At 58.8% G+C, this 115343-nt stretch carries 105 protein-coding genes, 5 tRNA genes, 1 other RNA gene and 1 riboswitch (1 of these 112 running past the window's edge); of the genes, 67 read left to right on the forward strand and 44 right to left on the reverse strand.

Going from position 1 to position 115343, the window contains the following annotated elements; all coding sequences use genetic code 11:
• Positions 1 to 22 precede the first annotated feature (22 nt).
• The 3 genes from D1159_RS01185 to D1159_RS01195 all read right to left on the reverse strand — a co-directional run bounded on the left by D1159_RS01185 (position 23) and on the right by D1159_RS01195 (position 3557).
• Entirely contained in the window at positions 23 to 274 is a 252-nt protein-coding gene (locus D1159_RS01185) for a carbon storage regulator (protein WP_161843877.1), read from the reverse strand.
• A 427-nt stretch (positions 275 to 701) separates the two neighbouring features.
• Positions 702 to 2057 carry an MATE family efflux transporter gene (locus D1159_RS01190; RefSeq protein WP_161843878.1) on the reverse strand — a complete coding sequence of 452 codons (1356 nt, stop codon included), beginning with the start codon at positions 2055 to 2057 and terminating at the stop codon, positions 702 to 704.
• Between the two features lie 147 nt (positions 2058 to 2204).
• Positions 2205 to 3557, reverse strand: coding sequence for an 8-oxoguanine deaminase (locus D1159_RS01195; RefSeq protein ID WP_161843879.1), 1353 nt, complete (start codon positions 3555 to 3557; stop codon positions 2205 to 2207).
• A gap of 325 nt (positions 3558 to 3882) precedes the next feature.
• On the opposite strand from D1159_RS01195, the gene D1159_RS01200 reads away from it, so the two are divergent.
• The 3 genes from D1159_RS01200 to D1159_RS01210 are packed head-to-tail and all read left to right on the forward strand — an operon-like array spanning position 3883 to position 7528.
• Complete coding sequence (locus D1159_RS01200) at positions 3883 to 5415, forward strand: ABC transporter ATP-binding protein (RefSeq protein ID WP_161843880.1); 1533 nt, start codon at positions 3883 to 3885, stop codon at positions 5413 to 5415.
• Positions 5412 to 6611 (forward strand): ABC transporter permease, encoded by a 1200-nt coding sequence (locus D1159_RS01205; protein ID WP_347563615.1) that lies wholly within the window; start codon positions 5412 to 5414, stop codon positions 6609 to 6611. The genes D1159_RS01200 and D1159_RS01205 overlap by 4 nt, the downstream gene beginning before the upstream one ends.
• Positions 6611 to 7528 carry an ABC transporter permease gene (locus tag D1159_RS01210; protein ID WP_161843881.1) on the forward strand — a complete coding sequence of 306 codons (918 nt, stop codon included), beginning with the start codon at positions 6611 to 6613 and terminating at the stop codon, positions 7526 to 7528. Before D1159_RS01205 ends, D1159_RS01210 begins: the two co-directional genes overlap by 1 nt.
• A 634-nt stretch (positions 7529 to 8162) precedes the next feature.
• Here the strand turns inward: D1159_RS01210 and typA are convergent.
• Positions 8163 to 9986 (reverse strand): translational GTPase TypA, encoded by a 1824-nt coding sequence (gene typA, locus D1159_RS01215; RefSeq protein WP_161843882.1) that lies wholly within the window; start codon positions 9984 to 9986, stop codon positions 8163 to 8165.
• 98 nt (positions 9987 to 10084) lie between these two features.
• Positions 10085 to 11338, reverse strand: coding sequence for a DNA polymerase IV (gene dinB / locus D1159_RS01220; protein ID WP_161843883.1), 1254 nt, complete (start codon positions 11336 to 11338; stop codon positions 10085 to 10087).
• Between the two features lie 367 nt (positions 11339 to 11705).
• Here dinB and cbiD point away from each other — a divergent pair, with 367 nt between their 5' ends.
• The 8 genes from cbiD to hemL all read left to right on the forward strand — a co-directional run bounded on the left by cbiD (position 11706) and on the right by hemL (position 20906).
• Positions 11706 to 12875 (forward strand): cobalt-precorrin-5B (C(1))-methyltransferase CbiD, encoded by a 1170-nt coding sequence (cbiD, locus tag D1159_RS01225; RefSeq protein ID WP_161843884.1) that lies wholly within the window; start codon positions 11706 to 11708, stop codon positions 12873 to 12875.
• The gene (gene cbiB, locus D1159_RS01230; protein ID WP_161843885.1) at positions 12875 to 13861 is read left to right on the forward strand and encodes an adenosylcobinamide-phosphate synthase CbiB; all 987 of its coding nucleotides are present in this window, start codon (positions 12875 to 12877) and stop codon (positions 13859 to 13861) included. Before cbiD ends, cbiB begins: the two co-directional genes overlap by 1 nt.
• Before the next feature lie 19 nt (positions 13862 to 13880).
• Entirely contained in the window at positions 13881 to 14567 is a 687-nt protein-coding gene (gene cobI / locus D1159_RS01235) for a precorrin-2 C(20)-methyltransferase (RefSeq protein WP_161843886.1), read from the forward strand.
• Entirely contained in the window at positions 14564 to 16207 is a 1644-nt protein-coding gene (locus D1159_RS19950) for an NAD(P)-dependent oxidoreductase (RefSeq protein ID WP_347563616.1), read from the forward strand. Before cobI ends, D1159_RS19950 begins: the two co-directional genes overlap by 4 nt.
• Positions 16204 to 17064, forward strand: coding sequence for a hydroxymethylbilane synthase (hemC, locus tag D1159_RS01245; RefSeq protein WP_161843887.1), 861 nt, complete (start codon positions 16204 to 16206; stop codon positions 17062 to 17064). The genes D1159_RS19950 and hemC overlap by 4 nt, the downstream gene beginning before the upstream one ends.
• Position 17065: 1 nt before the next feature.
• Complete coding sequence (cobA, locus tag D1159_RS01250) at positions 17066 to 18556, forward strand: uroporphyrinogen-III C-methyltransferase (protein ID WP_161843888.1); 1491 nt, start codon at positions 17066 to 17068, stop codon at positions 18554 to 18556.
• Positions 18557 to 18642: 86 nt separating this feature from the next.
• A complete protein-coding gene (gene hemB / locus D1159_RS01255) occupies positions 18643 to 19626 on the forward strand; it encodes a porphobilinogen synthase (protein WP_161843889.1) in 984 nt (327 codons plus the stop codon).
• Positions 19623 to 20906 carry a glutamate-1-semialdehyde 2,1-aminomutase gene (gene hemL, locus D1159_RS01260; RefSeq protein WP_161844082.1) on the forward strand — a complete coding sequence of 428 codons (1284 nt, stop codon included), beginning with the start codon at positions 19623 to 19625 and terminating at the stop codon, positions 20904 to 20906. Before hemB ends, hemL begins: the two co-directional genes overlap by 4 nt.
• 3 nt (positions 20907 to 20909) lie before the next feature.
• Here the strand turns inward: hemL and ypeB are convergent, their stop codons facing one another.
• Positions 20910 to 22277, reverse strand: a complete 1368-nt coding sequence (ypeB, locus tag D1159_RS01265; RefSeq protein ID WP_161843890.1) for a germination protein YpeB — start codon at positions 22275 to 22277, stop codon at positions 20910 to 20912.
• Positions 22278 to 22605: 328 nt separating this feature from the next.
• Between ypeB and D1159_RS01270 the strand changes: the two genes are divergently transcribed.
• Positions 22606 to 23244 (forward strand): flavodoxin family protein, encoded by a 639-nt coding sequence (locus D1159_RS01270; RefSeq protein WP_161843891.1) that lies wholly within the window; start codon positions 22606 to 22608, stop codon positions 23242 to 23244.
• A gap of 156 nt (positions 23245 to 23400) precedes the next feature.
• Here D1159_RS01270 and D1159_RS01275 read toward each other — a convergent pair whose 3' ends face one another.
• The 4 genes from D1159_RS01275 to D1159_RS01290 form a co-directional block, all read right to left on the reverse strand.
• Complete coding sequence (locus tag D1159_RS01275) at positions 23401 to 24054, reverse strand: HAD family hydrolase (protein ID WP_161843892.1); 654 nt, start codon at positions 24052 to 24054, stop codon at positions 23401 to 23403.
• 95 nt (positions 24055 to 24149) lie between these two features.
• On the reverse strand, positions 24150 to 25175 hold the full coding sequence (locus D1159_RS01280; protein ID WP_161843893.1) for an inorganic phosphate transporter: 1026 nt from the start codon (positions 25173 to 25175) through the stop codon (positions 24150 to 24152).
• 91 nt (positions 25176 to 25266) lie between these two features.
• Positions 25267 to 25833 carry a phosphatase PAP2 family protein gene (locus D1159_RS01285; RefSeq protein WP_161843894.1) on the reverse strand — a complete coding sequence of 189 codons (567 nt, stop codon included), beginning with the start codon at positions 25831 to 25833 and terminating at the stop codon, positions 25267 to 25269.
• Between the two features lie 154 nt (positions 25834 to 25987).
• Positions 25988 to 26509 carry a DUF4330 domain-containing protein gene (locus D1159_RS01290; RefSeq protein WP_161843895.1) on the reverse strand — a complete coding sequence of 174 codons (522 nt, stop codon included), beginning with the start codon at positions 26507 to 26509 and terminating at the stop codon, positions 25988 to 25990.
• Between the two features lie 153 nt (positions 26510 to 26662).
• Between D1159_RS01290 and csaB the strand changes: the two genes are divergently transcribed.
• Both csaB and D1159_RS01300 read left to right on the forward strand, forming a co-directional pair.
• Positions 26663 to 28888: a polysaccharide pyruvyl transferase CsaB gene (gene csaB, locus D1159_RS01295; protein WP_161843896.1), complete on the forward strand. Its 2226-nt coding sequence runs from the start codon at positions 26663 to 26665 to the stop codon at positions 28886 to 28888.
• Between the two features lie 45 nt (positions 28889 to 28933).
• Entirely contained in the window at positions 28934 to 30013 is a 1080-nt protein-coding gene (locus tag D1159_RS01300; protein WP_243152044.1) for a hypothetical protein, read from the forward strand.
• Between the two features lie 849 nt (positions 30014 to 30862).
• Here the strand turns inward: D1159_RS01300 and ssrS are convergent.
• Positions 30863 to 31063: non-coding RNA, 6S RNA (ssrS, locus tag D1159_RS01310), on the reverse strand.
• A 39-nt stretch (positions 31064 to 31102) separates the two neighbouring features.
• Positions 31103 to 31411: a DUF1292 domain-containing protein gene (locus D1159_RS01315; RefSeq protein WP_161843898.1), complete on the reverse strand. Its 309-nt coding sequence runs from the start codon at positions 31409 to 31411 to the stop codon at positions 31103 to 31105.
• Between the two features lie 378 nt (positions 31412 to 31789).
• Between D1159_RS01315 and D1159_RS01320 the strand changes: the two genes are divergently transcribed.
• The 5 genes from D1159_RS01320 to D1159_RS01340 all read left to right on the forward strand — a co-directional run bounded on the left by D1159_RS01320 (position 31790) and on the right by D1159_RS01340 (position 38916).
• Positions 31790 to 34510 carry a transglycosylase domain-containing protein gene (locus tag D1159_RS01320; protein WP_161843899.1) on the forward strand — a complete coding sequence of 907 codons (2721 nt, stop codon included), beginning with the start codon at positions 31790 to 31792 and terminating at the stop codon, positions 34508 to 34510.
• A gap of 332 nt (positions 34511 to 34842) precedes the next feature.
• Positions 34843 to 35976 (forward strand): ABC transporter ATP-binding protein, encoded by a 1134-nt coding sequence (locus D1159_RS01325; protein ID WP_161843900.1) that lies wholly within the window; start codon positions 34843 to 34845, stop codon positions 35974 to 35976.
• The gene (locus D1159_RS01330; RefSeq protein WP_161843901.1) at positions 35966 to 36814 is read left to right on the forward strand and encodes an ABC transporter permease; all 849 of its coding nucleotides are present in this window, start codon (positions 35966 to 35968) and stop codon (positions 36812 to 36814) included. Before D1159_RS01325 ends, D1159_RS01330 begins: the two co-directional genes overlap by 11 nt.
• Positions 36811 to 37668 carry an ABC transporter permease gene (locus tag D1159_RS01335; protein WP_161843902.1) on the forward strand — a complete coding sequence of 286 codons (858 nt, stop codon included), beginning with the start codon at positions 36811 to 36813 and terminating at the stop codon, positions 37666 to 37668. The genes D1159_RS01330 and D1159_RS01335 overlap by 4 nt, the downstream gene beginning before the upstream one ends.
• A gap of 174 nt (positions 37669 to 37842) precedes the next feature.
• Complete coding sequence (locus D1159_RS01340; RefSeq protein WP_161843903.1) at positions 37843 to 38916, forward strand: spermidine/putrescine ABC transporter substrate-binding protein; 1074 nt, start codon at positions 37843 to 37845, stop codon at positions 38914 to 38916.
• Positions 38917 to 39128: 212 nt separating this feature from the next.
• On the opposite strand, the gene D1159_RS01345 is transcribed toward D1159_RS01340, so the two are convergent.
• Positions 39129 to 39338 (reverse strand): hypothetical protein, encoded by a 210-nt coding sequence (locus tag D1159_RS01345; protein WP_161843904.1) that lies wholly within the window; start codon positions 39336 to 39338, stop codon positions 39129 to 39131.
• Positions 39339 to 39708: 370 nt separating this feature from the next.
• On the reverse strand, positions 39709 to 39867 hold the full coding sequence (locus tag D1159_RS19955; protein WP_279279985.1) for a phage major tail tube protein: 159 nt from the start codon (positions 39865 to 39867) through the stop codon (positions 39709 to 39711).
• Positions 39868 to 40362: 495 nt separating this feature from the next.
• On the opposite strand from D1159_RS19955, the gene D1159_RS01360 reads away from it, so the two are divergent.
• The 12 genes from D1159_RS01360 to D1159_RS01415 all read left to right on the forward strand — a co-directional run bounded on the left by D1159_RS01360 (position 40363) and on the right by D1159_RS01415 (position 53770).
• Positions 40363 to 42015, forward strand: coding sequence for a methyl-accepting chemotaxis protein (locus D1159_RS01360; RefSeq protein ID WP_161843907.1), 1653 nt, complete (start codon positions 40363 to 40365; stop codon positions 42013 to 42015).
• A gap of 223 nt (positions 42016 to 42238) precedes the next feature.
• Positions 42239 to 43402, forward strand: coding sequence for a MalY/PatB family protein (locus D1159_RS01365; protein ID WP_161843908.1), 1164 nt, complete (start codon positions 42239 to 42241; stop codon positions 43400 to 43402).
• 243 nt (positions 43403 to 43645) lie between these two features.
• Positions 43646 to 45283, forward strand: coding sequence for an ABC transporter substrate-binding protein (locus D1159_RS01370; protein ID WP_161843909.1), 1638 nt, complete (start codon positions 43646 to 43648; stop codon positions 45281 to 45283).
• An 88-nt stretch (positions 45284 to 45371) separates the two neighbouring features.
• Positions 45372 to 46319 carry an ABC transporter permease gene (locus D1159_RS01375; protein ID WP_161843910.1) on the forward strand — a complete coding sequence of 316 codons (948 nt, stop codon included), beginning with the start codon at positions 45372 to 45374 and terminating at the stop codon, positions 46317 to 46319.
• A 16-nt stretch (positions 46320 to 46335) separates the two neighbouring features.
• Positions 46336 to 47271 carry an ABC transporter permease gene (locus D1159_RS01380; protein WP_161843911.1) on the forward strand — a complete coding sequence of 312 codons (936 nt, stop codon included), beginning with the start codon at positions 46336 to 46338 and terminating at the stop codon, positions 47269 to 47271.
• A 9-nt stretch (positions 47272 to 47280) separates the two neighbouring features.
• The gene (locus tag D1159_RS01385; protein ID WP_161843912.1) at positions 47281 to 48414 is read left to right on the forward strand and encodes a M20 family metallopeptidase; all 1134 of its coding nucleotides are present in this window, start codon (positions 47281 to 47283) and stop codon (positions 48412 to 48414) included.
• Positions 48411 to 49442 (forward strand): ABC transporter ATP-binding protein, encoded by a 1032-nt coding sequence (locus D1159_RS01390; protein WP_161843913.1) that lies wholly within the window; start codon positions 48411 to 48413, stop codon positions 49440 to 49442. The genes D1159_RS01385 and D1159_RS01390 overlap by 4 nt, the downstream gene beginning before the upstream one ends.
• Positions 49436 to 50398 carry an oligopeptide/dipeptide ABC transporter ATP-binding protein gene (locus D1159_RS01395; protein ID WP_161843914.1) on the forward strand — a complete coding sequence of 321 codons (963 nt, stop codon included), beginning with the start codon at positions 49436 to 49438 and terminating at the stop codon, positions 50396 to 50398. The genes D1159_RS01390 and D1159_RS01395 overlap by 7 nt, the downstream gene beginning before the upstream one ends.
• Positions 50399 to 50434: 36 nt before the next feature.
• Entirely contained in the window at positions 50435 to 51604 is a 1170-nt protein-coding gene (locus D1159_RS01400) for a double-cubane-cluster-containing anaerobic reductase (RefSeq protein ID WP_279279982.1), read from the forward strand.
• Entirely contained in the window at positions 51601 to 52380 is a 780-nt protein-coding gene (locus D1159_RS01405) for an acyl-CoA dehydratase activase (RefSeq protein ID WP_161843915.1), read from the forward strand. Before D1159_RS01400 ends, D1159_RS01405 begins: the two co-directional genes overlap by 4 nt.
• Complete coding sequence (locus D1159_RS01410) at positions 52377 to 52634, forward strand: DUF3343 domain-containing protein (protein ID WP_161843916.1); 258 nt, start codon at positions 52377 to 52379, stop codon at positions 52632 to 52634. Before D1159_RS01405 ends, D1159_RS01410 begins: the two co-directional genes overlap by 4 nt.
• A complete protein-coding gene (locus D1159_RS01415) occupies positions 52631 to 53770 on the forward strand; it encodes an aminotransferase class V-fold PLP-dependent enzyme (protein ID WP_161843917.1) in 1140 nt (379 codons plus the stop codon). The genes D1159_RS01410 and D1159_RS01415 overlap by 4 nt, the downstream gene beginning before the upstream one ends.
• Before the next feature lie 114 nt (positions 53771 to 53884).
• On the opposite strand, the gene D1159_RS01420 is transcribed toward D1159_RS01415, so the two are convergent.
• The 5 genes from D1159_RS01420 to D1159_RS01440 all read right to left on the reverse strand — a co-directional run bounded on the left by D1159_RS01420 (position 53885) and on the right by D1159_RS01440 (position 54375).
• Positions 53885 to 53959 (reverse strand) — tRNA-Cys (locus D1159_RS01420).
• 36 nt (positions 53960 to 53995) lie between these two features.
• Positions 53996 to 54071, reverse strand: a tRNA-Gly gene (locus D1159_RS01425).
• 53 nt (positions 54072 to 54124) lie between these two features.
• Positions 54125 to 54200, reverse strand: a tRNA-Phe gene (locus D1159_RS01430).
• A gap of 3 nt (positions 54201 to 54203) precedes the next feature.
• Positions 54204 to 54280, reverse strand: a tRNA-Asp gene (locus D1159_RS01435).
• A 19-nt stretch (positions 54281 to 54299) separates the two neighbouring features.
• Positions 54300 to 54375, reverse strand: a tRNA-Val gene (locus D1159_RS01440).
• Between the two features lie 477 nt (positions 54376 to 54852).
• On the opposite strand from D1159_RS01440, the gene D1159_RS19090 reads away from it, so the two are divergent.
• Entirely contained in the window at positions 54853 to 55053 is a 201-nt protein-coding gene (locus tag D1159_RS19090) for a hypothetical protein (protein ID WP_202620886.1), read from the forward strand.
• Between the two features lie 10 nt (positions 55054 to 55063).
• Here D1159_RS19090 and cysS read toward each other — a convergent pair whose 3' ends face one another.
• The 3 genes from cysS to D1159_RS01455 form a co-directional block, all read right to left on the reverse strand.
• Complete coding sequence (cysS, locus tag D1159_RS01445; protein WP_161843918.1) at positions 55064 to 56473, reverse strand: cysteine--tRNA ligase; 1410 nt, start codon at positions 56471 to 56473, stop codon at positions 55064 to 55066.
• Positions 56474 to 56550: 77 nt separating this feature from the next.
• Entirely contained in the window at positions 56551 to 57210 is a 660-nt protein-coding gene (gene epsC, locus D1159_RS01450) for a serine O-acetyltransferase EpsC (protein ID WP_161843919.1), read from the reverse strand.
• A 494-nt stretch (positions 57211 to 57704) separates the two neighbouring features.
• Positions 57705 to 59405, reverse strand: coding sequence for an N-acetylmuramoyl-L-alanine amidase family protein (locus D1159_RS01455; RefSeq protein ID WP_161843920.1), 1701 nt, complete (start codon positions 59403 to 59405; stop codon positions 57705 to 57707).
• Positions 59406 to 59705: 300 nt separating this feature from the next.
• On the opposite strand from D1159_RS01455, the gene D1159_RS01460 reads away from it, so the two are divergent.
• The 7 genes from D1159_RS01460 to D1159_RS01490 all read left to right on the forward strand — a co-directional run bounded on the left by D1159_RS01460 (position 59706) and on the right by D1159_RS01490 (position 67553).
• On the forward strand, positions 59706 to 61949 hold the full coding sequence (locus D1159_RS01460) for a hydratase (RefSeq protein WP_161843921.1): 2244 nt from the start codon (positions 59706 to 59708) through the stop codon (positions 61947 to 61949).
• A 90-nt stretch (positions 61950 to 62039) separates the two neighbouring features.
• Complete coding sequence (locus D1159_RS01465) at positions 62040 to 62894, forward strand: hypothetical protein (protein ID WP_161843922.1); 855 nt, start codon at positions 62040 to 62042, stop codon at positions 62892 to 62894.
• Positions 62895 to 62934: 40 nt separating this feature from the next.
• Complete coding sequence (locus D1159_RS01470; RefSeq protein ID WP_161843923.1) at positions 62935 to 64110, forward strand: alanyl-tRNA editing protein; 1176 nt, start codon at positions 62935 to 62937, stop codon at positions 64108 to 64110.
• A 127-nt stretch (positions 64111 to 64237) separates the two neighbouring features.
• Positions 64238 to 65803: a peptidylprolyl isomerase gene (locus tag D1159_RS19095; protein WP_202620887.1), complete on the forward strand. Its 1566-nt coding sequence runs from the start codon at positions 64238 to 64240 to the stop codon at positions 65801 to 65803.
• A 103-nt stretch (positions 65804 to 65906) separates the two neighbouring features.
• Positions 65907 to 66620 carry a tRNA threonylcarbamoyladenosine dehydratase gene (locus tag D1159_RS01480; protein WP_161843924.1) on the forward strand — a complete coding sequence of 238 codons (714 nt, stop codon included), beginning with the start codon at positions 65907 to 65909 and terminating at the stop codon, positions 66618 to 66620.
• Positions 66621 to 66786: 166 nt separating this feature from the next.
• Positions 66787 to 67152, forward strand: coding sequence for a TSUP family transporter (locus D1159_RS01485; RefSeq protein WP_347563617.1), 366 nt, complete (start codon positions 66787 to 66789; stop codon positions 67150 to 67152).
• The gene (locus D1159_RS01490; RefSeq protein WP_243152046.1) at positions 67149 to 67553 is read left to right on the forward strand and encodes a sulfite exporter TauE/SafE family protein; all 405 of its coding nucleotides are present in this window, start codon (positions 67149 to 67151) and stop codon (positions 67551 to 67553) included. Before D1159_RS01485 ends, D1159_RS01490 begins: the two co-directional genes overlap by 4 nt.
• Here D1159_RS01490 and D1159_RS01495 read toward each other — a convergent pair.
• Both D1159_RS01495 and ruvX read right to left on the reverse strand, forming a co-directional pair.
• Positions 67550 to 67855 (reverse strand): antibiotic biosynthesis monooxygenase family protein, encoded by a 306-nt coding sequence (locus D1159_RS01495; protein WP_161843926.1) that lies wholly within the window; start codon positions 67853 to 67855, stop codon positions 67550 to 67552. The two genes, D1159_RS01490 and D1159_RS01495, sit on opposite strands and share 4 nt — an antisense overlap.
• A gap of 29 nt (positions 67856 to 67884) precedes the next feature.
• On the reverse strand, positions 67885 to 68310 hold the full coding sequence (ruvX, locus tag D1159_RS01500) for a Holliday junction resolvase RuvX (protein WP_161843927.1): 426 nt from the start codon (positions 68308 to 68310) through the stop codon (positions 67885 to 67887).
• Positions 68311 to 68652: 342 nt separating this feature from the next.
• Between ruvX and rpmG the strand changes: the two genes are divergently transcribed.
• The 9 genes from rpmG to D1159_RS01545 all read left to right on the forward strand — a co-directional run bounded on the left by rpmG (position 68653) and on the right by D1159_RS01545 (position 75031).
• Positions 68653 to 68817, forward strand: a complete 165-nt coding sequence (gene rpmG / locus D1159_RS01505; RefSeq protein ID WP_087262704.1) for a 50S ribosomal protein L33 — start codon at positions 68653 to 68655, stop codon at positions 68815 to 68817.
• 38 nt (positions 68818 to 68855) lie between these two features.
• Entirely contained in the window at positions 68856 to 69131 is a 276-nt protein-coding gene (secE, locus tag D1159_RS01510) for a preprotein translocase subunit SecE (protein WP_161843928.1), read from the forward strand.
• A gap of 11 nt (positions 69132 to 69142) precedes the next feature.
• The gene (gene nusG, locus D1159_RS01515; protein WP_161843929.1) at positions 69143 to 69664 is read left to right on the forward strand and encodes a transcription termination/antitermination protein NusG; all 522 of its coding nucleotides are present in this window, start codon (positions 69143 to 69145) and stop codon (positions 69662 to 69664) included.
• 83 nt (positions 69665 to 69747) lie between these two features.
• Complete coding sequence (rplK, locus tag D1159_RS01520) at positions 69748 to 70173, forward strand: 50S ribosomal protein L11 (protein ID WP_161843930.1); 426 nt, start codon at positions 69748 to 69750, stop codon at positions 70171 to 70173.
• 20 nt (positions 70174 to 70193) lie between these two features.
• Positions 70194 to 70886, forward strand: coding sequence for a 50S ribosomal protein L1 (gene rplA, locus D1159_RS01525; RefSeq protein WP_161843931.1), 693 nt, complete (start codon positions 70194 to 70196; stop codon positions 70884 to 70886).
• A 215-nt stretch (positions 70887 to 71101) separates the two neighbouring features.
• Positions 71102 to 71650, forward strand: a complete 549-nt coding sequence (rplJ, locus tag D1159_RS01530; protein ID WP_161843932.1) for a 50S ribosomal protein L10 — start codon at positions 71102 to 71104, stop codon at positions 71648 to 71650.
• A 78-nt stretch (positions 71651 to 71728) separates the two neighbouring features.
• On the forward strand, positions 71729 to 72106 hold the full coding sequence (rplL, locus tag D1159_RS01535; protein WP_161843933.1) for a 50S ribosomal protein L7/L12: 378 nt from the start codon (positions 71729 to 71731) through the stop codon (positions 72104 to 72106).
• 158 nt (positions 72107 to 72264) lie between these two features.
• Entirely contained in the window at positions 72265 to 72978 is a 714-nt protein-coding gene (locus tag D1159_RS01540) for a response regulator transcription factor (RefSeq protein WP_161843934.1), read from the forward strand.
• Positions 72941 to 75031 (forward strand): HAMP domain-containing sensor histidine kinase, encoded by a 2091-nt coding sequence (locus D1159_RS01545; protein ID WP_161843935.1) that lies wholly within the window; start codon positions 72941 to 72943, stop codon positions 75029 to 75031. Before D1159_RS01540 ends, D1159_RS01545 begins: the two co-directional genes overlap by 38 nt.
• A 95-nt stretch (positions 75032 to 75126) precedes the next feature.
• On the opposite strand, the gene D1159_RS01550 is transcribed toward D1159_RS01545, so the two are convergent.
• The 3 genes from D1159_RS01550 to D1159_RS20155 form a co-directional block, all read right to left on the reverse strand.
• Positions 75127 to 75609, reverse strand: coding sequence for a hypothetical protein (locus tag D1159_RS01550; RefSeq protein ID WP_161843936.1), 483 nt, complete (start codon positions 75607 to 75609; stop codon positions 75127 to 75129).
• A gap of 199 nt (positions 75610 to 75808) precedes the next feature.
• Complete coding sequence (locus D1159_RS01555) at positions 75809 to 76429, reverse strand: NUDIX hydrolase (RefSeq protein WP_161843937.1); 621 nt, start codon at positions 76427 to 76429, stop codon at positions 75809 to 75811.
• 45 nt (positions 76430 to 76474) lie between these two features.
• Complete coding sequence (locus D1159_RS20155) at positions 76475 to 77047, reverse strand: VanZ family protein (RefSeq protein ID WP_161843938.1); 573 nt, start codon at positions 77045 to 77047, stop codon at positions 76475 to 76477.
• 253 nt (positions 77048 to 77300) lie between these two features.
• On the opposite strand from D1159_RS20155, the gene D1159_RS01565 reads away from it, so the two are divergent.
• The 4 genes from D1159_RS01565 to D1159_RS01580 all read left to right on the forward strand — a co-directional run bounded on the left by D1159_RS01565 (position 77301) and on the right by D1159_RS01580 (position 81063).
• Positions 77301 to 77978 (forward strand): histidine phosphatase family protein, encoded by a 678-nt coding sequence (locus tag D1159_RS01565; protein WP_161843939.1) that lies wholly within the window; start codon positions 77301 to 77303, stop codon positions 77976 to 77978.
• A 241-nt stretch (positions 77979 to 78219) separates the two neighbouring features.
• Positions 78220 to 79065, forward strand: a complete 846-nt coding sequence (locus D1159_RS01570) for a transketolase (protein WP_161843940.1) — start codon at positions 78220 to 78222, stop codon at positions 79063 to 79065.
• Between the two features lies 1 nt (position 79066).
• Positions 79067 to 80020, forward strand: a complete 954-nt coding sequence (locus D1159_RS01575) for a transketolase family protein (protein WP_161843941.1) — start codon at positions 79067 to 79069, stop codon at positions 80018 to 80020.
• A gap of 380 nt (positions 80021 to 80400) precedes the next feature.
• Positions 80401 to 81063, forward strand: coding sequence for a CatB-related O-acetyltransferase (locus D1159_RS01580; RefSeq protein WP_161843942.1), 663 nt, complete (start codon positions 80401 to 80403; stop codon positions 81061 to 81063).
• A gap of 74 nt (positions 81064 to 81137) precedes the next feature.
• Here the strand turns inward: D1159_RS01580 and D1159_RS01585 are convergent, their stop codons facing one another.
• A complete protein-coding gene (locus D1159_RS01585; RefSeq protein ID WP_347563618.1) occupies positions 81138 to 82922 on the reverse strand; it encodes a Na/Pi cotransporter family protein in 1785 nt (594 codons plus the stop codon).
• A gap of 256 nt (positions 82923 to 83178) precedes the next feature.
• On the opposite strand from D1159_RS01585, the gene D1159_RS01590 reads away from it, so the two are divergent.
• Positions 83179 to 83610: a sigma-70 family RNA polymerase sigma factor gene (locus D1159_RS01590; protein ID WP_279279983.1), complete on the forward strand. Its 432-nt coding sequence runs from the start codon at positions 83179 to 83181 to the stop codon at positions 83608 to 83610.
• Positions 83607 to 84116 carry a helix-turn-helix transcriptional regulator gene (locus D1159_RS01595; protein ID WP_161843943.1) on the forward strand — a complete coding sequence of 170 codons (510 nt, stop codon included), beginning with the start codon at positions 83607 to 83609 and terminating at the stop codon, positions 84114 to 84116. Before D1159_RS01590 ends, D1159_RS01595 begins: the two co-directional genes overlap by 4 nt.
• Positions 84117 to 84156: 40 nt before the next feature.
• Here D1159_RS01595 and D1159_RS01600 read toward each other — a convergent pair whose 3' ends face one another.
• The 6 genes from D1159_RS01600 to D1159_RS01625 form a co-directional block, all read right to left on the reverse strand.
• Entirely contained in the window at positions 84157 to 84375 is a 219-nt protein-coding gene (locus tag D1159_RS01600; protein WP_161843944.1) for a hypothetical protein, read from the reverse strand.
• Between the two features lie 242 nt (positions 84376 to 84617).
• Positions 84618 to 84770 carry a hypothetical protein gene (locus D1159_RS01605; RefSeq protein ID WP_161843945.1) on the reverse strand — a complete coding sequence of 51 codons (153 nt, stop codon included), beginning with the start codon at positions 84768 to 84770 and terminating at the stop codon, positions 84618 to 84620.
• A 29-nt stretch (positions 84771 to 84799) separates the two neighbouring features.
• Positions 84800 to 85093 carry a hypothetical protein gene (locus D1159_RS01610; protein WP_161843946.1) on the reverse strand — a complete coding sequence of 98 codons (294 nt, stop codon included), beginning with the start codon at positions 85091 to 85093 and terminating at the stop codon, positions 84800 to 84802.
• A 22-nt stretch (positions 85094 to 85115) separates the two neighbouring features.
• The gene (locus D1159_RS01615) at positions 85116 to 85730 is read right to left on the reverse strand and encodes a recombinase family protein (protein ID WP_161843947.1); all 615 of its coding nucleotides are present in this window, start codon (positions 85728 to 85730) and stop codon (positions 85116 to 85118) included.
• Between the two features lie 393 nt (positions 85731 to 86123).
• The gene (locus D1159_RS01620; protein ID WP_161843948.1) at positions 86124 to 86831 is read right to left on the reverse strand and encodes a hypothetical protein; all 708 of its coding nucleotides are present in this window, start codon (positions 86829 to 86831) and stop codon (positions 86124 to 86126) included.
• A gap of 762 nt (positions 86832 to 87593) precedes the next feature.
• Positions 87594 to 88895 carry an S-layer homology domain-containing protein gene (locus tag D1159_RS01625; protein WP_161843949.1) on the reverse strand — a complete coding sequence of 434 codons (1302 nt, stop codon included), beginning with the start codon at positions 88893 to 88895 and terminating at the stop codon, positions 87594 to 87596.
• A 226-nt stretch (positions 88896 to 89121) separates the two neighbouring features.
• Between D1159_RS01625 and D1159_RS01630 the strand changes: the two genes are divergently transcribed.
• Positions 89122 to 89457 (forward strand): helix-turn-helix transcriptional regulator, encoded by a 336-nt coding sequence (locus tag D1159_RS01630; protein ID WP_161843950.1) that lies wholly within the window; start codon positions 89122 to 89124, stop codon positions 89455 to 89457.
• Positions 89458 to 89739: 282 nt separating this feature from the next.
• Here D1159_RS01630 and D1159_RS01635 read toward each other — a convergent pair whose 3' ends face one another.
• The 6 genes from D1159_RS01635 to D1159_RS01660 form a co-directional block, all read right to left on the reverse strand.
• A complete protein-coding gene (locus D1159_RS01635; protein WP_161843951.1) occupies positions 89740 to 90444 on the reverse strand; it encodes a hypothetical protein in 705 nt (234 codons plus the stop codon).
• Between the two features lie 23 nt (positions 90445 to 90467).
• Positions 90468 to 90923: a DUF3846 domain-containing protein gene (locus D1159_RS01640; RefSeq protein ID WP_161843952.1), complete on the reverse strand. Its 456-nt coding sequence runs from the start codon at positions 90921 to 90923 to the stop codon at positions 90468 to 90470.
• Positions 90907 to 92211 carry a DUF262 domain-containing protein gene (locus tag D1159_RS01645; RefSeq protein ID WP_161843953.1) on the reverse strand — a complete coding sequence of 435 codons (1305 nt, stop codon included), beginning with the start codon at positions 92209 to 92211 and terminating at the stop codon, positions 90907 to 90909. The genes D1159_RS01640 and D1159_RS01645 overlap by 17 nt, the downstream gene beginning before the upstream one ends.
• Positions 92204 to 92680, reverse strand: coding sequence for a hypothetical protein (locus D1159_RS01650; protein ID WP_161843954.1), 477 nt, complete (start codon positions 92678 to 92680; stop codon positions 92204 to 92206). Before D1159_RS01650 ends, D1159_RS01645 begins: the two co-directional genes overlap by 8 nt.
• A gap of 95 nt (positions 92681 to 92775) precedes the next feature.
• Entirely contained in the window at positions 92776 to 93165 is a 390-nt protein-coding gene (locus tag D1159_RS01655; RefSeq protein WP_161843955.1) for a hypothetical protein, read from the reverse strand.
• A 1964-nt stretch (positions 93166 to 95129) separates the two neighbouring features.
• A complete protein-coding gene (locus D1159_RS01660) occupies positions 95130 to 96989 on the reverse strand; it encodes a DUF927 domain-containing protein (RefSeq protein WP_161843956.1) in 1860 nt (619 codons plus the stop codon).
• A 735-nt stretch (positions 96990 to 97724) separates the two neighbouring features.
• Here D1159_RS01660 and D1159_RS01665 point away from each other — a divergent pair.
• From D1159_RS01665 to D1159_RS19440, 5 genes are all read left to right on the forward strand, one after another.
• Positions 97725 to 98771, forward strand: coding sequence for a Fic family protein (locus D1159_RS01665; protein WP_161843957.1), 1047 nt, complete (start codon positions 97725 to 97727; stop codon positions 98769 to 98771).
• An 83-nt stretch (positions 98772 to 98854) separates the two neighbouring features.
• Complete coding sequence (locus D1159_RS01670; RefSeq protein WP_161843958.1) at positions 98855 to 99313, forward strand: DUF4869 domain-containing protein; 459 nt, start codon at positions 98855 to 98857, stop codon at positions 99311 to 99313.
• Between the two features lie 12 nt (positions 99314 to 99325).
• Positions 99326 to 100294, forward strand: coding sequence for a translation initiation factor 2 (locus D1159_RS01675; protein WP_161843959.1), 969 nt, complete (start codon positions 99326 to 99328; stop codon positions 100292 to 100294).
• A gap of 24 nt (positions 100295 to 100318) precedes the next feature.
• Positions 100319 to 102058, forward strand: a complete 1740-nt coding sequence (locus D1159_RS01680; RefSeq protein WP_161843960.1) for a recombinase family protein — start codon at positions 100319 to 100321, stop codon at positions 102056 to 102058.
• A 124-nt stretch (positions 102059 to 102182) separates the two neighbouring features.
• A complete protein-coding gene (locus D1159_RS19440) occupies positions 102183 to 102470 on the forward strand; it encodes a sigma factor-like helix-turn-helix DNA-binding protein (protein ID WP_279279987.1) in 288 nt (95 codons plus the stop codon).
• A gap of 218 nt (positions 102471 to 102688) precedes the next feature.
• Here the strand turns inward: D1159_RS19440 and D1159_RS01690 are convergent, their stop codons facing one another.
• The 3 genes from D1159_RS01690 to D1159_RS01700 are packed head-to-tail and all read right to left on the reverse strand — an operon-like array spanning position 102689 to position 104837.
• Positions 102689 to 103573 (reverse strand): radical SAM protein, encoded by an 885-nt coding sequence (locus D1159_RS01690; RefSeq protein WP_161843961.1) that lies wholly within the window; start codon positions 103571 to 103573, stop codon positions 102689 to 102691.
• 8 nt (positions 103574 to 103581) lie between these two features.
• Positions 103582 to 104646, reverse strand: a complete 1065-nt coding sequence (gene hisC / locus D1159_RS01695) for a histidinol-phosphate transaminase (protein WP_161843962.1) — start codon at positions 104644 to 104646, stop codon at positions 103582 to 103584.
• Positions 104643 to 104837: a DUF951 domain-containing protein gene (locus tag D1159_RS01700; protein WP_161843963.1), complete on the reverse strand. Its 195-nt coding sequence runs from the start codon at positions 104835 to 104837 to the stop codon at positions 104643 to 104645. The genes hisC and D1159_RS01700 overlap by 4 nt, the downstream gene beginning before the upstream one ends.
• 187 nt (positions 104838 to 105024) lie before the next feature.
• Between D1159_RS01700 and D1159_RS01705 the strand changes: the two genes are divergently transcribed.
• Together D1159_RS01705 and D1159_RS01710 are read left to right on the forward strand one after the other, a co-directional pair.
• Positions 105025 to 105963: a S1 RNA-binding domain-containing protein gene (locus tag D1159_RS01705; protein WP_161843964.1), complete on the forward strand. Its 939-nt coding sequence runs from the start codon at positions 105025 to 105027 to the stop codon at positions 105961 to 105963.
• Positions 105964 to 106084: 121 nt separating this feature from the next.
• A riboswitch (FMN riboswitch) is annotated at positions 106085 to 106227 on the forward strand.
• 106 nt (positions 106228 to 106333) lie between these two features.
• Positions 106334 to 107023: an ECF transporter S component gene (locus D1159_RS01710; RefSeq protein WP_243152047.1), complete on the forward strand. Its 690-nt coding sequence runs from the start codon at positions 106334 to 106336 to the stop codon at positions 107021 to 107023.
• 79 nt (positions 107024 to 107102) lie between these two features.
• On the opposite strand, the gene D1159_RS01715 is transcribed toward D1159_RS01710, so the two are convergent.
• A complete protein-coding gene (locus tag D1159_RS01715) occupies positions 107103 to 107657 on the reverse strand; it encodes a nitroreductase family protein (RefSeq protein ID WP_161843965.1) in 555 nt (184 codons plus the stop codon).
• Between the two features lie 349 nt (positions 107658 to 108006).
• On the opposite strand from D1159_RS01715, the gene D1159_RS01720 reads away from it, so the two are divergent.
• The 5 genes from D1159_RS01720 to D1159_RS01740 form a co-directional block, all read left to right on the forward strand.
• A complete protein-coding gene (locus D1159_RS01720; protein WP_161843966.1) occupies positions 108007 to 111159 on the forward strand; it encodes a response regulator in 3153 nt (1050 codons plus the stop codon).
• 330 nt (positions 111160 to 111489) lie between these two features.
• Positions 111490 to 112581, forward strand: coding sequence for a helix-turn-helix domain-containing protein (locus tag D1159_RS01725; RefSeq protein WP_161843967.1), 1092 nt, complete (start codon positions 111490 to 111492; stop codon positions 112579 to 112581).
• Between the two features lie 115 nt (positions 112582 to 112696).
• Positions 112697 to 113386: a cell division ATP-binding protein FtsE gene (gene ftsE / locus D1159_RS01730; protein ID WP_161843968.1), complete on the forward strand. Its 690-nt coding sequence runs from the start codon at positions 112697 to 112699 to the stop codon at positions 113384 to 113386.
• Positions 113373 to 114260, forward strand: coding sequence for a permease-like cell division protein FtsX (ftsX, locus tag D1159_RS01735; protein WP_161843969.1), 888 nt, complete (start codon positions 113373 to 113375; stop codon positions 114258 to 114260). Before ftsE ends, ftsX begins: the two co-directional genes overlap by 14 nt.
• 17 nt (positions 114261 to 114277) lie before the next feature.
• Positions 114278 to 115343, forward strand: partial view of a M23 family metallopeptidase gene (locus D1159_RS01740; RefSeq protein WP_161843970.1) — the 5' portion only. Its footprint extends 197 nt past the window's final position; 1066 of the gene's 1263 nt are visible here — the first part of the coding sequence; the start codon lies at positions 114278 to 114280; the stop codon falls past the right edge of the window.

The raw sequence follows: 115343 nt of genomic DNA on the forward strand, positions 1-115343 counted from the left end.
TCAGCCGTTTGAAACCAAAGTTCTATCTTTTGCTGGCCCTACCAGCCCGTTGGGGCGGCGGCATCCATTGCGTTCCCGCACCTCCGCCCCGGAGAATTGTAATCTCTTTTGGGGCCTTGATTCCCAGCCGGGCCGTGGTGCTGGAATCCGGGAACACCTGAATGACGATATCCTCGCCGATGGTCAGGTACTCCCCCTCTTTCATCTGTAAAAACAGCATGGCAAACTCCTTTCGCCCGCGGCACTCCTGCACCCGCTGATTTTTCATGGTCATAATATTTTGGATACCCTTATGGGCTTCAGATGTGCGCACACATCCTCTCGTTTCCCACTGCTCGGCTTGGAAAACGCTGATTGAAACGGAATTGATTCAGTTACGCTCTGGGCCGTTGTGGGATAGCGCCGGGCTTTGATGGTGGTGAACTGGACTGTCTTTCCCGCCGCCATACCGCTCCCCCCTTTGAGACTTTGCAAAATCGTAACCTTTACAAACTCAAAATTGCCCCGCAAAAAATTTCTCAGGACCACTTAATTTACCGAATCGTGGGCCGATTATATGGATGTAGGCAAGAAAAAAAGCCGGTTTATAAAGGTATACCTTTACAAACCGGCTTCTTCTTTATATTGCTCCCCCTATGTTTGACGGTGTGTTATCACTGCCTCTCACAGGGGGAGCATATGTTGTTTTGGCGTTATTCCGTTCAGATGAGGCGGATCTGTTTCCAGCGGCCCCGGGCGAAGCGGACGGTGAAGACGATGGCCCGGACAAACCAGTCCAGGAACATGGCGAACCAGACGGCCAGCAGGCCGATGTCCCAAAAGCGGGCCATCAGGTAGGCGGAGCCGATGCGGAAGACCCACATGGAGCACATGGACACCACCATGGTGAACTTGGCGTCCCCCGCGGCCCGCAGGGCGTTTGGGAGGGAGAAGGACAGGGGCCAGAGGGTGAGCTGAAACAGGGCGGTGAAGCGCAGGATCCGGGCGGCCAGCAGGGCGGCCTGGTGGGTGAGATTGAAGAAGCCCACCATAAACCCGGCGCCGCCCAGCAGGGCGAGGCTGAGGGTACCCATAGCCAGATAGGTGGCTGTCATAAGCCGTTTCGTGTAGGAGACTGCCTGATCCGGGTCCCTGGCCCCCATACACTGGCCGACCACGGTGATCAGGGCCAGGCCCATGGAGGTGCCGGGGACGTTGACAATGCTGGCCACGCTGTTGGAGATGGCGTCCGCTGCCATAACTGAGGTGCCGAAGCTGGAGATCAGCCGCTGGAGGGTAAGCTTACCCACCTGGAACATACCATTTTCCAGGCCGGCGGGGATCCCTACCTGGAGAATACGCCGGACCAGTCCTCCCTGCCGCTCGGGGCGGAAGAGCTGTTGGATATGAACCGGGTGGCGCTTTTGACAGATGAGGGCCAGCATTACCAGCGCCCCCAGCCCCCGGGAGAACAAAGTGGAGGCCCCCACCCCCTTGGCGCCCCAGCCGCAGATGTAGACCAGATAGAAATTGCCGCCGATGTTGGCTATGTTCATCACCAGGGAGGTGAACATGGAGACCTTGCTGTTGCCCATGGAGCGGAACAGGGCCGCACCGGTGTTGTACATGGCCAGAAAGGGGAAGGAGCAGGCGGTAAGCAAAAAGTAGACAAGGGCGCTGTCCATTACATCGGCGTCCACATGGCCGAAGATCAGGGTCAGGATCTGGGGCCGGAAGGCCAGGGCCAGGAGGGTGAGCAGCAGGGCGATGCCGGTGGACAGATACAGGAGCTGCTTGGCGGCCTTGCAGGCGGTGTCGTTGTCCCGGCGGCCCAGATACTGGGAGGCGATCACCGCACCCCCGGTGGCCAGGGCGGACAGAACCTGGATGAGCAGCAGGTTGATAGAGTCCACCAGGGCCACGCCGGAGACAGCGGCCTCCCCGGCCCGGGTGACCATCATGGTGTCCGCCATGCCGATGGTCATGGCCAGAAGCTGTTCAATGACCAGGGGGATAATGAGTTGGATCAGCGCGCGGCGGGGGAAAAGGGGGGTAGGCTGAGCAGCACAGTCCTCCATAGGGGAAATCACGCCCTCTCTGGGAAAGAATCAAGAGACATTGTACCACGGAGCGGGCCTTTGACAAGGTTCAAAATAGACAAAAAAGGACGGTTGAGGGCAGAAAAATTCAGGGAAGCGGCGCGGAACGGTTTGCAAATGGGAAACCTACCGGCCCAGATAGCGGCGGACCACAGCGTTTGCCTGGCGGACCGCGTCCTCCTCGCACAGAGCGGTGAGACGCCCCTTCTCCACCACGGGGACGCCGTTGACAATGGTATAGTCCACATCCCCCTTCAGCCCCACGGTGGACAGCATGGACTTTGGGTCGAACTGGGCGCCCACCAGGGGGAGACGGTCCAGATCCACCAGGAAGAGATCGGCGGCCATGCCGGGGGCCAGGCAGCCGATATCGGACCGGCCCAGCACCTTGGCGGAGCCCCGGGTGGCCATCTTGAGCAGGTCATAGCCGGTGGGGGCCCGGTGGCTGGCGTGGAGCCGATGGAGGAGATAGGCCACCCGCAGCTCCTCCAGCATGTCGCAGCCGTCGTTGGAGGCGGAGCCGTCCAGGGCCAGCCCCACGGGGACGCCCTTTTCCAGCATCTCCGGCACCCGGCACACCCCGGAGGACAGCTTCATGTTGGAGGCAGGGCAGTGGGCCACGCCGGTGCCGGTCTGGGCCAGGAGGTCCAGCTCGCTGTCGTCAAAGTGGATGCCGTGGGCGTACCAGACGTCGGGGCCGATCCAGCCCAGGCTCTCCATGTAGGCCACAGGGCGCAGTCCGAATTTTTCCAGGGTATAGCGCTCCTCATCCTTGGTCTCGGCCAGGTGGGTGTGCAGGCGCACCCCCAACGAGCGGGCCAGCTTGGCGCTCTCCCGCATAAGATCGCCGGTGACGGAGAAGGGGGAGCAGGGGGCCAGAGCCACCTGGTGCATGGAGAAGGGACTGCTGTCGTGCCAGGTGCTGACCAGCCGCTCAGAGTCCGCCATGATGGCGTCAATGCTCTGCACCACGCTGTCCGGGGGCAGGCCGCCGTCCTTCTTGCTCCGGTCCATGGAGCCCCGGGAGGCGTGGAAGCGCATCCCAAGCTGGTCCGCCGCCCGGAACTGGGCGGCAATCAGGTCCCCCGCCCGCTCGGGGAAGACGTAGTGGTGGTCAAAGCAGGTGGTGCAGCCGGTCTTCAGCAGCTCCGCCATACCCATGAGGGAGGAGTGATAGACCACCTCCTCGTCCAGCCCCTTCCACACCTCGTAAAGGGCGGTGAGCCAGGGAAAAAGCTCCATGCGCTGTACCTCCGGCAGGTTGCGGGAAAAGAGCTGATAAAGGTGGTGGTGCGTGTTCACCAGGCCGGGATAGACCGCCATACGGCTGGCGTCGATGGTGCGCTCAGCCTCCTGGGCGTCCGGGCCGATGTAGGCGATGGTATTGTCCTGAAGAAGGAGATTAGCCTGCTCCCAGAGGGTGTCGCTGCCGTCGCAGGAGACAATATACCGGGCGTTTTGAATGAGAAGGGTGGACATAACGGACGCTCCTTTTCAAAATATTTTTTTGACAAAAAACAAAATTATAATACACCGCGCCAGGCAAAAGGTCAACGCAAAGATTGTGCCCGCCGGGAAATTGTGCAGGCCGCCCCCGCCGCTCAAAAGGGGAAACTGTAAAAAAGGATGACTGCATTACTTTTTTTTAGGCAATATTTGCGCCGTTGTGACGCAGAAAAGTAGAAGTTAGCAAAAATGAAAAAAATGATTCCCAAATGACAGGAGTTCGTGTATAATATACACAGTATTCCCCAGACCGGGACAGACGGCCCTGTCCCGCGATTAAAGCAGAGGAAGTGATCCCTTGGAAGAGTATGTCATTGAAATGCTGCACATCACGAAGGAATTCCCCGGCATCAAGGCAAACGATGATGTGACGCTTCAGCTCAAGAAGGGCGAGATACACGCCCTTCTCGGCGAGAACGGAGCGGGGAAATCCACGCTGATGAGCGTTCTGTTCGGGCTGTACCAGCCAGAGCAGGGGACCATTAAAAAGAACGGACAGGTTGTGGAAATCCGCAACCCCAACGACGCCAACGACCTGCACATCGGCATGGTTCACCAGCACTTCAAGCTGGTGGAGGTCTTTTCCGTGCTGGACAATATCATCCTGGGGGTGGAGCCCTGCAAGGGCGGACTGCTCCAGAAAGCGGAGGCCCGGAAAAAAGTGGTGGAGCTGTCTGAACGGTACGGCTTGAAGGTGGATCCGGACGCCAAGATTGAGGACATCTCTGTGGGAATGCAGCAGCGGGTGGAGATTTTGAAAATGCTCTACCGGGAAAACGAAATTCTTATTTTTGACGAACCCACTGCCGTACTCACCCCCCAGGAGATTGACGAGCTGATGGAGATTATGCGCGGCTTCGCCAAGGAGGGCAAGAGCATTCTGTTCATTACCCATAAGCTCAATGAGATCATGGCGGTGGCAGACCGGTGTACCATTCTGCGCAAGGGCAAGTATATGGGCACGGTGGACATCAAAAACTCCTCTAAAGAGGAGCTGTCCCGGCGGATGGTGGGCAGAGACGTGGAATTCGCCGTGCAGAAGGAGGAGTCCAAGCCCGGGGACGTGATTTTGGAGGTAAAGAACGTCACTGTGCCCTCTAAGCTCCACAAAAACAACGCGGTGAAAAACGTGTCCTTCCAGGTGCGGGCGGGGGAGATCGTCTGCCTGGCCGGCATTGAGGGCAATGGACAGACCGAGATGATCTACGCCCTCACCGGCTTGACCAAGCAGAGCGAGGGGTCCTTTCACCTGTGCGGCCAGGATATCAGCCATACCTCTATCCGAAATCGCTCCAAAAGCGGCATGAGCCACATCCCCGAGGACCGGCACAAGCACGGTCTGGTGCTGGACTATACGCTGGAGCAGAACATGGTGCTCCAGCGCTATTGGGAGCCGGAGTTCCAGCAGGGAGGCTTTATCAAGTTCGGCGCCGTGCGGCAGTATGCCCAGCGGCTGATCGACCAGTACGACGTGCGCTCCGGCCAGGGGCCGATTACCGCCGCGCGGTCCATGTCCGGCGGCAACCAGCAAAAGGCCATCATCGCCCGGGAGATCGACAAGGATCCCAAGCTGCTGGTGGCGGTGCAGCCCACCCGCGGGCTGGATGTGGGCGCCATTGAGTATATCCATCGTCAGATTGTGGCGGAACGGGACGCAGGCAAGGCAGTGCTCCTGGTTTCCCTGGAGCTGGACGAGGTCATGAACCTGTCCGACCGCATTCTGGTCATGTACGAGGGAGAGATCGTGGGCGAGTTTGACCCGAAGAAGACCAACGTGCAGGAGCTGGGTCTGTACATGGCCGGCGCCCGGAAGGAGGGAGCAGAGCAGTGAAAAAGAGAAATTCCCTTGCCTCCGGCAGTGTAAGCGCCCTGTTGGCCTCGCTGCTTTGTATTTTAATTGGCCTTGTCATCGGATTTATCTGTCTGGTGGCCCTGAGCTGGGCCAACGCGGCCAAGACAGGCGGGGATCTGAGCAATGTGCTGGCCAACGCATGGAAGTCGGGCTTCAAGCCCATTCTGATGGGTGGCTTTTTTATGAAGCCCATCGGCATCGGCCGTGAGATCGCCTCCGCAGCCCCCCTGATTATGACCGGCCTGTCCGTGGGCTTTGCCTTTAAAACCGGCCTGTTCAACATCGGCGCCGCCGGCCAGTATACCTTGGGCGCCTTTGGCGCACTGTTCTGCGCCATTGTGCTGAAAATGCCCTGGTGGGCCTGCCTCATCGGCGCCACTCTGTTCGGCGCTGTCTGGGGCGCCATCCCCGGCCTGTTCAAGGCGTATCTGAATATCAACGAGGTTATCACCGCCATTATGTTCAACTGGATCGGCCTGTACGCGGTGAATACCATCATGTATGGCGGCGGCACCGGCGTGATGTACGACGCCAAGGCCACCAAGACCTGGGCCCTGCGCACTTCCTACCCAGACGCGGTGATCCCCGATCTGGGGCTGAGCAAGTACTTTATGAACCGCTCTACCACCATCGCCATCTTTTTGGCCGTTGCGGTGGCGGTGCTGATCTATGTAGTCATCCAGAAGACCACCTTCGGCTACGAGCTGAAGGCCTGCGGCAACAACAAGGAGGCCGCCCGGTACGCCGGCATCAACGAGAAGCGGAACATTGTCCTTTCCATGGTCATCGCCGGGGCGCTGGCGGGCTTCGGCGCCGGGCTGTACTACCTGTCCGGCGTGGCGGAGTGGTCCCCCATGAACTCCACCGCGCTGCCGGGCATCGGCTTTGACGGCATCTCGGTGGCCCTGCTGGCCTCCTCCAACCCCATCGGCATTATCTTCTCCGCGCTGTTTATCTCCCACATCAGCACCGGCGGCGGCTTTATGAACGCCAGCGTCTTCCCGCCTGAGATTGCGGATGTGATCTCCGGCATTATTATCTACCTGTGCGCCTTTGCCCTGCTGTTCCGCGTCGCTCTGGGCCGTCTGTCCGGCAAGCGGGAGAAGGAAAAGGTCAATGTAAACGCGGAGCCTGCCCCAACGGCGGAGGAGAATGGAAAGGAGGGTGACGCATAATGCTGTTGCTGATCAAATACACCCTGCTGTACACCATGGTTCTGATGCTGGTGGCGCTGGGCGGCATGTTTTCGGAGCACTCCGGCATCATCAACATCGCCCTGGAGGGCATTATGGTCATCGGCGGCCTGATGGGCCTGATTGCGGTGAAAATCGCGGCGGCCTCCTTCCCGCCTGTGATGGTGGTGGTGATCTCTGTCCTGGCGGCGGCCGCGGCCGGCATGGCCTACGCCTGCCTGCTGGCCTTTGCGTCGGTCAATCTGAAGGCGGATCAGACCATCGGCGGCACCGCCCTCAACGTGCTGGCCACCGCTGTGGCCATGGTCATTGCCAAGCAGGTCAACGGCAGCCAGTCCGCCAAGCTGGACTACTCCAACGGCCCCTTCCTGTTCAAGATTGGAAAGCTGGATGTGAGCGTCTTCCTCATTGTGGGCCTGGCTGCGCTGGTGGTGTCCTATGTGGTGCTCTACAAGACCCGCTTCGGCCTGCGGCTGTGTGCCTGCGGCGAGCATCCCCAGGCGGCGGACTCTGTGGGCATCAACGTATACAAGATGCGCTGGGCCGGCGTGATGATCTCCGGAATCCTGGGCGGCATCGGCGGCTTTGCCTACATTGTGCCTTCCGTGCAAAGCTGGAACTTTGAGGTGGGCGTGGCCGGCATGGGCTTCCTGGCCCTGGCGGTGATGATCTTCGGCCAGTGGAAGCCCCACCGGATCTTCCTGGCGGCCATCTTCTTCGCGGTGTTCAAGTCCCTGGCGAACATCGCCGACTCTACCTTCCTGGCCGCACTGCACTGGCCCAAGGAGATCTACAACATGATGCCCTTTATCGCCTCTATGGTGATCCTGGCCTTCACGTCCAAAAGCTCCCGGGCGCCGAAGGCGGAGGGAATTCCCTACGATAAGGGCCAGCGGTAAAACAGTTTTAGAGGAGAAAAAGAGCGGCGCCGTGCAGACGGCGCCGCTCTTGCGTTTTATGTGGGAGTACCTCCCAGGGGCTTGCCCTGCGCGGGCGGCGTCCGGGGCCCTTTCGGGAAAGGGCCCCGGAACCCCGAAGGGCCAGAGGGGGAAAAATCCCCCCTCTGGACGCCCCCAAGACCACGGACGGGCGGTCTCTGAATTCATCAGACATGAAACAAAGCAGTTGCACCCGCCCGAAAAAAACCAGTGGACAATATTTTTTGCCCGCGTCGTATACAACGCAAAACTTGCCAGCCGCAGCAATTCAAGTACGCTGTCCGACGGACGCCTTTCTGGGTGCAGCGCACCAAGCATCGTGGCGGCCGTCAGATCCAGTTCTTGAATCGTTGCGGCTGGCAAGTTTTGCAGTGTATTCGGCGCGGGCTTTGCTTTCACGACTGACATAATAAAGGCATCGGGCGCGGGCGCAACGACTTTGCGCCTGCCTCTCGCCTAAACATTGAGGCCGCCAGCCCGGGGGATTCTCAAGGGGGAATTCCCCCTTGAGCCCTTTGGGTCCAGGGGCCTTTCGGGAAAGGCCCCTGGCGCGGCCCGCGCAGGGCCGTCCCCGCAGGGGTTCCCTGCTTTCGGGTTACTTCCCGCCCTTCAAAGCCTTCATCCGATCCGCGTGATTCAAAATGCGCTTGCGCAGGCGCAGGCTCTCCGGTGTAACCTCCAGCAACTCGTCGTCGGCCAGAAATTCCAAACACTGCTCCAGGCTCATCTGACGGGGCGGCACCAGACGCAGGGCCTCGTCAGAGCCGGAGGCCCGGGTGTTGGTGAGCTGCTTCTTTTTGCAGACGTTGACGGCCATATCCTCCCCCTTGGGAGAAAAGCCAATCACCATGCCGCCATAGACCGGCACGCCGGCGCCGATAAAGAGGGTGCCCCGCTCCTGGGCATTGAAGAGACCGTAGGTGATGGACTCGCCGGTTTCAAAGGAGATCAGGCTGCCGGTGGAGCGGCGGGCGATGTCGCCCCTGTAGGGAGCATAGGAGTCAAAGACGGAGGCCATGATGCCCTCCCCCTTGGTGTCGGTCAAAAATTCGTTGCGGTAGCCGAACAGGCCCCGGGCGGGGACCAGAAATTCCAGCTTCATCCGATCCCCCACCGGGTTCATCTCCAACAGGTCGCCCTTGCGGGATCCGATCTTCTCAATTACCGCGCCCACGCAGTCAGAGGGCACGTCCACCACCAGGCACTCAATGGGTTCGCACTTTTTGCCGTCGATCTCCTGGTAGAGCACCCGGGGGGGGGAGACCTGGAACTCATAACCCTCCCGGCGCATGGTCTCAATGAGGATGGACAGGCTCATCTCGCCCCGGCCGGCCACGCTGAAGGAGTCGGTGGAATCGGTGTCGCTGACCCGGAGAGACACGTCCCGCAGGGTCTCCTTCATCAGCCGCTCCCGAATCTGGCGGGAGGTGACGAATTTGCCCTCCCGCCCGGCGAAGGGGGAGTCGTTGACGGAGAAGGTCATCTCAATGGTGGGGGCGGAGATCTTGACGAACTCAATGGGTTCCACCGCGCCGGGGGCGCAGATGGTGTCGCCGATGGTCACGTCGCCAATGCCGCTCATGGCGATGATATTGCCGGCGGAAGCCTCCATCACCGGGGTGCGGCCCAACCCGTCGAACTGGTAGAGGGAGACCGCCTTGGCCTTCTTGGGAACGGCGTCGGGGGTATGGTAGTTGCACACAGCGATCTCCTGGTTCTGCTTGATCACCCCCCGCTCAATACGGCCCACGGCGATGCGGCCTACAAAGTCGTTGTAGTCAATGGAGGAGACCAGCATCTGGAAGGGAGCGCTGTCGTCGGCCTCCGGGGCGGGGATGTAGTCCAAAATGGTCTCAAAGAGGGGGGCCAGGTCGGTACCGGCCGCGTCGGGGGAGTAGGAGGCGGTGCCCTGCCGGCCGGAGCAGAACAGGGTGGGGGACTCAAACTGCTCATCCGTGGCGTTCAGGTCCAGCAGCAGCTCCAGCACCTCATCCATCACCGCGTGGATGCGCTGGTCCGGGCGGTCAATCTTGTTCACCACCACGATGACCTTGTGGCCCAGCTCCAGGGCTTTGGACAGGACAAAGCGGGTCTGGGGCATGGGGCCCTCTGCAGCGTCCACCAGCAGAATGACGCCGTTGACCATCTTCAAAATACGCTCCACCTCGCCGCCGAAGTCGGCGTGGCCCGGGGTGTCCACAATATTAATCTTCACGTCCTTATAATAGACGGCGGTGTTTTTGGCCAGAATGGTGATGCCGCGCTCCCGCTCCAGATCGCCGGAGTCCATAACGCGGTCCACCGTGGCCTGATGTTCCCGGTAAATGCCGCCCTGTTTGAGCATCTCATCCACCAGCGTGGTCTTGCCATGGTCAACATGGGCGATAATGGCGACGTTTCTCAGCTTGGTATTCTGCACGGTAAGCACCTCTTATTTATCATTAAAGATAGATTTTTCTGACCCCATATTATAACCTGTCACATGTGGAAACGCAACTTAATTTCCTGAAAAATACCCTATTTCGGCTTTTTCCCCAATGGGGCGCTGGATGGCAAGGATTCTTTTGGCGATGGGGCGGGGGAGGCCCCTGCGGAGGCAATGGAAAGGGCGGAGCGCCCGTATTTATCCCGCAGCCGGTCCACGGTTTTTTCCAGCCGCTCCAGCCGGTCCCGCTGGGAGACATCGCCGGCAGAGAAGAGATCGAGCTGCTCCGCGGCCTGCTGTTCCGGGAGCAAATTTTGGGCGGTGACGGTGAGGGCGCGGAGGGGGGCGTTTTCCTGCCAAGCCGACTGGACCAGCTGAAAGGCGGCGCGGAGGATCTCGCGGGAGACAAAGGTGGGAGCGGCGAGGCGGGTCTGCCGGCAAATATCCCGGAAAGCGGGGTCGCGTATGGTCACTTGGACGGTGGTACACTTCATTCCCGCCCGGCGCAGGCCGGCGGCCACGCCGTCGGACAGCAGAGCCAGGCCGGAGTGAAGCTCCTCCCACCCCACCAGATTATGGGGAAAGGTGATGCCGTTGCCTACGGATTTGGGGGGCGGCATGTCCCGCAGGGGGATCACGGGACTGCGGTCCTCACCGGCGGCGTAGTCGTGGAGAAGCGCCCCCTGGCGGCCCAACAGGCGGACCAGGGCCTCTTTGTCAAAGCGGGCCAGATCCCCAATGGTGCGTACACCGCAGCGGGCCAGTGTCTGGGCGGCCGCCCGGCCCACAAAAATCAGATTTCCCACCGGCAGGGGCCAGAGCAGGCGGGCGAAATTTTCCCGGGAAATCACCGTGGTGGCGTCCGGCTTTTTGTAGTCGCTGCCCATTTTGGCAAAGACCTTGTTGAAGGATACCCCGGCGGAGAGGGTAAGGCCGGTCTCTCGGCGGACCACGGCCCGGATCTCATCCGCCACTCTCTTGGCGTCGCCGCCGAAGAGATGGAGGGAACCCGTCATGTCCAGCCAGCTCTCGTCGATGCTGAAGGGCTCCACCAGATCGGTATACCGCTCGTAAATGGCGTTGACGGCCTGGGACCAGTGCGGATACTTCTCACGGTGGGCGGGCAGAAGGATCAGGTCGGGGCATTTTTTCCGGGCCTGCCAGATGGTCTCGGCGGTTTTGACCTGAAAGGTCTTGGCGGCCTCATTTTTGGCAAGAATAATGCCGTGGCGGCGCTCCGGATCGCCGCATACAGCTACAGGCCGCTGCCGCAGCTCAGGGTAGTCCAGCAGCTCCACAGAGGCATAAAAGCTATTCAGATCACAGTGCAGAATAACGCGGTCCATAAAGGGCACCTCCCCAGGTCTGGGTTGTGTTTCTATTATAGAGTTTAGCGGGAAAGAAGTCAAACATACGTTCCCAACCGGACGAAAAAGCGCCTGCACTTTTTCATTATGTTTATTCACCACGCTAACGATCCTGTATTTCCTGTTGGGGATACAGGATCTGAATTGAGCAGGCTACAGATCCCATAGACAGCGCGGCCGCTGGGCACGCTGCTTTCCGCTGTTTCAATACCGCTGCCCTGGCGGAAAAAGGGGGAATTCTTTACTTTCAAAAAAAAGGTTGCTATAATAGAACCCAATCCTGTATCCGCCGGGAGCCCTTGTCTGAGGGGGCCGGCCGGATGAGTTCAGACAGCGGAGGGCGCTTATGGTCAGGCTGGAGCACTATATCCCGGTAGGCCGGGCGCGGCTGCGGTGCGGCTATACCACCGGAACCTGCGCGGCTGCGGCGGCCCGGGCTGCGGCGGAGGCGCTGCTCACCGGCCTGCGGCCGGCCTGCGTACAGGTGAACACGCCTGAAGGCATTGCGGTGCAGACCCAGCCGGTGGAGTGGTCCGCGGGGCCGGGCTGGGTCCGGTGCGCGGTGGAGAAGGACGGGGGAGACGACCCGGATGTCACCAGCGGAATCAAGATCTTCGCCCAAGTCTCCCGCCGTCCGGGGGAGCGCTGCGCGGTAGACGGCGGCGAGGGGGTGGGCCGGGTGACGCTGCCCGGCCTGGACCAGCCCGTGGGGGCCGCGGCCATCAATTCTGTCCCCCGCCGGATGATTCTCCAACAACTGGAGCAGGCCCGCCAGGCGGCGGGAGAGACTGACGGCCTGCGGGCGGTGATCTCCGTCCCCAGCGGGGAGGCGCTGGCCCAAAAGACCTTTAATCCCCGGCTGGGCATTGAAGGGGGAATCTCCATTCTGGGCACCAGCGGCATTGTCCGGCCTATGAGCGAGGCGGCGTTGGTAGACTCCATCCGGCTGGAGCTGGACCTGCTCCGCGCCCAGGGTGTGCGGCGCCTGCTGGCGGTGCCGGGGAACTATGGGGCGGACTACGCAAAAGACCATCTGGGCCTGAGAAGCCGCCCCGCCGTCTGGGGCAACTATCTGGGGGAGAGCATTGACTACGCTGCGGGGCTGGGGTTTGAGAGTGTTCTGCTGGTGGGACACCTGGGCAAACTGGTGAAGACAGCGGCGGGGATTTTTAACACCCATTCCGCCGTGGCAGACGGCCGGCGGGAGGTGTTGGCCGCCCACACCGCCCTGGCGGGGGGGGATCGGGCCCTGGTAAACGGGGTGTATGCCGCCGCCACGACCGATGGGGCCCTGGCTGTGCTGGAATCGGCGGGTTTGCTCAAGCCGGTGATGGCCTCAATCACCCGGGCTGTGGAGGAGGCGCTGTCCCGCCGGGCGGGGGCAGGGATGGAGATACAGGTGGTGATTTTCTCCCACCGCTTCGGACTGCTGGGCAGGACCTCCGGAGCGGATGACCTGCTCAAGCGCCACCAGAGGGACAAAAATGAAGCAACAGGGGGTTCCGGAGGCCTGTGATGATACGAACCTTTTATACGCAAAATCTGTTGGCGCTGCTGGCGGGCTTCTGTCTGGACCTGCTGCTGGGGGACCCCCACTGGGCGCCCCACCCGGTCCGGGCTATGGGCGGCCTCATCGCCCTGCTGGAGCCCGCCCTGCGCCGTCTCTTCCCCAAAACGCCGGGCGGGGCGCGCATGGCGGGCAGGGCACTGGTATTGCTGGTGCTCGGCCTGTCCGTGGGGACGGCGGCGCTGATTCTGTATCTGTGCGCCCTGCTCCACTGCCGGCTGGCCTTTGGGGCCAGGGTGCTGCTGTGCTATCAGCTGCTGGCGGTGAAATCCCTCCGGGCGGAGAGCATGGCGGTGTACTGGGCGCTGGCCCGGGGGGATCTGGACGCCGCCCGGAAGGCGGTATCTATGATTGTGGGCCGGGATACCGATGGGCTGGACCAGGCCGGGGTGGCCAAAGCGGCGGTGGAGACCGTGGCGGAAAACACCGCTGACGGAGTAGTGGCGCCGCTGCTGGCGCTGGCTCTGGCGGGGCCCCTGGGGGGCGTAGCTTACAAGGCCGTGAATACAATGGACTCTATGGTGGGGTACCGGAACGAGAGGTACTTAGAGTTCGGCCGGTGCGCCGCCCGGCTGGACGATGTGTGTAATTTCATTCCCGCCCGGCTGGCGGGAGGGCTGTTCTGCCTGTCCGCCGTGCTGACGGGTTTTAATGGGAAGAATGCCCTGCGCATCTTCTGCCGGGACCGGAAAAAGCACCCGTCTCCCAATTCCGCCCATACGGAAGCGGCCTGTGCCGGGGCGCTTGGCGTTCAGCTGGCCGGGCCAAGCCGTTACGGCGGACGGTGGGTGAATAAACCCGCGCTGGGGGACCCGATCCACCTGGTGGAGCCGGCGGACATTGTGCGGGCCAACCGGCTGATGTACGGCACGGCCTTTTTATCGCTGGCGCTCTTTTGCGGTGCGCCGCTGCTGGCGCTGCTGTGGCCGGCGTGATTTTTGGGAGGAAGCGAATATGGGACAGGGAATACTGTATGGCGTGGGCGTGGGGCCGGGCGATCCGGAACTGTTGACGCTGAAAGCGGCCCGGATTCTGCGGGAGGCGGATGTGGTGGCGGTGCCGGACAAGGGGAGCGGGAAGAAGACCGCCCTTGAAATTGTCGCGGCCCATGTGGAGGGAAAGCAGCTGGTGTACTGCGATACTCCCATGACCCGGGATGCCGCCCGGCTGGAGGACAGCTACCGCCGGGGGGCGGACCGGCTGTGCGCACTGCTGGACAAGGGAAAAACCGTGGCGTTTATCACCTTGGGGGATCCGGCAATCTACTCAACCTATATCTATCTTCATCGAAAGGTAACGCAGCGGGGATACCGGGCGGAGCTGGTGCCTGGGGTGCCCTCCTTCTGCGCGGCGGCGGCCCGGCTGGGGGTGAGCCTGTGCCAAGGGGATGAGCGGCTGCTGATTGTGCCGGCCAGCCATTGCGTGGAGGACTGTCTGGACTTCCCCGCCAATCAGGTCTACATGAAGGCGGGGCGGAATGTGGGCGCGCTTCGGGATGCCCTGGCCGCGCGCGGCCGGCTGGAGAAGGCGGCAGCGGTGTGCAACTGCGGCATGGAGGGGGAGAAGATCTGTCCCGCCCTGGCGGATATGAGAGAGGAGGACTATTTCTCCGTGGTGCTGGTAAGGGGGAGACAGCAGTGAATCTGGCGATGTCCAGCCTGGACTACAGCACGGCCCCTGTGGAACTGCGCCAAGGCCTGTCCTTTTCCGGCGGAGCGGCCCGGGAGGCGATGGGGGAGATCCGCCGGAGGTATCCCGATGTGAGAGAGTGCGTTCTCTTGTCCACCTGCAACCGGACGGAGCTGTATCTGTCGCTGGCGGAGGGGAGCGATCTGGATCCGAGGGCGGTTTTATGCGGCTTGGGCGGTCCGGCGGGAGAGCGCCTGGCGCGCCTGACAACGGCTGCGCGGGATCTGGCGGCGGCCCGGCACTTGGCAGAGGTGGCGGCGGGTTTGCACTCCCAGATCTTTGGGGAGGACCAGATTATCGCCCAGGTAAAGGCGGCCTTATCAGCAGCCCGGGAGGCGGGCTGCGCCGGAGCGGTGCTGGAGAAGCTGTTCTCCACCGGAATCGCGGCGGGGAAGGCTCTGCGGACCCGGGTGCGGATGACCGGGGTGCCCCGCTCTTCGGCGGAGCAGGCGGTGGCCCGTCTGACCCAGGCAATGGGTCCCCTGGCAGGGAAAAAGGTCCTGGTCATTGGAAATGGGGAAATGGGCCGGCTGTCCGCCCGGCTGCTGCGGCAGGCGGGGTGCGCCGTGACGGTCACGCTGCGGACCTATCGCCATGGGGAGACCCTGGTGCCTGCCGGGTGCGGGGTGGTCCCCTACGAGGGGCGCTATGGGGCCATGGAGGGGACGGACATTCTGGTCTCCGCCACGGCCAGCCCCCACTGCACCGTCCGGCGGCGGGAATTTGAGGCGTTGACCCATCCCCCCCGCTGGCTGGTGGATTTGGCGGTGCCCAGAGATATCGACGGCAGCCTGGGAAAAATGCCTGGGATGACCCTGTGGGACATTGACGCCCTGGGAACCGGGGCGCGCCCCGCCCTGCCGGAGGAGGGGGAGGCCATTTTGGACCGGGCGGTGGAGGAGCTGCGGCAGTGGGCCAGCTGCCGGGAGGGCCTGTCCGCCGCGGCGGAGCTGAAGCGGGCGGTGGCCGAGCGGGTGCGGGCCCGCGGGCCGCTGTCCCCGGAGGAGAGCGCCGGGCTGGCGGTGGACCTGCTCACCCGCAATCTGAAAGGACATTTCTCTGCGGAAGATTTGGAGGAATGCGCGGAGAAAATACGGGCCCGTACCCGCTGCCGGGCTGTCAAGGCGGCGCAGACGGGGCCCAACGGATTCTATTTCCCCCTCTTTGTCAATCTGCGGGGGGCCAGGGCGGTTATTGTGGGCGGAGGGCCGGTTGCGGCCCGCCGCGCTGCCGTTCTGGCCCGGTTCGGCGCCCAGGTAACGGTGGTTGCCCCCTGCCTGACGGGGGAATTTGGTGAAATCAACCACATTCCCCGGCCCTACCGGCCCGGCGACCTGGCGGGCGCGGCGGTAGTGGTGGCCGCCACCGGGGACCGGCAGGTAAACCGCCAAGTGGGGGAGGAGGCCCGGCGGGCGCGTCTCCCCGTCAGCGTGGCGGACCGGCGGGAGGAGTGTACGTTTTATTTTCCCGCGATCTGTGAGGGAAACCAGGTGGTGGCAGGGGTGGTCTCCCGGGGAGACAGCCATAAGGACGCCGCTCGGGCGGCGGCGGCCATCCGCCAGGCGCTTGAGACATGGGAGGGATTGGAGTGAAGCTGCGCGTCGGAAGCCGGGAGAGCAGGCTGGCGGTGGTCCAGACCGAGCTGGTCATGGCGGCCATCCGGGCCGCCGCCCCGGATATCGAACTGGAGCTGGTGACCATGAAGACCACTGGCGACCGGATTTTGGACCGCACCTTGGATCAGATAGGGGGGAAGGGGCTCTTTGTCAGGGAGCTGGACGCCGCCCTGCTGGAGGGGCGGGTGGATCTGACGGTGCACAGCCTGAAGGACCTGCCGGCGGAGCCGCACCCGGATCTGCCCATTGGGGCTTTTTTGCCCCGGGGGGATCCTAGGGACGCCCTGGTGCTGCCCCGGGGGGCGGAGGAGCCGGACTTCACCCGGCCCATCGGCTGCGCCAGCCGCCGCCGGAGGCTCCAGCTGGAGCGGCGCTTCCACGGTGTAACGGTGGAGCCGGTGCGGGGGAACGTGCTCACCCGGCTGGAGAAGCTGGACCGGGGGGAATTCGGCGCTTTGGTGCTGGCCGCCGCCGGGCTGGAGCGGCTGGGCCTGTCGGGACGAATCTACCGGTATTTTTCTCCGGAGGAAATGCTCCCCGCCGCCGGACAGGGAATTTTGGCGGTGCAGACCCGGACTGGGGCGGACTGGCCCTGGCTGGCGGAGATAAACGACAAAGAGACCGCCGCCTGCGCCCAGGGAGAGCGGGCCTTCACCCGGGCTCTGGGCGGGGGCTGCTCCTCCCCCGTGGCGGCGTTTGGAGTCATTGAGGACGGCCTGCTCTCCCTCACCGGCATGGACGAGAACGGCGTGCGGGAGACCCTCCGCGGCCCGGCAGAGGAGGCGGAGGCGCTGGGGCTGGCTCTGGCGCGCAGACGGAAGGAGGCGCGGTGATATGGCGGGAGGCGTCATTCTGGTGGGCGCGGGGCCGGGGGACCCGGGGCTTTTCACCGTACGGGGCCGGGAGGTGCTGACCCAGGCGGAGGTGGTGGTCTACGACCGGCTGGTGGATCCCCAGATACTGGCCCTGATCCCCCAAAACGCCATTAAAATTGACGCAGGCAAGGAGGCGGGCCGCCACCCCGTCCCCCAGAGCGAGATCAATCGGATGTTAGTTCAGTATGGAGGGATGGGAAAGCGGGTGGTCCGCCTCAAGGGAGGCGACCCCTTCCTGTTCGGCCGGGGCGGAGAGGAGCTGGAGGCGCTGGCGGAAGCGGGAATCCCCTTTGAGGTGGTCCCCGGGGTGACCTCCGCCCTGGCGGCGCCGGCCTATGGAGGCATTCCAGTGACCCACCGGACCTTTGGCTCATCCCTGCATATTATTACGGGCCACCGGCGGAGGGGAGAGCCGTTAGAGATCGACTTTGAGGCGCTGGTCCGGGCCGGCGGGACGCTGGTGTTCTTGATGGGAGTGGCCAGTCTGCCGGAGATCTGCGCCGGCCTGCTGGCGGCGGGGCTGGATCCCAATACCCCGGCGGCGGTGATCGAGGGGGGGACCACGCCTCGCCAGCGGCGGATCAGCGCCGCTGCGGGGAATCTGGCGGAGCGGGCGGCGGAATGCCGTGTGGCCAGTCCGGCAGTCAGCGTCTTCGGTCCGGTGTGCGCCCTGGCAGACCAGCTGGACTGGTTTGACGCCCTGCCCCTGAAGGGAAAGCGAATTGTGGTGACGCGGTCGGAAAACCGGGCGGGGACGCTGTCCCAACGGCTGCGGCTGCTGGGGGCGGATGTGTGGGAGTGCCCCTGCATCCGGACGGCGCCCATTGCGCCCTGCCCACGGCTGACGGAGGCGGTGGAAGCGCTGGAGCGCTATGAGTGGGTGGTCTTTACCAGCCCCGCCGGGGTGGAGGTCTTCTGGGATCACCTGCACCGGCGGGGGAAGGACGCCCGGGCTCTGGGCGGGCGCTGTCTGGGGGCCATTGGCCCAGGCACCGCCGAAGCCCTGAAAAAGCACGGCCTGCTGGCGGATCTGACGCCGGAGATCTACGACGGCGCCCACCTGGGCGCGGCTTTGGCGGAGCGGGCCGGGGGGCGGGTGCTGCTGCCCCGGGCGGCGGAGGGGGGCGCGGCCCTGACCCAGGCGCTGGAAAGAGCAGGCATTCCCTATGACGATATTCCCATCTACCGCACGGTATACGAAACGGCGGAGGTGGCGGCTTTGCAGGCGGCGGTGGCGGCGGGGACAGTGGACGCCGTAACCTTCACCTCGGCCTCCACGGTGCGGGGATTTCTGGCCGCGGTAGGGGAAGAAGCGGACTGCTCCAAGGTGCTGGGCGTCTGCATCGGGGAACAAACTGCCGCCCAGGCCAGACAGGCGGGGATCCCGGTGATAATTGCGGAGGAGGCCACCATAGACGCGCTGATTCAGGCGGCGGAGAAAGCCCTGTGAACCCAGCTTCGCGAAAAAAGATCCGCCGGTTGGGCATCTTGCCATGTTTCAAACACGGCCTAAATTGCAATAAGGAGGAATCAGTTATGGATTTGACCATCCGCCCCCGCCGGCTGCGGGGGAATGAGCGGATTCGCCGGCTGTGCCGGGAAACCCGCATGTCTCCGGACAGCCTGATTTACCCCATTTTTGTGGACGAGGGCTTGATAGGCGCCCGGCCCATTGACTCTTTGCCGGGGCAGTGCCACTATGGGCTGGACTGCGTGGGACAGGCGGTGGAGGAGTGTCTGGCCCACGGGGTGAAGCAGTGCATTCTCTTCGGCCTGCCGGGGAAGAAGGACGCCCACGGCTCGCCGGCCTGGGACAAAAAGGGGGTCATCCAGCGGGCCGTCAGGGCCATCAAGGCCCAGTATCCCGATTTTTACGTGATCACCGATGTGTGCCTGTGCGAATATACGGACCACGGCCACTGCGGTATCCTGTGCGGGGAGACGGTGGACAACGACAAGACCCTGGAAGTGTTGGCCAAGACAGCGCTCTCCCACGCCCAGGCCGGGGCGGATATGGTGGCCCCCTCAGACATGATGGATGGGCGGATCGCTGCCATTCGGGGGACGCTGGACAAGCACGGCTTTGAGAACACTCCCATCTTATCCTATGCAGCCAAGTATGCCTCCGCCTTTTACGGTCCCTTCCGGGCGGCGGCGGGGTCTGCCCCCGCCTTCGGGGACCGGCGGGGGTATCAGATGGACCCCCACAACGGGAGAGAGGCGCTGAAGGAGTGCGCGCTGGACGCGGCGGAGGGGGCGGATATTTTAATGGTAAAGCCCGCCCTGGCCTATCTGGATGTGATCCGGGCCTGCGCGGAGCGGTTTGACTTGCCTGTGTGCGCCTACTCCGTGTCGGGGGAGTACGCCATGGTAAAGGCCGCCGCCGCCGCCGGACTGATTGACGAGTACCGGGTGATGTGCGAGAGCGCGGTGTCGGTCTTCCGGGCAGGGGCCAATCAGCTTATTACCTACTATGCCAAAGAGCTGGCTCAGGCCATAAAGAAGGGGGATATCGGCTGATGACCTCACAGCAGCTGTTTGATCAGGCCGTGCAGGTATTGCCTGGGGGAGTGAACTCCCCGGTGCGGGCCTTCCGGGCGGTAAACCTGGTCCCCCAGTTCATCCAGCGGGCGCAGGGCGCCCGCGTCTGCGACGTGGAGGGCCGGGAATACCTGGACTATGTATGTTCCTGGGGCCCCATGATTCTGGGGCACAACCACCCGGCTATCCGGGAGGCGGTGGAGCAGGCGGTAAAAGACGGCCTCTCCTTCGGCGCGCCCACGCAGCGGGAGGTGGAGATGGCCCAGCTCATGGTGGAGCTGGTGCCCCACATCGAGATGGTGCGGATGGTCAACTCGGGGACCGAGGCGGTGATGTCTGCCGTCCGGCTGGCCCGGGGAGCCACCGGGCGGGATAAGATCCTCAAGTTCGAGGGATGCTACCACGGACACAGCGACTGCCTGCTGGTAAACGCCGGATCCTCCGCGCTTGCGGGGGGATATCCAAGCTCGGCGGGGGTGCCGGCAGACGTGGCAAGGCATACCCTGACGGCCCAGTTCAACGACCTGGCCGGTGTGGAGGCGCTGTTGGAGGCCTATCCCGGACAGGTGGCCTGCGTCCTTGTGGAGCCGGTGGCGGCCAACATGGGGGTAATCCCGCCTGCGCCGGACTTTCTGCCTGGCCTGCGCCGGCTGTGCGACAGGCATGGGGCGCTGCTGATCTTTGACGAGGTGATCACCGGCTTCCGGCTGGGCCTGGGGGGCGCCCAGGACTATTTCGGCGTTCGGGCGGATATTGTCACCTTCGGCAAGATCATCGGCGGGGGAATGCCGGTGGGGGCCTACTGCGCCAGCCGGGCGCTGATGGAACAGGTGGCCCCCTGCGGAGCGGTGTATCAGGCGGGGACCCTGTCGGGAAACCCGGTGGCCATGGCCGCCGGGCTGGCCCAGCTGCGGTGGCTGCGGGATCACCCGGAGGTGTATTCCCACATCGACCGTCTGGCAGCCCTTCTGGCGGAGGGCCTGGAGGGCGCGGCGGAGCGCGCCGGCGCCGCCGTGTCCGTCAACCGGATCGGCAGTCTGCTGGCGCCCTTCTTTACCCCCAGCCCGGTGAGCGCCTTTGTGGACGCCAAGGGCAGCGACGTAGGGAAATACGCCCAATACTTTGCCAACATGCTGGACCGGGACATCTACCTGGCCCCGGCCCAGTTTGAAGCCATGTTTTTGTCCGCCGCCCACAGCGAGGAGGACGTGGCCCGGACGATCTCCGCAGCGGAAGAATCCCTGGCAGGGCTTTCGTAGGGATTAAAGCACCAGCGTGCCGCTGCTGTCCTCCAAAAGGAGCAAAATGCGTTCCTGCTGTCCGGTCTGAGCGTCGACGTAGATGAGGCAGTGCCGGCCTTCCCCGTCCTGACACTTGAACTCATGACAGAAGACCTCGTTTTCCCCGCTGGTGGGGATGACGGCCAGGCGGCGGCTGAGCACCTCCAAGCAGTCGGGCACCCGGGCGGCGGCCTCCGCCTGAGAGACCGCCGGGGCGGGGAGGGTGCGCTGCTGGTGGTTCATCAGGTAGTTCCGGGCGTCGAAGCCCACTACGTCCCCGTTGTCCAGAGAGATGGAGACCTTGATCAAGTCGGGATAGCAGAGCACATCCCCCTGAAGGGCGGCGAAATTGACGGTGAGCACATGGCCCTGGTCGATGAAATAGGTTTCAGTCAGGTCGGGATAGCCCCGCTGCCGCAAAAAGGCTTTGGCCTTGTCCGCGGCCTGTTCCTGGGAGAGGGAAGCCTCCCCGGCCGGCCGGGAGGTGAGAACGCAGAGAACCCGTCCCCCCTGCTGGGTGACCTCCACATAGACCTCTCCGCCGTTGACCTGGGCGGAAAAGCCGTAGGCGGGCATCTGCTCCCCGCCCTGGGATACCAGGGTGAACACGGTAGGGGGAAGGTCCAGAAAAGAGGCCGCAATATCCCGGGCCTGGTCCTGGCTGACCACTTCGCACTCCTGAAGCATCCGGGGGGCGCGGTTTGCGATATGGTCGGAGAAGGGACCGTCGTAGATAAGGGCGGGGAGCTCCGGAAACTCACTTTCCACCGTCTGGAAGGAGGAGCCGGCGGGGGTGGTCCCACCGTCCTCCGCCGCCTGGGAGAGCCGGGTTTCCGCCTGAGAGAGGTTTTCGAGGGTAACGGTACCGGCGTACAGATCGGCCTGCAGGGCCTGGAGGGTCTGGCACAGGTGGTCCGTCCGGTGGGAGAGGTCCTCCAGGGCGTCCCACTGCGCCTGGGTGAGCAGCTCCGGCCCCACCCGGGAGAGGGCCATCATATAGTCCCCCGTCTTGGCCAGAAAGGCGGCGGTCTGCTCCAGCTCCACGTTGCCGTAGGGCAGGGCGCCCAGGGCGGTCTGGGCGGCCTGGGATTTATGGAAGGCCTCCGCGCATAGAGAGGAAAACAGGCTGCCGGAGGTGGCGTAGCGCCCCTTTTGCAGGGCGGTGTTCAATCCGGAGACTGATGCGGTGAGCTCCGCGAAAGCGTGCTCGTAGGTTTTGTTCAGCAGGTAGCGGTACTGCGCGGCCTGGGTCTGGCTGTACACCGCCAGACCGGCCAAAGCCAGCACCCCAGCCAGAGAAAAGCTGATGACTCGAACCCGAAACCGGGTGGATTTGGAATGACGCTCCATGTCCTTCGCTCCTTGTCAATCAATGCCATAGCCGCCGTGGCTGAACAGAGGCAAAGGCTTCTTTTCAACGTTTCAGGCGCTTTGGCGATATTATCAAACGATTGGAGCCGCGTCCTGCGGATGGCCGGTAGGGGCGGCTCCCAGCCCCGCCGCCCTACGGTCTTGCAGTGTCAGGGGATTGGCAGATCACAGAGGCGGCTGGAATGTTTGGCGGCGATACAGCTAGTGTGGCACGAAACGGGGCAAACTTGCGCCGCCGGGGAGAAAAAATACCGGATATACCGGAAAATTATGGTGCGGCGGCGCCGTAGGAAAGGAAGAAAATGGTATGATTCACATTGTAGGGCTGTGCGCCAGTCCCCGGCGGGACGGGGCGACGGAATATGTTTTGAGAGAGGCGCTCAAGGCGGCGGAGGCGGTGAGCGGCGAGGTGACCACTCAGCTGGCGGTCATGGCGGGGAAGAAGATCGCCCCCTGCGTGGATTGCCGGGCGTGCATCAAAAATCACAGCTGGTGCGTGATTCCTGACGATATGAGAGAACTGATTGAGCTGTTTGTCAAGGCGGACGGCATCCTGGTGGCCTCCCCGGTGTACTGTATGGGCCCCGCGCCCCAGCTGTCCGCCTTCTGCTCTCGTCTGCGGGCCATCCGGGACTGCTTCCCTGACCTGCTGAAGGGGAAATTTCTGGGGGCCATCGCCGTGGGCGGCACCCGCAATGGGGGACAGGAGACCGTCGTTGCAGGGATCCACAACCTGTTCGGCATCCGGGGGATGAATATCGTCACCAACGAGGCCAGGGAGTACATGGGGGGCCGGGTGTGGTCCGACGACCGGGGGGCCGAGGGGGCGGCGGGGGACGCGGTCGGCATGGCCGGAGCCCTTTCTCTGGGCCGCCGTCTGGCGGAGACCACGCTGATCTATTCCTACGGCAGGCAGGTGTGGCTGGAAAAGCAGGGGCGCATGTAAGAACCTGTTTTCATAACCGTTGGACACCGTGGGGTCTTTTGCCGCCCCGGGACGGGAAAAAACCCCACGGCAATCCAGCGGCCTCCCGGTTGTGAATACAGGGTCTAAGTAAAAACCCGCAGGACGGCGATTTTTGCCGTCCTGCGGGTTTTGATATTATACAAGTCCTAAGGCCTGGACAAGCTGGTCCGGGGCGGCGGCGATGTGGGAAGCGCCGTGCCGGGCGAGGAAGGGGGCGTCCCGAAAGCCCCAGGAGACTGAAATGCAGTCCATGCCTGCGCTGCGGGCGGTGTCAATGTCCACGTCAGAGTCCCCCACGTAGACCGCCCGGGCGGCGGGGACGCGCAGCTGCTCCAAAGCGGCGAAGACGGTGTCGGGGGCGGGCTTTTTCCGCACAGCGGGGGACTCGCCGATGGCCACGGGGACCCGGGGGCCGAAGTAGTGCCGGCACAGCTCCTTCACCGCCCCGTCAAATTTATTGGAGACCACCGCCACCCCGACCCCGGCGGCGGACAGGCGGTCCAGGAGGGGCAGAACGCCGGGGTAGGGGGCGGTTTTATGGCGCATGTTGGTGAGGTAGTGGGCGCGGAATAGGGCGAGACAGCGCTGCGTCTCCTCCTCCGGCGTGCCCGCCGGAACGGCCCGGTGGATGAGATTGGCCACGCCGTTGCCCACAAACTGCCGTACCTCCTCCCGGGTGCGGGTGGGAAAAGCGCAGGCGGTCAGGGCGTGGTTGGTGCTGCCGGCCAGATCGTCCAAGGTGTTGAGCAGAGTACCGTCCAAATCGAAAATAACAGCGTCATAGCGCATAAGCTCACTCGCTTTTGATTTTATTTAGGGCCTCCGCGCCTTGGAAAGAGGCGATCTGGAAGCAGTCCAGAAAGCATTATAGCACGGCGGTCCGGTCAGCGCAAGAGCAGGCGCGCCAGCAAAAAGCCCAGGGCAGCGCAGCCGGGGAAGGTAAAGAGCCAGGTGAGCAGGATGGATCCAACGGCGGTGCGGTTGGGCTGCCGGCCCAGAGCGGTCCCCGCCCCCAGAATGGCGGAGGTTTTGGCGTGGGTGGTGCTCACCGGCAGGCCCAGCAGAGTACACAGCAGCAGGATCCCGCCCCCCGCCAGATCCGCAGACAGACCGGCGGCGGGGGAGAGGGGGACCAGTCCGCTGCCCACTTTTTCCACAATGCGCCGTCCCCCCACCAGCGTGCCGAAGGCCATGGTGAGGGCGCACAGGAGAATAAGCCACAGGGGGATGACAAAGAGCTCCGGATCCCACCTGCCCTGGGCCAGAGCGGCGCCCAGGAGGAAGACCCCCAAAAATTTCTGTCCGTCCTGTGCCCCGTGGAGAAAGGCCATGGCGGCGGCGCCGGTGATCTGTCCCGCCCGGCAAAGGGCGGGGGAGAGGGGAGCGCGGGCCAGGGGACGGGCGAGGACTCGGCCCAGCCGCCAGCCCAGCCAGACCGAGAGGGCGAGGCCCAGCGCCACCCGCCCCCAGGGCTGGGGCCGGAGATTGGACCATCCCCCCGGCAGGGCCAGCGCCGCCCCGGCCAGCCCGGCCAGCAGGGCATGGCTCTCACTGGTGGGGATGCCGAAATACCAGGCGAACACGGCCCACAGCACCACGGCAGTGAGGGCGGCGCACAGGGCGGCGCAGGCGGTGGCGGCGTCGCCCCCAAAGTCGGCGGCGGCGTTCACCGTCTGGGCCACGGCGGGGAAGAAGAGCGCGGCGGTGAGCACCCCGGCCAGATTACAGCCTGCGGCCAGAGCCGCCGCCCGCCGGAAAGAGAGCGCCCCAGCGGCCACGGCGGTGGCAATGGCATTGGGGGCGTCGGTCCAGCCGTTGACCAATAATACAGCCAGCAGCAGCCCGCTGACAAGGGCCAAAGCGGGGGTGCGCAGGGCGCAGGACAAGAACGCAAACGCAGACAAAGGCAAAAAGACCACCTCCACCGTAACTATACGGCGCAGGTGGTCCAAATAGTAGGGGCGTCCAGTATTCCGCCAAGTCAGAAATTTGTACAGGGGTTCAAGCAGACGCCTGGGCGTTGCCTGGGGGCGTGTCTGCCCCCAGGTTCCAAAGGGCCAAAGCGGCCAGGGCAGCCAAAGTGCCAATGAGGGCGCCGGCAAGGACGTCGCTGGGGTAGTGAACCCCAACGTAAAGCCGGGACAGCCCCATGACAACGGCGGCCCCCAGAGCAGTGGCTCTCCCCCAGGCCCAGGGGAGGGTTTTCAGCCAGACCACGCCGGCGGCGAAAGCGGCGGTGGTGTGCCCGGAGGGAAAAGAGTTGGGGTCACGTTCCGCCACCAGAGGGAGCAGTCCCTCCACCATGAGCCAGGGCCGGGGCCGGGCGATGAGGTGCTTGAGGGCTGCGTTAGTAGCCAGCATCCCCAGCAGCAGGGCCAGCAGAGCGCAGGCGCCAGACCGGCGGGTGGGTCTGAAGATCAGCAGGGCCGCCGAGAGGGTGAGCCACAGCAGGCCGGCGTCGCCCAGCCGGGTGAACCAGGTAAAAAAGGCGGTGAGGGCCGGAGTGCGCAGGAACTCCTGCACCCAGAGGAGAATCGTTCCCTCCGGCCGCAGCAGCAGGTCAAACATAGGCAAGCTCCTTTGCGGGTGAAGTTTTGGCGCGTCCGTTTCGGCCGCTCAGAAGAGGGCGAAAGGCGCGTTGGAAATTTGCGGCGCAAGCGTATAAAACAGCGGGACGGCAATCCTCCGCCCCGCTGTGAAATGATTGTGAATACTACGGTGCTCAGGCCACGTCTTCCCAGACGCAGTCGGTAATAAGACCGCCTGGGAACTCAAAGTGGACGGTCTTCAAGTTGTGGCCCTTGCCGATGCGGACTTCCTGGGTGCCCACCTCATTGAGGGCCCGGTTAGGCACGACGGCCTCCACCGTAAAGGTGAGATCCAGCAGATTGTCGGCCAGGGGCAGGGTGAGGGCGCCGCTGCTGGAGCTGATGGTCACCGTGTTCTGATGGGGGGCGGAGACCACCGAAACTACATGGGCATTGAGCAGAGCGCCGGAGGCCATAAGCTGGTCGCCGCCCTCCTGCTCCACGTACTGCCGCAGGGATTCGTAGACCTGGGGGTATACGTTGTTGACCTGCACGGTATAGGTAATCTTGGCCTGGCTGGCGGTGGCGCCGGGAAGCACACCGTTTTTGCCCAGCAGCTTCAGTCCCACCATAATGGCCGCCAGGGCCAGAAGGATCAGGACCAGCAGGTCTACAATATTGATTTTTCCAAACAGTCTGCCTTTCTCGTCTAACATCTTTTGCAGCCTCCGAGGTTGTAAATTTACCGTTACATGGTGTACAATAAAGATGCGCGTGTCCGCTGGACAAACTCTGCGCAATGAGCGGTTATGTTGTATTGTATCATACTTCCAGCAATGGAACAAGTCTTTTTTCACAGGGGAGGTCCCATGAAAGTTATTCATCTTATCAGCGGCGGCGACAGCGGCGGCGCCAAAACCCACGTCCACAGCCTGCTCCACAGTCTGAGCCGGGTTGCGGAAGTGACTATGGTCTGCTTTATGGACGGTCCCTTTGCCCAGGAGGCCCGGGCACTGGGCATCCGGACCGAGATCTTTCCCGGGCACAATCTGGCGGCGACTTACTATAAGCTCAAGCGGTTTATCCGGGAGGGCGGGTACCAGATCATCCACTGCCATGGCGCCCGGGGCAACATGATGGGGGCGCTGCTGCGCCGGTCCACCGGCCTGCCGGTGGTGACCACCGTCCACTCCGACTACCGGCTGGACTACCTGGGACGTCCTCTGGCCCGGCTGTTTTACGGCACCACCAATACCCTGGCTCTGCGGCTCATCGACTACCGCATCGGCGTGTCCGACGCCATGACGGATCTGCTCATCTCCCGGGGGTTTGCCCCGGACAAGCTCTTTACCATTTACAACGGCATCGACTTCACTCCCCGCACTGCGGCCCGAGGCCGGGCGGAGTACCTGGCGGACATGGGCCTGGAAGCTGGGGAGGACAGCGTTGTGGTGGGCATCACCGCCCGGCTCAATCCGGTGAAGGACGTGGCCACGCTGATCCGGGGGTTCGCAAAAGCCTATCAGAGCGCGCCCCAGCTGCGGCTGCTCATCGCGGGGGACGGAGAGGAACGCGCCCGGCTGGAGGAGTTGGTGCGGGAGCTTGGGGTGGAGGGCCAGACGGCCTTCACCGGCTGGATCAACGACACCGACAGTTTTTATCACGCCATTGACATCAACAGCCTCACTTCCCTGTCGGAGACCTTCCCCTACTCCCTCACCGAGGGGGCCCGGGCGGGCCTGCCCACGGTGGCCAGCCGGGTGGGCGGGGTGCCCTATCTCATTGAGGACGGGGTCACCGGCCTGCTCTTCGAGGCCAGGGACGCCGACGGCCTGGCCAGGCAGCTGGTCACCCTGGCCAGGGATGCCGGCCTGCGCCGCCACCTGGGCCAGCGGCTGGAACAGAAGGCCAGAGAGGAGTTCTCCCTGGAGTCCACCCTGCGGCGGCAGATGGCCATTTATGAGACCATTCTCCGCCGCCGGGCCCGCAGCGCGGGCCGGCGGGACGGGGTGCTGGTATGCGGGGCCTACGGCCGGGGAAATGCCGGGGATGACGCCATTCTGGAGGCCATTGTGACAGAGCTGAGGGGACTTGACCCGGATCTGCCCCTGTGGGTGCTCTCCCGCAGTCCCAAGAGCACCCGCCTCACCTACCGGGTGAACGCCCTCTACACCTTCAACGTCCCCCGCTTTTTATGGCGGATGAGAAGGATCCGGCTGTACATCAACGGAGGCGGATCCCTCATGCAGGACGTGACCAGCCACCGGTCCCTGTGGTTCTATCTGTTCACTATCTCAGCGGCTAAGATCCTTGGGAACAAGGTGCTGATGTACGGCTGCGGCATCGGCCCCATCCACTCCCCGCGCAACCGCCGCCGTGCGGCCAAGGTGCTTCAGAAGCGGGTGGATATCATCACCCTGCGGGACACCCACTCCAGCCAGGAGCTGAAGGGGATGGGGGTGGACCGGCCGGAGCTGGTGCTGTCGGCGGACCCCACGGTGATTCTGCCTGCCGCGCCGGATCCGGTGACAGACGGCATTTTGGAGCGGGAGGGGCTGGACCCACACGGCCGCTATATCGGCTTCACCCTCCGGCCCTGGCCGGGCTTTTCAGAGTGTGCGGCCATATTTGCCGCCTGCGCGGACTACGCCCGGGAGCGCCACGGCCTGGTCCCCGTCTTCCTGCCCATCGAGCGGCGGCTGGATCTGGGGGCGATCCGCCAGGTGACGGAGCAGATGAGGGGGGAGTACCACGTCATCGAGCAGACCGGCAGCTCCGCCCGCACCATTGGCCTGTTTGCCAGGATGCAGGCGGTGGTGTCCATGCGGCTGCACGCGCTGGTCTTCGCTGCCAGCCAGGGCGTGCCCCTGGTGGGAGTGGTGTACGACCAGAAGATCAGCTCCTTCCTGTCCTACATCGGCCAGGATCTCTATCTTGCGCTGGAGGAGCTGACGGAGGAGAAGCTGAAAGGGCAGATCGACCTGGCCTGCCGGCGCATCGGCGACGAGATCTTCCTCACCCAGGGGGTGGACCGGCTGCGCCAGGTGGAGGGCCGCAACGCCGCCGCCGCCGCCCGGCTGCTGGGGCTGGATTGATGGTTCTGTCCCGGGAAGACCGGGTTTTATATGGAGGTTACTTGTTTGAAACAGCTCCTTTGCCTGTCCGACGCGCCGTGGACCGCTGTGCCCAACCGGACCCAGCAGCTGATGGCGCGTCTTCGAAGTGCGCAGATTCTCTTTTTCGGTCCGCCGGCCCGGCGGGGAGATAACAGCTTCCGCCAGCCCGGCCGCCGGGTGCGGCCCAATATTATTGCGTATACCCTGCCCCATATTTTGGGGGCGGAAGAGCGGCACACTTTGCTTTTTCAGCGGGACCAGAAGAGACTGGGCCGTTTTATTGAGCGGGCAATGAGCCGCCACCGCTTTCGGGAGCCGCTGCTGTGGTGTACCACGCCAAGCTATGTCCACCTGTTGGATCTCATTCCCCACCGGGGGCTGGTGTACGACTGCGCCCGGGACTGGTCCTGCCTGCCTATCCGCTGGGAGAGTGAGCTGACCCTGGAGGCGGACGTGGCCTTTGCCGCCTCCCCGGAGCTGGCGGACCACCTGTCCCCCTGTAATGAGAATGTGGCCATTCTGCCCAACGGGGTGAACTATTCCATGTTCTGCCAGCAGAGCCTGCCGTCCAACGAAATCCAGAGCCTGCGCCGGGGCAGGCCCATCCTCGGCTATGCCGGGCCCCTGTGGCGGGATCTGGATCTGCGTCCTCTGATTGCAGCGGCGCAGGCCATGCCGGAGGCCGGCTTTGTGCTGGCAGGCGCCAGGGAGGACTGCCCCCTGGACCGGCTGCCCCCCAACGTGTACTGTCTGGAGCCGGGTGCGGCGGCGGATCTGCCCCAGTCCCTGTCTTATTTTGACGTGTGCCTGAGCTTTCTGCGCCGGCGCCACAGCAACGACATTATCCCCGGCCATATCTATGAGTACCTGTCTGCCGGAAAGCCCATTGTGTGTATGTACGAGCGGGATCAGGTGGAGTGCTTTCCCGACGTGATCTACGGGGCGTACTCCACAAAAGAGTTTGCCCAGCTGTGCCGGCGGGCGCTGGCAGAGACCGGAGATTGGGCCCGCAAGCGCCGTCAGGCCTATGGCGAGGCGGCCTCATGGCCCAGGCGGGCCCAGGAGGTGGAGCGGATTCTGGAGGGCATCGGGCTGTATGACTGACAAAGGGGGGCGGAAGAAATGGACAGCCGGGCGGCGCTGCTGTCAGCGGTGAGCGAAACGATCCGGCGGGAGGCGGAGAGCGGCCCGCCGCGGGGATATAATATTTTCCGTGTTCTGGAGGCTTCGGCCAAGGAGGTGGTGATGTGCCGCTTCCTGGCGGATCTGCTGAATCCGGAGGGGGCCCACGGGTGCGGCATTCTCTTTTTGAAATCCTTCTTTCAGCAGGTGCTGAAGCGGGACGGGGGGAGCGACACCCTGCTGGCCCATACGGATGTGGCCACGGAATTTGTCACCGGGGCCGGCCGGCGGATTGACCTGGTGATTCAAAACGCCCGGTGCGTGCTTCCGATTGAGGTGAAGCTATACGCCGGGGAGCAGGAGGGGCAGTGCTATGACTACTATGAATGGGCGAAACAGTTTGACCCGGAGACTCAGATTATCTACCTGACCCGGTTTGGCGCCCCGCCCACCAGATATAGCCGGCAGGAGAAAGGCGGCGTCCGTGTGCTGCCGGCGGAGAAGATTCTGTGCGTCTTCTGGGAGCGGGAGATCTGCGGATGGCTGACGGCGCTGCTGGATCAGCTGAGCCAGCCGGTGCGGTGTCTGGTGGCTGACCTGGTGCTACCCAGACGGAAGGCGGCAGCTGGGGGATGGCCAGGATATACCGGATTTCAAGGAGATGAATCCCTGCGCCGCCGGCCTTGTGGAGGAGTGCAGGCGCAAAGCGTATGTCAAAAGAGTGGCGGCGGTGTTCAAACGGCATATTTTAAGCCGCCTGTTGTCCCATTGAGACAGGCGGCAGGAGAGCCGTTCTGGGGTAAAAGAAAACCCCACGGATTTTCATCCGTGGGGGACCCCGCTCTGGCCGTGCGGACCCATTTAAAACCTGCACGTAATGGCAGGGTGGGTTGTCTCCACGCCGCTTCCTCGCTTCCAACTTCCAACTTCCCCGAAGGGGGCCGGGAGGCCTGCGATCCACGGCGTGAGGGCGACATCCCGTTTAAGAGATGTGGGTTTAAATAAAGCCCGTCACGCACCGAGCAGGAAACTTTTTCACGTTAACTTTGACAGGATCCGGCGCTGCCGGGGCTAATCGCCGTCCTCATCCTCCAGGAGCTCTTGCAGAAACAGCTCATAGACTGCGTCCAGCTCCTCCTGGCTGTCCAGAGTGGAGAGAAGCTCCTCCCCGTCCTCTCCCTGGATTACCTTCAGGATGACCAGACCGTCATCCTCACCCTCCGCCTCGTCCTCTTGGGTGTCCTCATCGCTTTCGATTACAGTCAGGAAGGACATATAGACGGTCCCCTGGTATTCCAGGGTGGAGCAGTACTCCAGCTCAAACTCGTTGCCGTCCTCATCGGTGAGAGTAATAAACTCACCGCCAAATTCGCCGCTCATCGCTTCACCGCTTTCCGTTGGTCTGTACATCCGTAAAGGACCGGCCAAACCGCCGGGGCGATTTGCTGCCGTCTTTATTGTAACCCGAAGGGACCAAAAAAGCAATAAGAAAGCGTGGCAAATTTTTTTAAACTGGGGGAGGGAAAGCAAAAAGTCTGGCGGGCCAGGGGGAGAAATATGGCCTGCGCAGGGAGAATTTTTCTTAAATAAGGAAATTTAGGAATAATATAGGGTGGACAACTGCCGGACCTATGCTATAATAAGGATACCATCGGTTGACTTTTGGAAATTGATGGTATCGTGACAGCGACGTGAAGCATTGACTGGCAGGGCTGCTTTTACAGCGGGCCATGCAAAAGATACGCCGGAGGTGTCATTTTGGGGACAACAACGAATTCAAATGAGAAGAAACGAAAAAAGAAAGGGGGCATTGGCCGGGTCATCGCCGGTTTTTTCAAGATACTGGGCACCCTGATTTTAATTGGCATTGTGACCTGTGCCTTTCTGGCCTGCTTTGCGGTGGACTATATCAAAGAGGTCATTCTGCCTGATGCCCATGTGGAGGCGCAGTCCTATTCCACTGCCTTGGCAAGCACGATTTACTATATCGACAAAAATACCGGGCAGGAGGTGGAGTATCAATCCCTCTACGGGACAGAGAACCGGGTGTGGATCAAATACGACGAGATTCCGGAGGATCTGATCAACGCCACCATCGCCATTGAGGACAAGCGGTTTGAAGAGCACAGCGGCGTGGACTGGCTGCGCACCGGCCGCGCCGTTCTGAGTATGCTGGAGGGGCGCAATATCCAGGGCGGCTCCACCCTAACCCAGCAGCTGCTCAAGAATATGACCCAGTACAAGGACGTGACGGTGAAGCGGAAGATTCTGGAGATCTTCCGCGCCCTGGATTTTGAGAAGAACCACACCAAAAAGGAAATTCTGGAGCTCTATCTCAACTATATCTTTCTGGGCCAGAAGTGCTACGGCGTGGCCACCGCGGCGGAGTACTACTTCGGCAAGGACGTGCGCAATCTGAGTTTGGCAGAGTGCGCCAGCCTGATCAGCATTACCAATAACCCGTCCATCTATAACCCCTATATCATGAAGGCGGACAACCCTACCTGGGGCCGGGACAACAACGCCGAGCGGGCGCTGAATGTGCTGAGTCAGATGCTTGAACAGGGGAAGATCACCCAGTCGGAGCACGACCGGGCGGCGGCGGAGATCAGGGCCGGCCTCAACTTCACCCAGGGAGAGGGCGATGAAGAGAACACCACTGTGCTCAGCTGGTATTCCGAGCAGGTAGTGCAGGACGTAATGCGGGATCTCCAGGAGAAGTTCCAGTGCTCCAGCGAGGTGGCCAGCAACATGGTGTACAGCGGCGGCCTGAAGATCTACGCCTGCATTGACCCGGAGGTTCAGGCTGTGGTGGACCAGGTCTATCTGAATCGGGAGAACCTGCCCCAGGTCTCCTCCAAAGGGGAGCAGCTGGAGTCCGCCGCCGTGGTGATCGACAATGAGGGCAACGTGGTGGCTATCGCGGGCGCCATGGGGGAAAAGCAGGCAAATAAGGTGTGGAACTACGCCACAAGGGCCTCCCGGCAGCCGGGCTCCTCCATTAAGCCGCTGTCCGCCTATGCCCCTGGCATTGACCTAGGGATCATCACGCCCCACTCGGTCTTTGACGACACGCCGGTGAGTGTGGTGGGCGGCCGGGCCTGGCCCTCCAACTCCTACGCCTACTACTGGGGCCGGGAGCTGGTGAGCAAGGCGGTGGAGCAGTCCTCCAATGCTGTGGCAGTGCGGGTGGTACAGGCCATCGGCGTGGAGCAGTCCTTTGACTATATGGAAAACCGCTTCCACATCGACCTGGTGGATTCGGAGGTCATCCGGGGCAAGGAGGCCACGGACAAGGACTACAGCCCCCTGGCCCTGGGGGGCGTGACCAAGGGCATCAGCGTGCTGGACATGGCCACGGCCTACTCGGTCTTCCCCCGCAGCGGCATCTATCTGGCGCCCAGAACCTACTCAAAGGTGACGGATTCTGACGGAAAAGTGATTCTGGACAACACGTCAGAGCCAGAGCAGGCGGTAAAGGCCACAACGGCCTGGTATGTCAACGACATGCTCAAGGACGTCATCCGCAATCCCAGCGGGGTGGCCACCGGTACGGAGGCCTACTTCCCCGACATGACCATCGCCGGAAAGACCGGCTCCACCAACGACTACCGGGACCGGTGGTTTGTGGGCTACTCGCCCTACTACACCACTGCGGTGTGGACGGGCTATGCCGACTACCCGGAGCGCATCGGGCCCGGCTCCAAGAATCCGGCGGCCCAGATGTGGCGCAGGATTATGGAACCCATCCATCAGGACCTGGAGAACAAGGATTTCCCCGACCCGGGCGGCCGGGAGACCGTGAACATCTGTCTGGACAGCGGAATGCGGGCGGGCCCCAGCTGCGCCCAGGATCCCAGAGGGAACCGGGTGATTGCCGCCCAGTTCTTCCCAGGCACCCAGCCCAGCGGACACTGCGAGGTTCATACTGCCATTGAGGTGTGCGCGGCGCCTGTGACCAAGGAAGACGGGAGCACCGGGGTGCGCTACTACCAGGCCACGGAGTTCTGTCCCAGAGAGGGCAACGTGGCGGAGATCGAGCCTACAGTGCGCACCATCGCGCTGCTGGCGGTGGATCGGGAGTATGTCAACGGCGCAAAGGTGGCCCGGGACGAGGAGTATCTGCTGAGCAATGTCGAGCATATGGGCCCCTGCCCCGTCCACACCGAGCCGCTGAAGCCGCCGGTGACGGAGTACGACCCGTCCATCTTTAACCCGGAGGATCCCGCCACCTACCCGCCGGAGGGCGCGGAGGGATATGAAAACTTTGACCCCAGCGACCCCGCCACCTGGCCTATTACGGTGCCGCCGGTGTATGTGTCGCCCAGTCCCACGCCCTCTGTGGAACCGCCGCCGCCGGCTGTGACGACGATACCGCCGGAGGCGTCCCCCACGCCGGAACCTACACCTACACCCACACCGCTGCCCACCGAGGAGCCCGTGCCGGAGCCCCCGCCGGAGGCGGAGCCGGAGCTCTGATCCGGTTCCCTTTTGTGTGATTCTTTCCTTTGAAGCGTTCCGGCAGCCGGCGCTGTGATGGTGTGTTCCCCAGACATACACGCTGCCGGGGAACACAAACTGAATTTTGCCCGCGCCTGCGGGCGCGGAGGCTGCGAGGCATTTCAACACGTCCAGGCCCGCCCGGTGCTTCCGGGCGGGCCTGGACAGATTTTTAGCCCAGAGCGAAAAAATTACAAATCTTATTGACATTTTGGACAGAAAACGATATAGTGATGTCGAAGAGAGGGCGTACCCAACCGCCAGGAGTGGGTGCGCCTTTTGTCTACCTTTCATGAAATGGGGGAGGATACATGGCAAAGGAGCTGATCCGCCTGTCAGACTGCGTTATGAAGTTTGACGACGACATCATCTTAGATCACATCAATCTTTACATCAATAACAAGGAATTTTTAACTCTGTTGGGTCCAAGCGGCTGTGGAAAGACGACAACCCTGCGCATCATCGGCGGGTTCCAGACACCCACCTCCGGCGATGTTTTCTTCGATGGCAAGCGTATCAACGACGTGCCGCCCCACAAGCGGAAAATCAACACGGTGTTCCAGAAGTACGCCCTGTTTACCCATATGAATATTTTTGAGAACGTGGCCTTCGGCCTGCGCATCGCCAAGGTGCCGTGGGATGAGCTGAAGCAGCGGGTGGAGGAGGCCTTGGCTCTGGTGAACCTGGCCGGCTACGGAAAGCGCTCGGTGGACTCCCTGTCCGGCGGGCAGCAGCAGCGCGTGGCCATCGCCCGGGCCATCGTCAACCGGCCTCAGGTCCTGCTGCTGGACGAGCCCTTGGGCGCGCTGGATCTGAAGCTGCGCAAGGATATGCAGGTGGAGCTTAAACGCATTCAGCAGCAGGTAGGCATCACGTTTATCTATGTCACCCACGACCAGGAGGAGGCGCTCACCATGAGCGACACCATCGTGGTTATGAACCAGGGACGCATTCAGCAGATTGGTACCCCCACAGATATCTATAATGAGCCGAAAAACGCTTTTGTGGCGGATTTTATCGGCGAGTCCAATATCATCGACGGCGTCATGCTGTCCGACGGCGTAGTGCGGATGTACGGAAAGAAGTTCCAGTGTCTGGACAGCGGCTTTTCTCCTAACGAGCCGGTGGACGTGGTCATCCGGCCGGAAGATATCGACATTGTGTCCCCGGATCAGGGGCAGATCCACGGGGTAGTCACAGAGGTTACCTTTAAGGGGGTCCACTATGATATTATTGTGGACTTCAAGGGCTTCAAATGGCTGATCCAGACCAGCGACTACTCCCCGGTGGGGGCCTATATCGGGGTGAAAATCGATCCGGACGGCTTCCACATTATGAAAAAATCCCAGTACTCCGGACAGTTCGGCGACTACAGCTCCTACAGCGCCGAGTATGACGAGCTCAACGAGGAGCCCGGTGAACAGGAGGCGGGAGATGAAGAATAGGCGCAACCGGATTCTGGCGGCGCCCTATGTGGGCTGGATGGCAGTTTTTGTGGTGATCCCCCTGTTTCTGGTGGTGCTGTACGCCTTCGGCTTTGACAGCAAAGAGGGATTCACCCTGGGCAATTTCACCCAGATCCACCAGTATGCGGGGATTTTTGCCAACTCCTTTGTCCTGGCTTTGTTCGCCACCGCCATCTGCCTGCTGCTGGGCTACCCTGCGGCCTATTTTCTGGCCCGGGAGGTCCCAGCGGTGCGCAGGCTGGCCACCATTATCATCATGCTGCCCATGTGGATGAATTTCCTGCTGCGCACCTATTCCTGGATGTCCTTGCTGGAGAATACGGGACTCATCAACCGCTTTCTTAGGGCCATTCACTTTTTTGACCTGTTTGGCCCGGAAAAGGGTTATTTTACAATGATTAACACCCCCGGCGCTGTGGTGCTGGGCATGGTGTACAACTTCCTGCCCTTTATGATCCTCCCCATCTTCTCAGTCATCGACAAGATCGACAACCGGGTGATAGAGGCCGCCCAGGATCTGGGGGCGGACAGCGTTACTGTTTTCAGCCGGATTATCTTCCCTCTCAGCCTGCCGGGGGTGCTGTCCGGGATTACCATGGTGTTCATCCCGTCGGTGTCCACCTTCGTCATCTCCAAGCTGCTGGGGGGCGGCAAGACTATCCTGCTGGGGGATCTGATTGATATGCAGTTCTACGGCTCCACCTATAACCCCCACCTGGGGTCGGCCATCTCTCTGGTGATGATGGTGCTGGTGATGGCGGCTATGGCGCTGATGAACCGCTTTGGCGCGGGAGAAGAGGAGGCGATGCTGTTTTGAAGCAGAGACGGATTGGCAGCCGCGTTTTTAACCTTCTCATTCTGCTCTTCTTATATGCGCCGATTTTCGTGCTCATCGCTTTCTCCTTCAACGCCACCAAGAGCCGGTCGGTGTGGGCGGGCTTCTCCCTGCAGTGGTACGAGAAGCTCTTCTCCGACTCCCGGATTCTGGACGCCCTGTGGACCACCCTGCTGGTGTCGGTGCTGGCGGCGGCGCTGGCCACAGTGCTGGGCACCATGGCGGCCATCGGGTTTTACAGTATGCGCCGGCGGATGCGGGGGGTGTGCATGACCATCAACAACATCCCCATGACAAATGCGGATATTATCACCGGGGTCTCTTTGATGCTGCTGTTCTCCTTCGCCATTGTCAGCTTTAACGCCACCCTGGGGCAGCTGCTGGGGATTACCTTTCGCATGGGCTTTGCCACACTGCTGCTGGCCCACATTACCTTCAACGTCCCCTACGTGATTCTCTCGGTGATGCCCAAGCTGCGCCAGCTGGACCCCAATGTCTATGAGGCGGCCCAGGACCTGGGCGCCACCGGCTGGCAGGCATTCTGGAAGGTCATCCTTCCGGAGATTATGCCGGGGGTGGTCAACGGCGCCCTGATTGCCTTTACCATGTCCATTGACGATTTCGTAATCAGCTACTTCACAGCGGGATCGCGGGTGAGCACACTGTCCATGGAGATCTATTCCATGGCCCGCAAGCGTATCAGCCCGGAGATCAACGCCCTGTCCACGCTGCTCTTTGTGTCCGTCCTGCTGCTGCTGGTAATCATCAACATCCGCCAGTTCCGGCAGGAGAAGGCGAAAGCCAGGAAAGATGCGGTGCTGCGGAGCAATCCGTAAGCGCCTGTTCCACATCTCAAGGCGCGCCGGAAGATACAAAGCAGGCGCGAAGGGCGAGCCGGCAGCGGCCTGTGTTCCGGCTGGGGATCCAATAGCTGGCAGTTGGGGAATGCCTGGTGTATTTTCCCGCTGCTGACTATATATTACCATTCCGAAAGGGGATAAAGAAAGAAATTGAAACAGTTTCTCGCACTGACATTGACCGCCGTCACGCTGGGGGGCCTCTTCACGGGCTGCTCTGGTACCGCATCCAGACCCGGGGGAGAGCCCGGAGGGAAGGGTGAGGTCAATGTGTTCAACTGGGGAGAGTACATTGACGAGTCCCTGCTTGAAACCTTCGAGGAACAGACGGGAATCAAGGTCAACTACAAGACCTTCCCCGACAACGAGACCCTATATTCCACCCTTCAGAGCAGCATGGGGGAATATGATGTAATCATTCCCTCGGACTATATGATCGCCCGCATGATTGACGAGGAAATGCTGGAGAGGATCGACCTCAATAACATTCCAAACTATGAGAAGATTAGCGACAGCTATAAGCATCTGGACTACGACCCCGGCAACGAGTACTCCGTGCCCTACACCTGGGGAACCGTGGGCCTGATCTACAATACCACCATGGTCAGCGAGGCCCCCACCAGCTGGAAGGCCCTGTGGGACGAGCAGTACAAGGGGCAGATCCTGATGTTTGACAACTCCCGGGACTGTATCGGCATTGCCCTGAAAGTGCTGGGGTACTCCTTTAATACCACAGATGAGGCCCAGATCAAAGAGGCAGTGGATCTGCTGATTGAACAGGCTCCCTTGGTGCAAGCCTACGTGATGGACCAGATCTTTGACAAGCTGGAGGTGGGGGAGGCCGCCATGGGCCCCTACTACGCTGGCGATGCCATTACCATGATGGAGAGCAACCCGGACCTGGCCTTTGTTCTGCCGGAGGAGGGGGCAAACCTGTTTGTGGACGCCATGTGCATCCCCAAGGGCGCCCCGAATAAGGAGAACGCGGAGGCCTTTATCAACTTCATGTGCTCGGACGAGGCCGCTGTGGCCAACTGCGAGTACATCGGCTACTCCACCCCCTCCGACTCCGCCCGGGAGAAGCTGGAACCGGAGCTGGCCCAGAACCCCATCGCCTATCCGGATGAGGAGACCCTGAGCCGGTGTGAAACCTTCATCAACCTGCCGGAGGAGATTCTGAAGCTGTATGACTCCGAGTGGCTCCGCCTCAAGGGCGCGGGAGGTTAATTCTGCGCCTGCATAGAAGCGGCCCCAGACTGCCGGCAGAACCGGCAGTCTGGGGCTGTCTGCGAATCGTTTTAACCGTGGGATAACCGGGGAGGATATGCTGCCGGAGCTTGCGCAGGGGCCTGGAGTCTGTTTGAAACCTGGCAATATGCCAGGCGGCGAGGAATTTTTTCGTCTGGCAAGTGGTTTTGACGCAGGAATCCTGACGGATTTCAAGAAAAAACCGTGCCGCTCAGGCGGAAAAAGGCCCGTACTTTGGGCGTGTTGACGGTTTTCAAACAGACTCTAGAATTTTTCTGCATTGAACCCTTGATATTTTCGATTTCTTCCATGAGCCAGTCCGCCGTCACCCCCAGCACCGATCCCAGCGCTCGCCTCCTATCCGCATCACCTCCCTTCTCAGGGAAGTGGCCAACCGCCATTATGCAACAGCGCCCTGCCACCTTTCATCGAATTTTGCTGCCCCTTTGGGGGGCGGCTTTTCTTATGCCTTCGGGGCCTTCAGCGCCGCCAGGCCGCTTCTTCCTGGCTGCATTACGGAGGGAAAGGATCTGGCCAATGCCATTTTCATGGCGGGGGACGCGGTTTCTATGTGGTTGTGGTATGCGGAAGAGCAGCGAAAAGATATCCCCGCCCCCGCACAGCCCCCTGCGGTAACAGCCCCAGAGTTTGCCAACTATGTGTATGCGGATACAGAGGAATACCGCAGAAAGAACAGCAGCCGCGCTGAAAGAACGCCTGGGCGTTCAGTAATGGCAGGCGCCTCCCCTTTTCAGGGACGGCGCCTGTGCGCTATTTCCCCAGCGCTTTCCTGACCTCCGCCATGTAGTCCACGCCCGGGATCACGTACTTCATCTTGCGCTTGTCCATCTCCCACAGCTGCTCGCCGTTGCGGTAGGCGGCAAAGTAGTACACTACCGCTTGTAGATGGACACCCGGATCTTGTCCCAGGTCTTATTTCTCGCCGTCAGCTCCCTTCAATTCGTTTGCGTTGCAGCCGTCCTAAAGGGAGCTCCAGCATGGGCGGCCATCTGGTAGGCTGCGATACGGTTGTCATAGAGGTCCCAGAGCATACACGGCTACACATTCTCCGGCAGCCATGAAAATCTCGGCATCTTTTTGTCAGTATATGAAAACGCCTGGAACCGCACAGTACCAGGTATTTTTGGGTGCTGAGAAACATATTTTTGTTTATCGTGCTTCCGCCGTATCCCCTCTTTGAATTTTCGCCTGTGAAGCTGCCGGACGGCATCATTTTGTTTCCCAGCCAATCATATTCCTTTGTCTGCAAAATAAACTCTCATTTTACTCTTGTCAATTATGTGGGAAGGGAGTATAATTGATTATCAAGCGGGTGCTTTTAGCCTCTGATTGCCGCGTGTGACGCCGGTTTGACGCCCGCGCTTTTCTCGTCCGGCAATCAATATTGGAAAAGGATGTGCGTTTATGCGTAAGAGCATCAAAAAAATGGTTATGATCCGGGTGGTTGCCGCATTTATCTCCATGCTTCTGTTCAGCTTTGTGACTACTTACAACATCTTCCACATTGAAGGCATCCAGGCCGACAACACCCAGGTCAACACCCTGCTGGATCGGGCCCAGACCGCTGTAGCCGCCCACTACCGCTGGGTCTCCGGCCTGAGCAACGCTCTGTACGCAGGCGCGGAATTTACCGGCAGCATCGATCCCACCACCTGTGTGCTGGGTCAGTGGCTCTACGGCGACCCAGGCACTACAGACAGCACCATTCTCTCTCTTTCCAAGCAGCTGGAACCCCTGCACAAAGAACTCCATGAGTCCGCCTCTTACGTTCTGGACCTGCTGAATACCGATCCTGACCAGGCCCACGCCTACTATCAGAATACCATTCAGTCCAACCTGTCCACGCTGGTGGGACTGCTAGATCAGGTTGTGGAGCGGGGCAGTACCCTCAATGAGGCCAGCAACGCCCAGATGGAGCGTACGATCACCTTTATGCACCTCACCTGCGGCATCTGCCTAGTGATCAACCTTGGCTGTCTGGTCAGCTTGGTGCAGTATGTGCTTCGCCGGATTGTCAAGCCCATTATCCAGATTGACCAGTGCAGCCGGCCCCTTCAGGAGGGTCAGCTGGATCTCCGCTTCCCCCCCGCCGGCAACGACGAGCTGGGCGACCTGTGCAACACCCTGAAGAACTCCATGGCGCTGATAAATACTTACGTGACCGATATCACCCACATTACGGACCAGCTGGCCCACGGCAATTTCGATGTTCACACCTCCGCTTCCTATATCGGCGTGTTCCGCTCCATTGAAGAGGCCATCGACAACCTCACCTCCAACCTGTCCACCGCCTTGGGCGAGATTGGTCAGGTGGAGCGCCGGATCTCCAGCGACGCCGAGCAGCTGTCCAACAGCTCCCAGGCCCTGGCCCAAGGCGCCACGGAGCAGGCCAGCGCCATTGAGGAGATGTACGCCATGCTGGACGACCTCTCCAAGGGCACAGAGCAGAATGTAAAGACCGCCCACAACGTCCAGGAGAACGCCCGCCTCACCGGCGAGCGGGTTACGCTCAGCAGCGATCAAATGAAACAGATGGTCGCCGCCATGTCTGACATCACCAATGCCTCTCAGGAGATTGGCCGTATTATCGCTACCATTGAGAACATCGCTTTCCAGACCAATATTCTGGCCCTGAATGCCGCGGTAGAGGCCGCCCGGGCCGGCAGCGCCGGCAAGGGCTTCGCCGTGGTGGCGGACGAGGTGCGCAGCTTGGCCTCCCAGTCTGATCAGGCGGCCAAGGCAACCAAAGAGCTTATCGAGAACTCCGTCTCCGCCACCCAGCGGGGCAACGACATTGTGGGCGAGGTGTCCCTCACCCTGGAGAAGACGCTGGAGCTGGTCATGCGCTCCAACAGCGACATCCAGGTCATTGCCGAGGTGGTCCAGAAGGAGGCCAGCTCCATCTCCCAGGTCACCGAGGGCATCGGCCAGATCTCCTCTGTGGTCCAGACCAACTCCGCCAGCAGCGAGGAGGCTGCCGCCGTCAGCACTGAGCTCTTTGACCAGGTCCGCATGCTCCAGGAGCAGACCCGTAAATTCCACCTCAAGCATAACTAACGGTTGTTTTTGTCTAAAAAGGGCCCGTCGGGAACAAAAAAGTTTCCGGCGGGCCCTTTTTGTGTCTTTTGTCAAAATATAGAGAAACGCCTCATCTACTTCATTAAATATTTTAAATAAAAATAATAGACTCGATTCATTGACTTTATAAATCCTCACACTCTATAATAGACTGGAAAGACCGCTTTCGCTTTTTTATCCAGATTTGAGAGGGGTATCGACTGTGGAGTATGGGTTTGACAAGAGCATCGACCGCCGGGGGAGCTGTAGCGTAAAATGGGACGCGGCCGACCGGGCCTTTCAGGGCCAGGATCTGCTGCCCATGTGGATTGCGGATATGGACTTCCCCGCGGCGCCCGGCATTCTCAAGGCGCTGCACCAGCGAGTGGACCAGGGGGTCTTCGGCTACGGAACCCTGTCCCAGGCATACTACGAGGCGGTCATCCGCTGGATGGCCCGCCGCCACCACACCACTGTGGAACGGGACTGGATTGTCTTCACTCCCGGGGTGGTCACAGCGCTGAATTTCGCCGTTCAGGCTGTCACTCAGCCTGGGGATGAGGTGCTGGTCCCCTGCCCGGTCTACGGTCCCTTTTACCACGCGGTGGAGGACTGGGACCGCCGGATGGTCCCCTGCCCCCTGAAGGAAGAGGACCTCTACTATACCTTTGATTTTGACGCCATGGAGCAGCGGATTACTCCCGCCACCCGCGCCCTGCTCCTCTGCTCCCCCCACAACCCGGTGGGCCGGGTGTGGAGCCGGGCGGAGCTGGAGCAGCTGGCGGCCTTCTGCCTGGAGCATAATCTGACGGTAATCGCCGACGAGATCCACAGCGATCTGGTCTTCCGCACCCATACCAACTTTTTGACGGTCTCCCCGGAGATGGCAAAGAAAACTATCCTGTGTACCGCCCCCAGCAAGACCTTCAATCTGGCCGGCCTCCAGTGCTCCAACATCATCATCCCCAACGAGGAGTTGCGGGGCCGCTACCGTGCCCTTGTGGCCAAGCACCACGCCTTTTCCTCCAATTCCTTTGCCCAGGCCGCTTTGCTGGGGGCCTACAATGACTCGGAGGACTGGCTGGACGCCCTCATTTCCTATCTGGAGGGCAATATGGATCGGTTCTGCTCCACAATCGCCGCACAGTTCCCCAAGCTGAAGGTGCGCAAGCCGGAGGGAACCTATCTGGCTTGGGTGGACTGCTCCGGTCTAGGCCTTGCGCCGGAGGAGCGCAAACGCTTTTTTGTGGAGCAGTGCCGGCTGGCTCTCAATGACGGCGCCGCTTTTGGCGCCGGAGGCGAACACTTTGTTCGGATCAACCTGGCCTGTCCCAGGTCTACCGTAGAGGAGTGTCTCCGCAGACTCAAAGCAGGCTGCGGTTCTTAGGGCCTAGATTCACAACCGGGGGCGCTGGATTGCCGTGGGATTTTGCTGTCCCGCAAGGCAAAAAAGTGCAGGAATGCTTTGTACATTTCAAAATTTTCTGCCGCCGCGGGGCGGCAAAGGACCCGGCCAGACGGTGTCCAACGGTTATAAATCCAGGTTCTTAGAACCTGTTCAACATCTCCCTGTATACCCTGAGAGATGCAACAGGCTCTTACAACAGACACAAAGATATGGAGGTATAGAATGAAAAAGATCACATCCATGGCCTTGGCGCTGCTGACTGCCGGCGCCCTTCTGTCCGGGTGCGGCACGCCGGCCAGCAACACCCCGCCCGCCGACACCACTTCCCCCGCGCCCAGCAGCACCCCTGCACCCAGCACCGCCCCCGAGGCCAGTACCCCTCCCACCGGAGGCGAGCGCGTTGACGGCGGTACGCTGATCATGTGCGAACCCTCTGATATCTCCAGCCTCAACATTATCTATGAAACCGGCGACGAGGGCATGACCATGCTCAAGCCCGTCTATGATCCCCTGTACATCGTGGCTAAGGACGAGGTGCGCTACTATCTGGCGGAGAGCCGCACCGTCAGCGACGACGGCCTCGCCATTACTGTCAAGCTCCGGGAGAACCTGAAGTGGCACGACGGCGAACCCATCACCACTGACGATATCCTGTGGAACTTTGAGATGCGCATGAACCCGGACAACAAGTCCTCCGGCGGTACCAAAGTCAATGGCGAGCCGGTGACTGTCACCGCCCAGGACGACTATACCTTTACCGTCCAGCTCCCCTCTGTCTCCGCCGCCTATGACGCCACCCTGGGCGGGCTGAAGTTCCTTCCCAAGCACGTCTATGAGAGCACCCCCGTCCTGTCCGGCGCGGATATCAACTCCACCAGCGGCGTAGGATCCGGGCCCTTCAAGGTCAAGCAGTGGAACAAGGGCGAGAGCTTGGTGCTGGAGCGCTTTGATGACTACTATCGTGGACCTGCCAGCCTGGAGAGCGTGGTCTTTAAGATCATCCCCAACGCCAGCGCGGAGGAGATCGCCTTCCAGAACGGCGAGCTGTCCGTTATGCGCCTGACTACCCAGGACAAGCTGGAGAAATACTCCAATGACCCCAACTATCAGGTCTACACCCTCACCGAAGGCCGCATTAACTACATGGGCTTCAACTCCAACAGCCCCCTGACCAGCGATCCCAAGGTGCGCCAGGCCATCTGCCTCGCCCTGAATGTGGACGAGATCATCGCCGGCGCCTATGGCTCCAGCGATCTCGCCCCCGCCGCCAAGACCGTGTTCTGCCCATCTAACTTCTACTACACCGACGTGCCTGGCTACAGCCAGGATCTGGAACAGGCCAAGCAGCTCATCGCCGAGGCCGGCGTGGAGGGGGAGACCTTCCGCCTGGTCTACAACTCCAGCCGTGAGAATATGGAGAACTGCGCCCTGATGATTCAGCAGCAGCTCAAGGCCGTAGGCCTGAATGTGGAGATCCAGGGCTATGAGACCCAGGGCTTCTTTGAGGTCTTCTTCTATACCGACGCCGGCGACTGGGAGCTGGGCCTCAACGGCTACTCCACCAACGGAGACAACCAGGGCGACGAGTATATGTTCAGCTCTGAGGGCTTCCTGTCCAAGAACATCTGCACCACCGACGAGATCGCCCAGCTTTGGAACCAGGGCGACGCCACCAACGACCCCGCCCAGCGCACGGAAATCTACAAGCAGATCCAGGAGCAGATCCGGGACGTGTACACCATGTTCCCCCTCACCTCCCCCAACTTTGTCATCGCGGTGGACAAGCGCCTCCAGGGCGTGGATGCCATCGACATGGTGCCCATCTTTGAGGACTACCTTAACCTCTATATGACCAACTGATTCCAATCACTGCAAATCTCCGATGATCCTTCAGCGGGGGGCGGGCCAGCCCGCCCCCCTTTGTTTTTGATTGCGAGGGTTCGTTCCTATGGGAAAATATATCTTAAAGCGCCTGCTCATTCTCATCCCGGTGCTGCTGCTGGTATCTGTGTTCTCCTTTCTCATTGTCCATTTTGCCCCCGGCGACCCCCTCAATATGTACATGCGCCCCGACATGACCCAGGAGGAGCTGGACACCCTCCGCGTCAGCCTGGGGCTGGACGGCACCATTGTGGACCAGTATATCGGCTGGCTGGGCAACGTCCTCCACGGCAACCTGGGCAACTCTGTCATCACCAGCCAGAGCGTGTCCGGCCGGATGATGGAGGTGCTGCCCAACACCGTTCTGCTTATGGGCACCTCCATGCTGCTGTCCTTTCTGGTGGCCATCCCCCTGGGGCTGGCGGCGGGTCTGAACAAAAACCGCCTGCCGGACCAGATTATCAGCTTTTTCTCCTACATCGGCATCTCTATCCCTTCCTTCTGGTTTGGGCTGCTGCTCATCATCCTGTTCTCCCTGATCCTCAAGCTGCTGCCCAGCAGCGGCATCCACTCCATCGGGGAGACCGGGCTTGTGGATCTGATCCGCCATCTGATTATGCCCAGTATTGTGTTAAGCGTGGGTAATGTGGCCGTCTTCACCCGGTATATCCGCTCCAACACCATCTCTCAGCTGGAGGAGGAGTACGTCCTCACCGCAAAGGCCAAGGGCGTGGGAAAGCGCGGCATCCTCTACGGCCATGTGCTGAAAAACTGCCTGCTGCCGATCATCACCCTGGCCGGGATGCGCTTTGCCAGCCTAGTCACAGGCTCCTTTATTGTGGAGTCAGTCTTCGGATGGCCCGGAATGGGGATGTTAGGCATGAGTGCCATCAACAACCGGGACTACCCCATGATCATGGGCTTTACCATGCTGTCCTGCCTGCTGCTGATCATCGGCAATCTGCTGGCGGACCTGCTCTACTGCGTCTGTGACCCCCGCATTAAGGCACAATGAAAGGAGGCAGGCCATAATGCAGTCCCAAAACGCCGCGAAATCCTATACTCCCATCGACCCCGCCCGGTTCCGCCGGGTGGAACAGCAGCCTATCCCCGCAGGAGTCTCTTATGAGCGGGGGGCCTTCTATCACATTCTGGCTAGTTTGAGACAAAATAAACTGGCTGTTATCTGCCTTGTCTTGCTGGCGATCATTACGATTGCCTCTCTGCTGGCCCCTCTGTCCCCCTATGACCCGGATACCTACGATCTGATGAACAAGCTGGCTCCCCCCTCCCCGCAGCATCTCTTCGGCACTGACGAGCTGGGCCGGGACTACTTCACCCGGGCCCTGTACGGCGGCCGGGTGTCTCTGGCGGTGGGCTTTTTCTCCATGCTGGTCTCCGTCACCTTGGGCACCATCATCGGCACGGTGAGCGGCTATCTGGGCGGCGTGGTGGACATGGTGCTGATGCGCATTCTGGATATTGTCATGTCCGTGCCCACCTTTTTGCTCATTATCATTATCAACGCCTACCTGAAGCCTGGCCTGTCCACCATGATCTTTATCATCGCCATCTTTGCCTGGATGAGCGTGGCCCGGGTGGTCCGGGCGGAGACCATGAGCCTGAAGGAGCGGGACTTTGTCCTGGCCGCAAAAAATCTGGGCACCAGCCATCTGGTCATCCTCTTCCGCCACATCATCCCCAATATGAGCTCCTCCATTATCGTTGCGGCCAGCCTGTCCATCGCCTCCGCCATTTTGACCGAGTCCTCTCTGAGCTTTCTGGGCTTTGGTGTGCGCCTGCCCACCTCCTCCTGGGGCTCCATGCTGCAAAGCGCCCAGGGGCAGATTCTCTATAATCCCCTGCTGGCGGTCTTCCCCGGCCTGCTGATTCTCATCACCGTGCTCAGCTTCAACGTTTTGGGGGATATCCTCCGCAATGCCCTGGAACCCAAACTGGTCAAGTGAGGTGTCATAATGAACGATGAAACCCTGCAAGCCTACGTAACCGAGCTCCGCCGGGCCTTTCACCGCCGGCCGGAGCTGGGACTAAAGGAATTTGAAACCAGCCGCCGGGTGAAAGAGGAGCTGTCCGCCCGTTCCATCCCCTTCCGCGCCGTGGGCGAGACCGGCGTGGTGGCGGAGCTGGCCGGAAACCGGCCCGGCCCTACCGTGGTCCTCCGGGCGGACATGGACGCCCTGCCCATTCAGGAGGAAACCGGCCTGCCCTACGCCTCTCAGTGCCCCGGCGTGATGCACGCCTGCGGACACGACGCTCATACCGCCATGCTCCTGGGCGCCGCAGCCCTGCTGGCGGAGGAGGGCGGGAATTTTCCCGGCGCCGTCCGGCTGGTTTTTGAGCCGGCGGAGGAGTTCGCCGGAGCGGGGCGGGCCCTGCTGGACGCCGGGGTGCTGGAGGGGACGGACACCGTCTTCGCCCTCCACGTGGCCCCCAACCTGCCTAAAGGCAGCGTGAACATCCAGCCCGGGGTGCGTATGTGCGGCTGCGGCTTCTTCTCCGCCGCGGTACACGGCGCCGGAGGACACGGCTCCGCGCCCCACACTGGAGTGGACGTGATTCCCGCCGCTGCCGCCATGGTGTCCGCCCTTCAGACGGTTATCAGCCGGGAGGTCCCCCCCGGTGAGCACGCCGTTATCTCTGTGGGCACCTTCCACGCCGGCACCGCCGCCAACATTATCGCTGACGAGGCCAAGCTCACCGGCACCATCCGCTACCACAACCCAGAGTTAAAGGACATGCTCCCCCAGGCGGTAGAGCGGATCCTCCGGGGGACGGCGGCGGCTTTCCGAGTGGAGCTGGAGCTGCGCTGCGGCATGGGCCTGCCTCCGGTGGTCAACGACTCCCGCTGCTGCGCCGTGGCCCAGCGGGCCGCCCAGGGCCTGCTTACCTGTCAGACCCTCCCTATCGGTACCGGATCGGATGATTTCGCTTTTTATACCCAACAGCTCCCCGGCGTCTATGCCTTTCTGGGTACTGGCGGGGATCGGCCCATCCATCACCCTGGTTTTACCATTGATGAAGCCGCCCTGGCCTCCGGCGCCAGACTCTATGCCAAATACGCCCTGGAATACACAGGAGGGTACCAATGAGTGACCAGCCGCTGTTAGAAGTCAAAGATTTAAAGGTCTCCTTTCATACCTACGCCGGGCAGGTGCAGGCGGTGCGGGGGCTCTCCTTCTCCCTCAGCGCGGGGGAGACCCTGGCCGTGGTGGGGGAGTCCGGCTGCGGAAAGTCCGTCAGCGCCAAGGCACTGATGGGCCTGCTCTCCTGCCCCCCCTGCGAGATCAAGCCCGCCAGCCAGATTCTCTACCAGGGGAAAAACGTGCTCCAGTTTCAGGAGGCGGAGTGGTCCGCTTTCCGGGGCAAGGAGTGCTCCATGATCTTTCAGGACGCCCTGGCCGCCCTCAACCCCACCCTCGCCGTAGGGCGGCAGATTGAGGAAAACCTCATCGTCCACCATCTGGCCAGCCGCTCCGCCGCCCGGAAAAAGGCGGTGGAGATGCTGGCCCTGGTGGGCATCCCCCAGCCGGAGCGCCGGGCCAGACAGTACCCGCATCAGTTCTCCGGCGGAATGCGCCAGCGGGTGATGATCGCCATCGCTCTGGCCTGCGATCCCAAAATTCTCATTGCTGACGAGCCCACCACCGCCCTGGATGTGACCATCCAGGCCCAGATCATCGATCTCATCAAGGCACTTCAGGGCAAGCTGAACACCGCGGTGCTCCTGATCACCCACGATCTGGGGGTGGTGGCCGACATTGCCCACCGCATTCTGGTGGTATACGCCGGGCGCATTGTAGAGCAGGGCAGCCGGGACGAGATCTTTTACAGCCACCGGCACCCCTACACCTGGTCCCTGCTGCGCTCCGTCCCCCGGCTGGACCTGACTCAGAAGGAGGAGCTGGTGTCCATTGAGGGCACGCCCCCCGACCTCATCGACCCGCCCGCCGGCTGTCCCTTTGCCGGGCGCTGCCGGTGGTGCATGGAGATCTGCCGGGAAGAGGAGCCGCCGGAGGTCCAGTTCTCCCCCGGCCATAGCTGCCGCTGCTGGCTCCACCACCCGGACGCCCCAGACTGGCAGACGCCTTTTCAGAGAGGGGATGGTGTGCTGTGTTAGAACCAAAAGAGCTGTCTTTGGAAGTCACTGAGCTAAAAAAATATTTCCGGGTGGGGGGCGGTACCCTCAAGGCGGTGGACGGGGTCTCCTTCTCCATCGCCCGGGGGGAGACCCTGGGCCTGGTGGGGGAGTCCGGCTGCGGCAAGACCACCTGCGGCCGCACCTGCGTGGGCCTGTACCCCAAGACCGCCGGACAGGTGCGCTACCGGGGGCAGGATGTCCACAGGCTGCGGGGGAGCGCCCGCAAGGCCTTCACCAAGCAGGTGCAGACCATCTTTCAGGACCCCTACGCCTCTTTGGATCCCCGCCTTACCGTCACTGACATCATCGCGGAGGGAATCAAGAACCACAATCTCTGTCCCGGCGCCAAGGAACGGCGGGAGCGGGTCTTTGACCTGCTGGAGCAGGTGGGCCTCAACCGGGAACACGCCAGCCGCTACATCCACGAGTTCTCCGGCGGACAGCGCCAGCGCATCGGCATCGCCAGGGCTCTGGCGGTGGATCCGGAATTCATCATGTGCGACGAGCCCATCTCCGCCCTGGATGTGTCTATCCAGGCCCAGATTGTCAACCTGCTCATCCGCCTCCAGCGGGAGCGGGACCTGACCTACCTGTTCATCGCCCACGACCTGTCCATGGTCAAGCACATCTCCGACCGGATCGCCGTCATGTACTTAGGCGTTATGGTGGAGCTCACCTCTTCGGAGGAGCTCTACACCCACCCGGCCCATCCCTACACCAAAGCCCTCCTCTCCGCCATCCCCATCCCCGACCCCAAGGTGGAGGAGCGCCGGGTGCGCACCGTGCTGGAGGGAGATGTGCCCAGCCCCATCAATCCCCCCCAGGGCTGCCGCTTCTGCGGCCGCTGCGCCATGGCCACGGACCGCTGCGCCCAGGAGCGCCCCCAGCTGCGGGAGATCTCCCCCGGCCATCTCGCCGCCTGTCACCTCATATAATGGTTCATGGAAACAATGTTGAAAAAGGAGACGATTATGATGGAAAACACCAACATCAAGCTGCCTGACAATTTCGAAACTTACAATGAGGCCCGTCAGGCCGGATTCCTGCGGATGAAGCAGCTCAAGGAGAAGGGAGCCAAGGTAGTGGGCATGTTCTGCTCCTTTGTACCCATGGAGCTGGTCTATGCCGCCGGCGCCCTGCCGGTGGGCCTGTGCGCCTTCACGGAGGAGCCCATCCCCGCCGCCGAGGCCAACCTGCCCCGCAACCTGTGCCCCCTGATTAAGGCCAGCTACGGCTTCGCCCTTACCGATACCTGCCCCTACTTCTATTTCTCCGACCTTGTCGTGGGCGAAACCACCTGCGACGGCAAGAAGAAAATGTTCGAGCTGCTCGACGAGATCAAGGAGACCTATGTGATGCAGCTCCCCCACAGCCGGGATGACGCCGCCCTGGCGTTCTGGAAGGACCAGATCGTCCGCTTTAAAGAGAAGCTGGAGGATATTTTCCAGGTCACCATTACGGAAGACGACATCCGGGACGCCATCCGCCGCAAAAACCGGGAGCGCCGGGTGATGCTCAAATACCTGGAGCTGGGCAAGCTGGACCCCGCCCCCATGAGCGGCTACGAGATGGGCACTCGGGTGGACGCCGGCAGCTTCTCCTTCGACCTGGATCAGCGCTGCGATATCATTGAGAAGCGCACCGCCGAGGTCATCGCCGAGTGGGAAGCCAACTGCAAGGGCAAGCCCAGCACCCGGCCCCGCCTGCTGGTCACCGGCTGCCCTAACGCCGGCGTGCGGGAGAAGATCATCCGCGCCGTGGAGGAGCTGGGCGCCGACGTGGTGGCCTTTGACACCTGCAACGGCAACCGGGAAAAGGTGGAGCTGGTAGACGAGAGCAATCCCGACGTCTACGACGCTCTGGCCCGCAAGTACCTCAACATCAACTGCTCTGTCATGAGCCCCAACGACAGCCGCCGGGCCTACATCGGCGAGCTCATCGACGGCTATTCCATTGACGGCGTGGTGGAGATCATCCTCCAGTCCTGCCACACCTACGACGTGGAGGCCCACTTCATCAAGCGCTTTGTTACCCAGGAGAAGGGCCTGCCCTATCTGAACATTGAGACCGACTACTCCCAGTCTGACAAGGGACAGATCAACACCCGCCTGGCCGCCTTCCTGGAGACGATTGACAAATGAGATACTTTACCGGCATTGACATCGGCTCCACCGCCTCCAAGGTAGTGGTTCTGGACGAGGCCTCTCTTGTGGACCGCTTCGTCCTTCCCACCGGCTGGAGTAGCAAGGAGACCGCCGCCGCCGTGGCCCAGCGCCTGGCAGAGAGCGGCCGCCCGGTGGACGGGGAGATGAAGGTGGTGGCCACCGGCTACGGCCGGGTGGCGGTGGACTACGCCGCCAAGACCGTTACCGAGATCACCTGCCATGGCCGGGGAGGATACGCCCTGTTGGGGGAGGACTGCACCATTGTGGATATCGGCGGCCAGGACACCAAGGTTATCACAGTAGAAAACGGTCTTCCCACCAGCTTTTTGATGAATGATAAGTGCTCCGCCGGCACGGGAAAGTTTCTGGAGATCATGGCCAACCGCCTGGGGGTGGATCTTCAGACGCTCTTCGACCTGGCGGCCAAGGGCAGCCCCCTGGCCATCAGCTCCATGTGTACCGTCTTCGCCGAGAGCGAGGTCATCAGCCACATCGGCGCCGGAGAGCCCCGGGAGGACATCGCCGCCGGGGTGGTGGACTCGGTTATCTCCAAGGTGGCGGGCCTGTGCGCCCGGCACACGCTGAAGGGGGCGGTCTTTCTCACCGGCGGCCTGTGCGACAGCGCCTATTTGGTGGATCGCCTGGGGGCGAAGCTGGGCGCCTCCGTCCGCTCCCACCCCATGGGGCGGTACGCCGGCGCACTGGGAGCCGCCCTCATCGCCCGGGGCGCAAAGGGAGGAAACCGGATATGATCTTCCTCTCCTTCTACACCACCACCCACAGCATGAAGGGCGAGGCGGAGGCCAGACGGCAGGGGCTGGACGCCCAGCTTATCCCCACTCCCCGGGGGGTAGCCGGGAGTTGCTCTCTCTCCCTGCGCTTTGACGGCGGGGATCCGGAGGGCGCCGGCCGGGCTTTCTTCGCCGCCATGTCCGTCCCCTGCACCCTTTTCCGCCTGGAAGAGGACGCCCTGGAGCAGCTGGACACCAAAGGAGCCCAGCCATGATCTATCTGGACGCCGCCGCTACCAGCTTTCAAAAGCCGGAGTGTGTCTACCAGCAGGTACAGGAAACCATGTACGCCTGCGCCAACCCGGGCCGCTCCGGCCACACTCCGGCCCTTCAGGCCGGCCGCATGGTCTACGCTGTGCGGGAAAAAGTCTCCCGCTTTTTCCATGTGGGAGACCCGGATCGGGTGATCTTCACATCCAACGCCACCGACAGCCTCAACCTGGCCATTTACGGAATGGTTAAACCAGGAGGGCACATCGTCACCACCTCCATGGAGCATAACTCTGTCCTCCGCCCCCTCCACGCTCTGGAGGCCCGGGGGGTGTCCCATACCGTCGTCTGGGGGGACCCCTCCTCCGGCGCGGTCACGGCGGAGCAGATCGACGCCGCGCTCCGTCCGGAGACCTCTTTGGTGGTGTGTACCCACGCCTCCAATGTCACCGGCACCCGGATGCCCATCGGGGAGATTGGGGCTGTTTGCCGGTCAAAAGGCATCCCCTTTCTGGTGGACGCCTCTCAGTCCGCCGGCGCTTACGCTTTGGACATGGAGGCTATGCACATCGACCTGCTGGCCTGTCCCGGCCACAAGGGGCTGCTGGCCCTCCCAGGGACTGGCCTGCTCTGTCTGGGCCCAGGGATTGTCCCCGAGCCTCTGAAGCAGGGGGGCACAGGCAGCTTTTCCGAACTGCCTGCCCAGCCCAATCTCCTCCCCGACCGCTATGAGAGCGGCACCCTGAACACTCTGGGCATCGCCTCTCTGGGGGCGGGCCTGGACTATTTAAACCAGCGAGGTCTGGACGCCGTCCGTCAGCATGAGGAGCAGCTGTGCGCCCAGCTGCTGGACGGCCTGTCCGCCCTCCCCGGCGTCACTATCTACGGCCCCAAAGACCCCGCAAAGCAGGCCGCGGTCCTCTCCTTCCAGCTGGCCGGCTTGGACTGCTCTGAGACCGCCCTGCGTCTGGACCGGGAATACGGCGTGTGCGTCCGCTCCGGCCTCCACTGCGCCCCCCTGGCCCATAAGACCATGGGGTCCTTTCCCGCCGGCTCCGTGCGCATCAGCGCCGGTCCCTTCAATGCCCCGGATGAGATCGCCGCCGCCTTGGACGCCGTCCGCGCCTTGGCGAAGGGCTGACAGGAAAAAAGCAGGAGTGCCGCAGGCTGTTTGCTCTGCGGCACTCCTCGTTCATTTTGACAAAACACCGGGACACAAAAAAGCGCCGGAGCAAAGCGAACTTTGCTCCGGCGATGGAGGCGCCACCCAGAATCGAACTGGGGAATAAAGCTTTTGCAGAGCTCTGCCTTACCGCTTGGCTATGGCGCCGTATAGAGAACCGGCATAACCGGTTCCCGTTTGTATTGGAGCAGGTGACGAGGCTCGAACTCGCTACCTCCACCTTGGCAAGGTGGCGCTCTACCAGATGAGCTACACCTGCGGATGCCCCCGCAAAGGGCCCCTCTGAACACCTGGACGGCGTTCAGAGGGATTTGGTGCCTCCGGCCGGAATCGAACCAGCGACACGGGGATTTTCAGTCCCCTGCTCTACCAACTGAGCTACAGAGGCAAGTGGCGACGCGGAAGGGACTTGAACCCTCGACCTCCGGCGTGACAGGCCGGCGTTCTAACCAACTGAACTACCACGCCACATGGCAAAAGAAAAATGTGGTGGGAACAACAGGGCTCGAACCTGTGACATCATGCTTGTAAGGCATGCGCTCTACCAGCTGAGCTATGCTCCCATTTCTCGCTGTGAGGTACCGGCGTTTCCCGTCCGGTGTCTCACACGGCGAATATTATTATAGCAAGTGCAGAGGGGAAAGTCAATACTTTTTTTCATTTTTGCTTCTATTCATACCCACCATAATTACTTACATTATTTTTGTGCATTTGACTTTGACATTTCCATTGTGAAATCAACTATTGAGCGCCACGGCTGGAGCATATCTGTATCCAGTGAAGTTGAGAGAGGAATACTTTTCACAATAAGTCAATTCCAATAAAATTCTTCATATCATGTCATGCGCCCGCACAGTACAACGCTGTGCGGGCGCGTCGTGCTGGAGGTGTCTGACAGGATCGCCGTAACCCGCTCTATTGGCGGCCGCCTGTGTGACAGATGCAGGCGCCGTAAGCGGGGAACATGACGAGTGTTCCCTGGACAGAACCCCCGGCTCTGAGGCGGACGTGACCTTTCCCCACTGACCCCGAAGCAGGTGATGGAACGCACAGAAGACTGGGCCGCGCTCTATGCGGCCATCGGCCAGCTCCCGCCCGTCCGGGCCCGGCGCGTCTGCGCTTATTCCATACCCGGCATCAGCCGGATCAGCGGTCCGGGGATTGCTTTGCCGTTTAGAACCATGGCGTCCTCCTTGCGGGACAACAAAATCCCCCGGCAATCCAGCGCCCCCCGGTTGTGAATACAGGTTCTTAGACCCGTCTCCAGGTGGTTCCCTCCTTGGTGTCGGTAAGTTCAATGCCCCTGGCTTTCAGTTCATCCCGAATGCGGTCGGCTTCCGCCCAGTTTTTGGCCTGTTTGGCGGCGGTGCGGGCGGCCACCAGGGCATCGATCTCCGGGTCGGCCCCGGCGGACTGGGGAGCGGCCTGTCTGGCCGCGGCGGCCTTTTCCAGCAGGTCCAGAGAGAGGACGGCATCAAACTCCGCCAGCAGGGCCAGCTTGGTCCTGCCGTTGGTGTCCGCTTTGAGTACGTCGTAGAGGGCGGTGACTCCCATAGAAGTGTTCAGGTCGTTGTCCATGGCCTCCCGGAAGCGGGCCCGCAGGGCTCCGGCGGCGGTGCTGTCCAGCTCCCCCTCGTCCTGGAGGGCGGCGACCCGGGCGATGAGCTTTTGATAGGCGGCGGCGGCGTTGTCCAGGTTTTCCCAGGAAAACACCAGGCCCTTCCGGTAGTGGGACTGGAGGCAGAAGAGCCGGTAGGCCAGAGGGTCGTAGCCCTTCTCCTCCAGCAGGGAGACGGTTAAAAACTCCCCCTTGGACTTGGACATCTTGCCGGAGTTGGTGTTGAGGTGGTGGACGTGGAACCAGTGGGGGCACCAGGGGTGGCCCAGATAGCTCTCCGACTGGGCAATCTCGTTGGTATGGTGGGGGAAGGCGTTGTCAATGCCCCCGCAGTGGAGGTCCAGGTACTCGCCATTATATTTGAGGGAGATGGCGGAGCACTCAATGTGCCAGCCGGGGTAGCCCACCCCCCAGGGGGAGTCCCACTTCAGGGCCTGGTCCTCAAACTTGCTCTTGGTGAACCAGAGGACGAAGTCCGCCTTATTGCGCTTGTTCTCATCCAACTCCACGCTGTCCCGGACGCCCACGGCCAGATCCTCCTCGTCGTGGTCGTGGAAGACGTAGTACTGCTTGAGCTTGGAGGTGTCAAAGTAGATATTGCCCCCGGCGGGATAGGCAAAGCCCTTGTCCAGCAGGCCCTGGATGATGCGGATATAGTCGCTGATGCGGTTGGTGGCGGGCTCCACCACGTCGGGGCGCTTGATGCGCAGCTTTTCGCAGTCGGAGAAGAAGGCGTCGGTATAGAACCGGGCGATGTCCATCACGGTCTTGTTCTCCCGCTTGGCGCCTTTGAGCATTTTGTCCTCGCCGGTATCCGCGTCGGAGGCCAGGTGGCCCACGTCAGTGATGTTCATCACCCGGTTTACGTCGTAGCCGGCGTAGCGCAGGTACTTCTCCAGCACGTCCTCCATGATGTAGGAGCGCAGGTTGCCGATGTGGGCGAAGTGGTACACGGTGGGACCGCAGGTGTACATCTCCACCCGGCCGGGGGTGTGGGTGGCAAAGGGGTTCTTGGAGCGGGTGAGTGAGTTGTAGAGCAGCATGGCGGAATTCCTCCTGATTTCGATGGTAGATGGGAGATAATTTTGGAACAGGCGGTTTGACATGGTTCAGACAAGTCCTAGACAGGATGCTGTGAGGAGGGTTGGGAGTGATCCTCCAGCAGGCGCTCCAGAAGCTCCAGACGGGAAGAGAGGGACTGGAGCTCCTTCTGCACCGGGTCGGTGATGTGGATCTGGTCGATGCTGGAGGTATAGTCCACCTTTTCCCCGGCGATGCGCACCACCCGGGCGGGGACGCCCACCGCGGTGGCGTTGGGGGGAATTTCAGTGAGGACCACGGCGTTGGAGGCGATACGGGAATTATCCCCCACTTTGAAGGGCCCCAGTACCTTGGCCCCGCTGGACACCATCACGTTATTGCCGATGGTGGGATGGCGCTTGCCCTGGTCCTTGCCGGTGCCGCCCAAGGTGACGCCGTGGTAGAGGAGCACGTCGTCCCCAACCTCGGCGGTCTCGCCGATGACGATGCCCATGCCGTGGTCGATGACGAAGCGCCGGCCGATTTTTGCGCCGGGGTGAATCTCAATGCCGGTCCAGAACCGGCTCCACTGGGAGATGAGCCGGGCCAGAAATTTGAGACGGCGGCAGTATAAAAAGTGGGCCAGCCGGTGGTAGAGAATGGCGTGTACCCCGGGGTAGAGCAAGAAGATCTCCAGCTTGCTCCGGGCCGCCGGATCCCGGGCCTGATAGGCCGCCAAGGTTTCGCCTAAACGCGTCATAAAGCACCTCCATAACCCCTGACAGGGAAAGAAAAACGCCCCCCATGCCCAACGGGCACAAGAGGCGGCCTTTCGGTCGCGGTTCCACTCCTGCATTTCCTCACGGCCGGTCCAGTAACCGGCCAGACCGGTAACGGCGGTCTTCCGGGGGCCATTACGCCCCGCGCTCCCAGGCGCACTTCACATCGGCCTGCGCAGGCCCGCTTTCAGCGGATGACGGGCCCTCTCTGTCCGGCTGGCTGAGATGCTACTTTTCCTGTTCCTTGCGCTTACGGTTCATTATATTACCATGACAGAATAGAGGTGTCAAGTTTTTGCTGGGGGGGACCGGCGCGGCCGTCTTATAAAATTCAGCGGGGCAAGGGCCTTTCAGGCTGCCGGAAAAAGCGTCTCCTTTTCCGGCAGCGGGACGGCCGCCCGCGCCTGCGGGGGTGGACGCTTCGAGGCTTTTCCACAGGCTTGCGGGGGATAAAAATTCCGATGCCTAAAGGGCCTCAAGGCTGCGCGTCAAAATTATGGGTGTTGTTGAGATAACGGGTGACGCCGTCGGCAATGCCTTGGGCAATGCGGAGCTGGTAGTCCGGGTCGCTCAGGCGCATGAGCTCCTCATGGTTGGTCATAAAGCCGGTCTCCACCAGGACGGCGGCCATGTTGGTCTCCCGCAGAACTACGTAATCATTGCTGAGCAGGCCCCGGTTGACCGCGCCGGAGAACCGGGCGGCGGAGTCCTGGACGTACCGGGCGAAGGAGCGGCTGCGGCCGCTGCTGGGGTGGTAGTAGGTGAGAAGCCCCTCGACGGTGGGGTTGGAGGGGAAGGCGTTGCAGTGAACGCTGACAAACACGTCGGCGCCGGCCAGATTGGCGATGTCGCACCGGTCGTAGAGGTCCATGTACTGGTCGTCGTCCCGGGTCATGATGACGTGGTAGCCCCGCTGGACGAGCAGGTCCCGGAGCATCAGGCTCATGGGAAGGGTGAGCTCTTTCTCCATAATTTCCTCATAGTAGGCGCCGGAGGCGGTGCCGCCGTGGCCCGGGTCGATAACAATGGTGATATCGTCCGGCTGAATGGGGGCGACGGGGGCGAAGGCCGCGGGATTCCCGTTGGTGTCCTGAAAGGCGGTGATAAGAATGCCGCCGGCCTGGCGGTCAACCCGGATGTTTTCTCCATAGGAGCAGGGGGGATTCAGATCCAGCACCACCCGGGTGGTGTGGAGGTAGTTGTAGTCCAGAGTATTGCCGTGCTGGGCGCAGCGTACCGCGGTGATAACCTGTCCGTCCGCCTGGAGGACGCCTGGGTCCTGGGGAAGCGTGACCCCCAAGAGATCGATGGCCAGCCGGTCACCCAGATCCACGATCTCAAATTTGGGCAGGTGATCCGTGGCGATAAAGACGGTCTGTGAGCTGGGGTCGGCGGAGACGGAGACCACCTGGCCCCGGTCCTGGGCGGGAGGCAGGGTGGGTGTGGGCGCAGGCGTAGGGGAGGGTTCCGGCACGTGGGTGACCGTGGGTGTGGGCGCGGGAGTGACGGTTGGCGAGGGCGCCGGAGTGGCCGAGGGTGTGGGTTCCGGTGTCGGGGCGGGGGGCACGACAGGAATGGGCTCCGGTGTTGGCGTGGGTGTAGGCTCCGGTGTTGACGTGGGCGTAGGCTCTGGAGCAGGCGCGGGCTCCGGCGCGCTGGTGCGGATGGCGGCGGTATAGGTATCGTTGTCCCAGTCCACCTGGGCGCCCAAGGTCTCGGAGACAAAGCGGAGCGGGACCATGGTGCTCTCGGCGCCATTGCACTTGACGCCGCCGGCGGGAACGCCGTCGGGGAGGGGCAGGATCTGGCCGTTTACGGCGGCGTGGTCAGAGCCGGCGGTGAGGACAATGGTGTCCGCCCCCTTCTGAATCAGGACCTGCCGGGTCTCGGCAACCCAGAGGACCTGGGCGTCCAGGGCTTCCGCCACCAGACGCACCGGCACCAGGGTGCGGCCGCTGCCGTCTTCTACGTACTGGATGAGGGCGGGGACAGCGGTGGGGACCAAAGCCTCCCCGTTGAGTGTGAGGTTGATTTGAAGGCTGTGGGTCAGCTCAGAGTAGCGCCCCTCCGCCTCGCTGTAAAAGCGCACGGAGAGGGCGGCGCCGGCGGCCTGGGCGGCGGGGAGAGAGAGGGTGAGAAAGAACAAAAGCAGGCAGAGGGAGGCGAATTTTTTCATGGGCGGGCTCCTTTTTATGGTGGGGGAAAAATAGGGCGAACGACATAATTCTACCGGACTCCTCCTTGTTCGTCAACCATAATCCGGGAAAATAGTTGACATAAATTTTGGCAATGCCGTCTCCGGCAAGGCGGAGAAATTTCCATCTGCCTGCGGAAAGAGAAGTTGTGAAGGCTTCGGCAGGGAGGAGGACTTGCACTTGAACGCAGATCTTGATAAAATACCTGTAACGTGATGATTCGTCTGTGGTTTGTGGTTCAGGAAGAAGCCCGCGGATCAGTCTCAAGGAGGTATTCCAACATGATTACAATCCAGCGTTCTGGCGCCTATTACAAGGACGGCGCGTTTCTCGCCCAGGGGGAGGGGGCCGCAGCCTGTCTGCCTGCCCCGGAGCAGGCCAGACAGGGTACCATGGCGTACCGCATCCTGGCGGCCCACAACACCCTGGAAACCATGGACCGGCTGGCCATCCGCTTTGACGCCATGGCCTCCCACGACATTACCTATGTGGGTATCATCCAGACCGCCCGGGCCTCCGGCCTGACAGAGTTCCCCCTGCCCTATGTGCTCACCAACTGCCACAACTCCCTGTGCGCCGTGGGAGGCACCATCAACGAGGACGACCACGTCTTCGGCCTGTCCGCGGCGAAAAAGTACGGCGGCGAGTTCGTCCCTGCCCACCAGGCGGTGATCCACTCCTATATGCGGGAGCGGTACGCCGCCCCCGGCCGGATGATTTTGGGCTCCGACTCCCATACCCGGTACGGCGCCTACGGCACCATGGCCATTGGCGAGGGCGGCCCTGAGCTGGCCCGCCAGCTGCTGCGCAAGACCTATGACATCGCCTACCCTAAGGTGATTGCCGTCTATCTCACCAACGCCCCCCGCCCTGGTGTGGGTCCCCAGGACGTGGCCCTGGCCCTCATCGGCGCCACATTTAAAGAGGGCGTGGTGAAAAACGCGGTGATGGAGTTCTTTGGCCCCGGCGTTGCCAGCCTGTCCATGGACTACCGCTCCGGCATCGACGTGATGACCACCGAGACCGCCTGTCTGTCTTCGGTGTGGACCACGGACAAGCAGACCAAGGCCCACCTGACGGCCCTGGGCCGGGGGGAGATGTTCCAGGAGCAGGCCCCCGCCGACGGCGCCTGGTACGACGGAGTTATCCAGGTGGATCTGGCCGGGGTGGAGCCCATGATCGCCCTGCCCTTCCATCCTTCCAACACCTACACCATCAAGGAGTTCAAGGCCAATATGGACGATCTGCTCCACCAGGTGGATGTGGCCGCGGCGGAGCAGCTGGGGGTAAAGAACGCCCCCTCCCTGCGCAGCAAGATCATCAACGACCAGTTCCAGGTGGACCAGGGGGTCATTGCCGGGTGCTCCGGCGGCACCTATCAGAATCTGGCCCGGGCCGCGGAGATTCTGGACGGCCACTCCATCGGCTTTGACGCGTTCTGGCTGTCCTGCTATCCCGGATCCATGCCCATCAGCCTGGAGCTGAGCCGGAAGGGCTATACGTCCAGCCTGATGGCGGCGGGGGCGTCCCTGCGCTCCTGCTTCTGCGGGCCCTGCTTCGGGGCGGGGGATGTGCCGGCCAACGGGGCCTTCTCCATCCGCCACTCCACCCGCAACTTCCCCAACCGGGAGGGATCCAAGCCTGGGGACGGGCAGATTTCCTATGTGGCCCTGATGGACGCCCGGAGCATCGCCGCCACCGCCCTCATCGGCGGCGTCCTTACCGGCGCGGACGAGCTGCCGGAGTTCCCCGAGGACCGGTCTGACGAGAACTGGCTCTACGACGACGCCCCCTACCGGGCCCGGGTATACTACGGCGTGGGCAAGCCCCAGCCCAAGGCCGAGCTGATCTACGGCCCCAACATCGCCGACTGGCCGGCGCAGATTGCCCTGCCGGAGCATCTCCTCCTCACCGCCGCCGCCGCCATCTACGACCCTGTGACCACCACCGATGAGCTCATCCCCTCCGGGGAGACCTCCTCCTACCGGTCCAACCCGGTGCGTCTGGCGGAGTTTGCCCTGTCCCGGAAGGATCCCCAGTATGTCCCCCGGGCCAAGAAAATTCTGGCGGCGGAGCAGCTGCGCCGTCAGGACCCCGCCGCCCCCCAGGTGACGGCGGCCTTGGGCGGACGGGACGGCAGAACCACCGGCCTGGGCTCCTTCGTCATGGCCCTGAAGCCCGGGGACGGTTCCGCCCGGGAGCAGGCCGCCTCCTGCCAGCGGGTGCTGGGGGGGTGCGCCAACCTGGCGGTGGAGTACGCCACCAAGCGCTACCGCTCCAACGTGGTCAACTGGGGAATGCTGCCCTTTACAGCCCCGGAGGCGGGGGCGTGGAATCTTCAGCCCGGGGACCAGCTCTACCTGCCCAACATCCGAACCGCGCTGGAGGAGGGCCGGGAGGACATCCCGGCAGTGCTCATCCAGAACGGGACGGAGCGGGCGGTCACACTCCATCTCCCCGGCATAACCCGGGAGGAGCGGGAGATCATCCTGGCGGGCTGCCTGATCAACTACTACGCCGGCTGATCCCCGGAATGTTCCCACACGGAGAGGACCTGGTTCCTCTCCGTGTGCCGCAAAATTGGGAAAGGATTGTGTTGATGGGAGGAAGCACAGATGAAACGGATTCGCGCTTTTGTCTTTACGCTGCTACTGTGCCTGGCTCTGATGCCGGCGGCCTCCGCGGATATGGGTCCCAAGCCATCGCTGACCATTCAGGTCAAAAACGCCCCGGAGGGCGTTTATTATCTGGACCTGCTGATCCCGGAGGAGAAGCGGGGGGACTATGACAATCTGGGGGACCGGGACTATGACGAAACCCTCCTGGCCGGGCTTCGCGGCTGGGAGGGCGAGGGGTGGCATCCCGCCTTTGCCGGCGGCACCAGGGCCCCGCTGTTTGGGGATCTGGTCCCGGGGGAGGACGGACTCCACCGCTTCGGCTACCATGGCCTTCCGGAGACCTTCCGCGTCGCGGTGTCCGGGCCGGAGGGAAGCCGGGCCACAGAACAGACCTTCACCCGCGCCGCGTTTTACACCAACCTGGTCTACGACTACGAGAGCAATACCATCGTAAAGGGGACGGCGGGATGGCAGGCGGTTGCGGTCCAGTTTCTCTTTACCCTCATCCCCACTTTAGTGGTGGAGGGGTTCTTGCTGCTGGCCTTCGGATTCCGGTGGCGGGAGAACTGGCGGGTCTTTCTGCTGGCCAATCTGGCCACCCAGGCGGGGCTCCATCTGTTTTTACGGGGACAGCTGGTTGGGGCAATATGCAGCTACTTCCCGTTTTATCTGCTCATCCTCGCCCTTCCGGAGCTGGTCATCCTTCTGGCGGAGACGGCGGTCTATGTCAAGTGCCTCAAGGGGCGGGGCAAAGGCCGGCGGGCGGCCTATGCCGTCACAGCCAACCTGGCCAGCCTGGCGGCGGGCTTTCTGCCCCTGGGACTCATGGTCCAAGTGCTGATGAGGCTGTGAATGCGGCGTCTGAACTGTGGAGATACAAGGAGGAGAGAACATGCCAACCCAGCGGATTTACTACGAGGACAGCCACGCCAGGACTTTTGAAGGGGTGGTGACCGCCTGCGAGCCGGGGAAGGCCGGATACCGGATCGCCCTGGACCGGACCTGCTTCTTCCCGGAGGGCGGGGGGCAGTATGGGGACCGGGGAAGCCTGCGCACGCCGTCAGGGGAGATAATATCCGTCGCCGACACCCGCGAGCGGGAGGGGGTCATCTGGCACAGCGGGGACAAGCCCCTGCCGGTGGGGAGCCCGGTGACGGGAGAGCTGGACTGGGAACTGCGCTTTGCCAGAATGCAGTGCCACACCGGGGAGCATATTGTCTCCGGCCTGTTCCACCGGCTGTACGGGCTGGAAAACGTGGGCTTCCACCTGGGGGACGAAGAGATGACCATCGACCTGAGCGGGGGAGTGACCTGGGCCCAGGCCCAGGAGGTGCAACGCCTGGCTAACCGGGGGGTGGCGGAGGATGTGCCGGTCTCCTGCGCCGTCCCGCCGCCGGAGGAGCTGGCCCGGCTGGAATACCGGAGCAAGCTGGCCCTGACGGAGAACGTGCGCATTGTGACCATACCGGGCTACGACGTGTGCGCCTGCTGCGCCCCCCACGTAAAGCGGACGGGGGAGATTGGGCTGATCCATCTGGCGGGGATTCAGAACTGGAAAGGAGGCGTACGCATCCGGATGCTGTGCGGCAGCCGGGCGGTGGCGGACGTGATGGCCAAGCAGAACCAGATTTCAGCCATCTCCGCCCTCCTCTCCGCCAAGCAGGAGGGGGCGGCCCAGGCGGTTGAGCGGCTGAGCGGGGCGCTGGAGACAGCCAAGCACCGCGCGGCCCAGCTGGGGAAGGCGCTGGCGGAGCGCAAGGCGGAGGCTCTGCCCCAAGGGGAGCGGTGTTTGCTTCTCTTCGAAACGCTGGACACCGCCGCCCTGCGTACGCTGGTAAACGCCGCCCTGGACCGGGATACCGGCCTGTGCGCCGCTTTCGCCCCGGAGGGGGACCGGTTCCAATACATCATAGGCAGCGGCCAGACCGATCTGCGGCCTTTGGTGAAGGAGATGAACGGGACGCTGCGCGGCCGCGGCGGCGGCAGCGCCCAGATGGTCCAGGGCAGCGTCCAGGCTGGCCGGCGGGAGATTGAGGCGTGGTGGAACACAGTTGTGAATAAATCGTAAAAGTTCCGCCAGCGAGAAAAGCGGCGCATTTTAGGGGTTGAAAGCCGGTCTTGTTTCCTGTATAATGGGAAGTCGTTCCGCGAAGGAAGCTGTCCCGCGGGAATTACTACGAGAGGACTGAGTTACAATGAGCGCATCCAGAGAAAAGAAGCAGCGCCAGAGTGACCCCAACCAGGGGCTGACCCAGAAACAGATAAAGGAACAGAAAGAGGCCGCCGCCCAAAAACGCAGCCGGACCATCTACACCCTCATCGGCGTGGCAGCCGTGGCGGCTGTGGCGGCGCTGCTGATCTGGGACTCCGGATTTTTCCAGAGCCGTACCACCGCTATGACGGTGAACGGCAAAAATTATACCCCTGGCCAGGTGTCCTACTACTACGGCGCCGCCCGGGACGACTATGGTTTTATCCTTAGCTATATGGGCTATGACGCCAGCAAGCCCGACCGGGAGCAGATCTTCAACGAGGAGAGCGGCCAGACCTATTACGACCTGTTTATGGAGGGCGCCAAGTCCAAGATGATTCAGAATGCGTCCCTGGCGGACGCGGCCCGGGCGGAGGGCGTGACCCTCTCCGAGGAGAGCCGTACCCAGGTGGACGCCGCCCTGGCGCAGTATGAGGCCACCGCCGCCCAGTACGGCTACCCTCTCAACGCCTTCCTCAAGCTGAACTTTGGGGAGTATATGACTAAGGGGGTACTGCGCTCCTGCCTGGAGGAGCAGTTTTTGGCCGAGCAGTTCCGGCAGGACTATTCCGACGGCCTGACCTATGACGACGCCGCCCTGGAAGAATACTACAGCGAGCACAGCGAGGATCTGGATACCTTTGAATACGACGTGTGCTTTATCAGCGGCACGCCCGAGGCTAAGACCGATGAGGACGGCAACACTGTGGAGGCCACCGACGAGGAGAAGACCGCGGCCCTGGAGCAGGCCAAGACCGAGGCCGACGCTCTGGTGGGCAAGGTAGAGGACGGCGAGGACTTTGAAGTCCAGGCTAATTTGATAGTGAACAAGATTGACGGCTCCTCCGTCACGGTAGACAACCGCCTGACCGGCAGCGGCGTGTCGTCCACCTACAAATCCTGGCTGGCTGAGGCCGGCCGGAAGGCGGGGGATATCACCGTTATTGAGTCGGAGAGCGGCTGCTATGTGGTGCGCTTCAACAGCCGGGAGCGGGTAGAGGATGACTTTGGCGAGGCCAATATCCGCCACATTTTGGTAAAGGCGGAGACCACCGACGCAGACGCCACCGATGCCAGCGGCTACCCCGTTCCCTCTGACGCGGCCATTGCCGCCGCTGAGGAGAAGGCAAAGTCCATTCTGGCTGAGTTTGAGGCGGGGGACAAGACGGCAGAGTCCTTTGCCGCCCTGGCCGCAGCCAACTCCGCAGACCCGGGCTCCAAGGACAACGGGGGCCTGTATGAGAACGTGACCCGCAGCACCGGCTTCTTCCAGGCTTTCCTGAACTGGATTTTTGAGGACGGCCGTCAGGTGGGGGACACTGGTCTGGTGGAGAACACCCAGTCCGGCCAGCAGGGCTGGCACATAATGTACCTGGACTCCACCGGGGACAGCCTGTGGAAGTACACCGCCGACAGCGCCCTGCGCTCCGCCGCTGTGAGCGACTGGGAAGAAAGCCTGAAAGCGGGCTATGAAGCTGTAGAGGGTTCCGGCGCCAGATATCTGGGCTGATTGGACCCGGCGGAATCAACAGATTGTTATAAATAGAGCAAAAATGCGGGCGGGGCGGTGCGGGCTCCGCCCGCGGCTTTTGCTGGCGAAGGAGGCAGACCCTATGGAGGAGGCGTTTCTCCGTACCGGCATGATGCTGGGAGAGGCGGCGATGGAGCGGCTGTGGAACAGCCATGTGGCGGTGTTCGGCCTTGGGGGTGTGGGCAGCTGGGCGGCGGAGGCTCTGGCCCGGTCCGGGATCGGGGCCCTCACCCTTATCGATCAGGACGAGGTGGGGACCACCAATCTCAACCGGCAGATTGTGGCCCTGCACTCCACCCTGGGACAGTCCAAGGCGGAGGTAATGGCCCGGCGGGTACTGGATATCAGTCCCCGGTGCCGGGTGACGCCCCTGACCGCCCGGTATGAGGGGGTGGACCGGGCGCGGTTTTTCCAGGAGACATACGACTATATTGTGGACGCCATTGATCTGGTGTCCTGCAAGCTGGACCTGATCGAGACCGCCCTCGCCCGAAAGATCCCCATCCTGTCCGCCCTGGGGACGGGGAACAAGCTGGACCCCACGTTGCTGCGCATTGGGGATATCTCTAAGACGGAGGGGTGTCCCCTGGCCCGGGTGGTACGCAGGGAGCTGCGCAATCGGGGGATTGTCCACCACCGGGTGCTCTGGTCCCCGGAGGGGCCCGCCGCCGCCGGACCCTCCGGAGAGGCGCCGCCCCCTGGCCGCCGGAGCATCCCGGCCAGCGTGCCCTGGGTTCCCTCCTGTGCGGGATTGATGATGGCGGGGGACGTGGTCCGTCGTCTGGCTGGCGTTTAAAAGCTGCACCATGTGCCAAAACATGCAAATTTGCCAGGCAAAACTGCCCAGGGCAAGATCCCACGGCAATCCAGTATTCACCGGTTGTAAATGCAGCTTCTAAAAACAAAACGTATAAAACCCTCCCTCCATTGGGAAAATAAAGCCAATGGAGGGAGGGTTTGCAGTGAAAAAGAGAAGCAAATGGACAGCTTCTGCCCTTGCCGGCGGAGCGGCGGGACTGGCCAACGGATTTTTTGGCGGGGGCGGAGGCATGGTGCTGGTGCCCCTGCTGACAGGGCGGTGCGGCCTGGACCAGCGGCGGGCCTTCGCCACGTCAGTGGCCGTGATTCTGCCCCTGTGCATGCTGTCCGCAGGGATCTACTGGTGGAAGGGCGGTCTGGACTTCGTGCTGGCGCTGCCCTATTTGCTCGGGGGATTTTTAGGGGGCTTTCTGGGCGGGAAGCTCTTCCGGGGGGTAAATATGGTGTGGCTGCGGCGGGCGTTTGCCCTGCTGATCCTCTACGGCGGCGGGAAGGCGCTGTTCTTTTGATCGGGTGGCTGACGGCCCTCCTGGCCGGGATGGTGACCGGTATTCTGTCCGGCTTCGGCGTGGGCGGGGGGACGCTGCTGCTGGTCTACCTCACCGCCTTTGCCGGGGTGCCCCAAAACCAGGCCCAGGGGATCAACCTGCTGTACTTTCTGCCTGCCGCGGCTATGGCGCTGCCTGCCCACTATAAAAACGGCTACATCCACCGTCCTACCGTGGGGCCCGCTGCTGCGGCGGGGCTGGCCGCCGCAGCTGTGGCGGCCTGGATCGCCACAGCTATGGATGTACAGCTCCTCCACCGGTGCTTTGGGGGCTTTCTGCTGATCATCGGCATGCGGGAGCTCTTTCAAAAGGAAGAGGGCCAGACGCCGGAAGAGAAAACATCAGAGGAAGGGAGGCGTTAATCTTTGGGCGGGTCAAAACGGCGGACTTCCACGCCGTCTACATGGAGCCCCTCGATGGACTGCATGGTTTTGAAGTGGGGGCCGGCCACATGGGCGTCCATGTTGGCCTGACTGTCCCATTGCTCGGCCAGCAGCAGCCGGTCCGGAGTGTCCGCTGCGGCGAACATCTCGTACTGGAGACAGCCGGCCTCCTGCCGGATCCGGTCTAACACGCCGTCCTCCGCCAGAGCGTTGAGAAAGGCGGAGGCCATACCGGGCTTGAGGGTGTAGATCACATTCAGGGTAATAACAGACTGGGACATGGTGTATACCTCCTTAAATTTGTCCAGGCTCACGGGCCGGATTGGAGCCTGCGCCGGGTGAGATATCCCTCTAAAATCAGAGTGGCGGCCACGGCGTCCACCGTCTTTCTGTGGGCTTTCATCTTCTTGCCGCCGGCGTGGAGAATGCCGTGGGCCTCCACCGTGGTGCGCCGCTCGTCCCAGAGGACGGGGGTGAGGCCGGTGAGCGCGGCGAGCTGCCCGGCAAAGTCCCGGCACAGCTGGGCCCGGGGTCCCTCCGTGCCGTCCATGTTCCGGGGCAGGCCCAGGACCAGCCCGTCCACCTGACGGGTCTGAACCAGGGCCTGGATCTCCCGGAGCATCCCCTCCCGGGAACGGCTGTGAATCACCGTAGTAAAGCCCGCCAGCAGGCCGGCGGCGTCGGAGATGGCGATTCCCGTCCGGGCGTCGCCGTAGTCGATTGCCATAATGCGCATGGGAAGCTCCCTCCTGGTGTTGGTAGTATCATTATCAGCCATAAGGGGGGAATGTGTCAAATCTTTTTTGCGGGGCGGAGGGAAAAAGTACTTGACAGGAAGAAACAGGCGTGATAGACTAATGCCACCTATGAAAGAGGGCTCTTTTTTTGTGCGCGTTTTTACGGTGTGACGGGCATAAAACCCTTCCCTCCCCGCGAGGACATAGGGAGGCAGACATGCCGAGTCCGCACCGTGACGAGGGGCGCAGTGCGCCCGCGTTGCTGGATTCGGCCCAGGGCCGCGTCCGGCATTTTGTTTTATGTCAGAACGCGGCCAATAATTGAAGGAGGTGCCGAACACATGGCAAAGGCTGGTTCCCGGGTGAAGATCACCCTGCGCTGCTCTGAGTGCAAACAGCGCAATTACAACACCAACAAGAACAAGAAGAATACCCCTGACCGTTTAGAGCTGAACAAGTACTGCCCCTTCTGCAGAAAGCACACGGTCCACAATGAGACGAAGTAATGAGAGCGCAGGCCTCACTGGAAAGAAGGGTGTACTGAATGCCTGAGAACGAGAAGGCCAACCAGGCCTCCGAAAAGTCTGAAAAGACCAAGAAGAGCAAAAAGGACAAGCCCGGTTTCGGCGCCCGTGCGGGCAAGTGGTTCCGGGAGATGAAGGCCGAGCTGAAGAAGGTCCAGTGGCCCACAAAGAAGCAGACGATTAACAACACCGTGATCGTGATTGTCTGCTGCGTCGTTGTGGGCGTGTGCATCTGGCTGTTCGATACACTGGCCAGCGCTGTCTTCAAGGCCCTGATTAATCTGTTTAACAGCTAAGGGGCGGGGAGATGGCAGATAACGCGAAATGGTATGTGGCCCATACCTACTCCGGCTATGAAAACGCAGTGGCCGCCGCCATTGAAAAGGCGGTGGAAAACCGCAACATGCGGGATTTGATCCACGGCGTGAATATCCCCATGGAGACGGTCACCGAGATTACGGACAACGGCCCCAAGACGGTGGACCGGAAAGTTTTCCCCGGCTATGTGCTGGTGAAGATGGTGATGACAGACGAGACGTGGCACCTGGTGCGCAACGTCCGCGGCGTCACCGGCTTTGTGGGATCCGGAAACAAAGCCATTCCACTCACGGAGGAGGAAGTCGCCTCCATGGGAGTGGAGAAGAAAGAAATTGTCGTCGGCTACGAGGTGGGCGACCGGGTCAAGATCACAGAGGGCGCGCTGGAGTCCTTCCTGGGCGCTGTGGAGGAGATCGACCTGGAGCGCAGCAAGGTGCGCGTGGTCGTCGAAATGTTTGGCCGGGAGACCCCTGTGGAGCTGGAGCTGGATCAGATTGAGCCGGTGGGCTGACGAGGTTTTCCGTTTTCCCCGCACGTGGGAGGAATGAATTCATTCCGTCTCAACCACATTTATCGTAGGAGGTGCTGTTTCAAATGGCACAGAAAATTACAGGTTATGTCAAATTACAGATTCCCGCCGGAAAGGCTACGCCCGCTCCCCCCGTAGGCCCCGCCCTCGGCCAGCACGGCGTGAACATTGCCGCTTTTACCAAGGAGTTCAACGAGCGCACCAAGAATGACGTGGGTATGATCATCCCCGTGGTTATCACCGTGTACGCCGACCGCTCCTTCTCCTTCATCACCAAGACCCCTCCCGCCGCCGTGCTGATCAAAAAGGCGTGCAATATCGAGTCCGGCTCCGGTGTTCCCAACAAGACCAAGGTTGCCACCATCAGCAAGGAGGATGTGCGCAAGATCGCGGAGACCAAGATGCCCGACCTGAACGCGTCCAGCATCGAGTCCGCCATGAGCATGATCGCCGGCACCGCCCGCTCCATGGGCGTCGTGGTGGGCGACTAAGGGCGAAGGAGGGATAGGAAATGTTTAGAGGAAAGAAATATACCGAGAGCGCCAAGAAGATCGAAAAGGGCGTTCTGTACGATACGGCCGACGCGATGGATCTTGTGGTAAAGACCGCCACCGCCAAGTTTGACGAGACCGTAGAGCTGCATGTAAAGCTGGGCGTGGACTCCCGCCACGCCGACCAGCAGGTCCGCGGCGCCATTGTCCTGCCCCACGGCACCGGCCGTACCCAGCGGGTGCTGGTCTTCGCCAAGGGCGACAAGGCCGAGGCCGCCAAGGAGGCCGGAGCGGATTTCGTGGGCGAAATGGACCTGGTGCAGAAGATTCAGTCTGAGAACTGGTTCGACTATGACGTGGTGGTCGCCTCCCCCGACATGATGGGCGTCGTGGGCCGTCTGGGTAAGGTTCTGGGCCCCAAGGGCCTGATGCCCTCCCCCAAGGCAGGCACCGTCACCCCCGATGTGGCCAAGGCCGTCAAGGAGATTAAGGCCGGTAAAGTGGAGTACCGCCTGGACAAGACCAATATCATCCATTGCCCCATCGGCAAGGTGTCCTTCGGCCCTGAGAAGCTGACCGAGAATTTCAACGCCCTCATGGGCGCCATCATCAAGGCCAAGCCCGCCGCCGCCAAGGGCCAGTACGTGCGCAGCTGCGTCACTGCCACCACCATGGGTCCCGGCGTGAAGATCAACGCCGCCAAGCTGGTGTAATCAGCGCGCGCGGCTCCAATTTCTGATATATCAAACCTGGACAGGTTGTGCTTGACACAGCCTGTCCAGGATGATATAATACTTTTCGTGTTCAAAGACAGCAGGCATTGATAAGTCCTGCCGAGAATGCAGCAAATATCTGTTTGAGGGTGAATGCTGTCTTCGTGCTTTGGGCATGAAAGCAGCATTTTTGATTTTATGGAGGTGAATCCCACATGCCTAACGCAAAGGTTCTGAGTGAAAAGCAGGCCATCGTTGCCGAGCTGACTGAGAAGCTGAAGAACGCGTCCAGTGGTGTTCTGGTGGATTACAAGGGTATCACCGTCGCCCAGGATACCGCCCTGCGCACCGAGTGCCGCAACAACGGCGTGGACTATGCGGTGGTGAAGAATACGCTGGTGCGTTTCGCCATTAACAACGTGGGTTTGGAAGAGATGGACAGCGTACTCAACGGTACCACGTCTCTGGCCCTGAGCGACAGCGATCCTATCGCGCCCATGCGCGTGATCGCCAAGTTCGCCAAGCAGTTCAACGGTGAGAAATTTACCATCAAGGCCGGCTTCATGGACGGCAAGGTGCTGGAGCTGAGCGAGATCAACGCTCTGGCTGAGCTGCCCTCCAAGGAAGTGCTCCAGGCCCAGGTGCTGGGTACCATGCTGGCCCCCATTACCAGCCTGGCTATCGTCCTGAAGGCCATTGCCGAGGAGAAGGGCGGCTTTGTGGAGGCCGAGCCCGCTGCCGAGGAGGCCCCTGCCGCCGAGTAATTGGCGTTCCCCTGCGTCTCCCCCAGGGGCAGACGTTGTTCTATCTACTTTGATTTATAATTTAGGAGGTATCTTATCATGGCTAGCGAGAAGATCACTGCTTTGATTGAGGAAGTTAAGGGCCTGACCGTTCTGGAGCTGTCTGAGCTGGTACATGCTCTGGAGGATGAGTTCGGCGTTTCCGCCGCTGCGATGGCCGCTCCCGCCGCCGGCGGTGCCGCCGCTCCCGCTGCGGAGGAGAAGACTGAGTTTGACGTGGTTCTGGCCGGCTTTGACGCCGCCGCGAAGATCAAGGTCATCAAGGTGGTCCGCGAGATTACCGGCCTGGGTCTGGCCGATGCCAAGGCGATGGTCGAGGGCGCTCCCAAGACCCTGAAGGAGGCCGTGGGCAAGGACGAGGCCGAGGAGCTGAAGAAGAAGCTGGAGGAGTCCGGCGCCAAGGTGGAGCTGAAGTAATTCCACTCTTTCTGACAAAAAGCGCGTACCCGGAAACGGGTACGCGCTTTTTTGAGTTGGAAGAGGAAGGATTAAGAATTTTCTAAGAATTTACCCTGGGAGCTGCTAAGAAAGGGAAGGTATCCTAAGGGTGGAGACAGAAAGGAAGGTCTGAACGAATGAACGAGTGTGTGCTGGTGGTGGACGATGACCGGCAGATTGTCAACGCCATCTCCATCCTGCTGGAGCGGGAGGGCTACCGTGTGCTGCGGGCTTATAACGGGGTGGAGGCCCTGGCCCTGGCGGCGGAGCAGTCGGTTCAGCTGATTGTGCTGGATGTGATGATGCCCCGGCTGGACGGCCTGTCTGCCCTGATGAAGATCCGGGAGCGGCGCAACCTGCCCATCATTCTCCTGTCGGCCAAGAGCGAGGAGAGCGACAAGATTTTGGGCCTGTCCATGGGGGCGGACGACTATATCGCAAAGCCCTACCATCCCCAGGAGCTGGTGGCCCGGGTGCGCAGCCAGCTGCGGCGCTATACCAGCCTGGGCGACATCAACGCCCAGCGGCGGGCGGGGGAGATCGTCAATGGGCGGCTGACCTACCGGCCGGAAGAGCGGCTGCTGCTGGCGGACGGCGAGCCGGTGCGGCTGACAGCCACAGAACTGAAAATCGTGGATCTGCTCATCCGCAATCTGGGCCGGGTCTTCCCGGCGGAGGAGATCTACCGCCGGGTGTGGGAGGATGCGGCCGCCTTCGCCACGGAAAACACGGTAATGGTACACATACGGCACATTCGGGAGAAGATCGAACTGAATCCCAAAGAACCGGAATATGTAAAGGTGGTGTGGGGGATTGGATACAAAATGGACAAGAAAAAAAGCGGTCATTAGCCTGCTGGCTTTCGTCGTGGGGATAAACCTGACGGTTATCTTCAGCGGTCTGGCAGTTCTGCTGATGATTGACGTGGGACCGCGGCGGGTGATGGACGCCTTTCAGGGCGACTACCAGAAGACCCGGCTCTTTCGCACGCAGACGGGGTGTTATTTGGAAGCCCTTATCAGCTACGCCCTAGAGGTTGACGGGGACGGGAGGGCAGCTGAGGCGGTGCGGGATGAGAACATCCGCTATGAGATTTGGAACAAGGGCGTCTTAGTGGCGTCAAAAACCAGTGGCATTCAAGGCAGTCTGGAGAATCGGGAACAGGACGGGTACAATTTCTATTTACAGTATCGAGACGGAGCGGTGCAGATTTGGAAGGATGGAGCGGAGCTGGATCTCTACGGCGACGGGTTCTACCGGGAAGGGTGGGATCAGTGGCGGCTGCCTGGCTACTCCAACCTGGATACCGGAAGCTTTTTGAGACTTGCCTATCCGGAGGAGTGGGACTGGAGCGGCATCGTAATTCAAATGGCTGTGGCGGAAAAGCCTCTGGACTATGGGGACTCCTCCGGCATGTACTATGTTTCAGATTCCATGGTCCACTACCGGAGGGAGGTATATGCGGTGGCCATCCCGCTTTTGCTGGGGCTGGCGCTGACCATATGGAGCATCCTGTGGCGGCGGCATCTCAGGCAGGCCCTCCAGACCGTCGGCGGGTGGACGGGGCAGCTCTGGCTGGAGATAAAGCTCCTGCTGCTGGCGCCGCTGCTTTTGATGTGCTATGGAGCGGTTAGCGCTATATATTATCTGTTCTGGTACCGGCAGCTCCGAGGCGGTCCACTTGTCCTTCTTCCCATTGCGTTCTGTGGGGCGTTGCTCTACTGTAACGACGCCAAGTGGAACTGGGACAGACTGCGGATCCACAGCTTCTGCGGCTGGCTGGCCCGTCAGTTCCGAACGGGGGAGGATAAGCTGGCCCTTCAAACCCGAATCCGCCGCCGGGCGGTGATAATGGTGACGGCGGCGGCTGTCCTGGCGGCGGGAGTGGCGGTGTGCGATATCCTGCTCTTCCGGCAGAGCTGGCGGCACAGGAGCATAGCCGGCGTAGCCGTCAGCCTGCTGATGGGTGTGCTGGGACTGGCGATCTTCGTATGGCTCAGGTATTTTTGGCGGCGGGAAAAGGAGCTGTCAGAGGATCTGGGCAGGCTCTGGAAGCAGGTGGAGGCCGTCCGGAGCGGGGACTACAGCGCAAAGGCGGAGATACCGGAGGACGGGGATTTGGCGGTGCTCTCCCAGGCACTGAGAGAGATTCAAAGCGGGCTGGAAAACGCCCTGGAGGAGCGCACCCGAAGCGAGCGGATGAAAGTCGAGCTGATCACGAATGTCTCCCACGACCTGAAAACGCCGCTGACCTCCATTCTAAGCTACGCCGACCTGTTGGATGGAGAGGACCTGCCGGACCATGTCCGGGACTATGTAACCATCCTGCGGCAGAAGGCTTTCCAACTGCGGGACATGGTGCAGGAGGTTTTTGAGGTGAGCAAGGCCTCCTCCGGGGAGCTGAGCCTGCGGTGGGAGGCGCTGGATCTGGCCAAGCTGCTCCGCCAGACTCTGGCGGATCTGGCCGAGCCTATCGCGGCCAGCACGCTGGTGTTTCGTCCTCAGCTCCCGGAGGAGCCGGTCATGGTCTGGGCGGATGGGGATCGGCTGTACCGGGTGTTCCAGAATCTGATTCAAAACACACTGCAATACGCCATGGAGGGGTCTAGAGTCTATGTGGTCCTGCGGGTGCAGGATAACTCCGCTGTTGTCCGGGTACAGAATATTTCCCGGGAAGAGTTACCCCAGGGGGTGGACTTCACCGCCCGCTTTGTCCGCGGGGACGCCAGCCGCACCGACGGAGGCAGCGGCCTGGGCCTGGCCATCGCCAGCAGCTTTACCCGGGCCTGCGGCGGCGCGTTCCAGGTGGAGATCAACGGGGACCTCTTTACCGCAGAGGTGGTGTTTCCCCTGTACGTGGGGCCGGAGCCCCCGGTGGCGGGTATGTCGGAGAAAACGGTTTAAATTTTGTCCGCGCCTGCGGGCGTGAACGCTGCGAGGTTTTTCAACAGTCCGGGGGCTGCCTTTTCAGACAGCCCCCGGATTTGTATTGGCCATTGTCAGCCAATGACATGGGTCCTGTGGTATTGAATAAAGCCATCCCTTGAAAAATCCGGCAGAAATCCAAATTCGTCCAGCATCAATTTTAGCATGGCGGCTGTTCTCGCCTGGGTATTGACGCTTTTTGCCGGATTAAACTCAATGTCTGTAAAATAATTGTACGCTGAGATCAGGCGGATCTCTGCGTCGGTCAGCGACTGCTTTACCGCCGCCAGGTAGATGTAGTCATAGAATACCGTCTTGGGGCTTAGAGGAAACCGCTCTTCCTGATAACAAAATCCCTGCAACTGCCCGGAATTGATTAATCTTTTATCCCGCTTTGCCTCCCTGGGTGGTATTTGGAGCAGATCCAGATAGGGACCGCCCTGGTCAAAGACCTTGGCGCTTTGAAATAGATTTTCAAGGGTGTGGCCATTCAGCCTCAGAGTAAACGCGCTCAGCTGAACGCCGAGGGCTGTTTTACTTTTGGTGCTGATTTCCAAGGGTCTGGCCTGTGGATCCGCGCTCCGGATGGCGTCGTGGAGGCTTTCAATGGATTTCTGCTTTTGGGATACCGCAAAGCCGGGAAACCACGCAAAGGAGTATGTTCTGCTGCTTACGTTCCCATTCTGATTGAAAAATGCGGGCCGTTCTGCCATGCAATCCCTCCCTGCGGTCAATCAAGACACGCGCCGCCCGCCGTCAGTCAAACAGGGCGTCCCAATGCGGAGCGTGATAGGCGTCAAAACACATTTCAACCTGAGTTCTTGTCGTTTTGTCCTCCCCCAGAGGGGGCAGCTCGTCCAGGCCGAAATAGCCGCTGTCCACTGTCTCGATGTTGGGGCGGAAGCACCCGCCCACCACAGAGCACAGCACAAAGATTTTGCAGATTTTGTAAGCATAGACAGGGCGGTTGTGCTTTTCCCGGTCCTGTACAGCGATGATCCGCTCTGCGGTCACATCCAGCCCGGCCTCTTCCTTTACCTCTTTGATGACATTCTCCTTTACGGACCGATCCACATCCACCCAGCCCCCAGGCAGAGACCAGGTGCCGTTGCTCTCCTTGACCAAAAGGATTTTGCCGTCCCGGAAAATAGCGGCCCGGGTATCCAGTTTGGGGGTCTGGTAGCCCGTCTCACCGCAGAACAGATCCCGCACCGTTTCCATGGGGATCTGCGTCTTTTCGCTGATCATCTCCGCGGCAATGGCGCGTATCCGCTCATAGCGCTCCAAATCAAAGGGATCTTTGCCGTAAAACAGGCCGGCCTGAGCCAGACTTTGCAGCTCTACCGCCCACTTGAGCCACTTCTCATTCTTCTCCATGCGCACGCCTCCTGTTCCGGTTCGTCCTGCTTCCAGAGGTAAACTTCAGCGCCGGCGCCTCAGTGCGGCGTTCAGCGCAAAGTATACCGCCGCAGACAGGATAACTCCGATTCCATTCAAAATAATATCATTGATATCAAAGCTGCGGCCAAACAGCGGCTGCACCAGCTCAATGGCCAGAGAGACTGTCAGGCCCGCCGCCACAGTACGCCCCCATCCGGCGCGCCTGCTGAACTGGGGATAGAGTACGCCGAAGGGCAGGTACATTAAAATATTACCCAGGTTCTCTGAGCCAAAATGGAGAAAGAAATCAGGGATAAGGTCGTATTCAAACACAAACTGAAAATACCGGCTGCCGCTGGGCATATGATAAAACAGATAGTAATATATATCACCGATGATTTTGATCAAGAGGGTTAGGCATATGAGCCCTGTCAGATAGCAGACAAACAGAGCCGGCCATACAGCGCCGCCTGCGGAACCTCTCGACCTCCGTCTGCCCCGGCAGAGCGCGTAAAGAATCCCGGCAGTCAGGGCGATAGGAAGGACCTGCAAAAAGTACCCTGGATAGGTATCAAAAAAGAAATATTGAAAATTCATATCCTCTGGAAAATACACGCTTAAGCCTCCTGCAAGAAAAGTGAGAAGATTCTCCCATAAAAAGTATATCATGCCGCCCTGGAAAGATCAACCTTCGCCGCCAGAGGGAGGCTCCTTGAGGCGCGGCGGTGGAAATTTGGCGGCGGCGATGGTAAAATATAAAAATACAGCGTGTGAAAAGGCAACTGTCAGAGTCCCGTCGAGGGCGGCCTGGACCGTTTACGTCCAGGCGGATATAATAAAGAATCAATATGTGGAACGGGAGGCTTTTATGGAACAGCACACCACGATCTATCTGGTCCGCCACGGGCAGACCATGCTTAATCTGCTGGACCGTGCCCAGGGGTGGAGCGACTCTCCTCTCACCCCGGCGGGGCGGGACAGCGCCGCCTGTCTGGGACAGGCCTTGGGCCGGGAGGGGGTGCGGTTTGGCTCCGCCTGGTCCAGCGACAGCGGCCGGGCCATTGAGACCGCCAGACTGATTCTCCAGCACAGCGGCCAGGAGGTGCTCCCTCTGAACCAGGATCCCCGGCTGCGGGAGTGGTGTTTGGGCCATATGGAGGGCGGACCCAACCGGGAGTTTCTCACCGCCCTGCGCCAGCTGGACGGCGCCCCTTTTCCCCTGGATCAGCTGGATACCCACCTTCCCCAGGTAGCCGACTACATCCACCAGCACCTGGACCGCATCGGCATGAGCCAGCCCTTTGACCAGATTGCCCAGCGTCTTACCAATGCCTTTCACGATCTGGCTCAGGACGCCGCTGAAAAGGGCGGGGACGCCCTGGTGGTCTCCCACGGCCTGTCCATCAAGACGCTGATCTTTCTGCTGGCCCGGGACCGTCTGGAAGAAGTTTCGTATTTGAAAAACACCAGTGTGTGCCGCTTCTCCTGGGACGGCGTTCAGTTCTGTCCCCTGGCGCTCAACGACGTCCACTATTTGTCCCAGTAATCTGGTATGCGGGGCGATAGATGCGCTTTTCCGGCGCTTTTTTATAAAAAGTATACTGTGTTTTCCCCGATGCACCCGCCGCCGGAGAAAGCGGATTGAATTCTGCAAGGCTTTTTGACAGGCTGGGGCGGCGAAAGAAAACCATTTAGGTTTCTTTCGCCGTCCCTACTTGCGTATTGGGTCTGTGTGGGATATACTGAATGTATCCAGTCAAAAGCATAGAAAAGGATAGGTGAATGATATGGAACAGGCAAAGCTCCACACGCTGGCGATCTCTGCGGCGAAGGCCCGCCTGCTGGGCATGGACATGGTCCACACCGCGGCCTCCGGCCACATCGGCGGCGCACTGTCCGCGATGGACCTGCTGACCGTCCTGTATTTCCACGAAATGCGGATAGACCCCGCCAACCCAAAGGACCCCGGCCGGGACCGGTTTGTCCTCTCCAAAGGGCACTGCACTCCGGCGCTGTATGCGGTGCTGGCCCTGCGGGGGTATTTCCCCCAGGAGCAGTTAAAACTCTTCCGCTCCATTGAGGGGCACTTCTCCGGCCACCCGGACATGGTGAACGTGCCTGGGGTGGACATGTCCACCGGCAGTCTGGGACAGGGACTGTCCGCCGCGGCGGGCATGGCCCTGGCGGGAAAGATGGACAAAAAGGACTACCGGGTGTACGCTGTACTGGGCGACGGCGAGCTGGCCGAGGGCCAGATCTGGGAGGCCGCCATGGCGGCGGCCAAGTACAAACTGTCTAACCTGTGCGCCATTGTGGACGTGAACGGCCTGCAAATCGACGGCAAAACTGCAGATGTTATGCCTACTGAGCCCCTGGATCAAAAATTTGCCGCCTTCAACTGGAACGTAGAGCAGGTGGACGGCCACGACTGCGCCGCCATTGCCCAGACACTGGAGCGGGCTCGGGCCTGCACGGATCGGCCCACAGTCATCCTGGCGAAAACGGTGAAGGGCAAAGGGGTCTCCTTTATGGAGAACGACGCCGGATGGCACGGCAAGGCCCCCAATGACCAGCAGTATGAGCAGGCCAAGGCCGAGCTGGAAGCCGCGCTGAAGGAATTGGAGGGAAAGTAAGATGGGTGACAAAATTGCGACGAGAGGCGCCTTTGGTGAGGCCCTGGTAGAATTGGCGGAGACCTATCCCGAGCTGGTGGTGTTGGATGCGGACCTGTCCGGCGCCACCATGACCAAGGCCTTTTCCAAGGCCTATCCGGACCGCTTTTTTAATATGGGCATTGCCGAGTGCAATATGGTGGGCGTGGCGGCCGGCCTGGCCACCTGCGGCAAGAAGCCCTTTGCCGCCACCTTTGCCATGTTTGCCTCCGGCCGGGCGTTTGAGCAGGTGCGCAACAGTGTGGCCTACCCTGGTCTGAACGTAAAGATTGTGGGCTCTCACGGAGGGCTGTCCGTGGGCGAGGACGGGGCCACCCACCAGTGCTGCGAGGACTTCGCCACCATGCGCGCCATCCCCGGAATGCTGGTGTGCTGTCCCTGCGACGGGCACGAGATGAAGCTGGCCGTCAAGGCCCTGTTGGACTATGACGGTCCGGCCTATCTGCGCCTGGGCCGCCTGGCGGTGGAGCAGGTGACGGACAGCATCCCCGGCTACTCCTTTACGCTGGGGAAGGGCAGCATCCTCCGGGCCGGGGGAGATGTGACCATTGCAGCCACCGGCATGATGGTACAGATGGCTCTGAAGGCGGCGGATCTGCTGGCCAAGGAGGGTGTGGACGCCCGGGTCATCGACATGCACACCATCAAGCCCTTGGATGAGGCGCTGCTCCTCCAGGCGGCCCGAGAGACCGGCGCCATTGTCACGACTGAGGAGCACAACATTCTGGGCGGCCTGGGAGAGGCCGTGGCGGGCTATTTGTCCGAGGTGTATCCCGTGCCGGTGGTACGCCACGGCGTCGGCGACGTGTTTGGCCGCTCCGGAAAGGCCCCCCTGGTGCTGGAGCACTATGGTCTGACTCCCGAGGCACTGGCAGAAAAGGCCAAAGCGGCCCTGGCCCTGAAGGGGCAGAAATAGGCTTGGAATCAAACAGGCGGCGGGAGACTCAATATCCCACCGCCTGCTTTTCCTTAAATATCCTAAAAACCTCATTTTTAAAAACAGATAGCGATAAACTCTGTATTAACAGTGGCACCTTGACCGCTGTGGAGCTGCAATCTCCCAGCGGTCACTTTTTCTTGAAATACATCCAGTATTCCTGCGAAAAATTGTCTTTGCCTGGTGAAAAAACGCTTTGTCTTTGGGCATAGTTCCATTTTTCAAACAGACTCTAGGGCAAAAACGGAGATAGGGGATGAAGCATTTGAAAGAGCTTAGGAAAAAACGGGCGGTTGCTGTGCGAAGGAAGCGGAAAAGGGAGGTGAAGCCATCGAAGAAATAGCAGAAAAGGCGTTACTATGAACCAGATACCAAATCCGGATGCAATTTTCCCCAATGAGTATGGGACATCCTGCTTTTTGAAAAATGTAATCAAAGCGCCTAATATCTCAGTGGGGGACTATACCTACTACGACGACCCGGTGGACCCCACAGCCTTTGAGGAGAACAATGTGCGTTTTAACTGGCCGGAGTTCGGCGACCGGCTGATAATCGGAAAATTCTGCTCCATTGCCAGCGGGGTGCAGTTTATTATGGGCAGCGCCAACCACCGGCTGAGCAGCATCAGCACCTATCCTTTCCATGTATTTGGCGGGGCGTGGGCGGAACACACACCGCCCCACCTGTCCCAGCTCCCCTTCAAAGGAGATATTGTGGTGGGAAATGATGTGTGGATCGGGAGGGAGAGCACCATCCTGCCAGGGGTGAAAATTGGCGACGGGGCGATTGTGGCCGCCTGCTCTGTGGTGGCCAAGGATGTGGAGCCCTATACCGTAGTGGGTGGCAACCCGGCCCGGCCCATCAAGAAACGGTTTGACGGGGAATTGATTGCTCTGCTGCTTCGTCTGCGCTGGTGGGACTTTGATCCGGAGAAGCTGACAGAATTTCTCCCCACCCTGTGCGAAGAGGATTTAGAACAAGTACGTGAACATTTGAGGCAGATGGTGGAAAACAGGCGCTGAGCAGGGAAAAAGCGCTGAAAACTGCGCTCAGCCTGCCGAAAAATCTTTTCGGCAGGCTGAGCTTTTTCTGTTTACTATTGTGCGGCGAGGTCCTCCAGGGGGGCATAGTACTTTTTGCGGTACTTTTGGAACATCTGGTCAAACTCCTTGTCCATACCATGGTGGAGATCGTGGATATAGGCGTGGGAGTCGGTCCGGATGAGGGCGTCCCGGGGGGCGGTCTGACGGATGATATAGAGGGCGATATTGGAGCAGTGGTCAGAGATACGCTCTAGATTGATCAAAAGCTCCAGAAACTGAGAGCCCAGCTCTACGGTACAAGTGCCGTTTTTCAACCGCTCTACGTGGCGCAGCCGGAGCTCGTCCCGCATCAGATCCACAACTTCCTCAATGGGCTCTACCCATATGGCCTCCTCGGGAGAGCGGTGCTCATAGCACTCCACAGCCCGATCTATGGTTTCGCCCACGGCGCTGGTCATGGAGGCCAGCTCGATTTTCGCGGTCCCGGAGAAGGTCAGTCCCCGGTTGTGCAGCAGGGCGGCGCACTCAGAGAGATTGACGGAGTAGTCGCCGATCCGCTCGAAATCAGACAGGGTGTGGAGCAGCTCGGAGACATGGGCGCTTTCAGCGGGGGAGAGGGAGTGGTCAGACAGTTTGATGAGATAGTTGTCCAGCAGGCTCTCCAGCTTATCCAGCGCCACCTCCGTCTCGTTTAGCCGCTCCAGCTTCTTGGCGTCGTAGTGGGTGAGGAGCTCCACTGCCAGGTGGTAGTTTTCCTGGGCAAAGCGTCCCATTTGAACCACTGCCTCATGGCACTTCTCCAGAGCGAGGGAGGGGGAGGAGAGGAAGCGCTCGTCCAGAACGGAGACCTCCCGCTGGTCCGCGTCACCTGGGATAATGCGCTCTACCAACACGACCAGCAGCCGGTTGAAGGGGAGCAGCAGGGCGGTACAGCCCAGGTTGAAGGCCAGGTGGAGGTTGGCGATGCTGCCCCGGTCCATGCCAGAAAGCCAGAAGGGAAAGTGGAACAGTGCATTTCCGCCGTAGAGCACCACCAGGAAAAAGGCCGTGCCCAGCACGTTGAAGAGCAGGTGGAGTCCGGCGGTGCGCCTGGCGTTTTTGCTGGCCCCGATACTGGAGAGCAGAGCGGTGATACAGGTACCGATGTTCTGTCCCATAATCAGGGGGACGGCGATGTTGAATGTGACAACACCGGTAGAGGTCATAGCCTGAAGGATACCCATGGAGGCGGAGGAGCTTTGAATCAGGGCGGTGACCAAAGCGCCCACCAGCACACCCAGCACGGGATTGGAGAAGGCCACAAAGAGGGCCTGGAACTCTGGCATCTCCTGAAGAGGGGCCACGGAGGTCTCCAGCGTCTTCATGCCGATGAAGAGCAGGCCCAGACCCAGAATAATCTGGCCGACTACCTTTTTCCGTCCGCCGCTGAGGAACATATAGAAGAAAATGCCGATGACGGCCAAAATGGGGCCCAGAGTGGCGGGCTTGAGGAGGAGCAGGAAAAAGTTGTCCGAAGAGATGTCGCCCAGCCGCAGAAGCTGTGCGGTTACGGTGGTGCCGATGTTGGCGCCCATGATGATGCCTACCGTCTGGCGCAGCTTCATGATGCCGGCGTTGACAAAGCCTACGCACATCACGGTAGTGGCCGCGGAGCTCTGAATCAGGCCGGTAACCAGGGCGCCCAGCAGAACTCCCTTGAATACATTGCTGGTCAGGCGCTCCAGAATGCTCTCCAGCCGGCCGCTGGACAGCTTTTCCAGGCCATCGGTCATCGTCGTCATTCCAAAGAGAAATGTGGCAATTGCCCCAAACATGGATATGACATTGGTTAGACTCACGTCATCACACTCCTATAAGTAGATCGCGCACGAAAATAGGGACACTTAATTTTCACCGCCTAAATTATATACATCTTTTGTTGGTTCGTAAATCCTTCTGGGCGAGTTTGTCGAAAATTTCTGTTTCGAATAAATTTGATGAAAGTTTTTCGTCAAATTTGATATGTTTCACGATTTTAACATAGGGACAGTCCTAAGAGAAATAGAATGGTGAAAAATGCGCATCATGCGCAGCGGAAAAGGAGGAGATGTCAGAATGCTTCCGGCATGGATTGCGCTGATGGTCAACAGCCTGTTCGTCACACTGCGGCTCTCGGGCGGAGAGAGCAGCTCCTTCCCACGGCCGCTGAAGGCGGAGGAGGAGCGGGACTGCCTGGAGCGGATGCTCCAGGGAGATATGGAGGCCCGAAATACCCTGATTGAACACAACCTGAGACTGGTGGCCCACATTGTAAAGAAGTATTATACACCCAACGGAGACCAGGACGATTTGATTTCCATTGGCACGATTGGCCTGATCAAGGGAATCACCACCTTCAAGCCGGGGAAAAATGTCCGTCTGGCGACCTATGCGAGCAGGTGCATTGAAAATGCAATCCTCTCGCAATGGCACACATCGGCACTCCATTCCCAAAAGAAACATCTCGGTGGCGTCCGTTGTTCTGCTTGGCCTGCGGTCTGTATATGATGTGCCGCCGTACCATCAGCAACGGGATTGCTGTCGGGCTGCTCTATATCCATAGCTTCCGGCCCCTTCTGGCTCACACCTTTGCCGAAACGGAACGGATGGTGCAGACTACCCCGGGAGCCCTTACAACCATAGCGGACAAGCTGCGATATTACCGTCATGTACATGGACTGGAACAACAGGAAGTCGCCGTTTATGTCAGCTTACACAGAGGAACATACGCTGGCTATGAGACACCAGGAGCCAGGGATTACTACCCCTTGGACAAGCTCTCCGCCCTGGCAGAACTGTTCAATGTCCCCCTGGAGTATCTTCTGGACGATTACAACGCCTTCCTCTACAAGGGCCAGGGACGGCAGGTCCAGAGACTTCGGGAGAGCATGGGACTTTCCAGGAGAGAATTTGCGGACAGGTTTGGGATTTGGCCGTCTACTGTCCGGGACTGGGAGACGGATTCTATCCGTATGACCAAGCAGACATGGGAGAAGCTATTCAAATCGCAGTAAAAAGTAAAGGGGGGCCGGATCTCCCGGTCCCCTTTACTTGCTATGTACAGATGGCGTCGATCAACTCCTTTTTTTGTTCGGCGGAGCAGTTCAGCTTCTTCACCTTGGCAATAATGGCATCCGCATGGGCCTGCGCGACACGCCGCTCCAGCTCGGCAGTGTTCACAGGATGATGTACAACGATATTGAATCCATATGCGGTATCTTCCACCACAACACCTCCCCGTTTAGGAGCGTATGCTTTAGCCTTGTCCATCATACCGCCCCACCTCCTACACGGATAAAATCAAACTGACTCATGTTGACCTCCTTTTGCGCAGCTTGCGCCAAAAAAATTTGCAAAAGACATAGGCCAACTGAGTGGACAACTGAGCATAGTGCCAGCTGAATGCACCATAGAGGCATTTCGTAAGAAAAAGCCCAACTGAGCCGTTGCGATAAAAAGCCCACTGGAACAGAATGCGAGTAATCTCACACTCTTGCTCCAGCGGGCTTCTTCAATTATGGCGTGCCCCCACCCCAAAAGGCGAGGATATCCTCAAGGCTGACAGGGGACATCCCATTTGCATCTACCCCAACATCAAAACGCCGCACCCCAGCAACTCGGAGGATGTTGTTGTGAAAAGAATGTGTATCTGCGGTAAAATAAATCATAGCCTTTCCTCCTGAAGCGCAAGATCAAATCAGGGATGGTAGTCCTTTATAAAGGGAAAGTACACTACTGCATCTGCGTCAACAGAATCTGTATATACATAATCCACATTCGTACCTTCGAGTTCTTCGATGGCAGAATCGTCAATCTCCTTTGCCGCCAAGAAGCTGGATAGCTGTTCTAATGCGTCAAAAAAATTGCGGTCAGGTTTTACGATAAAAGCCAGGGTTGTAACCATCTCTCCAAGAAACGTAGAGCCTGAATAATTTTCAATTACCTCATAATTATTTGTATTACAGAATTCACGAATTAGGTCGGCTAACATAATTATCCCTCCATATACCCTTCTACACTCGATCAGCGGCCTGCAAGAATGAACGCCGCATTTTATAATACGTGGTCTTCTTTACACCCAGCTCACGCATTGCCTCGACCGCTTTCAACTGGCCAGAGTCAACCAGCGCCATGACCATCTCGAAATTATCAGGTTTGGCGACAACTGGCCTGCCGAAAACTACCCCCTTCTCCTGAGCAATGGCGATGCCCTCTGCTTGCCGCTGATGGATTTTGACACGCTCCTCCTCGGCTACGCTGGCCATCACTTCAATCAGGATGTCAGACACCATATCAAGTACCCAGTCCTGGCCTTCGCAATCCAGCAAGGTTGTCGGCACATTCAAAATCTTGACACGAATGCCCTCTGCCCTGAACCATTCCAGTTCTTCTCTGATTTTTGCCTTATTCCGACCAAGGCGGTCTAACTCCTTGACAACAAGGGTATCGCCCCGGCGGAGCCACTTCTCTTTCAGAGAAAGATAACCAAGGCGGTTAAAGTCCTTGCCAGACTCTTTGTCCACCACGATATTGCGTTCTTCGATACCATAGTCCAGCAGAGCCTGAACCTGTCGGTCCTCATGCTGGCGAGCTGTACTAACTCTGGCATAGCCAAATTCTTTTTGCACAGAAAATAGCCACCTCCCAATTTTTATCAAGTTAACCGCCCGTAAACGTCCCCATGGATGAGCGAACGTCCGAAAGCTGTTATTCACTCTCTTGCTCCGCCATCTTACATCTGACTCTGTGGCGTGCAAGGATGAGCTTTCGACGGTAAAGCGTGAGTATCAGGACTATATGCGGAAGTAATGATATGGGTTTTGTCAGCTTTCGGGGCAGCTGATAATCGTCGTCGGAAAACTGCTCAAATCTATATAAAACCAACAAAAACCAGCGCAAAACTTGTAGCATTTTAGCCACTTCCCATTTGCTGCGGTCAAGAGTTATAGTACGACCACCGTTCGGAAAACCATACTTAAACGGGCCAGCTGCTCCGGCCTTTGCTGGTGTTGGAACTGCGTTCAACAACCTGTGGTTTTTCCTTTGGTAGAGTTTATATAATAGGACTGCATATCTTTGAACGCATACCCCAGAGCCGTCGGGTCAATATCGTCTAACAGGTTCAATGTAAAACTGCGGGAGGTCAGAGCAAGATACAGTACAGCCTTGAAATACTTATCGAGGTTTGATTTGTCCACCGTGAAAGAATCTACCCCCGCAATATGAGCCTCAATCCAATTAAGCTGTCGCAGAGAGAATTCCTCATGCACATCGACAGGATCACGGGCAAGCCGGAGCCGGAGCAGAGCCTTCTTCAAAGCGCCAAGGTCTGCAAGAGAATAGACCTCTTCGGGGCAGGATTGAGCGTCAAAAAGCAAAGCGTACAGCTTATCAGATATGCGCTTCATCCGAAGTCTGAAAGTGGTCTGCTGTAGGCCACATAAAGCACCAATAAAGTTAAGCGGAGTGCCTTTCCGAATATAGCCAACAATCTCACGGACAACCTCATTCTCCGTCCACTCACACGAGAACAAATAGTCCTCCAGTTCCGTCACATAGGTCTGGCGAATATCCACGCCCTCAAACACGAATCGATTCTGGGCGATACGCCACTTCTCAAGCTCCTCCTCCGAAAAGCCTGAAGTGTCGAGACTCAATATTGACTCCAATCTTGCCTTCAAAGTGTCCAGCACCTTGAATATATTTGGGTTCCTTGCTGAACCATCCATAAGATGCACCTCCTAAAAACTGTAATTGAAATTTGTAACTTCAAGGGGCTGACCAGCCCCTCACCAGCCTTTCATTTTTTCCAGAACCCCGGCTCTGACAAGGGTATTCAGCGAAAGAACACAAAGAGAGCAAAATAAGTTACTTATTTTACATAAGTTGAAATCAAGGTTTGTAACAGCGAAGTCGGAAACGCAAAGTGGAGAAGTAATTAAATGACCATCTCAAAATACAAAAAATGAGGACTTTTGGAGCAAAGGAGAAAACCACAAACGGTTGGATTAACTACCCCAAGGGCTGTTAGCGATACACCGCAAGCCACCAGATGGGGAAATATATGGCGTTACGGCTACCGCACCTCGCTGCGATCCACCCACGCACAAAACCTCCCATGTGGCAGAGTAAATGAAACCAGCAAAGACCAAATCACAGCAGCAAAGGATTTCTCAAATCAAGGCAGAATGGCTGCTCTCAATTTCAGAAGATATCACGACAGCCCAGACGAGGTAAAAACAACACAAAGATTTTTCAAGTCAAAACAGAGAGACTGCTTTCAAATTCAGAAGAAATTAAAACAACATAGTTTCACTTGGAACAGCGCAGACATACTCAAAATAAGTACATGACAGTCCACAGGGAAACGAGCATGGAAAAGGCGGAGAGCATATAGCCCTCCGCCTTTGGTGCGCACTCACGCATAGACTGCCTGTAAAGATCGCTTAAAAATCATGATCTTCGTTTCAAACACCTTTCTCCTTATGACATTACATGAGATCACTGACACGGATCAGCGCATAATTGTTGATATCCTCCACATCTTCCAAAAGGGTAGTAACTTCGGAAGAATCCTTTTTGTCTTCTTGATATTCTGTTGTTCCAAGTATATTCAGACGCAGACACAGGCCGTCGTATTCTTTCGGCATATAGACTGTCAAGGTAGCATCCATGGAGACAACCGCCTGCTGCTCAGAAGTATTGCCTCCCTCCTTACGAACCCAAGCTGACTTATCAACGTTTTGCGTTACACTCTCCATACAGCTGACAGAGTAGGTGACGTCTTTGTATGTGATATCAATGGCATTTCCTGAAGCAGCGGTCGGCTTATTCTCGCTTGTAGACAAATACTTACTGGGGAGCACAATACCAGTATAATAGTCAAATAAACCGATGCTCTTACAATCCCAACTCCAATTAAAATTTCCGACAAATTTAGACAAATCTTGCGTCAATGTTGTAGTGAAATTGATCCGGTAGGGGATTGTCAGCTGAACCATACCATCCACATCTGCTTCAACGACTGAAATATTCCCAATCGTGTAGCTGGCATCTACCACATCGGTGATGGAAAGCCCATCAATAGATGTCGGCCTTCTGCTTGACGTATCCCTCAAAAAAGTGAAAGCGGGGATCGTATAGCCTTTCGCTTTGGAGAATGACAGACCATTCGCTTCTGCATAGGGGGTCACCTCCGTAGACTCCAGCCCTCGGTAGAGGAAGGTCACAATCTGTCCACGGGTGCAGACACTGTCCGGGGAAAAGGTGGTGGCTGAGGTGCCAGCGGTCACACCTTGCTCCACAGCCCACGCCACTGCACTGGCATATTCTGCTCCAGCGGAGACGTCTGTGAAGCTGGCGGCTTTGGCACTGGGACTGTCAGCCGCCTTCCACATATACGTCACTGCCATGCTCCGGGTACAAGGTGCATTCCCGCCAAAGGCGGTACCAGAAACCATGCCCTTTTCATAGGCCCAGGTAGCGGCATCTGCGTACCAGTCGCCACTCTTTACATCGGAAAAAGGATTGGCTGTCGTGGGCTTGGGAGAGCCGTTGGCTCGCCAGAGGAACGTCAAAATCTGCGCTACGGTACAGTTTGCACTGGGGGAGAAAGTTGTTGCTGAAGTACCAGCGGTAATGTTCTTCTCTACCGCCCACCTCACAGGTTCCGCAAACCAGTCGCCTGCCTTTACATCGGTGAAATTGCCCACTGTACCTGCCGCAAATGCTGGGACAGTCAGGCCCAGGCACATCGCCAAGGCCAGCGCAAGGGATAACAGTTTTTTCTTCATTAGGATATATCTCCTTTCTGTTTCCTGTCTGCAACGCCCCCAGAACTCCTTTTTGCCATTCCAGGGACTATTGCCCACCAGTTTCACCTGACTACGACAGTTTATCATGTGCGATTATAACCTAATTAAGTTATAGTTGTCAACAGCTACCCCTTTTGTTCATCTACTGGATAATACCCGCTTTCGATATACTTCCTTTCATAATGACGAAAGTGGGGTATACTGGATGATAGAGAACGAGGTCTTGCAGCGTATCCGAGAGTTTCTGAAGTTGAACCGCTGGAGCATTTACAAGCTGGCCAAGGAGTCAGGCATTCCCTACTCAAGCCTTAACAACTGCTTCCTTCGGAACACCTGCCCCACGATCCCCACCTTGGAAAAGCTGTGTGCAGGCTTAGGTATAAGCCTTTCGGACTTTTTCAATTTTAAGGAAAACCCTCTCCGTGACACGAGTTTATCGGAAGATGAACAGAACCTTCTGAGCGCATACAGGAAGTTATCTATAAGAGATAAAGAGCTTCTCAACGCTTACCTCGACGGTTTGAGCAGGAAAAGGAGATAGGCCATAGGCCGACCGGGCCGGGAGTTCCGGGCACGGCCCCGCAGGCCAGCCCACAGGCGCACAGGAGGGCCGGGAAGAACGGCCCCGTGTGCGCCCCTGTGAGGCCCCGTGTTGGCCCGGACAGGGCCGGGGGAGGGTTTAGGGTACCCCCGGAAGCCACCAGAGGCCACAGGAGGCACCAGAGGGCCAAAGTCGCCACCCCCCAAAAGTGGCCGCTACCCCCCAAAAAAGCGACCCGTCTGAGCCGACAATCAACTCAGACGGGTCGCTTTGTCACTCGCATCAACCTCGACCGATATGGCTGATTTTTGCGCTCTCCTCCGGGGAGAACAGGTACTCATCCCGATACTTTGCCCGCAGCTCGGCCAGAGGCGTGTCCGACAGAGCGGCACGCATATCCTGCTGGAGCAAAGCTATGACACGGGCGAAGGTTGGCGTATTGTAAATCTCGCGTTCCCGGCGTTTCAGCCCAGATAAAGGGTCGTTGGGATCGACTCGACCGCCTTGATAGATAGTCTCGAAAAAGTCGATCATCGTCTCAATATCATTGAACAAAAGGTACTCTACCGGAAGCCAATACAGGGGGTAGCCATCCTTCCCAGCAATATCTTCCAGTAAGGTTGCCAGCCAGATAAAAAAGTCGTTGTAGGACTTGGACTCCCATTGGCTGCAGTGCGCCTGATAGAAAGCCTCGCTCTCCGGGTCCTTCTTCAGGCTGTCCTCACCGATGAAGCTGAACACGGTTACCCTTGCGGCCTCGTAAAAACTCCTCTGGAAGCGATCGAACTCCTTATCCCCGCATTTCTTTTCCAAATAGTCCCAAAGCAGCTCAATGGCGGTTCCAATGATCTCCGGGGTGGGTTCCTCTGGGGCCATATGCTTGTAAGAATTCCACCAGCGTGTAAAGATCAGGGCCATGGCCAGACGCTGGAGTTCAAGGGGTTCCTTTTCAAAGCACGACTCCATGTCGTCTTGGGGGCGGGTCATTAATTCATAACGCTCTTCTGGACTCATGGAAAAAAATCAATCGCATAAAAAGGTCGCCATTCTGGACAGTGATCGGCAGAAATGATCACAAAGTCGCTGTAGCCTTCTCCCTCGGATATCGTTTTAAGAGGGAGCAGGCGACGCTCAATTTCCGCTATATCCTCGTGCTTGATACTGGCGAACTCGTTTCCGCTTCTACTGCGCCGAACGCACAGAATACTGCCACGAAAAAAATCATGAATCTTTTCGCCGTCCATCCAGGCACGATTGAGAGGATCAGGATTGAAAGAAAATTGCCAGAGCTTGGCCGCATCTTGACAAATTACAACGATTTCAGGCGTCAGGGACACGACTCGGAGCAGAGTGCAATTGATATAGCTTTGAAATGCCTTAACCGTGTTTTCAACCCGCCAAATATAACCACGGTATGGCCCGTCGTAATTACATCGGAGGATGTAGGCATCAATCATCGCCGCCATCTGTTTTACCCCCGTCAGGGATTACTACCCCCGCACCATTCTCACGATCCATATCGCCGTCATTTGGGGCCGTCTTGTTCTCGGATACCCCATAATTGGGAGCGTCCTCAGCGGAGACATCATCAGCAGGCACGTCGCTGGGAAGCTCGGAGTTTTCCGCAGTGCTTGGGTCAGTGGCGGCAGCTTCACCTACCCCATCAAGCCTGAAACTATCGGGATACAGGGGGATTTCCTCCGCAAACGGCTTGCGTACCGCTTCGGCTTTCCAGCCAAAATACTGGCACATAGCAAGGAACATGACACGCAGGCGCATCTGTACCTTTGGAGCCTTGATGTTGCCAGAGCCGCTGGCCTCCTCGTAATGCGGATAAACATTGTTGCTGAACTCGCATATGAATGTCTTAAAGTCCTTGGGCGATACCCCTTGCTCCTGCGCAACCTTGGCGCACACACCCACGATTGGGACGTTGTTCTTGCGCAGGAACTTCATCTTCTGGAGGAACGTATTGTCCAAATACTCCACAAGGTCTTGAAGCATATCCTTTTTGTCCCCGTTGTAGGTGTTGCGGATGCTCTCAGCGTAGGCAAGGCAGGTGGCCGCTGAGATATTCTTGTACTCTCGGCCCTCGTGACGATTATCCAGCAGAAGCATCGTCTGGAGCAGGAGCAGCAGATCATCCTCCCGTTTGGCTTGGGCTTCGGTGAGGTTGACGGATTGCGTGAAGAAACCGCTCGTGAGCAGCCCATTGAAGAATTCCATGTTCTCGTTGCCCAATTTGGCCTTCGACTTTTGGATTGTCGAAAGCGCAACCCCACTGTTGATGTTGAAAAACAGCTTCTCCACCTCGGGGTATGTATAGTTTTCCAAGGCTTGGATGGAGAAGCGATACCCCTTGATCGCGTCCTGTAACTCCGGCTCCAGCTCGCTGAATTTTTTCCCGGCGATGTCATAGGTGAAGCCGTCAAACTCAATCGGCTCAATCGAGCCGTGCAAGGCCCACCTATCGTCCAAGAATTCAAATAGGCTGGTGAGCCGCTGCTGGCCGTCCAGAATCTCATAGCGGCAAATATCTTTTCCCTTATCGTTCGTGCCGACCTTGTCCTTAAGGAAAACGACTGCCGGGATAAAGGAATCGCTCAGGACGCTGGCCACCAAGCTGCTCTTGGTAATCAGGTTCCACATACCGCTGTTCCGCTGGAAGCTAAGGGAACACCTCAGCGTCTGCTCACTGGAAGTCCAGTACTTATAAAGCGCCATTACGCCGAGGGGTAACGAACTTCTATTCATCGGCGCAGTCCTCCTCTCCGTCCTCTTTGACATCCTTGGCCTCACTCTCCACGGGGCAATCCCAAGCTATGAGCGGATGATACCCCAGGGCATTGGCACAGCACATATTCGCCTCAAAGCCTTGGAGCATATATGCTCCAGACGCACCGTTATCAAACACATAGCTGGAAACCATAGGCTGCGCCTTCTGGAGTTTCAGGCCAGACAGGTCAACATACCCCTGCCGTACCAGCGAAGCGAGTACCTCTCTGACAAAATCATTGGACAGGTTTCCGAGCAGGGCAGTGCCTCCTGTGGCGATGTCATGAACGTTGGCCTTGGAGAGGAAAGACAGCCCATTTGCTGAGTCGATGTTTGTAGCGCACTCACACAGCCGCACCTCACGTCCATTGAACGCTATCCGCTGCTCGCTGACAGCACTGACCCTTTCAATCGCCATTACTGTGCCGTTTGGCATCATTACACGCATAAAATCCTCGCTTTCTCCGATAAATTGGGAAAATTTTTTTAGCACAATTTAACACTCAACTATCACCGAAAACACCGAATGCCCCCGGCTCCAAACTACCCCCATGTATCCAGCTCAGGACTGCCGTCTTCCATACGGTAAGCGTCCTCAACATCTTCGCAAATTGCAATGATTCCAGCAAAATCGTCCTTGATATACAGACTTATTATTCTATAGACGCATTGAAGTATGGCTATACGCTGAGAGGGTGTCGCTTTTGCCACACCAAGCAGCCGAATTTTAAGTAAATCTCTCTTGAGAGAAGGAATACTCCCCTCGTAGAGTTCCAGAAGTAGCATGAAAAAAGCACCATTAAATCGTTTGGTTTCCTGCTCTCTGAATTTATCTGCAAGCGCCGCTATTCCTGGAGCGAAGTCAGCGTCTGGATCACGGCAGACCTCTTCTTTGAATTTTGACAGAAGCATTTCATGCTTACTTGGAATCAACGCAATGGGAAGCACCTCCTTTTCAAACTACCCCATCGGCTTACCGCAATCCGAAGAACACCCTGAAGTATCGAGCTGCCAAATCTCCCTCGATGACAATTTGCTCGTCTGTGGAGACAGGAACAGCATCCCTCACGCCATCCAGATCAAGGCGTTCAAGGGCCGCTCTTGCGGCATCGACTGTGTCTACCGCTTGTAGGCATATCCACGACACCACCCGATGGCTCTTGAGATCACGCAGGTGAGGTTGGCAAATGCAGACTTTCCCCGGATGCTCACGCCGCAAGTCTTGGAATCTCACATACTCACCTCCTCTCCCAACAGAAGAATCAGGACTCATTTCGGGGTCGCTTCGAGCGTTTTTGGGGCATCGTAGCAAGAAATGCGAAGCGCCATTTTGCTACCCCCGAACGCCCAGACAAACCCAGAGTGGTGGTATGTTAGCTCTGGCTTTAACAGTTGTCAAGCAACTCATATGACCTTATTCAAAAATGTTTTAGGGGATAAATAACTACCCCGGAAATCACCGTTTTTTCGGAATCTACCCCTAATAACTAACATTTTTCCAAAATAAAAAGGCCATAGATTGTCTATGGCCTTTGAAAGCTAAATGAAGCGGTTTATTCAGTTTTAACGGAGGGTAACTACCCCGATACTGGCGAGGGACAATCAACTACATCAAACAAGTGATACTAACCCGCACAGGAAACAGTTACCCCACCAAGGGAGCAATGCCGCCAACGGCGGGAAACTATCCCAAACAAGAGGCCAATGCCGCCAACGGCGGGAAACTATCCCAAACAAGAGGCCAATGCCGCCAACGGCGGGAAACTATCCCAAGCAAGAGGCCAATGCCGCCAACGGCGGGAAACTATCCCAAGCAAGAGGCCAATGCCGCCAGCTGCGGGAAACTACCCCATCGAGGGGCCAATGCCGCCAACGGCGGGAAACTATCCCAAGCAAGAGGCCAATGCCGCCAACGGCGGGAAACTATCCCAAGCAAGAGGCCAATGCCGCCAGTGGCGGGAAACTACCCCATCAAGGGGCTAATGCCGCCAACGGCGAGGAACTACCCCAAGACTGGCGAGTGCCAACCAAATCAAGACAGAACCCCCATCTTCACCAACCCCAGGAAAGAATTGATACCCTGTACAGCGCAGATTTCTCGGCACAGATCAACCTTTCTAACATACCTTGGCGGCATCGTCCTGAGCGGTGACACAACAGATTTGCGGTTTGCGGACACGTGAAAGAGCTGCATTGGCAAAATTCTCCCTTCCTGTCACGGCTCCCATATCATCTTGAGCGATTTGGCTCTGCCTCGGTGTTTGCGCTTCACAGCCTATTTTGCGATACCCTATGGCAATAGGGAAAAAGGATATACCACATACTCGACAGAACTCCCGGCTACGAACCGCCACGGCGGGGGACTCGGGGTGCTGTCTGCTATAGCCGGGTCGCTACGTCCTCTGCCAATGCGGTCAGTGGCTGACTGAGATTATTATCATGGATGTACTCAGAATCCCAGCGGTTTACGAACCAGTGTGTATTGGCAATCATCCTTGTCCAAGCATGCGTCAACTGATCGAAAACCTCAATCAATTACAGACTGAAAAACATAGTTGTCGTTACTTAAATAGAATGAAAAAGTCATTGTATACAAACGGATTATTAGAAAAATACAATCAACATCACAACAAAAGCCATGAAATACTGAAATCACCCCTGGGATACTTTCATAATTCGCACCATACTTTGACGCCTCAATCTTCCGCTTGGCATTTTAACTCTCTGTTATTCTTCAACATTTAGAGCCACATTCCATAAATTGCCGAGGCTTCGGTTGTCCTTTAAGAAAGAGACGCTTCGTGTCCCGAAGCGTCCCTTCTCTACAACGACACATACCAAAAAGATGATGTTTAAATAAAAAATGTTGCCTCCACGTAGCTTTTTGTTTTGCAATATTAACCTTCGTAATCGTCTTCGTCGAACGGATCATATTTGCCAAATTGCATTGTTTCATATATCATTTCATCTTCGTGGTTACAGTATAAAACATAGCACTTCATCGGGCCCTTCTCAAGCAATACTTCGCAAGTACATCTGTGATTGTCTTTTACCTGAAGAAAATGTGCATCACGAAGTTCATGGGCTACCACAACAGGTGAAAATCCTCCATTTTCTAAAATCTCCTCAAAACAATTACACCAAAACACAATCTGCCATCGATATTCTTTTCCATTAATTATTCGCTTCTTATTTGCTCGCCTAGTAAATCCTTTTGTTTGTTTGGTGATATAATATGTATTAAACTGCGTTATACATCTCTCTTCCCCCAGGAAGTCGTCTGGGTGTTCGGCGACATATCGAAGCAGGTACTCACGCGCACGCTCTCCAAGATTCACCTCATCAGCATTAACAGTAATAACATGAAGATAGCAAAATTTACATATCTCGTCCACATTAAGATTTATGCCTACAACTTCGTTTGCAATTTCAGCTGCAAGAGTGAATAAAGCAACAAACTCACTTATCCGTTGCCCGACGGCAAGTCGAATCTTCTCCTCATCCATTTGCTTTTTGATTTTATCTTGGATCTGATCCCACCTGGTCTTCCACCTATTAGAGTTATTTAGTAACTCTTGGGCAACAAGCGGGGCTACACAGCCGTAATTATCTCTCAAGCAGTCATAAATTGCGTCTGCCTGCTCCTTTGAATCAGTCCACTTCACATTGCGAAACTCCACACATCGTGCTCTGATTCCTGCATTGGCGGAGCACTTTTTCAATATAGAAATCTCTCCACTTGAGAGAACGATTGTACTAAAATTTGCTGAATCACATAAAGCAGTTCCGCCAGCCTTTAATCTGTCCTTCTCCTCTCCATTGCCGATAGCATAAACGAAGTCAGTGTATTCCTTCTTACTTCCTGATGATAGCTCATCAATGCTGACTGGAAACCCTTGGTTATGTCCAATTCGGCGGATCAACGCAGCTAAAGATGACTGATGATTGAGCCAAAGCCCAGACTTCTCATTAAAAGGATTTGAAGCTAGGCCAGCATGGAGCCTCAAAGATGTGGATTTACCTGAGGTGCTATTACCTACAAGATGCAGAATCATATTATTCATACTTTTCCCCCAAACGTCCTTGGCAAAGGGAAGCACAATTGAAGCAACACTAAATGCAATAATTGCTTCTAAAGGACTCCATTCTGATGTAGATAATATCTGGCTCTTGATTATACGGACAATATTGTCAAGCGTACCCTTCGGTCTGATATCCAACTTTCCCATGTACTCTGAGCTTTCATTGTCAGATGAAATTATATTCTGACAGCAAAAAGCTAAACCATCTGTTCTCTCAATCCAGCCTAACTTTGTATGGCCATACATGACTTCAAAAAGATTGTGCTCTATACATGTTTTAATATCTTGCATCAACACATTAAGCAAGTCATTCCAATCAGTCGGTGCGCCTCCATTTTTAGTGACGCAGTTCTTAAGAGTTTTTGGCGTCAAATCTGCATAACAAACTTTCGCATATTTTATTCCTTCTAAAAGAAGGCTTTGAATTCTTAATGTTATTACTGGCAATTCTCCATCTAATATTGTTATGCTATCAATTTCAACGGGGCTGCGCATTTGCTGTACTGAAGAACTATCACAATCCTGTATAGTGTCCATCTTACATGTGCAGGTACCTGAGCTTTTCGGAGTAGTTTCTTTCTGCTCAATGGTCTCGGGGGATTGGCTTTCTGAGAAAACGGGGCTCATTTCTTGACCTTCTTTCTGCAACGCTTTTGACCTGTCTTCCATAATCATTTTGTTTTCCTCCTTGTCGTTTTTCGCAAATGTTCGCACAGTTCAAACTGGCCCATTTTGGGCCGCCGCTTTCACAACAATGCGAAAACTTACACACCACATAGACAAATTAAGAGGTCAACTCAAAATGAGGACAAACTGAAGATCAGAGCAGCATATTAGGAAAAAAGCAAGCTGAGGCTGTATACCCCAGATCTAAATATGAAATTGCACAACACAATAAAAAGTCCACTGGAACAGAATGCGAGAAATCAAAGACTCTTGTTCCAGCAGGCTTTTTAATTTTTACGGCTGCAAAAGACATACCTTTTCTCTTTCATTATAGACATTACATAGTCATGGGGAGCTAAGGTTTTACATTCTCAATCGAGCATCCGCAACAATACTATTCTTTGTAAAACAGTGGGAAAATTGGGATTTCAATCCCCATCGAGCACCTGTAATAATACTGCTCTTTGTAAAAACAGTGGGAAATTGGGATTTTACTCCCCTCCAAGCACCTGCAATAATACTGCTCTTTGTAAAAACAGTGGGAAATTGGGATACTATACATGCCCCCGCTGAAAATCCGCCATCTTTCGCTTGAAAAGTTCATAAGTACAACTGATTTTAATGTAAAACTCAACTAAAATTTAGGAGTAAAAGCCTATCTGTTTTCTACTGAGTGATATGGAAGTCTTGACATTTCCCTTATTATCCGATATTATTTAAGGGAACCGAGCCGGAGGTAAGGGAATGAAAATCTTTAACTACTCTATGATCCGAAGCCAGAAATGGGACTCTGACATTTTAGGCTTGATTGCCGCTATCTACAAAGAGGCCGGAAAGCAGGAGCTATATTTGAAGCAGCGCCCGGATGAATTGGAAAAACTGGTTGAGATTGCTAAGATACAGAGCACAGAAGCCTCTAACGCCATTGAGGGTATCGTTACTACCAGCACCCGCATCAAGCAGCTTGTGGAGGAAAAAACCACGCCCAGGAACAGAGATGAGCAGGAGATCGCGGGATACCGTGATGTGCTGAATATCATCCATGAGAGCTTTGACACCATCCCGATTACGCAAAACTATATCCTACAACTCCACAAGATTTTATATAGCCACATGAACAATCCAATGGCCGGGCGGACGAAGAACGTGCAGAATTACATTAGTGCAACCTACCCCGACGGTTATACAGAAACCCTGTTTACGCCCCTTGCGCCATTTGAAACACCTGAAGCATTGGACAAAATCTGCGAGGAATACAGCCGGGTCATTGGAAACATGGAACTGGAGCCTTTGATTGCAATCCCAATCTTTATTCATGACTTTTTGTGTATCCACCCATTTAACGATGGGAACGGCAGGATGAGCAGGCTGCTTACAACGTTATTGCTATACCGAAGCGGCTTTTTTGTTGGAAAATATATCTCGTTGGAGGCGAAAATCGCCAAAAATAAAGACCTGTATTATGACGCTTTGGCAAGGTCACAGGACGGCTGGTATGAGGGTACAGAAGACGCTGTCCCTTTCATCAAATATATTCTTGGAATAATCCTTTCCGCCTATAAGGATTTTGAGGATCGCTTTGCTCTTGTAGAGACAAAGCTGCCCGCAGTTGAAATCGTCAGGCAGGCAACGCTCCAAAAAATCGGACGGTTCACCAAGCAGGACATTCGAGAACTCTGCCCTTCTCTCAGTGTGAGTTCCATCGAGGGGGGCTTGCGTAAGCTGGTTGCATCCGGCGACTTAAAACGGGAAGGAAGCGGGAAAAAAACCTACTATGTCAGACTCAAGTAATTTCTGAACGCTTTGTAACACATTGGGTGAGGTGGTATAATACCATTGCACCTATGAGAATACTATCCAAGGGGTGAAAGGCGATGCTGAATATCTATTTCGGAGAAATGCCTGAAAAGGATTTTCCCAACTATATATATAATACCAGTGTATATTTTGACAACACATATCTGGATTCCTGGATCACAGATGAATTCTCGCAGAAAATGATAAAGGATATTGACAAGGCAGTCGTACTGAGCCCAAATGCCATTGATAGCAAGGCACTGGGCGTGATTCCAGTTAAGCAGCTCTCCGGTGGTGTGAAGACACTGCTGCTGCTGCTGCATGATCCATCTAAAATTTTTAACGTGTCCACCTGCGGAGATAACTGCGCAAAGTGGGTGCTCAAAATAGCGGAAGCCACAGATCATGACATTACGATTAACCTCCGTCACTTGATGGACTTTGGCGAAAAGCCCTTCGAGTTTAGACTGGTTAATAACGGCATGATCGTCCATAATATGCAGGAATATGTGACTTCTGCCGGAATCTATTTATAAGGCGGTGGGAAGATGACAGGAAAATATGATATTGTGGTACAAAACCGCCGCCTGCAGTATAAATTTACCGTTGAACGAAACATTACAGTTTTGCGCGGCGACAGCGCAACAGGGAAGACGACTCTGATCGATATGATCGCTGCCTACCAGCAGAATGGCAAGGACAGCGGCATTACGGTTTCCTGCGAAAAGACTTGTACCACCCTGACGGGTCTGCGCTGGCAGGAAAATCTGGCACTGATCCATGACAGCATCGTTTTTATTGATGAGGGTGATAAATTCGTTCTCTCCGAGGACTTTGCCAAGGCTGTCAAAAATTCAGATAACTATTATGTGATCGCTACCCGTGCCCCCTTGACGAACCTGCCCTACAGCGTGGACGAGATATATGGGATCAAAAATAGCGCAGGAAATCGTTATCAGGGAACAAAACGGCTGTACTCTAAGTTCTATAACTTATGTGATACCAAAGTGGACTCAATTTCCAAGCCGGATCTGGTGATTGTTGAGGACTCCAACGCAGGACATCAATTCTTCGCCAAACTTTTTTTCCAGTATAAAATCCCCTGTATATCAGCAAAAGGTAAAAGCAACGTCTATCAGGAACTTTTGCAGCAGACCTACTCAACAGCCCTTGTAATCGCAGATGGTGCCGCATTTGGCCCTGAAATTGAGAAGGTTCTGTCTCTGAATAAACTCCAGGATAAAAAGCTGATAATCTATTTGCCAGAGTCCTTCGAGTGGATGATACTGAAGTCAGGGCTTCTGAAACAAGGACGGATACAAGCAATACTCGAGAAGCCTTATGACCATATTGAGAGTGAAAAGTTTTTTAGCTGGGAGCGCTTTTTCACCTCACTGCTGGTTGATGAGACAAGCGGTACATATCTGCAATATAATAAGACCTCTCTAAACCATGCTTATTTGAATCCAAAAGAGCAGGCTGCTATCGTTAGTATGATGCCTGAGATGCTATTCTAAATAGTGCAGAGAGAGGAAACAATTATGAATATATCATCAGAACAACAGGTTTTTGCGATCTATTCCAGAAAATCAAAATTTACAGGTAAAGGTGAAAGCATCGAAAACCAGATTGAGATGTGCCGCCAGTACATCTCCCGCTGCTTTGGGCAGGAACAGGCGGACAGCGCCTTGGTCTATGAGGACGAGGGCTTCTCCGGCGGCAGCACAAAGCGTCCCAACTTCCAACGGATGATGAAGGATGTACATAGCGGCAAGATTCAGACCATCGTATGCTACCGCCTGGACAGGCTCACCCGCAATACCAAGGACTGCTTTGAGTTCGTGGAGGAGCTGGAGCACTGCGGAGCGGCCTTCATCTCCATCAAGGAGAATTTCGACCTGACTACCCCCACCGGACGGCTCATGTTTACCTTTGTTGCGGCCTTGGCCCAAATGGAGCGAGAAACCATTGCCGACCGCATCCGTGACAATCTTCAGGAGCTGGCCAAGACAGGCCGCTGGCTGGGCGGCAATACCCCTCTCGGCTACGAATCGGAGGGCACCGAATACTGCAAGGTGGATGGGAAAAAGCGCAAGACTTTCCACCTGAAGCTGATCCCAGAGGAAGCCCAGCTGGTGCAGATGATTTTCTCCAAGTTTTTAGAATTGAAGTCCTTAACGAAGCTGGAAACCTACCTGCTCAACCAGGATTACAAGACCCGCCAGGGAAAGCCTTTCTCCCGCTTTGCCATCCGGGAACTCATTATGAACCCCGTCTACGCAAAGGCAGACGGGGCTATGTACCAGTATTTGATTGCCAATGAAGTCCAACCCTTCTCCGATCAAAGTACCTTTGACGGGAGCCACGGCATCATGGCCTACAACCGCACGGAGCAAACCAAGGGCAGCACTACCCGAAAGAAGCCTATAGAAGAATGGGTGGTATCGGTAGGGGAGCATGAGGGCATCGTATCCGGCGAGGACTGGATCGCCGTCCAGGGACTGCTGGACGAAAACAAAAGCAAGAGCTATCGCTGGCGGGCGGGGCAGAGCAATGAGGCCCTGTTGTCGGGCCTTTTGCATTGCCGCTGCGGATACTGTATGCGGCCCAAGGTTACCAGCCGCACGACAGGTGACGGAGAGCGGCACTTCCGCTATTTGTGCGAGCTGAAGGAAAAGAGCCGCCGCCATAAATGCGATAACAAGGACATCAACGGCAACCATCTTGATCGTGCGGTATGTTTTGAAATCAAGAGACTTGCAGAGGACAAAAGCGAACTTAACCGTCGCTTGGCGACAGGAAAAAAAGCCTTTGTGGACAAAAGCAACCAGCTCACAACAGACCTGGAACGGCTCAAAAAGGCCCAGAGAGAGAACCAGAGGGAGATCAGCGCACTGGTAGACTCCCTGGCGAAAATGACTAGTATCCCCGGAAAGCAGAGCATCCTGGACGGCATCAACGAGCGTTCCGAACGGAATAAGAGTATTCAGGAGAATATCCAGGAGCTGGAGCAGATCCTCCAAGAGCAGAACCTGCAATCCCAATCTTTTGAGATCCTGAGGGATATGCTGCGCTCTTTTGCGGCTACCATGGACGATATGACCGTGGAGCAAAAACGCCTGGCCATCCGGGTGATTGTCAAGGACGTCGTATGGGACGGGAAGAAAGTCCACATCTACCTCTTTGGCGACGATGACCCCAGCGGGGACGATATCGACTTCCCGCCACCTGACGATGGACAAGATAATCCTGATGGGCCACTGTGTGAGGATAGCAAATGAGATTTTGATGTACTTCCGGTCCATCAAAAAATTTCAGGGGGACGTTTCACTCTCTGACTCGCTGGATGGGGATGGAGATGGGGGGTCCCTGTCCATTCTGGACACCATCCATGTGGATGACAACATGTTGGAGGAGCTGGACACCAGAGACTGCTGTGCCAAAGTACGTCAATGCGTGGGGCGATGCCTGGATGAGCGGGAGGCTATGGTAATATCTCTGCGCTATGGGCTGAATAATGACCAGCCTCTCACTCAGCGGGAGATCGCCGCTAAATGCGGAATTTCCCGGTCCTATGTATCCCGCCGCGCTTATTGTAAGCGGCGGGATACGGTTAGACCTTGTTTGAAAAATGTCAAAACAGCAGTTTTTCCGCCATACAGGGTAAAAAACTTGAAATATGCAACCTTATAATATCCTGCACTATAGAAAAAAGCTCTTGCCGATGACAGCACCGGTAAGAGCTTTCTCTTTCTGCACGAAACAGATCAGACAGGCCGCGAACGCATTGAGACCAGTCAATCGACAGCGGCCTCTTAGGACCTGTATTTATGACCGGGAGATACTGGATCTCCAGGGAATTTTACAAAAGGTCCAACGAGACAGCATGCAGCAGCCGTGAATACAGGTTTTTATAATCCCCGGCCATACTCGCTGCGGATCAGCGCTTCGTCCTTCAGGGCGGCGTCGATGGCGGCCAGCATGGTATCCCGGTCCTCGGGAAGCCCTCCCTTCAAAGGGAGATAGTTGGAGGCGTGATCGCAGGTGAAGTGAAGGGGATTTACTTCCAGATGCTCCAGCAGCAGCCGGGTCTCCTCCAGGGCCTCCGCCCCGGTGATGAGCTGAAACTCTCCCCGCTCCACCTGGTCCCCCAGTTTGGTCCCCGGTTCCGCCAGCAGGGTGAGGGCGGACAGGTGCCGGGGGCGCATCTGGTTGATTAGGTCTGCGGTGGCCAGAATATGCCGGCGGGAGGGCGCTCCCGGCCCTGCCAGTCCCAGCAGAATCATCACCCACAGGTCCAGCCCCGCCTCCCGCAGGGCGGCGCCGGCGGCCAGCATCTCCACGCCGTTAACCCCCTTCTTGATGGCGTGCAGCAGGGCGCTGTCCCCAGTCTCCACCCCCAGGTACACCCGGTAGAGGCCCGCCGCTTTCAAGGCGGCCAGCTCCTCCGGCGTCTTGCTCAGGGTGGAACGGGGTCCGGTGTAGGCCGATACCCGCTCCAGCTGGGGAAAGACGTCGTAAAGCCGTTCCAGCACCGCCAGCAGGTCGCCGGTTTTCTGAATGATTGCGTCCCCGTCGCACAGAAAGACCCGCTTTACCGGCTGTCCAATCCGGCCATAGTACGCTTTGGCCAGCTCAATGTCCTCAAAAATCTCCTCCAGCGGCCGCACCCGAAACCGTTTCCCCTTATACATACTGCAAAAGGTACACTGATTGTGGGAACAGCCGATGGTTACCTGGAGCAGATAGCTCCGCCACTCCCCGGGCGGGCGGAAGATAGTTCCCTCGTAGCGCATATTTCCCCCTATCCTTTCCGGCCGGTAAGCTGTGCCAGGGCGGCGACCAGGGCGTCCATCTCCTCTTCCGTGCCGATGGTAATGCGCAGCCAGTCCCGGATACGGGGCTTGTCCCACCAGCGCACCAGAATGCCCTGCTCCCGCAGGCCGTCCAGCAGCGCCTTTCCCCGGAAAGCGCGGTGGCAGACGAAGAGGAAGTTGGCCTGGGAGGGGCAGACGGAAAATCCTAAATTGGCCAGTTTTCTGGCGGTTTGCTCCCGGGTTTCCATGATTTTTCTCCGGATCCTCTGAAAATAGTCCTCGTCCTCCACCGAGCCCAGAGCGGCTGCCAGGGCCACCCGATCCATGGTGTAGGAATTAAAGGAGTTTTTCACGCAGTCCAGCCCGGCGATGAGATCCGCGCTGCCCACGGCATAGCCGATCCGCATCCCCGCCAGGGAGCGGGACTTGGACATGGTGCGCACCACCAGCAGATTAGGGAAGCGCCCCAGCAGGGGCAGAGCGGTCTGGGCGCCAAAGTCCACATAGGCTTCGTCAATAATGACAACCGCCTTAGGATTCCCGCCAGCCAGCCGCTCCACCTCTCTCAGGGGGAGGGCGATGCCGGTGGGGGCGTTGGGGTTGGGCAGAACCACGCCGCCCTCCCGGAGAAAGTCGTCCACCGGCACGGTAAAATCCTCGTTCAAGGGAACCTCTCGGTAGGGTGCGCGGAACAGGGCGGCGTACACAGGATAAAAGCTATAAGTCACATCGGGGAAGCAGACCGGCTGCTCCGGACCGAAAAAGGCCTGAAAGCAGAAAGCCAGTACCTCGTCAGAGCCGTTTCCCACAAAAATTTGATTTGCCGCTACCCCGTGGTAGCTGGCCAGCGCCTGGCGCAGGGCGGCGGCCTCCGGATCGGGGTAGAGCCGCAGATTCTCCCCCAGGGCCGCCTTTGCCGCCGCCAGAGCCCGCTCTGACGGGGGATAGGGGTTTTCGTTGGTGTTCAGCTTGATAAAGGACCGATCCTTGGGCTGCTCTCCCGGCGTATAGGGGATCATATATTGAATCCGGCTGCTCCAGAATTCCTTCATGGCTGCGCCTCCTCGCTCCGTTTGATTTTTTTCACGCTCTTTTCAGCCTTGCTGCGGGGAATCATCAGCTCGTGCCCGCAGCCCTGACAGCGCAGGCGAAAGTCCATCCCCACCCGCAAAACCAGCCAGTTCCGGCTGCCGCAGGGGTGCTGCTTTTTCAGCTCCAGCACATCCCCCACCCGGATATCCATCCAGCCCGCCCCTTTCTGCTTCAGAAGTTTCCATATTCCTATTATAATGCATACGAACCAAAGCCGCAAGCCCAAGCATACCGAAATAAAACGGACCAAATTCCGCCCTTTATTCTGTCAATTTCACAATCCAACCCGCATATAGTGCCCTAGCCGGATTTTTGCGCAAGGAAAGGATTTGGTCGCTTTGACATATTTTTTGCCGCCTGAGGGCCGTCTGCTGGATACGCCGGAAAACCGCGCCGCCTGCGCCTGTCTGGACGGCCTGGCCCAGGCCCGCGCCCAGGGCGCCATTCTGGAGGGGACCGCCCTGCTGTGTGATATGGAGCATAATCTGACGGTGGCCCTGGGAAATGGGCTGGTGGGCCGCATTCCCCGGGAGGAGGCCGCGCTGGGCATCGCAGAGGGCACCACCCGGGACATCGCCATTCTCTCCCGGGTGGGCCGGCCGGTCTGCTTTATGGTGGAGGACATTCAAAGCGCTGGGGACCAGCCCCGGCTTCTCCTCTCCCGGCGGCGGGCCCAGCGCATGGCGCTGGACCGGCTGATGTCCAGCGCCTGCCCCGGCACCGTTCTCCCCGCCGCCGTCACCCGGCTGGAGCCCTTTGGCGCCTTTGTAGACGTGGGCTGCGGCGTGGTGTCCATGATCGGCATTGAGCACATCTCCGTCTCCCGCATCTCCCACCCGGATCAGCGGTTTGCCCCCGGACAGCATATCTACGCCGCCGTTCTGGATCGGGACTTGGAGCGGGAGCGTCTTTATCTGACCCACCGGGAGCTGCTGGGCACCTGGCAGGAAAATGTCGAAAACTTCCACCCGGGGATGACGGTCCCCGGCGTGGTCCGTAGCGTGAAGGAGTACGGCCTCTTTGTGGAACTGGCCCCCAATCTCTCCGGGCTGGCGGAGTACCGCCCCGGCCTTGAGGAGGGGCAGCGGGTGTCGGTCTACGTGAAATCCATCACCCCGGAGCGGATGAAGATCAAGCTGCTCATCATCGATCAGCTCCCCCCGGCGCCTCCGGCCCCTCTGTCTTACGCGGTCCGGGAGGGCCGCCTGACCCACTGGCGCTACGCCCCGCCCGGCTGTACAAAGGTCGGCGCTGAGACGGTGTTTTTAGACTGGTGACGGCCAATCCGGCATCAATCGCGCCCCGCCCGGCGAAAAGGTCCCTCCGCCGGGCGGGGGGGAAAATTCAGGGTTGCATTTCGGGAAAAGCCTGCTATAATAAAGACAGGACAACTGAACAGAATGTCTTCAGGGCAGGGTGAAAATCCCGATCGGCGGTAAAGTCCGCGAGCCTCCTTAATCGGCGGCCGACCCGGTGGAACTCCGGGACCGACAGTGACGCGCATACCAGCGGGCGCGGAGTCTGGATGGAAGAAGATGTGTCAACGGGGAACGGCCTGTACCGTTCCAGCCACGCACCTCCTAGATTGTGTTTGACACCTGAAAGACATCCTCTTTCAGGTGTTACTTGCAAAAAGGAGTGTTTTTTATGTCCAGCCCCTCTCTCACAAAAACCGATTCCCGCTTCCTGCACAGCACCAGAACGATGGTGACCTTGGGGATGCTCACCGGCGTGGCCTTTGTGGTGATGCTGCTGTCCAAGCTGATTCCCAGCGTTAACGGATTCTTGGATTTCGACTTCAAGGACGTGGTGATCTGCATCGGCGGCTTTACCTTTGGCCCCACCGCGGCGGCGGTGATCTCCATTGTGGTGGGCCTGATTGAGATGCTTACCATCAGCCATACCGGGCCCATCGGGCTGCTGATGAACGTGCTGGCCACCGCCAGCTTCTGCTGCACGGCCTCCTTTGTCTATAAGCGCCGGCACACCCGCTCCGGCGCCCTGGTGGGCCTGGTGGTCGGCGGCGTGGTGATGACCGGGGTGATGCTGCTGTGGAACTATCTGGTTACTCCCATCTATCAGGAGATCCCCAGAGAGGTGGTGGCTGGTATGCTGGTGCCGGTGTTCCTGCCCTTTAACGCGGTAAAGGCGGGGATGAACACCGCGGCCACGCTGCTGCTGTATAAGCCGGTGGTCACCGCTCTGCGGCAGGCTGGCTTGATTCCGCCCTCCCAGTCCGGGGAGAAGGGCGGCTCCAATGTGGGCTTCTTCCTGTTCTCTGTAGCCCTGCTGGCCACCTTTGTGGTGCTGGCCCTGGTGCTGCTGAAGATTTTGTAACGGCAATTATCAGAACAAAACGCCGGGCGGTCCCTTTTTCTGGGACTGCCCGGCCTATGTTTTATGGATCGAATACAGACTAAAAGGCGTTGTAGTGGACGCGCTCATCGAAGGCTTTACGAGGCTTGGGCTCGCCAACCTCAGCGGGGACGCCCAGGGGAAGGATCGTGCGGACGGTCTTGCCCTGGGGCGCGTTGAGCAGCTTGGCGATGGCGGCATTGGCCGCAGGGGCCTTGGTCATGCCGTCCATCCAGACTGTGGCGTAGCCCAGGGCAGTGGCGGCCAGGAGCATATTTTCTACCGCGGCGGCGTAGTCCTCCACCTCGAAGGGGAGGCCGCAGGGGGCCACCACATGCTCAGACAGGACCACCAGGATCACGGGGGCGGTCTGGGTAGCGGGAGTAGCCAGCTGTTCAGAGATGGCCTTGCGCAGGGCCGGGTCAGTGACCACCACAAAGGAGGTGGTCTGGCAGTTCTGGCCGGAGGGGGCCTGAATGCCGGCGGTGACGATTTTGCGGACATCCTCGTCCGGCACGGGCTGGTCCAGGAAGGGGGTACGGTGGCTGTAACGCTTGGCGGCTGCTTCAAAGAAATCCATCACATTCACCTCGTTGATTGGGAGCGGCCGCTCCAAGGGCGGCATTCTCCGCTGGATAGACCCAGTATACTGCTTTTCCGCCGGTTCCGCAAGAAATTTTAAGGAAAGAGAGATTCTGTACCGGGGTGACAAAAGAGGCTGGGAGCTGGGAGCGTAAAACGGCGGCTGTGTCCGTTTCCGCCTCCAGCTATGGACGAGCCGCAAAAAAGACGGATTTTTGTCCCTTTTCAGGTATTCTCTCCAATGACAGACATTGACAAAATGCCTGATTTCCACTAAAATAAATATTATTGTGCGCAGCCTGAGGGGACTCGCGGGAGAGATGACCCCCTTTTTCAAAATAGATAGGCCAAAACCTTCACTTTGCGCGGGGAGGAAAGCGATTATGTACCACTGCCACATTCAGTTTTATCTAATTGGATGCCAAAAGGATACCGCATCACTGATTCAGAGGATCCCGCCGCTGGAGCAGTTTACCCATCGTTTTTTGGAGAGCGCGCAGCTGGATCTGTCCCTGGCGGCCAAGGCGGATGTAATCCTGGCCGAACTGGGGGGAGAGAACGTCAGGGAGGCGGTAGAGGCGCTGACTGCGGCCAAGCGTCCGGAGGCGGAGCTCATCCTGCTGGCAGGCAAGGAACAGATTGCCTGTTTGCCGGAACTGCTCACTGATGTGACAGATATCTGGATCACGCCTTTGGGAGAGGCGGAGACCCGCTTTCGGTTCCAGAAATGGCAGCAGGCGTGCAAGCGCAGCAAAGACAGCTGGCAGACCGCCCAGTATCTGGAGGCCACCATCAACAGCGTGCCTAATTTGATCTGGTACAAGGACAAGGACGGCGTCCATGAGAAGGTAAACGACAGCTTCTGCAAAGCCGTCAATAAGACAAGAAAACAGGTAGAGGGCCACAGGCACGCCTACATATGGGATGTGGAGCAGGATGATCCCGCCTGCATTGAGTCTGAGCGCGAGGTGATGGAAAAGCGGGAGACCTGCATCTCAGAGGAAACCGTCCAGACCGGCGAGGGGACCAAGCTGCTGACCACCTATAAATCTCCCCTGTATAACCTGGACGGCAGCGTTATGGGAACCGTTGGAGTGGCCATTGATATTACCCGGGAGCGGAGCTTTGAACAGGAGATTGTGGCGAGAAACCGCAGCCTGGAGGCCATCTTTACCACCATGGACTGCGGCGTCATGTGCCACTCCCTGGACGGGCAGCAGGTCATCAGCATTAACCGGGCGGCCCTGAGTATTTTAGATTATGAGACCCCGGAGGAGCTGCTGGCCGACGGATTTGATATGGTAGCGTCCACCGTGGTGGCGGAGGACCGGGAGCGGCTGCGCACCTGTATTGAAACACTAACGAACATAGGGGACAGCGTCAGTGTGGCCTATCGGGTGCGCCATAAGGATGGGTCGCTGCTCCACATTATGGGCAATATCAAGCTGGTAGAGGAGGATGGAGCGCAATTTTACCAGCGCTTCCTTTTGGACTGCACCGCTCAGAAGCAGCGGGAGCAGCAGGAGCGGGCGGAGAGCGAACGCCGTCAGAAGGAGCTGGTACACGCGCTGACTGAGGACTATAGCCTGGTCTGCTTCTTCGACCTGGACTCCGGAACGGGCTCCCTGCTCCAGAGCGCCGGCGCCATGGAGCAGAATTTCGCCTCTATGTTTGCCGGAACCCTTGACTTTGAACAGCTTATGGAGGAGTACACCCAGCGATTTGTCCATGGAGAGGATCGGGAGTCTCTGCGGCAGATGCTCTCCCAGGTCAATCTCAAGACGGAGCTGTCTGACCGGAAGACCTTTTACGCGAATTTCCGCATCTATCTTGACGGAGAGACCAGGTATTATCAGGTCAAGGTGGTGCGGACCGGCGACTGGGACTGCCGCCGGAGCATTGTGCTGGGGTTCCGCAATGTGGACGAGGAGACCCGGATGGAGATGGAGAAGAAGGCCATTCTGGAGGATGCCCTCTCCCAGGCCAACCGGGCCAGCAAGGCCAAGAGCGTGTTTCTGTCCAATATGTCCCACGATATCCGTACGCCGATGAACGCCATTGTGGGCTTTACCACGCTGGCCATTACCCATATTGAGCAGAAGGAGCGGGTGGAGGAGTATCTGAAAAAGATTTTGACCTCCGGCAACCACCTGATCAGCCTGATTAACGATGTCTTGGATATGAGCCGGATCGAGAGCGGCAAGATGTGCCTGGAGGAGACCCTGTGCAGCCTGCCGGATATCCTCCACGGCCTGCGCAATATTGTCCAGGCGGACATCCGGGCCAAGCAGCTGAATCTGTACCTAGACGCGGTGGATGTGCTGAATGAGGAGATCTACTGCGACAAACTGCGGCTGAATCAGGTGCTGCTGAATACGCTGGGCAACTCTATCAAATATACCGGCGCGGGGGGCACCGTCAGCTTGCAGGTGGTGGAAAAGCCCGGCGCCCCGCAGGGATATGCCAACTATGAGTTCCACGTCAAGGATACCGGTATTGGTATGAGCCAGGAGTTTGTGGCCCATATCTTTGAGCCCTTCGAGCGGGAGCGCAACTCCACCATCAGCGGCATTCAGGGCACCGGGCTTGGTATGGCCATCACCAAAAACATTGTGGACATGATGAATGGTACCATTGAGGTACACAGCGAGCAGGGCGTGGGAACGGAGTTTATTTTCAGCCTGACCTTCCGTCTGAGTGCGGAGCCGCGGAAGATTCAGACGATTCCCCGGCTGCAGGGCTGCCGGGCTTTGGTGGTGGACGACGACTTCAACACCTGCGACAGCGTAACCTATATGCTCCAGCAGCTGGGGATGCGGGCGGAGTGGACACTCTCCGGCCGGGAGGCGGTGCTTCGCACCCGGCAGGCGATTATGCGGGACGACAGCTACTGCGTCTATCTCATTGACTGGCTGATGCCTGATATGAACGGGATCGAGGTAGTCCGGAGAATCCGGAAAGAGACCGGCGAAAATGTGCCGGTGATCGTCCTTACCGCCTATGATTGGAGCGATATTGAAGAGGAGGCCCGGGAGGCGGGCGTGTCGGCGTTCTGCGCAAAACCGCTGTTCCTTTCCGAGTTGCGCAGCTGCCTGTACTCCGTGGTAGACAGCGAGGAAGTTGGAAAGCGTGTCTCCCAGGCGCCGGTCAAGTGCCGCACAGGGCGGATCCTGCTGGCGGAGGACAATGAGCTGAACCAGGAAATTGCCGTGGCCATTCTGGAAGAGGCCGGATTTGAAGTGGACGTGGCGGGAAACGGCGAGGAGGCAGTGGCAAAGCTGAGCGGAGCGGAGCCGAACCACTACCAGCTTGTGTTAATGGACGTTCAGATGCCGGTGATGGACGGTTACCAGGCCACAAAGAAAATTAGGGCCCTAGGGGTCCCGGACTTGGCCCGCATTCCTATTTTGGCCATGACGGCCAACGCCTTTGCGGAGGACCGCCAGACGGCGCTGAAGTGCGGGATGAACGGACATATCGCCAAGCCCATTGATATTGCAAAGCTGCTTGAGACGCTGGAGCAGGTACTGGACTGAGCGAAGTACGGACCGTGCGTACCGGCCGGAAAGCGGGAAGCAATGGCATAAAAAGGGGCGGTGTTGGAAGACAACGCCCCTTTTTTCATCCTGTTTTTAACTGGATTCTCAATGACGGCGGGGCGGGTACAGGCGCTGGCGGCAGCGGAAAATCCGGGGTAAGAAAAGGGGCGTTTCGGCATTTTCCACAAAAAACTTTGGATTGCCTATTGAAAAGAACAAAAATAGCCGTTATAATAGATTCATTCGAGAAAGACAGAATTGAGATCTGCGTGTGAATTTGTGAGAAGGGTTCCCAACGCAACGAATAACGGGTAAGGGGGCAATCAAATGTCTGGCAGGATTTTCCAGAGCATTGTGCTTCAGATGAAGGACAGTACGGACCGGGCAATCGGCGTGATCGACTCCGAGGGTACGGTGGTGGCCTGCAATGAGCTGAGCTGTATCGGGGAACGCTGGCCCGCGGTGGTAGAGGCGGTGAACCGGGGAGAGGGCAGCCCCGTGGCCTATGAGGGGCGCACATTCAAGTCCCTGACCGGCTGGGGATATCAGTTTGACTACGCCGCCTTTGTGCGGGGGGACGACGCAGAGGCCAAGCTGGTCTGCTCCATGGCGGCGGTGGCCCTAAACGGCGCCAAGGCCTACTATGAGGAGAAAAACGATAAGGCGACCTTCATTAAAAATATTATCTCGGACAATATCCTGCTGGGCGACATCTATATTCGTGCCAAGGAGCTGCATTTCATCTCCGAGGTCCCCCGGGCGGTCTTTCTCATCCGCCAGGTGGAGAGCAGCGAGGTAGCGGCCATTGACACGGTGCAGGGTATGTTCCCCGACAAGCAGGCGGATTTCGTCCTGTCCATCAGCGAGACGGATATGGCCCTGATCAAGCAGCTCAACGAGGGGACGGAGGGCAAGGACCTGTACAAAATCGCCCGCCAGGTGGAGGAGACCTTGGCTGAGGAGCTCAACATCAAGGTAGTGGTGGGGATCGGCACGGTGGTGGGCCATATCCGGGATTTGGCCAGGGCCTATAAGGAGGCGCAGGCCGCCATCGACGTGGGTAAGGTCTTCGATACAGAGAAGACCATCATCAATTTTGAGAATCTGGGAATCGGACGGCTGATCTACCAGCTGCCTACCACCCTGTGCGAAATGTTTTTGCAGGAGGTTTTTAAGAAAAACCCCATTGACGCGCTGGATCAGGAAACCTTGTTTACCATCAATAAGTTCTTTGAAAATAATCTGAACGTCTCGGAGACTGCCCGCAAGCTCTTTGTCCACCGGAATACGCTGGTCTACCGGCTGGAGAAGATCAAAAAGCTCACTGGCCTGGATCTGCGGGAGTTCGACGACGCCATTACCTTCAAGGTGGCGCTGATGGTCAAGAAATATCTGATCTCCCGCAATATTGACAGCTGAGGCTTTCATAGATTATCATACAGAGACAGACAATCCGGCGACGGATGATGCAGAATGCAGAAGGAGAGAATGGTTCTGTATTCTGCATTCTTTACGTATCATTTAAGGGGTTATTATGATTCGCTTTATCGATGTCTATAAATCCTACGACAACGGGACAAAGGCCCTCAAGGGAATTTCCATGCGCATTGACGATGGGGAGTTTGCCTTCCTGGTTGGGCCCTCCGGGTCAGGCAAATCCACCATTATCAAGCTCATTACCGCCGAGGTAGCCCCCAGCGAGGGGCGTCTGATGGTCAACGGTTATAATCTGAACACCATCCCGCCCAGACAGGTGCCCCATATGCGCCGCACCCTGGGGGTTATCTTTCAGGACTTCCGCCTGATTGAGAAGAAGAGTATTTATGAAAACCTGACCTTCGCCATGCGGGTGGTGGGCGCCTCCCCACGGGAGATCAAAAAGCGGGTGGCCTACGTGCTGGAGCTGGTGGGTCTGGAGGCCAAGGCCGACCGCCGGCCGGACGAGCTGTCCGGGGGCGAGCAGCAGCGGGTGGCCATCGCCCGGGCCCTGGTGAACAACCCCAGCATGATCATCGCCGACGAGCCAACAGGAAACCTGGACCCACAGCGTTCCCTGGAGATTATGATGCTGCTGGAGAAGATCAACGAGCTGGGGACCACCGTGCTGGTGGTGACACATGAAAAGGAACTGGTCAACCGCTTTGCCAAGCGGGTGATTGCCATAGAGAACGGACGTATCATCAGCGACGGATTGGGTGGGTATTACAACAATGAGACGATTTAATCACGGCTACTTTTTTATGGAGGGCTTTCGGAGCATCTTCACCCATGGGCTGATGTCCTTCGCCGCCCTGTGTATGATTATCTGCTGTCTGCTTATTATGGGATCCTTCTCTCTGGTGGCGGTAAATCTGGACAATATGTGGGGCCGCTACGAGCAGCAGAACGAGTTTCTGGCCTTTGTGGAGGAGACTTATGACGACGCCCAGTCCCGGGGGCTGGAAAGACAGATTTTAGCAATCCCAAATGTGAAATCGGTGAAGTTTGAGAGCAAAGGAGAGGCCAAGATCGCCTTTGCCGAGGGAAAAGAGGAGAATGACCTCTACAACTCCCTGCCGGACGAGGTCTTCCGGGACCGGTATCACATTAAGGTGGACGACCTGGAGCAGCTGACCGCCACGGTGGCCCAGGTGGAGGCCGTCCCCGGCGTGGCGGATACCAGCGCCGCCCCTAAGATTGCCCAGGGTTTTGTGGTGGTGCGCAATATCGCCTCCGGCGTGGCCATCATTCTGGTGAGCATCCTGCTGCTGGTGTCCCTGTTTATCATCACCAACACCATCAAGCTGGCCACCTTCAACCGCCGGGAGGAGATCGCCATTATGAAGATGTGCGGCGCCACCAACAGCTTTGTCCGCTGGCCCTTTGTGTTTGAGGGGCTGATTATCGGCGTCACCGGGGCGTTGCTCTCCTTTTTCATGCAGTGGGGCATCTATACGCTGATCAGCAGGGCCATTACCGGGTCAGATACCATGCGTCTGATCACGGTGCTCCCCTTCGGAGGCATGGCCGGCAATGTACTGATTGTATTTTTGGTTACCGGCTTTGTGATCGGCGTGGGAGGCAGTGTACTGGCCATCCGCCGGTTCCTTCAGGTTTAAAGAATAGGAGAGACAGAATGGCGACAAAGGGACACAACAGAAAGCCTGCAAAGCCCAGAAAAGATAAGCGGAAGGTTTTAAGCGCGGTGCTGGCGCTGCTGTTGGCGCTGGTGCTTATCCTGCCCATGCTGACCATGGTACTGGGGAGCGCCGGGGCGGTGACTCAGTCGGAGATTGATCGGCTGAAGGAGGAGCGGCAGGCCTCCCGAGACCGGCAGCAGGCGCTTCAGTCCGAGCTGGCGGACATCCGGGCGGACCAGGCCGCCGCGGAGAAGCGGCGGAATATTTTGCTCCAGGAGCTGGACGCCATCCAGGATGAGATTGACAACATCGACCTTCAGATCGCCTACTATGACCAGGAGATCGCCAAAAAGGAAGTGGAGCAGGCCGAGGCGGAGGAACGGGAGCAGGCCCAGTTTGAGCTGTTCTGCCGCCGGGTGCGGGCCATGGAGGAGGAGGGAGAGACCTCCTATTGGGCGGTGATCTTCGAGGCAAAGGATTTTTCCGACCTGCTCAGCCGGATTGCCGATATCGACCAGATTATGGCCTATGACGACGCGGTGATGGACGAGCTTATCGCCATTCGGGAGGAGATTGTCCGCATCCGGGAGGAGTTGGAGGCCAGCCGTGCGGAGCAGCAGCGTATCCGGGGCGAAAAAGAACAGGCCAAGGCCAACCAGGAGAGCAAGGTCAAAGAGGTTGAGGCTCTGTTGGAGGAGATCAACGCTGATGAGGAGAAGGTCAACGCCGCCCTGAACGCGGAAAAAGCCGCCGAGGCCAAGGTAGACGCCGAGATCTCCCAGAAGCAGAAGCAGATGGAGGCGGAGCGGGAGAAGAACAATGTGGTGCTGGACCCCGGCGGAGACTATATGTGGCCCCTGCCCGGACACTACCGGCTGACCTCCAAGTTCGGCTATCGTATTCATCCCATCTCCCACCGGCCACAGAGCCATACCGGCACGGACATCCCCGCCCCCGCCGGTACCCCTATCCTGGCCGCCAAGGGGGGACAGGTGATCACTTCTGCCCGTCATAGCTCCTATGGCAATTATGTGGTCATTGACCATGGCGGCGGCAACTCCA

The organism is Pseudoflavonifractor sp. 524-17, from assembly GCF_009935845.1.
In the GTDB taxonomy this organism is placed as follows: domain Bacteria; phylum Bacillota; class Clostridia; order Oscillospirales; family Oscillospiraceae; genus Pseudoflavonifractor_A.

Coding starts and splice junctions, on each gene's coding strand:
- D1159_RS01455 (WP_161843920.1), bottom strand. CDS start 59,405: ATGAAAAAATTCGCCTCCCTCTGCCTGCTTTTGTTCTTTCTCACCCTC.
- rpmG (WP_087262704.1), top strand. CDS start 68,653: ATGGCAAAGGCTGGTTCCCGGGTGAAGATCACCCTGCGCTGCTCTGAG.
- D1159_RS01370 (WP_161843909.1), top strand. CDS start 43,646: ATGAAAAAGATCACATCCATGGCCTTGGCGCTGCTGACTGCCGGCGCC.
- D1159_RS01390 (WP_161843913.1), top strand. CDS start 48,411: ATGAGTGACCAGCCGCTGTTAGAAGTCAAAGATTTAAAGGTCTCCTTT.
- rplL (WP_161843933.1), top strand. CDS start 71,729: ATGGCTAGCGAGAAGATCACTGCTTTGATTGAGGAAGTTAAGGGCCTG.
- ypeB (WP_161843890.1), bottom strand. CDS start 22,277: ATGGAGCGTCATTCCAAATCCACCCGGTTTCGGGTTCGAGTCATCAGC.
- D1159_RS01700 (WP_161843963.1), bottom strand. CDS start 104,837: ATGGATATCCGGGTGGGGGATGTGCTGGAGCTGAAAAAGCAGCACCCC.
- D1159_RS01645 (WP_161843953.1), bottom strand. CDS start 92,211: ATGAATAGAAGTTCGTTACCCCTCGGCGTAATGGCGCTTTATAAGTAC.
- D1159_RS01675 (WP_161843959.1), top strand. CDS start 99,326: ATGACAGGAAAATATGATATTGTGGTACAAAACCGCCGCCTGCAGTAT.
- D1159_RS01575 (WP_161843941.1), top strand. CDS start 79,067: ATGGGTGACAAAATTGCGACGAGAGGCGCCTTTGGTGAGGCCCTGGTA.
- D1159_RS01570 (WP_161843940.1), top strand. CDS start 78,220: ATGGAACAGGCAAAGCTCCACACGCTGGCGATCTCTGCGGCGAAGGCC.
- cobI (WP_161843886.1), top strand. CDS start 13,881: ATGGGACAGGGAATACTGTATGGCGTGGGCGTGGGGCCGGGCGATCCG.
- D1159_RS01625 (WP_161843949.1), bottom strand. CDS start 88,895: ATGAAGAAAAAACTGTTATCCCTTGCGCTGGCCTTGGCGATGTGCCTG.
- D1159_RS01345 (WP_161843904.1), bottom strand. CDS start 39,338: ATGGCGGTTGGCCACTTCCCTGAGAAGGGAGGTGATGCGGATAGGAGG.
- D1159_RS01680 (WP_161843960.1), top strand. CDS start 100,319: ATGAATATATCATCAGAACAACAGGTTTTTGCGATCTATTCCAGAAAA.
- D1159_RS01710 (WP_243152047.1), top strand. CDS start 106,334: ATGTCCAGCCCCTCTCTCACAAAAACCGATTCCCGCTTCCTGCACAGC.
- D1159_RS01410 (WP_161843916.1), top strand. CDS start 52,377: ATGATCTTCCTCTCCTTCTACACCACCACCCACAGCATGAAGGGCGAG.
- cysS (WP_161843918.1), bottom strand. CDS start 56,473: ATGCTGCTCTACAACTCACTCACCCGCTCCAAGAACCCCTTTGCCACC.
- ftsE (WP_161843968.1), top strand. CDS start 112,697: ATGATTCGCTTTATCGATGTCTATAAATCCTACGACAACGGGACAAAG.
- D1159_RS01195 (WP_161843879.1), bottom strand. CDS start 3,557: ATGTCCACCCTTCTCATTCAAAACGCCCGGTATATTGTCTCCTGCGAC.
- D1159_RS01670 (WP_161843958.1), top strand. CDS start 98,855: ATGCTGAATATCTATTTCGGAGAAATGCCTGAAAAGGATTTTCCCAAC.
- D1159_RS01665 (WP_161843957.1), top strand. CDS start 97,725: ATGAAAATCTTTAACTACTCTATGATCCGAAGCCAGAAATGGGACTCT.
- D1159_RS01465 (WP_161843922.1), top strand. CDS start 62,040: ATGAAACGGATTCGCGCTTTTGTCTTTACGCTGCTACTGTGCCTGGCT.
- csaB (WP_161843896.1), top strand. CDS start 26,663: ATGAAAGTTATTCATCTTATCAGCGGCGGCGACAGCGGCGGCGCCAAA.
- D1159_RS01405 (WP_161843915.1), top strand. CDS start 51,601: ATGAGATACTTTACCGGCATTGACATCGGCTCCACCGCCTCCAAGGTA.
- D1159_RS01360 (WP_161843907.1), top strand. CDS start 40,363: ATGCGTAAGAGCATCAAAAAAATGGTTATGATCCGGGTGGTTGCCGCA.
- nusG (WP_161843929.1), top strand. CDS start 69,143: ATGGCAGATAACGCGAAATGGTATGTGGCCCATACCTACTCCGGCTAT.
- ftsX (WP_161843969.1), top strand. CDS start 113,373: ATGAGACGATTTAATCACGGCTACTTTTTTATGGAGGGCTTTCGGAGC.
- D1159_RS01190 (WP_161843878.1), bottom strand. CDS start 2,057: ATGGAGGACTGTGCTGCTCAGCCTACCCCCCTTTTCCCCCGCCGCGCG.
- D1159_RS01415 (WP_161843917.1), top strand. CDS start 52,631: ATGATCTATCTGGACGCCGCCGCTACCAGCTTTCAAAAGCCGGAGTGT.
- hemB (WP_161843889.1), top strand. CDS start 18,643: ATGGATTTGACCATCCGCCCCCGCCGGCTGCGGGGGAATGAGCGGATT.
- D1159_RS01495 (WP_161843926.1), bottom strand. CDS start 67,855: ATGTCCCAGTCTGTTATTACCCTGAATGTGATCTACACCCTCAAGCCC.
- D1159_RS01385 (WP_161843912.1), top strand. CDS start 47,281: ATGAACGATGAAACCCTGCAAGCCTACGTAACCGAGCTCCGCCGGGCC.
- D1159_RS01580 (WP_161843942.1), top strand. CDS start 80,401: ATGAACCAGATACCAAATCCGGATGCAATTTTCCCCAATGAGTATGGG.
- cbiD (WP_161843884.1), top strand. CDS start 11,706: ATGGTCAGGCTGGAGCACTATATCCCGGTAGGCCGGGCGCGGCTGCGG.
- D1159_RS01640 (WP_161843952.1), bottom strand. CDS start 90,923: ATGGCGGCGATGATTGATGCCTACATCCTCCGATGTAATTACGACGGG.
- D1159_RS01275 (WP_161843892.1), bottom strand. CDS start 24,054: ATGCGCTATGACGCTGTTATTTTCGATTTGGACGGTACTCTGCTCAAC.
- D1159_RS01595 (WP_161843943.1), top strand. CDS start 83,607: ATGATGTGCCGCCGTACCATCAGCAACGGGATTGCTGTCGGGCTGCTC.
- rplA (WP_161843931.1), top strand. CDS start 70,194: ATGTTTAGAGGAAAGAAATATACCGAGAGCGCCAAGAAGATCGAAAAG.
- D1159_RS01690 (WP_161843961.1), bottom strand. CDS start 103,573: ATGCGCTACGAGGGAACTATCTTCCGCCCGCCCGGGGAGTGGCGGAGC.
- D1159_RS01600 (WP_161843944.1), bottom strand. CDS start 84,375: ATGATGGACAAGGCTAAAGCATACGCTCCTAAACGGGGAGGTGTTGTG.
- epsC (WP_161843919.1), bottom strand. CDS start 57,210: ATGACGCGTTTAGGCGAAACCTTGGCGGCCTATCAGGCCCGGGATCCG.
- D1159_RS01380 (WP_161843911.1), top strand. CDS start 46,336: ATGCAGTCCCAAAACGCCGCGAAATCCTATACTCCCATCGACCCCGCC.
- D1159_RS01375 (WP_161843910.1), top strand. CDS start 45,372: ATGGGAAAATATATCTTAAAGCGCCTGCTCATTCTCATCCCGGTGCTG.
- D1159_RS01540 (WP_161843934.1), top strand. CDS start 72,265: ATGAACGAGTGTGTGCTGGTGGTGGACGATGACCGGCAGATTGTCAAC.
- ruvX (WP_161843927.1), bottom strand. CDS start 68,310: ATGCGCATTATGGCAATCGACTACGGCGACGCCCGGACGGGAATCGCC.
- D1159_RS01630 (WP_161843950.1), top strand. CDS start 89,122: ATGATAGAGAACGAGGTCTTGCAGCGTATCCGAGAGTTTCTGAAGTTG.
- D1159_RS01460 (WP_161843921.1), top strand. CDS start 59,706: ATGATTACAATCCAGCGTTCTGGCGCCTATTACAAGGACGGCGCGTTT.
- D1159_RS01400 (WP_279279982.1), top strand. CDS start 50,435: ATGATGGAAAACACCAACATCAAGCTGCCTGACAATTTCGAAACTTAC.
- D1159_RS01650 (WP_161843954.1), bottom strand. CDS start 92,680: ATGCGTGTAATGATGCCAAACGGCACAGTAATGGCGATTGAAAGGGTC.
- D1159_RS19440 (WP_279279987.1), top strand. CDS start 102,183: ATGTTGGAGGAGCTGGACACCAGAGACTGCTGTGCCAAAGTACGTCAA.
- D1159_RS01610 (WP_161843946.1), bottom strand. CDS start 85,093: ATGTTAGCCGACCTAATTCGTGAATTCTGTAATACAAATAATTATGAG.
- D1159_RS01635 (WP_161843951.1), bottom strand. CDS start 90,444: ATGACCCGCCCCCAAGACGACATGGAGTCGTGCTTTGAAAAGGAACCC.
- dinB (WP_161843883.1), bottom strand. CDS start 11,338: ATGGACCGCGTTATTCTGCACTGTGATCTGAATAGCTTTTATGCCTCT.
- D1159_RS01720 (WP_161843966.1), top strand. CDS start 108,007: ATGTACCACTGCCACATTCAGTTTTATCTAATTGGATGCCAAAAGGAT.
- rplJ (WP_161843932.1), top strand. CDS start 71,102: ATGCCTAACGCAAAGGTTCTGAGTGAAAAGCAGGCCATCGTTGCCGAG.
- D1159_RS01185 (WP_161843877.1), bottom strand. CDS start 274: ATGACCATGAAAAATCAGCGGGTGCAGGAGTGCCGCGGGCGAAAGGAG.
- secE (WP_161843928.1), top strand. CDS start 68,856: ATGCCTGAGAACGAGAAGGCCAACCAGGCCTCCGAAAAGTCTGAAAAG.
- D1159_RS01480 (WP_161843924.1), top strand. CDS start 65,907: ATGGAGGAGGCGTTTCTCCGTACCGGCATGATGCTGGGAGAGGCGGCG.
- D1159_RS01285 (WP_161843894.1), bottom strand. CDS start 25,833: ATGTTTGACCTGCTGCTGCGGCCGGAGGGAACGATTCTCCTCTGGGTG.
- D1159_RS01210 (WP_161843881.1), top strand. CDS start 6,611: ATGCTGTTGCTGATCAAATACACCCTGCTGTACACCATGGTTCTGATG.
- cobA (WP_161843888.1), top strand. CDS start 17,066: ATGGCGGGAGGCGTCATTCTGGTGGGCGCGGGGCCGGGGGACCCGGGG.
- D1159_RS19095 (WP_202620887.1), top strand. CDS start 64,238: ATGAGCGCATCCAGAGAAAAGAAGCAGCGCCAGAGTGACCCCAACCAG.
- D1159_RS01725 (WP_161843967.1), top strand. CDS start 111,490: ATGTCTGGCAGGATTTTCCAGAGCATTGTGCTTCAGATGAAGGACAGT.
- D1159_RS01470 (WP_161843923.1), top strand. CDS start 62,935: ATGCCAACCCAGCGGATTTACTACGAGGACAGCCACGCCAGGACTTTT.
- D1159_RS01330 (WP_161843901.1), top strand. CDS start 35,966: ATGAAGAATAGGCGCAACCGGATTCTGGCGGCGCCCTATGTGGGCTGG.
- hisC (WP_161843962.1), bottom strand. CDS start 104,646: ATGAAGGAATTCTGGAGCAGCCGGATTCAATATATGATCCCCTATACG.
- rplK (WP_161843930.1), top strand. CDS start 69,748: ATGGCACAGAAAATTACAGGTTATGTCAAATTACAGATTCCCGCCGGA.
- D1159_RS01270 (WP_161843891.1), top strand. CDS start 22,606: ATGATTCACATTGTAGGGCTGTGCGCCAGTCCCCGGCGGGACGGGGCG.
- D1159_RS01565 (WP_161843939.1), top strand. CDS start 77,301: ATGGAACAGCACACCACGATCTATCTGGTCCGCCACGGGCAGACCATG.
- cbiB (WP_161843885.1), top strand. CDS start 12,875: ATGATACGAACCTTTTATACGCAAAATCTGTTGGCGCTGCTGGCGGGC.
- D1159_RS19090 (WP_202620886.1), top strand. CDS start 54,853: ATGGAACGCACAGAAGACTGGGCCGCGCTCTATGCGGCCATCGGCCAG.
- D1159_RS01660 (WP_161843956.1), bottom strand. CDS start 96,989: ATGATTATGGAAGACAGGTCAAAAGCGTTGCAGAAAGAAGGTCAAGAA.
- D1159_RS01605 (WP_161843945.1), bottom strand. CDS start 84,770: ATGATTTATTTTACCGCAGATACACATTCTTTTCACAACAACATCCTC.
- D1159_RS01590 (WP_279279983.1), top strand. CDS start 83,179: ATGCTTCCGGCATGGATTGCGCTGATGGTCAACAGCCTGTTCGTCACA.
- D1159_RS01620 (WP_161843948.1), bottom strand. CDS start 86,831: ATGGATGGTTCAGCAAGGAACCCAAATATATTCAAGGTGCTGGACACT.
- D1159_RS01290 (WP_161843895.1), bottom strand. CDS start 26,509: ATGTTAGACGAGAAAGGCAGACTGTTTGGAAAAATCAATATTGTAGAC.
- D1159_RS01555 (WP_161843937.1), bottom strand. CDS start 76,429: ATGGAGAAGAATGAGAAGTGGCTCAAGTGGGCGGTAGAGCTGCAAAGT.
- D1159_RS01325 (WP_161843900.1), top strand. CDS start 34,843: ATGGCAAAGGAGCTGATCCGCCTGTCAGACTGCGTTATGAAGTTTGAC.
- D1159_RS01315 (WP_161843898.1), bottom strand. CDS start 31,411: ATGAGCGGCGAATTTGGCGGTGAGTTTATTACTCTCACCGATGAGGAC.